Consider the following 115,343-nt stretch of genomic DNA (forward strand, 5'->3'; position numbering starts at 1 on the left):
ATGCAACAGGATCACCGCGAAGACGGTCAGGTAGACCTCTTTCTCCCTCAGCTGACTGCGCTTCCTCTCCGGGATCAGCGCGAGACGATGGAGCGGCCCTTTTTCTCGCTGTCCAAGCGCAAGCGGCTCAAGCCGATCGACTATGTAAGCCCCGATCGAAAGATCACGGTCCACGTCTCCGCGAACTCGGAATATGGCCTGGCGACCATCTACGATCTCGATATCCTGATCTACTGCGCGTCGGTTTTGATCGAGCACAAGCGCCGGGGTACCAACGATATCCCTCAGACGCTGCACGTCGTTCCGTACGATATGCTGAAGACGCTCAAGCGCGAGGTCGGCGGACGCGCTTACGATCTCCTGGGAAATGCGCTCGACCGTCTCCAATCGACGACGGTGAAGACGAACATTCGTTCGGGGGATGCTGTCGAGACCACCTTCTCCTGGATCGACAGCTACAGCCAGCTCAAGGATCGTTCGGGCACTGTCCGCGGGATGAGGATCACACTCGCTAAATGGTTCTACGACGGTGTCCTGATGGACGGCGGCGTGCTCGCCATCGACCCCGCCTATTTCTCGATGACTGGCGGCCGCGAACGCTGGCTCTATCGGGTCGCGCGCAAGCATGCCGGTGGGGCCGGTAGGGATGGCTTCGCCATCTCAATGCCCACGCTCTTCGAGAAGTCAGGGGCAGAAGGCGACTATCGGCGCTTCAAGTTCGAAATGACCAAGATCGCCCGGGAAAACGATCTGCCGGGCTATTCGCTGGAGATCGAACAGCGTGACGATGCCGAACCGCTGTTGCGTATGATTCGGCGCGATCGCGAGCTGTCCGAGGAGGGTAAGCCCTCCCCTGCCCTCACCCAGGTTTCGCCTCCGGTCGCCAAGGCTAAAGCACCTGAGGAGGCCTCGATCTCCTTCCCCACGAGCGGCCATATTTCACATTCGGCATTTGGTGCGATCGCCCGCGCCAACCTGCCGAGCCCGCAACGCGACCATGGCCTCGTGGGAGACGACTTCCGGACCTTCTTGCGTCAACGCGAGATCGCGTTTGATGCGAAGAACATCACGCAGATTTTCGCCACCTTTTGCGCGAAGCAGCGCCCTGTAAACTGATCAACGTACACGCCCGCCAGCGTAACGGTCCTTCAGGAACACGCTCGTAAATGCGCGGCACGTCCAGGCCAAACATCCAGCTGGGCGTTCCTGAAGTAACGAGTTGTGGTTCAGATCTCAACGCACATGGTTTTATGGGCAGTCGGTGGAAGACCGTGAGGCAGGCATTGGCGGACTTTTAGCGGCCGCCCTTGCCCGCACAGCATCCGCCTCGGACCTGTTTACCAGCCCTTCAACCCGGCGATGCAGACATGCAGCTCGTCCGCACGGTACTTGAGGAACGGTGCTGTCGGTCGGAATTCCTGATCACATTAGCCTTGCCGGAACGCCGTGTGTCGAATTCGCGATGATCGACGTAGGCGAGGTCGCGTCCACAAGGTGCGTCACACGTCGGCGGAGGACATGCGGTCTTCGTAACAGGCGGTCGTGTTGTCGATCTTGTGTTTCCATTCGGCAGCAAGCTCAAGGTCGAGCAGCGTCCCGCACCATGGCATCCCAGACGCCTTGCCCCGGCCAACGCCAGAACCGCACATTGACCCAGGTCCACTTGCCATAGCGGCCCTGCATGCCGCCCTACGGAAATCCAACCCGCAGGAAATGTCGGTGAGACAGCGTCAATGTCACCGGCACCCACCATATCGACACCGCGCAGCGAAAGCAGCCGCCAAGCTTCCTATTGAGCCGTCGTCGGATCGTCGTGATCCGTACAAGCTCTGAGCAGAGGAATTCGGTGTCAGGATCCGAGCGGTAAGGGGGCTCTTCTTACGAACACGGCGTAGGGGAGGGAAGGATCTGGCCTCGCTGTATTTGGTGCCGTTCCTGAAATACCGTGTCGGCTCCAAATGGGCGGAAGCGGGTCTCGTGCAAAATGCACGCCTCGCGACCATCGCCCCGCCGGGAATGCGTTCCCAATGTACCGTTCAAGAAGTGGCCGCCATCGCCGAAAGCTCAACAATACGAGCCACGGAATGGCGGGGCCGCGACCGTTCGGCTTGAGAATGCGCCGACACTGCCGCCCGACGACGCCGCAGTCCAGCGATCCGTTCCTAAAGGACCGTCGTTGAGTCGTGTGAGGATTCGCCACTTGCTAAGGCAGTCGCCATTGGGCACGTCGAAGCTTGGGAGAGCGCCCCCAATGTCGCCCACTCAACTTTCAGCGCCAGACGATCAAAGTGGCCGGAACCCACGGAAAACAGGCAGATTCGGGCTGAGTAAAACACGTTTTACCGAGTTGGTCAGGCCTGCCTGCTGCAGAGTTCGGCACGGTATTTCAGGAACGGAGCACGGTACATGAGGAACCGAATCACGGTTCATCGGGAACGGCTTGCAGGGTATTTCAGGAACGGTGAAACGGTATAACGGGAACGGACTTATGGTTACGACTCGCACTGACTCGGCGAGTCGCGGAATGTTCATCCACAGCCTAACTTTTTATCCTATTCTCTAAAGAGATTAACGGCGCCTGCGGCGTTTCCTGTCTTTGAAAAACTAAGACGAAAGAAGGGCAGGGATTGACCGCCTCCTCTAACTGCATAACCCCGTCGAGCCGCACCGCCGTCGTCGGCGCCTCGTCGCCGCGCACCTGACCCCGGTCAATCACCACCGACCGCTGCTCGTCCCGTTGGCAACGTTTAGGGACATTTTGATCCGGTTGTCACTGGGAACAACGCAAGGTACTTCCGCCGAAACAGCGCTGAGAGACCAGAACAAAATACGAAATGCCGCAAAAAGCCGCCCAGAGCCCGCTGAGCGCGTTGCCAGCGCCCGACGTCCCTTGGGAAGCAAAGTACCCCAGACCGCGCTGTACGGGCTTCCTGGCAAGGCATCACCAGAGCGCATTCTGCCTGAAACGACACTTATAACCCGTCACAGGCCGGATCTGAGCATGCACGCCAAGTAGCGGGGTCAGCCATCGCGCATAGCAGCAACCACTTCCCACAAATTGGCAGCAGGCATAGTTGGTGCCGGTCTATCATCACAGGCACCTCCACGTCGAATTTCTCGAAGCAGTGGAAAGCCGATGCTGGGAAGGGGAGGGACGCCTGCGCAGTCCGCTGACAGGCTATGCGCAGCCAAGTTTGATGGCGATGCGCAGCAGGTCGGCCGATCGCCAGTCCCGCGCTGACCGAAAGAGAGCCTCGCGCCCTCTGGTCGTCGCAGCGCTTTGCGACTTGCCGTCCCATTTTACAGTCGCATCAACCGAAAGAACGGCAATCTCACGCTAGTCTGAAAGGAGGGATGGTACGTGGGTGAGGTCAAACAGGGATCGAGTCATCGCCGGCGCGCCCGATCGCCGAAGCAACGCCCGCGCCACGTCGAAGAAGCTCGTCGATATTCGCCATCTCCTGATCGAAAGCGTCGAACACGTCCGCCAGCCCCCGGTTTGCGGGAAGGGAAGGGGGTTCATTGCGGGGACGGCCGCGCTTGGGCGCTGCATAGCCAAATTCGACGGCGAGGTCGGTGCTCAGGAACACGCGCCATGTGCGCCTCTGGGTGATTTCGATGAGCAGACCACAGGCAACACCGCGGGTGAGGAGCTTGCTGGCGCCGGCCACGCTCATGCTCAGCAGCTCGGATACCGATCGGGGCGAGAGCAGGGGCCGGTGATGGAGGAGCGCCGCGAGCGCGGGTAGGACTCCCGGTCGATATTCGGCAACGATCGCGCGCTGCGCATCGCGATGGAGCCGCTCGAGATCGTGCAGGCGTTCCAAGTTTGCAGTGACGCTATGCTCGAGGCCGCGTAGCGCGGCGTGCCAGTCTTCGTCGCTGATCGTCCGCTTGAACCGAAACGCTTTCACGCCGCCAGCGAGACAGGGCAGGGGGGTGGCGGCAAGCCCGCGGTCGCGCAGCGCGAAGGGCAGGCCAAGCCAGGGCTTGATGCTGTGGTCGATCCGCGCGAGCTGGCGCACGGTGTCGAGCGCGCGGACAAGGGGCGGATGCTCGGCCGCCGTCGCGGGTTCCCCGATCGCGGTCGGGAGCTGGTCGCGCCAGGCCAGCGTGTCCGGATCGTCGAGCGCCGCGCGCCATTGGTCGAAGCGGTCGAACAGGTCGAGATGGCTGGGAAGGGCAGGGCGTCCGGGCACTTTGAGGCCACAGCCCCACGAAAATACGTCGATTTCCTCGACCTCGGCTGATTGCAGTTGCAGCGCCTTCGCGTAGCCGGTCCACGCGGTGCGTATCGCCCACGGTTTGGCTACAGGACTGACGGTAAACCGGGCGTCGAGCCGCCCGATCGCCGTCGAACACGATGCTATCGCCGCGACCATTTTCGGGGTATAATCAGGTCCGTAGCGGGCGGTGACGGGTCGGCTTTCCATAGCCAATAGTGAACTGAAATCATCTCTCGGTAAAGTATGCCGGGACGCACAGTGTTGATAATGGATCGTTATCAACACCCTATACTTTAGAAAGTGACCGCGCTAATCCTCGTCCCCATGACCACTGACCCGCCCGAACCGCTGGCGCTGCCGTCGCCGGCGGCCGCGCCGCCCGATCCGTCGGTGGCGCAAGTCGTCGAGGACGTGCGCGATCTGGTCGGCGCCGGCATCCGCCTCGATCAAGAACTGGTTGCGGCCGCGGTGCGGGGCTGGTCCAACAATACGCGCCGCGCCTTCTGCTCGGACCTGAAGGTTTGGGGCGACTGGTGCCGCCGTCATGGCATCGCTCCGGTGCGGGCGACGCAGAGTGATGTGGCCGCCTATATTCGCGCGCTGTCGGGCATCGACCCCTCGGCCGAAAAGGTCCGCGCGATGGCGACGATCGAACGCTATGTCTCCTATATCGGGCGGGCCTATCGCATGGCCGGTCTTGCCGATCCTACTGCCGGGGAGTTGGTGACGCTCGAAAAGAAGGCCGCCCGCAAGAAACGGGGCGTGCGCCAGCGCCAGGCCCGCGCAATCCGCTTCAAGGGCGACATTGCCGATTTCGACAGCCCGCCAAGCGGCGTATGCCTCGCACATCTTATCAAGGCGGTCCGGCGCGACGTGATGGGCCTGCGCGACGAGGCGCTGTTGCGCGTCGCCTATGATGTGGGTGCGCGCCGCTCGGAGCTGGTGGCGATCGACGTCGACCATATCCACGGACCGGACGCGGGCGGGGCAGGGGCCTTGTTCGTGCCCACCAGCAAGACCGATCAGGAAGGCGAGGGGGCCTGGGCTTATCTCTCGCCCGCGACCATGAAGGCGATCGCGCGCTGGCGCGAGGCGGCGCATATCGACAAGGGGCCGCTGTTCCGCCGCATCGAAACCCATTTTGACGGCTCGATCGCGGCGATCGGCACCAAGCGGCTGCATCCCAACAGTATCACGCTGCTCTACAAGCGGTTGGTCCAGCGGGCGTTCGACAAGAAGCTGCTTGGCCCTATGAGCGAGGCGGAAGTCGCGCGCTGGGTTGCGGCCGTGTCGAGCCATTCGCTGCGTGTGGGCGTGGCGCAGGACAATTTTGCGGCGAGGGAAAGCCTGCCTGCGATCATGCAAGCTTATCGCTGGCGCGATCCCAAGACGGTGCTGCGCTATGGCGCGCAGCTAGCCGCCAAGAGCGGGGCGAGCGCAAGGATGGCGGTGAGGGTTGGCGAGTAATGCCGCGCCGCTGACAGAACATCGTCGCCGCGCAGGCCAAGGCGCGCGCCATGGCATTGCAGAGACGATTCCCGCAAATCGTCTCTGTTGCAACGCCCCGACGAGAGACGAGAGTGTGCCGTTAGCTGGCTGGCCGGATCACAGCGCAGCCGACGCGCGCACCGGCGCCGCCGATCGGCTGCGTGATATGGTCATCGGGGCTGGCGTGGATCACCAGCGCAGATCCATCGGCGTCGAGCAGGTTCGGCCGGTCGGACCCTGCGCCTAGCGAGACGAGCGCGGAGAAGGCTTCGGCATTGGCGGTGCCGTCTGCCCCCACATAGATGTTCGGAAGCTCCCCGAAATCCGGGCCTTCCGGATTAAGGAGCCCGTGCGGCATCTTGTGGCCGTCATGGTTGATATGGGCGCCTGATTTCTGGAAGCCCTGGTCCGAGCAGTCGCCGGTCGCGTGGAAGTGCATTGCGTGCCAGCCCGGCGTCAATCCGGAGGCTGTCAAGCGGAGGAGCACGCCGGTACGGCCGTTGGTCAAGGTCGCTTCTCCGATCTTGGTCCCGCCCGCCAGCACGATGTCGCTTTTGATGCTCGGCGGTGCGGATGTCTGCGCGATCGCGGCCGTGGCCGCGACCATTCCAACGACTGCCAAAGCAGTTCTCATAGATTTCATCACTCTTTCTCCTTCCACATAATTATCTTGGACCAATGCGATGGACGCAATTGCATCTCGGCCGCCGCGCGGGGATAGCGACCGCTAGTGGTCATTCTCCACCCTGTTGCGCCCTATGAGCGGCAACATGCGATGCAGCACGAGGTCGCGGTCGATGAAATGATGCTTGAGCGCCCCCAGCACATGCAGGGCGAGGACGACATAGATCGCCTTGACCAGGATCTTGTGCCAGTCCCCGAAGGTCTCGGATAGATCCTCGCCTTGCGGCAAAGGCAGATTGGGGGCGGGCACAGCTCCGTACAGCGGGACTTCGGGTGCTCCACCGGCCGACGCCGCGGCCCATCCCAATAGCGGCGCCCCGATCATCAGCACATAGAAGAGAATATGGGTGCCGCGGGCGAGGAGGCGTTCCCACAGTTTCATGCCTTGTGGGAAAGGGGGCCATGGATGCGCGATCCGCCATCCGAGCCGGAACAGGCTCAAAAGCAGGACGGTGATGCCAACGGATTTATGAAGCTGGTAATAGCCGAGCTTCTCCGATGGCTGCGCGTCCTCCATCCAGCCCCCGAAGGTCGCGTTGGCGAATATAAGCACGAAGATCGTCCAATGGAGGATGATCGAGACCGTGGAATAACGGGATCTGGATTCTTGCATCGGAACCTCCCGGTCGAGTGATGGCGAGGCTGGTACGGATCAGAGCCAGTCGGCGGTTTGGACGAGTGGTCACAAATGGCGTTCGTGTCGCGTAAGTCGCCTTCCCTTGTTCTGTTCAAGCCAACGAGAAGCAAGGGATTTCGCAGGCACCAGACTCTATTCGCCCGCGGCACGATTTCCGGACACAACCTGGGATGAGCCAAGCTGGGAACGGGGCGGCAGAAGACGCGCGGAATTGAGGATGAAGGTCAGTTCCGATGCGACATGGATGAAAGCAGCGAGCAGCGGCCCCAAATATCCGAAGGCCGCGAGACCGATACCCAACAGGTCGATGGCGATGGTTCCGCCGAAGTTCTGCCAGATGATGCCGCGCGTCCGCCGCGCCACCTTGAGGGTGTCGACAAAGCGCGCCAGATCGTTTCCGAGTAGCACGATGTCCGCGCTCTCCTGCGCCACGTCCGTGCCCGATCCCATCGCGACCCCGACATTCGCCTCGGCAAGGCCCGGTGCGTCGTTGACCCCATCGCCGACCATCGCGACGCATTTCCCATCCCGGATCAGGCCGCGAATGCGTGCGAGCTTATCTTCGGGCAACAGGCCAGCCTCGATCTGCGAGATGTTGAGTGAACGGCCCACGGCATTGGCAACCGCTGGCGTGTCGCCGGTGAGCAGAATTGTCTTGATGCCCATCAGCCATAGCGCCTGCATTGCGGCGCGGGCTTCGGGCCGGACCGTGTCTGCGATAGCGATTGTCCCGAGATAGCGTCCGTCACGCGCCACGAACACGTCAGAGGCGGCCTCAATGCCCGGCCCCGCGTCATCGGGGACAACCAGGCCGTTGTCGGACATCCAGGCGTCGTTGCCGACAAGAATTTTGCTGCCGGCGACATCGGCGGCAATGCCACGCCCCGGCGTATAGTCGAAGCGGTCGGGCTCGCTGATGGCGAGGCTCCGCGCACGGGCCATCTGGATAATCGCCTTGCCGAGCGGGTGTTCGGAGCGCAGCTCGGCGGCCGCGGCGGCAGTAAGCAGGTCGTCCTCATTCACGCCTTCGGCAGGCGCGAGTCCGTGAATCTCGGGCCGACCAAAGGTCAAGGTGCCCGTCTTGTCGACGACGACCGTATCTACCTTGCCGAGTGTTTCGAGGTGGACGCCGCCCTTGATGATCGCCCCGAGCCGGGCCGAGCGACCGATGCCTCCCAGGATGGCCAGGGGCGTGCCCGCCGCGATGCCGCAGGCGCCCGCGACGATGATGACCGAGATAGTGGAATAGAGATCGCGGGTGATGAGCCAGGTGACGATTGCGGAGCCGATCGCGAAATAGACGAGATAACCCGCCATGCGATCCGCCAGCCTCTGGACGGGCGCGCGCGAGCGGTCGGCGCGCTCTACCGCTTCGATGATCTTGCCGTAGCTCGTATCGCGCCCGATCCGCTCGGCCCGGACTTCGAGCGCGCCCGACTGATTGATCGAGCCGGCGAAGATGGATGTTCCCTCGATTTTCTCAACGGGCATCGATTCGCCCGTGATCCGCGATTCATCGACGAACGAGTGGCCGCTGAGCACGATGCCGTCCACCGGGATGCGGCCGCCGGGAGCAATGAGAATGGCGTCGCCCACGCTCAGCTCGTTGGCGGAGATGGTCTTCACCGCGCCGGTGCGGCGCACCGATACTTCGCGTGGCAGAAATTCAAGGAGGTCGCGGATCGCCTTGCGGCCCCGTCCGACCGTCATGCCTTCGAGAACTTCGGCCACCAGCACGAACAGGGTGATGACGAGCGCCGTAAAGAACTCGCCGATGGCCGCCGCCGCGACGATGGCGATCGACATCGAAAGCTCCATGGTCATTCGACGCTGAAGGACGTTCTCGAAGGCTTCCTTGAAGATCGGCCATCCGCCGATGGCGAGGCCGACGACGCCGATCACGCTGACGCGCGGAAACGGCTCCCACAGACCGAACCAGACAGCGGCGGCAGCAAGCGCAACCAGCACGATCCGCACGGCCTCCGGCCATTCAAAAGGATGATCGTGATCGTGATGGTCGTCATGATGATCGTGATCATGACGGTCGCGGTCGAGGCTTGCCACATCGCTACCGGCCGCTGGCGCTATGGTACGGGCATCGGCTGCGTCCGCAAGGGTTCGTCTGGAGATGTCAGCAGCCAATTTCGATTCCAGTCCTATTTGAAGTAGGTTCGCACCACGTCGATAAGTTCTCCGGCACCGTCCTCGCGCTCTTGGGGCGTAAGTGCCGGGTCCGCGACGTGCATCTCGATGTGATCCTCGACCACCTCGGCAATGAGACCGTTCAATGCGCCGCGCGCGCCGGCGATGAGGTGCAGCACGGTGGCGCAGCCCTTCTCACCTTCGAGTGCGCGTTCCACCGCTTCGATCTGACCGCGAATCCGCCTGACGCGGTTCAGCAGCTTGGTCTTCTCGCGAATCGTGTGTGCCATGCGCACCTCCTACCAGCCAAAGGGATAGCCCACTACCCTATTTTGATCTGTGTCTACAGGCGCGGAAATGCGTCGGATCGAAGTCACGCGCGCCTGGATTTCTGCATGATACTTGCCTTCTTTCGCTGGCGGCTTATGCTCGGCGGTCGTGATTGGGGTTTTTCGCCTTCGACTTTTTGGGCTTTGCTCGACGCTTTGTGTCGCGTTGGCGTTTGCCTTTGCGAGCGCCAGCACGGCGAGCGTAGTCGATCGGATTCAGCACCAATCCGGTGCAGCGAGCAGCCACGACCATCTGCCATTCAGCCGAATCGTCTTCGAGACCAGCGACCATAAGCATGGGCCTGATGCTACCGAGTCGGATGGCAGTCGTGATGCTCCCGACCACCAACCTGGAACGGGGCATCACCACCATGGCGGCGATAGCGGCTCCGGGTTGCTTGCCCCTGCATCGCGGGGATCGGGATGGGTTTTCTCGCGATTTTTGCCTTGGCAGTCGCCCGCCGATAGCGGACTGCCCGATTTTCTGACACACGGTCCCGAACGACCTCCAAAGGCCAGCGCGATCCGCACCTGAGCCGCCGCGTCACTTGAGGCGCGGCCTATGCCACGCCTGCTCGTGAGGCCGTTTTGTCATGTTTTCCAATATCGTTGCGCGCGCCCCGGCGCGTTTGCGGCGCGCGCTTGCGATAGGCGCAGCGCTGGCCGTCCTGTCCGTGCCTTCGATCGGCGCGGCGCAGACCCTCAGCCTGTCGGATGCGTTGTCGCGCGTCGCGGCCGGCGATCCTTCCGTTGCGGCCAATGCCGCCCGGCTCCGGGCGGCCGATGCCGCCATCCTTCAGGCCGATGTGCGCCCGCGCGATGTCGTCGGCGTCGATGCCGAGGACTTCGTGGGCACCGGCCCCTATTCGCCGGTCGGACGGTCGCAGACGACCGCCTGGTATGAGCGGACGTTGGAACGCGGAGGCAAGCGCGAAGCCCGCGTCGGCGCGGCGCGCTCGGAAGTCGGCGTTACCGTCGAGCGTAACCGCCTGCGGATGCTCGACCTGCTGGCGCAGGTGCAGGCCGCCTGGGTCGACGCGCTGGCGGCCGAGGCCACAATCCCGATCGCGGAACAGCGCCTCGCCGCCGCGCAGCTCGTTGAGACCGAGACCGGCCGCCGGGTCGGCCGCGCGCTCGATCCGCTGTTCGCGGGCGAACGAGCAAGAACCGCCGTAGCACAGGCCCGCATCGCGCTCGACCAGGCGCGAGAGAATGCGCGGATCGCGCGCGCCAGCCTTGCCGCTTTCTGGGGTGGAACGGCCGACTACAGCCTTGACCCGTCGTCGTTCGGATTTGCGGAGGCCGGCGCGGGTGCGCCCGAAAGCAGCCCCGATCTCGCACTGCTCACTGCCGAGCGCGACGCGGCCGGCGCGCGGGTGCGGCTCGCCGAGACCGGCAATTTCAGCGATCCGACCGGGCGCGTTGGCGTGCGCCACTTTGGGCAAGGCAATGACATGGCGATCATGGTCGGCGCGTCGATCCCGCTCGGCAGCCGGACCGCTAATCGTGGCAATGTCGCGCGGGCCAATGCCGAAGCGCAGGCGGCTGAAGCCGAGATCGCGGTTACGCGCGTGCAGGTCCGGCGCGAGATCGACCGGCTCATCGCCGAACGGGCAACACTCGCCACCGAGATCGTGCGGATCGAGCGCGAGGTTCTGCCGAGCGCCGAGCGCGCGGTGGTGCTGGTGGGCGATGGTTTTGCCCGTGGCGGCACCGCCTTCACTTTCCTCGAAGCCAACCAGGCCCAACAAGCGGTGGTCGATGCCCGGTCCCGACGGGTTGAGCTGCTGCGCCGCTTCCACCTCAACGGCGCCCGGCTCGACCGGCTGACCGGCCGCCACGCTTCCCTTCTCGCCAGCGCGGAGAACCGCTGATGAAACGATCCCTTCTTGTCGCGGGCTCATTGCTCGCTCTTTCCCTGCTCACCGGATGCGGAGAGTCCTCGTCCACTAACGAAACCGCCGAGCCTAAGGCTGCCGCTGCCGAGGATTATGAGCGCGGACCGCATCGCGGGCGCATGCTGCGCGACGGCGATTTCGCAGTCGAGATCACGATCTTCGAGGAGGGAGTCGATCCCGAGTTCCGCGTCTATGCCTACCGGAAGGACAAGCCGGTGTCGCCAGGCGAAGTGCGGCTCGCCATGGAGTTGACGCGCCTTGGCGGAAAGGTCGATCGCTTCGCATTTACCCCTCAGGGGGATTATCTGCGCGGTGGCGGCGTGGTGATCGAGCCACATTCGTTCGACGTGAAGGTGCGGGCCGTCGAGGGCAGACGCACCCACGACTGGACCTATGCCTCCTATGAGGGCCGAACGACCATATCCGCGCAGGCAGCGCAGGCTGGCGGCGTGCGATCCGAACGTGCGGGGCCTGGGGCCGTTGCCGAGTTGATCGACATGAGCGGCCGGATCGAGATCACGCCTGAAGGCAAGGCCGACGTGCGCGCCCGCCTGCCAGGGCAAATCGTGTGGATGACCGGAAATCTGGGCGATCGGGTCAGCCGGGGGCAGACGCTGCTGCGTGTCGAGTCCAGCCATTCGCTCCAAACCTATGCGGTGACGGCGCCGATCAGCGGTGTCATCGTCGAGAAGAATGCCAATGTCGGCGACACGACGGGCGACCGTGCCCTGTTCGTGATCGCTGATCCGACCCAGCTCCATGCCGAGTTCTTCGTCTATCCGCGTGATGCCGAGCGCGTGCGGGTGGGTCAGCGGGTCAACCTCCGCAGCCTCTCCGGCGAAGCGCGAATCGAAGCGCCTGTCGAGGCGATCTTGCCGACCGCGGACGTCGCCAGCCAGACCATGATGGCGCATGTCCATCTGCCGCCGGGCGCATCGCGCGATTTCCGGCCCGGTATGGGCGTCGAGGGATCATTTGCGGTCGCCGAGGCGCAAGTACCGCTCGCGGTGAGAACCAAGGCCATCCAGCGCTTTCGCGATTTCGAGGTGGTCTATGCCAGGGTCGGCAACACATACGAAGTGCGGATGTTGGAGATCGGCCGACGCACGCCCGAATGGACCGAGGTGCTCGGCGGCCTCGAACCCGGCACCGAATATGTGACCGACGGCGCTTTCCTGATCCGCGCCGACATCGACAAGGCGGGGGCCAGCCATGACCACTGAGAACGAAACGCCCGTGCGTTCCGCATTGCTCGAACGCCTCATCTCCAACGCGATCCGCTTTCGCTGGGCCGTTTTGACCATCGTTGCGTTGCTTTGCGGAATCGGCGTCTGGGCCTTCCAGCGCCTGCCGATCGATGCGACGCCGGACATCACCAACGTCCAGGTCCAGATCAACAGCGAGGCGGCGGGCTTCTCGCCGCTCGAAGCCGAACAGCGCGTCACCTTCCCGGTCGAGACCGCGATCGCGGGCATTCCGGGTCTGCAATATACCCGCTCGATCTCGCGCTACGGCCTCTCCCAGGTGACGGCGGTGTTCGAGGATGGGACGAGCGTCTATTTCGCGCGCCAGCTCATCAACGAAAGGCTCCAGACCGCGCGCGATCAGCTCCCCGAAGGCGTGGCGCCCGAGATGGGGCCAATCGCCACCGGGCTTGGCGAAATCCTGATGTATACGGTGGAGGCCGAGCCCAATGCGCGCAAGCCCGACGGCAACCGCTACACGCCCGAAGATCTGCGCACGCTTCAGGACTGGGTGATCCGGCCACAGCTCAGGAACACACCGGGCGTCACCGAAGTCAACAGCATCGGCGGCTATGAGCGGCAATATCATGTGACGCCGCTGCCCGACCGGCTCTCGGCCTACAATCTCAGCCTCAACGAGGTCGTGGCCGCGCTGGAGCGCAATAACGCCAATGTCGGCGCTGGCTATGTCGAGCGTTACGGCGAGCAATATCTGGTCCGCGTGCCGGGTCAGGCGTCGGGTATCGACGATCTGCGCTCGATCATCGTCACCAATCGCGGCGGCGTGCCGATCCGCGTCGCCGATGTCGCCGATGTCGTCATGGGCGAGGAGCTGCGCACCGGCGCGGCGACCGAGGACGGCGAGGAAGTGGTCCTGAGCACGGTGATGATGCTCGCGGGCGAGAACAGCCGAATCGTCGCCCGCGCCGCCGCCGAGCGATTGGAGGAAGCGGCAAAGGCGCTTCCGGCGGGCGTGAAGGCGGTCCCGATCTATGATCGCACCGGGCTCGTCGAACGGGCGATCTGGACGGTCGAAAAGAACCTGCTCGAAGGCGCGCTGCTGGTCATCGTCGTGCTGTTCCTGCTCTTGGGCAATATCCGTGCGGCGCTCATCACGGCGGCGGTCATCCCGATCACCATGCTGATGACCATCACCGGCATGGTGCGGGCGGGCGTCTCGGGCAACCTCATGAGTCTCGGTGCGCTCGACTTCGGGCTGATCGTTGATGGCGCGGTCATCATCGTCGAGAACTGTCTGCGCCGGTTCGGCGAAGCGCAGCACCGATTGGGACGGCTGCTCGACCGCGAGGAGCGCTTTGCGCTCGCCGCATCGGCGACGTCGGAGGTCATCCGGCCATCGTTGTTCGGGATGCTCATCATCGCGCTGGTCTATGTGCCGATCTTCGCGCTCTCGGGCGTCGAAGGAAAGATGTTCCACCCGATGGCGATCACCGTCGTCATGGCGCTGACCTTCGCGCTCATTCTGTCGCTCTCCTTCGTGCCCGCGGCGGTGGCCCTATTCGTCACCGGCAAGGTCGAGGAGAAGGAAAGCCGGCTGATGGGATGGGCGCGCAAACTCTATGCGCCGGCGCTCGACGCGGCGCTGCGGCTGCGGATCGCGTTTGTTGCGGGCGCGGTGGCGCTGGTCGCCATCGCGGGTTTTGCGGCCACGCGCATGGGCTCGGAGTTCGTCCCCAATCTCGACGAGGGCGACATCGCGCTTCATGCGCTGCGCGTCCCCGGAACGAGCCTGAGCCAGGCGATCCAGATGCAAACCTCGCTCGAAGCACGGCTCAGACAGTTTCCCGAGGTCGAGCGGATCGTCGCCAAGATTGGTACCGCCGAAGTGGCGACCGATCCGATGCCTCCTTCGGTCGCCGACACTTATATCATGCTCAAGGACCGCCGCGAATGGCCGGACCCGCGAAAACCCAAGACCGAGCTGGTTCGCGAGATGCAGGCGGCGGCCGAGACCATCCCCGGTAACAATTACGAGTTCACCCAGCCGATCCAGATGCGGTTTAACGAGCTATTGTCCGGTGTCCGGGCCGATGTCGCGATCAAGGTGTTCGGCGACGATCTCGACCGGCTTCTTGAGGTCGGCCAGTCGATCGAAAGCGTGGTGAGCGGCATCGAGGGTGCGCAGGATGTGGCCGTCGAGCAGGTGACGGGCCTGCCCGTCCTTCAGATCACGCCCGATCGGGCGGCGATCGCGCGGTTCGGGCTCAATGTCGGCGACATCCAGGATGCGGTGGCGGTCTCGATCGGCGGCCGCGAAGCTGGCCAGATCTTCGAGGGCGACCGGCGCTTCCCGGTGATCGTGCGGCTTCCAGAGGACATCAGGAGCAAGGCCGACGAAATCGGGCGGCTGCGCATTCCGCTGGCGGGCAATAGCACGGACCCGCGCGGTTTCGTGCCGCTCGCCGAAGTGGCGAAGGTCGAGGTCGTGATTGGCCCGAACCAGATCAGTCGTGAAAATGGCAAGCGGCGCGTCGTCGTGACCGCCAATGTCCGAGGCCGCGATCTCGGTTCATTCATCGAAGAGCTTCAACAGAAGGTGGATGCACAGGTCGAAATCCCGCCTGGCTATTGGGTGAGCTACGGCGGCACGTTCGAGCAACTGATCTCGGCGGCCGAGCGGCTGCGCCTCGTCGTGCCCGCCGCCCTGTTGCTGATCTTCGGGCTGCTTTACGGTCTTTTCCGGTCCGCCAGGGATTCGGCGATCGTCTTCTCGGGCGTGCCGCTGGCGCTCACCGGGGGCGTGGCTGCACTGCTGATCCGGGGCATGCCGCTCTCCATCTCGGCAGGCGTGGGCTTCATTGCGCTCTCGGGCGTCGCGGTGCTGAACGGCGTGGTGATGCTGAGCTTTATCCGTCAGCTCCGGGAGACGAGCCAGAGCCTTGACGAGGCGATCCGCGAAGGCGCGCTCACGCGGCTCCGGCCGGTGCTGATGACCGCGTTGGTGGCGAGTCTCGGCTTCGTGCCGATGGCGTTCAACGTCGGCGCGGGGGCGGAAGTCCAAAGGCCGCTGGCGACGGTGGTGATCGGCGGCATCATCTCTTCGACGCTGCTGACGCTGCTGGTGCTGCCCGCGCTCTATCGCCTCGTCCACGGTCGCGAAGCGCGACCGGAAGACGAACACCCATCCCCCGACACGGCCCCGGCGCAAGCCTGAGCCACGGCCACTCCCACGCGCCGGCCCCCGGCGCGTGGGAGACCGGAAAGGATTTTTTCATGAGCTACTACGCAACCATTTTCGAGAACGCCTTGCGAAACAGACTGACGTTCGCGCTCGGCATTCTCGCGCTGACGTTCTGCTTCGGTTTCGACGCCTTTGCGCATGGCGTCGCAGAAGGCGACCAAGGCTATATTCAGGAAAGCAGCGGCGTTCTGTTCTGGCCCTTCGTATATCTCGGCGCCAAGCATATGGTCACGGGCTACGACCATTTGCTGTTCCTGTTCGGCGTGATCTTCTTCCTCTACCGGATGAAGGACATCGGCCTGTATGTGACGCTGTTCGCGATCGGCCATTCGACGACGATGCTGTTCGGCGTCCTCACCGGGATCAGCGCCAACGCTTATGTCATCGACGCGATCATCGGCCTGTCGGTGGTTTACAAGGCGCTCGACAACCTCGGCGCATTCCAGCGCTGGTTCGGCTTCCAGCCCAACACGAAATGGGCGACGCTCATCTTCGGTTTCTTTCACGGCTTCGGCCTGGCGACCAAGATCCTTGAGTTCGAGATTTCGCCGGACGGCTTGCTGCCGAACCTGATCGCATTCAACATCGGCGTTGAAATCGGCCAACTCCTTGCCCTTGGCGCGATCCTGATCCTGATGGGCTTCTGGCGCCGGACGAGCAGTTTCCACCGCCACGCCTTCGCCGCCAACGTCGCCCTCATGACCGCTGGCTTCATCCTCGTCGGCTACCAGCTCACCGGCCTCGCGGTCGCGTAACAAGGAGTAATGACAATGTTCAATTCCCAGATGCCCCGCCTCGAAGATTTGCCGACCTCGAAGCAACTCATCCGCTCGACGATCATCGCCGCCGCGACTGCGGGAGCGATCCTCGTCGCCGTAATCCTGCCTTCCGAATACGGTGTTGATCCAACGGGTGCTGGCAAGCTTCTCGGTCTGACCGAGATGGGCGAGATCAAGATGCAGTTGGCCGAAGAAGCCGCTGCCGATGCGGCCGCCGATGCCGCCGCATCGCAGGAGGCGGCTGCATTGGCCGTGGCTCAGGCAGCAGCGGGAGGCGCTCAACAGGCTGCCCCGGCGCAGCCGGGGGTTGCAGGCCGCAACGACACGACCCGCGTGACGCTGGCGCCGAACGAGGGCGCGGAGGTCAAGCTGACAGCAGCAAAGGGTGCGCGCATCGCATTCGACTGGTCGGTCGAAGGCGGACATGTCAACTTTGACACGCACGCAGACGGACAGGGCATCTCCTATCATGGCTACGGAAAGGGCCGGGAATCGATTGGCGAGCAAGGCGAACTGGTCGCCGCGTTCGATGGCAAGCATGGTTGGTTCTGGCGCAACCGCTCCGGTGCCCCGGTCACGATCACGCTCCGCACGCGGGGCGAATATAGCGAGGTCAAGCGGGTCGTCTGACTTGCCCACCTTTCCCCGAGGGGATTCCTGGAGAGACGGATATGCTTTCGGTTCTAGCCAATCGAACCTATCGCCAACTGTTCCTTGCGCAGGTCATCGCGCTGGTCGGCACTGGCCTCGCCACGGTCGCGCTCGGTCTGCTTGCTTATGACATTGCAGGGGCTGACGCCGGCGCGGTGCTGGGCACGGCAATGGCGATCAAGATGATTGCCTATATCGGCGTCGCTCCGATTGTCGGGGCCTACGCCAATCGCTTGCCGCGCCGTGCCTTTCTGATCGCAATGGATGTGATCCGCTGCTTGGTGGCGCTCGCGCTGCCGTTCGTGGATCAGGTCTGGCAAATCTATATTCTGATCTTCGTGCTGCAATCGGCATCGGCCGGGTTCACGCCGACGTTTCAGGCCACGATCCCCGACGTGTTGCCTGAGGAGAAAGACTATACGCGGGCGCTGTCGCTCTCGCGCCTTGCCTACGACATGGAGAGCCTGACCAGCCCGATGCTCGCCGCCGCGCTGCTGACGGTGATGAACTTCCACTGGCTGTTCTCGGGCACGGCGATCGGGTTCGCCTGCTCGGCGCTGCTGGTGCTGACGACGACCTTGCCGCGTTCCAGCGCGCACAATTCCGGTGGCGGCATCTACGACAATACGACACGCGGCGCGCGGCTTTATCTGAAAACGCCTCGGCTGCGCGGGCTGCTCGCGGTGACGCTTGCCGCCGCCGCCGCCAGCGCGATGGTGATCGTCAATACGCCGGTGCTGGTGCAGGCGGCGCTTGGGCTTGGCCAAAGAGAGGTGGCGATCACGCTTGCCGCGTTCGGCGGCGGCTCAATGCTGGCCGCGCTGCTGCTGCCCCGTCTGCTTGAACGGCTGTCCGATCGAAAGGTCATGCTTTCGGCCGCCTCGGTGATGACCGTTGCGCTCGCCGTGCTTGCCCTGACTTGGCGCGGCCACGCTTCACCCGGCTATTGGGGCGTGATCCTCGCGGGCTGGCTGGTGCTGGGCATCGCCTATTCGGCCAGCATAACACCGGGAGGCCGCTTGCTGCGACGATCATCGGCGGAGGAAGATCGACCCGCCTTGTTCGCTGCTCAATTCGCGCTCAGCCATGTTTGCTGGCTCATCGCCTATCCGCTCGCCGGGCAGGTCGGCGCGCTCGAAGGTATGGGAATCGCCTTCGGAGCCACCGCCGCCCTGGCGCTGATCGGCACGGTGATCGCGTTCGGAATCTGGCCCAAAGAGGATGTCGAGGTGGTAGCGCACAGGCATGACGATCTGCCACTCGATCATCCCCATCTTCTCGAAGGGCATCCGGGCGGGCGGGCAGGTCACGCTTTCGTGATCGACGAGCTGCATCCACGCTGGCCGATTCGGTAGCGGCGGCGAGCCTAAAAGCGAAAGTCGCGCGCTGGATCGTGGACGTGTGCCCCCCTCAATCCGGTTGAGCGCGGCGCAGCACAATTTTTTGCGGCCGAAGCGATCCAACGCCCGCATGGCGATGTGTGTTCAAGAGAATTGCTTATTCTGCTCGACGTGATCGGCAAAATTGGCCCATTTCAACGCTTGCAATATACTTGAGGATGCAATGGGAGAAATTATGGCGCGCGCGTCGACGTCGATCAATCTTATAGTTATGCAACGCCGGACCGCGATGTCGAGCGCCGTCTGAAAATTGCGCCGGGGCTGGCCGTTCAATTAGGCGGTTCGCTCACCGCTGTATGTTCGGCATGGCCAGATAGCATATCCGTAGCAGACGCGATTGCACATAGCCCCTTCAACTCGCTCGCCAAGGAACACGAGCTGCGTGACGAAACCGTGCGCGTTTCGTCTGCCTTCGATCGCCTCGCGCGAGGGAATGCCATTGATACCCAATGGTGCGACGGCATCTCGCATCCGAGCGCCGCAATTCTGGACCATGCGTTGCTTGCGGATCTCGTGATCATGAGCGTGCCGCCCGCATCGAGCTTCGCGCATGCCGATCCTCTGGAGATCGCGGCCCGGTCGGGTGCGCCGGTTCTAAGGCTCGGATCGAATTTCGAGACAACCTCATTTCAAAAGATTCTGATCGGATGGATGGACAGCCGCGAAGCACGTTGCGCCCTTCGCGCGGCTCTTCCTTTCCTTCAACGCGCCGGAGAAGTTGTTCTGGCGGGGGTCGGGGAAGGTGTCTCCTCCGCGCGCCTTGCCGAAGCTGGGGAGTATCTATCGATCCGTGAGGTGGGCGCTCAAATCTTGCACATAGAGAGCAGCGAGACGGCTGCGAGAACGGTATTGGCAGACCTTGCCCGTCGTGAAAATTTCCATCTGGTTGTTGCAGGCGCTCGATTCCATGGTCTCTGGAGAGAGAGATTATTTGGTGGAGTGACCCGAGACTTTATCGCAGTTCCGAACATAAACTGGCTTCTAGCCACGTAGGATTACATCTTGGGCGAGCGGATCGAGCCGCTATCAGGCAACCTATGACGCAATCATATCTGGACAGGCGCGCCGTTCTGCGCGGCGCGACCCTGATGGGCTCCGGCGTCGCCCTGGCAGGCTGGTTGCCGGCATGGGCGCAGCCGGTCTCAGCCGGCATCGCACCTGACATGCCCGTGCTGAGCGGCGAGGAGATCGCCATCCGCATCGCGCATCAGCCTGTCACGATCGATGGACGCACCAGCCATGGAATCGCCATGAACGGGACAATCCCGGCGCCGTTGATCCGCCTGCGTGAAGGCCAGAATGTGCGCATCGCCGTCACTAACGCGCTCGACGAGGACAGCTCCGTTCACTGGCACGGCCTCATCCTCCCCGCGGAGATGGACGGCGTGCCGGGGATCAGCTTTCCCGGTATTCGGCCCAATGAAACCTTCGTTTACGAGTTCCCGATCGTTCAGTCGGGCACCTATTGGTATCACAGCCATTCAGGGTTGCAGGAACAGCTTGGCCATTATGGGCCAATCATTATCGACCCGGCAGGCGAAGATCCGGTGCGTTCCGATCGTGAGCATGTGATCGTGCTCTCGGACTATAGCGCGACGCATCCGCATGTGATCTTCCGCAAGCTCAAGCAGCAGGGAGGTTATTTCAACCGCCGCCGACAGACGCTTGCGGGCCTGCTCGCCGGTCGCGATCAGACGCTTCGCGAGCGCCTGCGATGGGGTGCGATGCGGATGGACCCGACCGACGTCGCCGATGTCACCGGCGCGGCCTACACTTATCTCGTCAACGGCCACGGCCCTGCCGACAACTGGACGGGTCTCTTTCGCCCCGGAGAGCGGGTGCGCCTGCGCGTAATCAACGCGGCGGCGATGACGATCTTCAATTTCCGCATCCCCGGTCTCAAGCTCACCATCGTCCAGGCCGACGGGCAGAATGTGCGGCCGGTGGCGGCGAACGAATTGCAGATCACGGTGGCCGAGACTTACGACGTGATCGTCGAGCCGGTGGAGGATCGCCCCTATACGATCGTCGCCGAGGCAAGCGACCGCTCGGGCATGGGCTGCGCCACGCTGGCACCGCGCGCGGGCATGAGCGCGCAGATTCCGCTCCCGCGCGAGCGCCCGATCCTCACCATGACCGACATGGGCATGAGCGCTATGGATCATGGCGCGCTGAACGACGATTCGCGCGCCGGGGATGGCGGCCATGCAGGTCACGGCGCGGCGGTCTCAGCCACCGCCACGCCGCAAGGCTCACATGCGATGCGCGATTTCTCGAACGTGCCCAATGTTGCGCGCACGCCGGCAGTGCAGTCGATCGCGCCGATGCCAATCGACCGCACCGGCGAACCGGGGATCGGGCTTGATGATGTCGGCCATGACGTGCTGACCTATCGTCACCTGATGGCGCTCGACCGCAATCCTGACGTCAGGGCACCGAGCCGCAGTCTCCAGATCCATCTTACCGGCAACATGGAACGCTATATGTGGGCGTTCGACGGGGTGACTTTTAACGCGCTCACCGCGCCGATCCCGTTTCGTCAGGATGAGCGTGTGCGTATCACGCTGATCAATGACACGATGATGGCGCATCCGATCCACCTGCACGGCCATTTCTTCGAACTGGTGACGGGACACGGTTCGTATGCTCCGCGCAAGCACACGGTCAACGTCTTGCCGGGTGGATCGGTGACGCTCGATGTCACGACCGACGCGCTTGGTGATTGGGCGTTCCATTGCCATCTGCTCTATCACATGCACGCAGGGATGATGCACGTCGTCGCAGTGCGTGCGAAAGGGACTGGTTGATGTGCGCGCGGATCGTTGCGTTGACCGCGATGGGCCTAGCAGTCTCCATACCGGCGGCGGCACAGACCCACGCAGGTCATGGCGCCACTCAAACTCGCCCATCGGCTGAAACGTCCAATCCGGTGGCGTCCCCGGATGAAGGGCATGCAAGTCATGAAGCAAGCGATCCGTCCGCCGGCGGCGATCCGCAGGGTGGCCATGGCGACCCCCAAGAGGCTCCTGCACGGGCAGACTCCCACGCTGGTCATGGCACGCAGACGGCGGCCCCGCGTGCGGGAAGCCGTGTCATGCAGGAAGACCATAGCGCACATGGCGTCCCGCCAGCGGATCGAAGCGATCCACATGCAGACGGCACGGCGCTACCGGCGGGCAACGCAGCGCCGCCGCCTATTCCGGGAGACTGGCATGCCGACCGGAGTTTCGATCCGGCTGACATGGCGCAGGTTCGCGCGACGCAGCGGCGGGCGCATGGTGGTGGCACCTATAGCCAGGTCATCGTCGACATCGCCGAATATCGTGCGATCGGAGACGATGGCGGCTATGCGTGGAAAGCTGAAGCCTGGTATGGTGGTGACATAAACCGGGCGGTGCTGAAGACGGAAGGCGATGGCCGCTTTCGCGGCGATCTCAATGGTGCGGAGGTCGAAGCGCTCTATAGCCGCGCCATTGATCCCTACTGGAATCTGCAAGCCGGGCTACGCTATGATTTCGAACCATCGCGCGCCTATGCGGCGATCGGCGTCGAAGGTCTCGCGCCTTACTGGTTTGAGCTGGAAAGCGCGGTTTTCCTCTCCGATCGGGGTCACATATTTGTGCGCGCAGGCGGCTACCACGATATGCGCGTTACGCAGCGGCTGATTATTCAGCCGCGCGCCGAGATCAATCTGTCCGCACAGGACATCCCAAGCGATCGCATTGGTGCGGGCCTGTCCAGCGTCGAGCTTGGCGTCCGGTTGCGCTATGAGTTCACGCGCGAGTTCGCACCCTATGTCGGGGTCCATTGGGAGCGCAGCTTTGCCAACACCGCTGATTTTGCGCGCGCCGACGGACGCGACGTCAGCAACGCAAGCTTCGTCGCGGGCGTGCGCTTCTGGTTCTGATCCGCTCGATGCCTGGAGAGAGATCTGATCGTTGAAGGTCTCCGTCCGAGCGCGATGGCACCTGAGGTTTCGAGATGAAGCGGCCAACAAGGCCGCCACGCGCTCGTAATAGGCTGCTTCCGTGGTGAGGCTCAGCGATGGGGTCGATCGCAGGTGCAATCTCATGCCGAGCCGGTGGTCCAGCCACCCGAGGCTCTTGGAGACGGCAGAGGGCGTGGCACCGATCAGCCGACCGGCCTGGGCAAAGGATCCGGCCTGTACCGTATGCACGAACGCCACCAGGCGAGCGGGTCTTCTTAAGGATGATGATCGCGCTCGCCTTTTACGAAATGACGGAAAGATCAGAATCCGGGACTGACTGATGAAACGGTGCCAAAATTGGATCAGTAGACCAGCGTTCAGGCGCTTTCGGGGCCATTACTTGTCTGCCATTGACACCGGACAGCACGGTCCATAGCCAGCGCGCGTCCGCTGCTGCGCGATGCATTGCTGGGCAGAGGCGGTTAGCGTCTTGGCAGGCAGCCGAAATGGTGTCGGAACTGGATCCCCATTCATCCAACAGGGCGTTGGCGTGCTCGATCGGCGAGGGAAGAGGCCGGCATGTCACCGTGCCCAGCGTATCCCACCAGTAACTGTCTATCGTGCTGTCGGCAAAGACTCGTCTGCTGCCGATCGCTTTGTGGAGCTCTGCTAGGACCGCGTCGGGCGGATGCCCCTCGGCATTCAATTGAGCGCGCGATATTCCATGGAGAGCGAAGGCTTCATCGGTCCAATCCCAATCCCGCCATCGTGCATCTGGTTTGATTAGCCAGGACCGCACGCCGTTGGCGCTCGCGATGCCGACTTCGATCGGAAAGGATCGACCATGACGGGGGAGGCAGCTTGCTTCGAAATCGATAGCGACAAGATCCATGAGCGTCATCTCCTGCCGCGCGTCGCGGCCATGCAATGACCACCTTCGATGAGGTTGGCCGACGCCCCCTTGCTTGTCCTCGAAACGCCCTGCTTCGCGTTTGGGCAAATAGCCCGCGCCATGTTTCGAACCCATCGCCGAAAACGTGCGCAACAAGCGCTGCTTTGCGTAGGCTTCATGACCTTAGCTGGCTAACCCCGCCACGCATAGATGTTCTTCACGTCTTGAGTGACAGAGTGCCAGGGCCCTGGGACAGAGCAGGGGTCGCAGGTGTAAGCGCACCCTTTGGTCCGAGGATTTGCAGGTGGGTTGTTGGTTGCCGACAGACTTCAGTTTCGAAATCAATTTGCGGACCTGTGAAAGCGTTTTGAGCACCTGCCGCCTTCCGCGAGGATAGCCGGTGAAGGCAGCGCGAGGCCGGTCGTTGTTTCCCTCGCGAAAAACATCCATTCCTGAGATGCCTTGGGCCTGGCACCCGATATAGAGGTACGGATCATTAATCTGGTCGGAGCAGCGCCCTTGCAACAAGATGATAGCTCGAAGGGTGGATCTGATCGCGCGTTGGAAAGCGCAGTAAGTCGAGTGTTTCATCGTTGTAGGTCGCGGCGACCGAACTGACGATGGAGGCGCGTTGTCGATTATAGGGCAGTAGCCAAATCACACGGCGCGCGATGATTCGTGCACGGATGTTTCGCAGTTTTTTCGTGAGGTCTGGCGAAGCGGCATCGTTCGAGCCGATTGCGAATACGGATGCACCATAGCGCTTGGGCGGGATTTGCCAGCGCAAAATCTGATCTGCGTTCGCTCTTTCGGCTGCGCGGACGTCACACCGGGCGGCATAAAGGGCGTTTACTGCGCGGGCAGTTCCCAGCCCGATACTATCTCCTAGGATGAGGCACTCGAACACAATATCTAGTCCTCGCATGCTGAACACCGGTTATCTCAAGCGGAAGATTTCGGTCCTGAGATGTTCTTGTTCGCCCTCGTCGATCTCCCGGCTTACCTGTGACAAGTCGGCTCTGGCGATCAGGTAGATACCTTTGCCTTTGAAGAAGGCGGTGATCCGCGTCGTCTCGTCCTCTGGTGGAATCTGTGAACCGAAGCGATGAGACCACCGGCTGTCCACGAAGCGGATGAGCCTTTTCCAAGCATCGATCTCGCTCCGGTGAACCTCGAGTGTCTCGTGATCCTCGAGGAGTATGACAAGAATCGAGGCATGCATGATGCTGTCCATCAAGAAGGATCAGGGCCATCGGGGCGGGGAGGGCTGACTAGCTTCGATTTTCTGCTTCCTCTCAATAAGTATTTTTCCGAATCTTGATTTATTCGTTTCGGCTCACATGAGGGATTTGGAAGCCATCCTCGATTACATCCAAAATGGAGATAAATTTGAGCGATTAGGCGTATAGCTATTCCCACGATCAGCGGGTCGTAGAGATTATCAGACCGCTTCTCTCTATCGCTCAAAAGTTCGCGCGGTATTTTCTCCCTAAGGGGATTGCGATCTAGCAACATGGTTAACTCACGCTTTCCCGTGCACTCCCGCTGCGGTTCGGTCGACACAGGACGGCGCGGTTGCTGCGTTTTCCCTGGTGCACTGCAGCGAAGCTGAATGGTTTCGTGGCTAGAGAGTAGTGGCGGCGATCTGAGGCACCAGGATGCTCGACCCTTAAAGCGACTGGGCTTTCTTGGTGCGTTTCGGGTATACAATTTTCGGAATGCAACAACTGACCGCGATCGAACTGGCAAACTGGATGGCGCTCTACCTCGCGGCAAGCATCTGCTGCGTCATCGCCTTGGTGTTATCCTGCGCCACGGTGGTGGTCGAATTGTACCGAGAGCGGTGCTGGGCAACTGTAACCTCCGTGCGAGCGGCAGTTCTGTTCGTGCCGCGGACATGGTGGCGATGGCAGAAGCACTATCTGATGTCGATGCCGGTGACACTGGGCGTCGTCATCCTTTTTGCCGGGTCGATGAACTGGAGTTAGGCAGAAGCTCGGCTGGCTTGGGGACGCGATTCGGATAGCACCGCTGTCTGAGCGTTCAGCGTTGCCATTGGATATTCTTCCCAGGCCACGTCCTCATCATGGCGGATGTATCAGGGACTGGATGTCGGGGTTGTGCGTCAATCACGCAAATACCCTGGGTGGGTGTTGCGCCCGTTCAATTGAGCGACTGCAGCAGGATAGGAGCGTCGCGCCGAGTGCATTGATCGCGAGGCCGCGCACGAGGAACAGCGAGAAGCTGGTCAGGGCCGCCGACATCGACGGCCCGGGATCTCCAGATAATAAAGTTCTATCGCTGCGCGTCAGTTGGATCGCGCAGCGTGCGTTTCTGTTTTTTCCTCGTGCGCTGTTGGCAACGCGTCCGGTTCGCGCCTTGGCCGTAGCCATAGGCTGGCCACGAACCAAGCAAGCGCGAGCGCGCCGATCGAGAAAACGACGTCCCCTGGAACACGCATCCAGACGAGGAGGTCGACCAGCGGTTGCTGCATGAACTCTGCGGAGCGCGCATACCAATACCCCTTGTCGATCGCAGCGATAAGCTGGATGGTCCCGAGTGGCAGGAGAGTCAGTAGGGCCATTAGGGCCAAGCCGATGTTGAAGCACCAAAAGCTGATTCTCAGCGCCCGCTCGTCCCAGACCAGATTGGGCAACATTCCCCGCAGACAGAACAGAACCAGTCCGACACCGAGCATGCCGTAAACGCCGAACAGGGCGGTGTGGCCGTGCAGCGGGGTCAGGTTGAGCCCTTGCATGTAGTACAGGGAGAGCGGAGGATTGATGAGGAAACCGAACAGGCCGGCACCCACCAGGTTCCAGAAGGACACGGCAAGGAAGAACCTGACTGGCCATTTGTAGCGCTGCATCCAGGGCGTGGCGCTGCTCAGCTTCCAGTGCGCATAGCCCTCATAGCCGATATAGGCCAGCGGTACGACTTCCAGCGCCGAGAAGCTGGCGCCGAGCGCAAGCACCGAGATCGAGGTGCCGACAAAATAGAGGTGATGGAGGGTGCCGAGAACGCCGCCAGCCATGAAGATGATCGTGGCGAACAGCACCGCGACCGTCGCTGTCGGGATCGGTATCAGACCGAGGCGGGTGAAAAGGAAGGCGATCACTGCGGTCGCAAAGACCTCGAAGAAGCCCTCGACCCACAGATGAACCACCCACCAGCGCCAATATTCGATCATAGAAAGTGCGCTGTGCTCGTTCCACAGGAGGGCTGCGCCATAGAACAGGCCGATGGCGACGGTGGACAGGAAGAAGAGCATGGTGATGTGCTTGGATTCGGAGTTCGTCCGAAGCGCCGGCCAGAGTGCGCGACCCACCAGCACGAGCCAGATCATCAGGCCAATGAATAGGAACCATTGCCAGAACCGGCCCATGTCGACATATTCAAAGCCCTGGTGCCCGAACCAGAAGTTCCGCTCCAGGCCCAATTTCTGCATTACTGCCAGCCATTGCCCGGCGAAGGAACCGATGACAATGATAAGGAGGCAGGCCCAGAGGATGTTGACGCCAAACGCCTGGAATCGGGGTTCGTAGCCGGAAATGGCGGGGGCCATATAGAGGCCCGTACCCAGCCAGGCGGTCGCGATCCACAGCACAGCGAGCTGGGTATGCCAGGTCCGGGTGATCGAATAGGGCAGGATCTCTGCCGCCTCATAACCGTAAACAAGTTGGCCCTCGACCTGATAGTGCGCCGTCATTGCGCCCAGGAAGATTTGCACCAGGAACAGCGCGAGTACGACCCAGAAATATTTGGCGGTCGCGCGCATCGATGGCGTTACCACGACGTCGCGCAGCGGATCACTCGCGGGTAAGTCATGCGGGGTTTCCCGGCGGCCATGCGTCATTGCATGATGCCAGCCCAGCAGCGCGATGCCGGCGAGCAGGAAAGTGACGCTAAACGCAGACCAGATGAAAGTTGTAGAAGGTGGCCGGTTGCCGACCAAGGGTTCGCTTGGCCAATTGTTGGTGTAGGTTGTCTCGCGCTCAGGCCGTTCAGTGGTTGCGGCCCAAGCGGTCCACCAGAAGAAGCGGGTCATCGCGGTGCGGTAGGCTTCGTCCGGAACCGTGTTGTTCTTCATCGCATAGTTTTCGCGCAACTCTGCGGTTGCCGGGTCATTGCCGAAAAGGCTGACATAATGACCAGCGACGGTATTGATCGCTGCCGCGCGGTCATCGCTGACCGTGATCGCTTCCGTCTGCGGGTCGTAACTGTTGGTGCGCATCTCGGTCTGCAGGCGCCGCTGGAGGCCCGCCTGTTGCTCCGGACCAAGGTTGTCATAGCCCTGTCCGAAATCGCGCCGCGCCCACAGGTCGAGAAGCGCGATCGACTCGCGATGCAGCCAATCGGCCGACCAGTCCGGAGCAACATAACCCCCATGCCCCCATATCGAGCCGAGCTGCATGCCGCCCATCGATTGCCAGACCTGCCGGCCGAGCTGCATGTCGGCGCGTGTAAACAAGGTCTGGCCGCTTTGCGTGACTACGCGTTCGGGCAATGGGGGTGCCTGAATGCTGATATCGCGCCCCACCAGCAGCAGAACGGCGAACGATGTCGCAAGCAATGCGAAGAGCCAAATCCAGAGTTTGCGCGTATTGCTCATGGAATTCCCCCTTGTCGGCTATCCCGTTCGAAGCGATACAATCTTGGGCTGGGACCTGTCCTTCAACCTGTTGGCGACGGAACGGCGCACTGCTTGCGCGCCCAGGTGCCGAAGTATATCAAGTGTGTGTTGCGGGAAGAAGAACCGCAGGAAGACGCTATCCGCGCGCTAATCCTGACTGATCGACGCACCTGCCGGCTCACCAATACTCACATCGGCAGGCGGAAAAAGGATTGTCAACAGCAGCACGGAATCGTCGAGACCCTTTATCGAATGGGGTGCACCGCCTTCGAGATAGACCCACTGATGCGCCGCCAACTGGGTCACTGTTTCGCCGAGCCCCAATTGCACGCATCCTTCAAGGCAGTGTAGGGTTATGCTGCCGGGAACCTGATGCCGCGGCATGTCTGTCCCACGCGGGATCAAGAGGCGAATGGCTTCGAACTGGGCGGTTTTGACGATCGCCGTCGAGTGTTCGGTTTCGGCTGAAAGCGGCATCAATGAAAGGTCAACGACCTCGCCGGCTGCCGCGTGATGCAGAGCCATTATTCGGATTTCTCCCTTACGATGCGATGATGGCAATGTTCGCGTGGAACGATGCGGCCGACGATCCGGCGGAACTGCGCCGCGATCCCCGCGAACAGGCCTATTGACTGGCGACGAGGGTCGAACGGCGAAGGATCGACCGGCTGGCCGCATTCAGGGCAGACCATGCCTCAGGCCTCCTTTTCCAATGCCAGTTGCCGACTGCGCTTTCGGACAGGGGGCCCCTGAAGAGCGCCGACCTCCTGGCGATCGAAGATCGCTGCGATATCTCCTCGTTTGGCAAGCAGGTCGGCGAGCGTATAGCGGTCAAGCACCGCCATGAACGCACCGAGTGCTTCCCTTAACACGCCCGTAAGGCCGCAGGCCGGAGCGACAACGCAGCTTCCGCAATCGACAAGATCGAAGCCATCTTCTGTGCGACGAACGACCGCGCCGATATTGATCTGCTCTGGTGGCATACCCAGGCGAATGCCCCCGGACCGTCCACGCACACTCTCGACATGACCGCTTCGCACCAGTTCAACGACCACTTTCATCAGGTGGTTCTGTGAGATCCGGTAGGCCTGCGCCACCTCACCGATCGAACAGAGCCGTTCAGGCCGGGCGCCTAGATAGAGCAGTGTGCGCATGGCATAATCTGTGAAGAGGGTAAGTTTCACGGCCTTTTCCCCGCATTTGGTCGGCTCGCGCTAAAAACATGCATATGCGTTACATCTTTTTTGCCCCATGTCCAGATGTTTGCTTATCGCTGATCTTCGGTATGATACTTCACCCACATCGAGCGCGGGGGACCGTGAGAGATGGCACCGCTCTTGCGCGCGCCTGACTGCGCGCGCTATGTCCAGTATCTGTTGAAAGCAGCGCACGCCGATTTGCGGCGATGGATAACAAAGGCGCGGCCATCCTCGTCTGCGGCAGTTTGAATGGCATGGTGCAAGCTGTCCATGTCTCACTCTCGGCGATCTTGGGCGATGAATAGCTCGACATGATGGCGGAGACCGGAATTTGTAAGCGCGACGTTTAGCAACAGGATGGGCGTCAGCTCAGGCCCCGTAAACGCCTATTGAGGTGTCTTGACATGGATCGCGCAGTGTTTCGCAGTTTCGCGGCAAGGCTACACCGTCTAGCCATCGTTGACGGCGTGGGCGTTCACAACCATTATCGAGCAGTCGGGCCAGTCCTGACGATTAATCGAGCGGGCGCTCACCTCGACCTAACGCTGCGCCTGTTCCAGTCTGCAGAGACCGACCGGTGAGGACGGATTTGCAATAGCGGTGACTGCCTGATCCAGACAGCAAGCGCTGGTATGTAACGCTCGCCCGGCGAAGTACGCTCAAAGGATGACATGGGCACCTGCTCCCGCTAGTGACGGCTGCATGATCGGGCAGGCAGGGAAAACATCGAACAAGCATGGCCTCGTGGCCGTAATGTTTGTGCTGGCTCTGCTTACCCGTGCATTAGTTCCCACGGGCTATATGCCCGCTCAGACAGCATGGGACTGACCGTCATCCTGTGCACGGGCGAGGGAGCAAGAGAGGCCGTCATCGATATCCCGATGTCGGATAGCCAGGGGGAGCATGGAGGCGATCGGAGTCTTCAGTCTGTAACCTGCCCTTTCTTCGGTTTATCGACGCCAGCGCTGGCCGCTGATGTGCCTCGAGAGTTGCTCCCAGGTCCCGGCCTGTTTCACGAGATCGCCCAGCCACCGCCCTTGCAGGTCGAGGTTGCCGCCAGACCTTTTGCCCTTCCACCGCTTCGCGGTCCTCCTTTGGCATCTTGAACATCGGAGCCGTTGGGTTTCTGCCTGTTCGATTATAAGCGGGCAGGCTTCCCCGCGCCGCCGTTCGAGGGGCCGAAAATCTGACAGCTGAAGGGCTGCCGCTTTCGGTCTGACGCAAGCAAAAGCCTGGTCGCAGGCTACACCGGAATCGATCCGACCATGGTCTGGATAAGGCAAGCGCAAAGGATGCGGGGGACGTTCGTCCTCTTGATTCTTTGCGTCTTCGCCACTCGCATGCTCGTTCCGCCGGGCTTCATGCCGACACAGGGCGTATCCGGGTTTGTCGTGACGCTCTGCACCGGTTTCGGACCGGTCCGGACAACCATGCTTCTTCCTATGGAAAAGCAGGAAGCCGGTCATGAGGATCATAAGCCTGCATCTCACGAGACGCCTTGCGCTTATGCAACCAATGGCACCCCTTTCGACCAATCCGTCGGGTTCGCGCTGGCGAAGGCGCCGCTGCGGTACGCGCTGAGCCTCGGATCGCCGTTCATTTCCATCGGTGCACCAGGGCGCGGCATGGCCGCGCCGCCGCCACCCTCCCAGGCACCTCCTTCCGCAATGAACTGACGGAACGTCGCGCGAACACATGTCGCGCCCCTTTTGTCGACCGGCACCCGATTGGGTGCCGGCCCTGGCCTCACGGCCCGTGTAATTGCGAGATCATGTATGTCCAAATCTACCATTCACAGATATTTCGGCAGCGGCCGGCGGTTCTGCCTTTTGTCGGGAGCCGCCTTGCTAGGCGCTTCAGGTCAGGCATTTGCCCAGGAAGCAACGGCGCTTCCCGACATCGACATCGATTCCGAAGTCGTTCAGGGCGAGACGGCAGCGGGAGCCCAACGCATCGACCGTTCGGATCTGCGAGCGCGCCAGAGCAGTTCGAGCGATACCGCAAAGCTCCTGCAATCGGTTCCCGGCGTCAGCGGCTTCTCGGCGGGGGGCTTTTCGACGCTGCCGGTCATCAGGGGGCTCGAATCACAGCGCCTCGGTGTCACGGTCGATGGCGTCACCATCATGTCCGCATGCCCCAACGACATGAATCCGCCGCTCTCGTACACCGACCCACAGACCGTGCAGTCGATCGGCGTCATCACCGGCGTCTCGCCTGTCAGTTCTGGCGGCGACAGCATCGGCGGGATCATCGCGGTCGAAACCGCGCCGCCGCAGTTCGCGCGCTCGGGAGAAACGCTCCTCACCGGAGAAGCCTCCGCCTTTTACCGGAGCAACGGCGATGGCTTTGGTGGCGCCATGTCGCTCACCATGGCTAATGATGTGCTCAGCCTCACCTATAACGGCTCCTATACCCAAGCCGATAATTTTGAAGGGGGCGGCTCACACGGCACGGTGCGTTCGTCCGAGTTCGCCAAGACCGACCATAGCCTCAACCTCGCCGCGCAGACGGATATCGGATTGTTCGAGCTCAAGGGCGGCTATCATTTCTCGCCCTATGAGGGCTTTCCCAACCAGTATATGGACATGACCTCCAACAAGAGCTGGTTCCTCAACGGGCATTATGCCGGGGCCTTCGATTGGGGCGACCTCGATGTGCGAGCTCATTATCGTAACACCGATCATGAAATGAATTTCCTGGCCGACAAGGGCGGGACCGCGAACGGCGGCATGCCCATGAACACCGAAACCCGCTCGGCCGGCTATAATGTGAAGGTGGATATTCTGCTCGGCAATGCCGGCACGCTGCGGGTCGGCAACGAATTCCAGCACCAGTGGCTAAACGATTACTGGCCTGCGGTCGCGGGCAGCATGATGATGGGGCCTGACCCCTATATCAACGTCAACGGTGCGAAGCGCGACCGGCTTGGGACCTATGTGGAGTGGGAAAAGAACTGGTCCAGCGTGACGGCAATTGCGGGGATCCGCAACGATCAGCTATGGATGAACGCTGGCGAGGTCCAGCCTTATGGCACGGGCATGATGCAGATGGCCGACGTCATGGCCGCCACTGCCTTCAACGCGGCCAGCCGCCGCCGGCACGACAGCAACTGGAGCGCCTCGGCGCTGCTGCGCTACGACTTGTCGAAGATCGCCAGCCTTGAGCTTGGCTATGCCCGCAAGGCGCGCTCGCCGAACATCTACGAGCGCTACACCTGGGGCCGGGGCAGCATGTCGAGCAGCATGATCGGCTGGTTCGGCGACGGCAACGGTTATGTCGGCAATCTCGATCTCAAACCGGAAAAGGCCGATACGCTGAGCGCGACCCTTACCTTCAAGGGGGGCGGCGAGACGGGTTGGTCGGTAAGAATCTCGCCCTATTACACCCATGTGACGGACTATATCGACGTCGTGAAGCTGAAGGATTTCACCGACATGATGGGCATGCCAACGGGCTTCGCGCAGTTGCAATTCGCCAATCAGGACGCGGAAATCTATGGAATCGACGTGTCCGGCGCGGTGCCGCTCTGGTCGAGCGAGCGCTTCGGCAAGACCAGGCTGAACGCCAAGGCGAGTTGGCTGCGTGGCCGGAATATTAGTGATGGTGCGTCGCTCTATCACCAGATGCCCTTCAAGGCGTCACCTCAAGGTTTGTTCGCCAGACAACGATTTCTCGGACATAAGCGGAACATGGGCTACGCTACACGCTTCAACCGCGCCATTGGCTCGTTGAGTGGGTGGAATTCACCTGCTGGAAGTCGCCTGGCCTGCTCCCAGAGGTAATCGCCGGTCAGACTGATGTGCGCCCAGCCCATCGGAGAAAGGTGCGCAAGCAGTGCCGCATCGAACGTCGTGCCGACAGCGTTGAGGTGCTGGGCGGCCCGGTCGAGATAGACCGTGTTCCAGTAGGAAATCGCCGCAATCAGCAGGTTCAGCCCAGATGCGCGAAATTCCTGATTTTCCAGCGAGCGATCGGTGAACCGACCCTGCCGGTTGGTATAGATGGCGGCGGCAAGCGTGTGCCTCGCCTCGCCTTTGTTGAGACCGGCCTGACAGGCACGTCGCAGTTCCGGTTGTTCAAGCCAATCGAGCGTGAACAAAGTGCGCTCGATACGGCCCAGTTCAGCCAATGCAAAATCCAGCCTGTTCTGGCGTTTGTAGGCGGCAAGTTTTCGCAAGATTACTGACGGCGCCACCGTGCCATCCTTGATTGAGGCGACAATCCTGACGATGTCATCCCAATCGGCCTCGATCGCTGCCGTTTTGATGGTGCGGCCCATCAGATTTTCGATGCCCTTGTATGTCGATGGCGCAGCGATCGAACCCAGCTTGCGGTCGCCAATATCGCGCAGCCGGGGCGCGAAGCGGAACCCGAGTAGGTGGCAGAGTGCGAAAACATGATCGGTGGCGCCGCCGGTATCGGTATAGTGCTCATGCAACGGAAGGTTGCCGGCGCCCAGGACAAGCCCGTCGAGCACGTAAGGCGCTTCACCTGCCGTCGCGGACATGATCCGTGATCCGAATGATGCGAAGTGATCGGAAAGGTGAGAATAGATTTTCACGCCAGGTTCGGCGCCATATTTGGCATTGACGTCCGCCGCCCCTGAACGGCTCCGCCCCGACCGGAAGAACTGGCCATCGGACGACGAACTGGTGCCAGCGCCCCAATGCCGCGCGAAGGGTAATTCGTGATGGGCTGAGATGATCATGGCCAGCGCGGCCTGATAGTTCTCGGGTGAAAGATACCAGTTGTGGGTCCATGCGAGTTGGGCATAGCTGACGCCTTCGCTGGCATTGGCCATCCGCTCCAGCCCGAGGTTGGTGCCATCAGCCAGAATTGCGGCGAGTACCGTGCTGGGGTTGTCGTGCTCCTTGCCTGAGCGCAGGTCACGGAATGCGTTCAAAAAACCAGTGCGTTCGGCGACTTCAAGCAGCAGCTCGGTGATGCGCACGCGGGGAAGCAGGGTATCGAGCTTGCGATCGAGGGCTTCAGCTTCCGGTGGGGTGACAGGCGGCATTTGCTGAAGCTTGAGCCGGTCTCGTTCGAGCGACACTCCCTCAAGCTTGTTTGTTTTCAACTGCTTGGCAAATCGGCGCAGCCGCCAGTCAAGATTTCGTGCCCGGTCAGCGAGGTAGGATGCAGCATTTGAATCGAACGGAAGCACATCCGCCACTTTGGCGGCGTCGCGCCGACCCAGCAAATAGGCATCGAAGCGCTGATAGTTGCGGGTTCCCTCGATCCATACATCACCGGCGCGCAAACGATCACGCAAGGTTGCCATGATCGCAATTTCATAACGTCGGCGGTCGATACGGCCGCTTTCGGTGATGAGACGCTTCCACTGCCGATTGGGGAATGGCAGTGGAACGCCATCGGGAAGGTCGCGCGACTTTCGTGTGTTCGCATCGCGAATGACATCGATGGCTTTGATCAGTGCCGTCCCTGTTCCAGACGCCTTGAAGGTGAAGGCGTCCAGAAATGCCGGGCTGAAACGCCGTAGCGTGGCGTAACGCTCGGTTGCCGTTACCAGTGCGTCCTCGCCGGCAAGATCAGCAAGGGCATCTACTTGGGCCTTTGCCGCAACAAGCCGGTGCCAGCCCACCGCTTCGTCAATCAATTCGAGCGGATCGCCGCCATTCTGGACAGCCTCATCAAGTGCTGTAATCGTGGCGCCAAACAGCCGCATGAGTTGCCCCACCGACTGAATACTATCTTGGTAGCGACGCTCGCGCCCACGCCGCGCGCGCGTGAACATGCCGCCGATAAGTCGGTCAAACATTTGGATCGCGGCATCGGCAAGTCTGGCCTCAAGGTCGATCACTGCGGCCGTCAACGTCGCCCGCCTGCGATTGACGCTGTAATCCGAAAGCAGGAATGCCGGTGCCACGCCGCCCTCGCGGACAAATTGGGCAAAGCGGAATTCCGGAATGGCGCCCCCAACTACCGGGTGGATACCTATGCCGCGAACATAGCGCAGGCGCTCAAGCAAGCCATTGATATTGGCCGCAGTCGGGGCTTCTTCGAAATTACGCAACCACGCCAGCGGTGTCATGCCGAAATCCGGGTTGTTGATTACGAGTTCGTCTAGCCGTGTCAGTTCAGCAGAGCTGAGGCCTTCGACGATTGCGGCTGCGGCAGCTTTGCGTGCGCGTGCCCGGCCAGCAAGACCGGCGCGTTCCAGTGTGTCGCCTGACGGAAGAATGAACCGCTCACCCTTCAGGCCAACCATGAGGGCGCGAACAATCGGTTCACCTCTGTCTGTATACTCGGCGGCTTGCGCGGCAAGATTCAGGGCAAGTGCCAGGTCGCCGCGTCGAAACGGGCGTATGCCAAGATAACGCGCCACGAGATCGGCATGATCGGTACGGGTTTGCGCGCGCTGACCATATGCAGAGAAGGAGGAAGGATCGACGAATAACTGTGCCGCGAGGTACTGAAGAATGACGTCGGGAAGCCCGATCTCGGGTTGCAGACCAAAGCCGGGATGTCGCATCAAAGCGATTTGTGCAGCCAGACCGAGGCGATTTGCTGGACCATAGCGGCGCCCAACCAATTCAACATCTTCCGCAGAAAGGGTATAATGCCCAATGATCGCGGTTTCTTGGACAGGAGGATCGAACAGGCGCCGGCGCTCGTCTCCGGTCAGAAGTCGGCGTCGTGCCATTTTGCTCTCCCGCTGAGGCGAATAACAAAATTGACACCAAAGCGGCTTGCACTGGAGGGAGGCCATTCGTTGCCGGTTGATCCCCGAGCAATCACCCGGCGCAGCAAGACAGTTTGGCGACATCCTTATCAAACGTTTGGGCCGCCAGTTTGAGGCCTTCCACAGTGGTCAGGTAAGGAAATATCGTTGCACCCAATTCCAGGGTGGTCATGCCGTGTTTGATCGCCAGCACCAGTGTCTGGATCGAATCCGCGCCTTCGGGTGCCATGATCTGGCCGCCCAGCAAACGGTCGTTCGCCTTGTCGGCAATCAGTTTGATGAGACCCCGCGTATCGCGTGCTGCCAGTGCCCTTGGCACAGCATCGAGCGGGAGCAGCGAAACCTTGATGTCCAGGCCTTGCGCCCGTGCTGTCGTTTCAGTGAGGCCGGCGCTGGCGACTTGCGGGTCGGTGAAGACGACGGATGGCATGGAGGAATTGTCGTAGCGGTATTGGTTGCCCGTCACCGCGTTGCGCGCGGCCAGTTTTGCGCCATAGGCGGCCATGTAGACGAACTGGTCCCGTCCCGTTACATCGCCCGCCGCGTAAATGCCTGGAACCGACGTTTCGAGGTGGTCATCGACGACGATTCCACCATTACGGGCAAGCACTATGCCGCGCTCCTCCAGCCCAAGCCCGTCGCTATTGGGTCGGCGTCCGGTGGCGATGAGCACCTGTTCCGCCGCGACGGTGTCACAATGCCCCTCGCAGGTCAATTCGACCCCGCTCTGTGTTTGGGCGATACGCTGATAGCCGACACCTGCGCAAACCCGCACGCCCTCGGCTTCCAAATAGTTTTTCAGCGCGGCACTCACTTCCGGGTCCATTTCGGGGAGCAGGCGGCTTCGGCAGCAGATGGTGACATCAACGCCCAGACGCGAAAACATCTGTCCCAGTTCTACCCCGATCACCCCGCCACCGATCACCAGCAGCGATTTGGGCAAGCGATCCAGCGCCAGCGCCGATGTGCTGGTTAGGTAGGGCACGCTGTCCATCCCCGGAATCGGCGGCACGGCGGCGTGCGCACCCATCGCCAATATGACCTTGCCGACTTTTATCGGCACATCGTCAACGATCAGCGCACCGTCTGCGAAGCGTGCCTTGCCCTCGATATAGCTTACCCCGGAATAGGCGGGCAGAAGATCGACATATTTTTTCTGGCGCAGCGTGCTGACCAATTCATCCTTTGATGCCGCGAGCTGCGCCCAATCGCCTAGTTGAATGTTACCGCCAAGGCCGGGAAAGCGCGTGGCGGCTCGCCCACCGTGCACCGCCTCGGCGGCACGGATCAGCGTCTTGGACGGAACGCAGCCGACATTGACGCAGGTGCCGCCAATCGTGCCATGGCCGATCAGCGCGACTTTCGCCCCGAGTTCGGCGGCGGTGATCGCGGCGGAAAAACCCGCCGAGCCCGCACCGACGACGGCCACGTCATATCCATCCCGCCCAGGGCGGTTGCAACAATCGTTCATTGGATACAGCTTTCTTCAGGCGCGACGGGCGCCGTCATTCAGTTTTGAATAGCGCGCGCCGTATAACCCGCATTGGTCGACGCAGCGGCAATCGCAGCAGCATTCGCGCGGCGAGGATCATATGTTACGCGCGCGGTCTTGGCGGCGAAATCAACCGTCACCGCGCTGACACCTGCCACGCCTTCCATCGCCTTCTTCACGGTGATCGGGCAGGTGGCGCAGGTCATGTTTTCGATGGCAAAGGTGGCTTGCCTCTGAGCGGTTGCGGTGGCCGCAGGGCGATCCTGTGCTGAATTGTCAAGTGCTAGGGCGACCCCGCCACCGGCGGTTGCCAGCACGGCCAGCCCAATGAGTATAGTCTTCTTCATGGGTGTACCCTTTCAATAAAACCAAGGTGCCCACCAGTCGATGGTGAGCGCGAGGATGACGATGGCGAGACCCAGCCACAGCACCGCTTTGGTAGTGCGGGCCGATTGCGGACGAGCGCAATATGAGCCGTCCTCACAGGGTGGGTTCGGCTTGAAATAGACATGCCAGAAGCCGTAGCCGAGCAGAGCCAGCGTCACCGCCGCGACATAAGGCTTGTAAGGTTCGAGCGCGGTCAGGTTGGCGATCCACGCGCCGGATATGCCAAGCGTAACGAACAGGAGCGGCACGACGCAGCAGGCGGAGGCCAGCCCCGCGCCGATCAGCGCGCCCGTGGCGACCCAGTTCGCCCGCTTCGGCTCGTCGTTTTCAGTGAGGGCTGACTGTCCTGATTCAGGCGCTGAGGCCATGCCGCAAATCCTTTCTTCCGCCTTCGTGATTCGCAGTGTAGCCTCTGTAGTAGGTACAGACTCAAGAGGTTTTTCATGCAGCCACAATCTGGCATTTTACGCGCTCAGCTTGCCCGGAGGACCGGCTGCAATCTCGAAACCGTCCGCTATTACGAGAAGGTCGGATTGCTGCCAGCACCGGCGCGCAACGCCAATGGCTACCGGGTCTATTCGCCGGAACTGGTGCAAAGGTTGCAGTTCATCCTGCGCGCCCGCGATCTGAGCTTTGCGATGGATGAGATTCGGTCTTTGTTGTCGCTGACCGACGTTGGAGCGCAAACGTGCGCAGAGGTGATGGGGAGAACCCAAGCACACCTTGACGATGTCCGTCGCCGTATTGCCGATTTGCAGAAGATAGAGGCGGCGCTGGCGACAACATTAGACAAATGCACCGGCGACGACGTTGCCGAATGTCCTATTTTGGACGCACTTCAGTTTTCGTCCGTATAGGACAAGTGAGGCCGCTATTTTTGCGGGATTTGATCTTCTGTCGTCAATCTGGAGTATAGCCTAACCGGACGTCAGGGCGCTACCGCGGTTTCTGTCAGATTAGGGTACTAAACGGAATTTGTTGACGAATGTCGTTGCGTATCATAGATTTCAACCTGACATTTTGATGGAGAGAGTGCGCAGTGAAGGGGCAACGGATCGGCTATGTCCGGGTCAGCACGTTCGATCAGAATGTGGATCGCCAATTGGAAGGTCAGTCGCTCGATCGGACCTTCACCGACAAGGCATCGGGCAAGGACGTCAACCGCCCCCAGCTTGAGGCTCTGCTCACTTTCGCCCGCGAAGGCGATACCGTCGTCGTCCACAGCATGGATCGGTTGGCCCGCAATCTGGATGACCTGCGCAAGCTGGTCCAGGGCCTCACCAAGCGAGGTATCCGGATCGAGTTTGAGAAGGAAAGCCTGTCCTTCTCGGGGGAGGACTCCCCGATGGCCAATCTGATGCTCTCGGTCATGGGTGCGTTTGCTGAGTTCGAGCGCGCCCTGATCCGCGAACGGCAACGCGAAGGCATTGCGATCGCTCGGCAGCGCGGCGCCTATCGGGGGCGGAAACGGTCGCTCTCGGATGAGATGATTGCCGATCTGCACCGCCGCGTTGCCGCCGGTGAACGCAAGGCGACCATCGCGCGCGACATGGGCATCAGCCGCGAAACCCTCTACCAGTACCTTCGCGCCGCTGCCTGACACCAATGTTCACATTATGTCCGGAAAATCGTTGTTCAGCGTACAAAGCTTGAGGTGACGCCTTCAACGGGTCAGTGAGCCTTGAACACAGCCTTGGCGGCCTTGAGACGCAGGTGCAGCTCAGCTGGGCAGCCGACAAGGACCGGGTCGATCCGACCCGCAACGAGCCGCGGACCCAAGGCTATGCGCTGGTGGATGCTCAGATTGCCTATAGCTGGAAGACCTACCGCGTCACGCTGGCGGCTGAAAATCTGCTCGATAAGGCGTATTTTGCGCCGCTCGGCGGCATATCGCTCGGTGATTACGGTGCAACAGGCATGCTGCGTCCCGTGCCGGGGCGCGGCCGTTCGATCAATGTCGGCTTTGGCGTGAAGTTCTAGCCTTGCTCACTGCGAGGAAGCCATATCAAGACAAGTCGGGGGATGGAACATCTCCCGGCTTCCTTTCGGCTTCGCCTCGAGCAAGGTTTGTCGGGGCGCTGCTCTCTCTTCTGGTCACCTGTGGGTGGCTTTGTGGCCTGGCAGTAGGCCTCGCGGGTGTGCTCTCTCCTGAAGTACAACGGTCGGACAGACGATCTGTCAGCCTGTTCACGCTACCAACCGAACCCCAATTAGATGCGCAACCGGAACTGGCTTCCGAGCGTCCTAAACGATCCGTGGCCAGACAGCAGCAGGTCGCTATGGCTGCGGCCGATGCACGCTCTGCGAAACCGGCGGCCCAGCCTGCAGCAGCAGAAATGCGAGCGACATCTCCTTTACACCCACAACCTCCCGTTCTTGCTCCATCACCCGCACTGACCCTCCCTTCCGCGTCTGTCTCTCCTCGCGACAGGGCGGAGGCTGACAGCATCTGGACTGCCTACCAGGCCCAGGTCTGGCGGCATATTCAGGTGAGCAAACCACGCGGCATTCGTCTGTCGGGCGAAGTCGGATTGCGCATCGCGCTCGATCCTCGGGGCGAGTTGATCGACGCGCGGATCGAATCATCTAGCGGCAACAGGATGCTCGATCGTTTGGCGCTCAGAAGCGTACACGCCGCCAGTCCTCTGCCACCGCCACCTGTCGAAATACAGGACTACGATCTTGTCTTTTCAGTGAAGTTTAGCTTTAGAGTCCTCTGATAGGGAGGAACCCCTCCGACTTCAGTCGGATACTGGCTTCAGCCTCAGACTCGGGTGGTAGCCTGTAACCTCGGAAAAAACGGAAGCCGCCGAAGGCGTGACGCTTCCGTTTTTTCCGAGGTTACAGGCTATGGCGTATCGCAGCGGCTGTCACACGACATTCCATCATCGCTACCATCTCGTCTGGGCACCGAAGTACCGGTACAAGGTGCTGATCGGCGATGTCCGGCTCAGGGTCCGCGAGATCATTCGGCAGGTCTGCGACGAAATGGGAGTGACCATCGTCAACGGCGCTCTGTCGCGCGATCATGTCCACATGTTCGTCGAAATCCCGCCGCATGTCGCGGTCAGCGATTTCGTGCGCCGAGCCAAGGGCCGCTCGTCGCGCAAGATCCAACAGGAGTTCGAGCACATCCGCAAACGCTACTGGGGACAACGCTTCTGGCAACGCGGCTACTTCTCGACCACATCCGGCAACATCACCGATGATATCATCATGCGCTACCTGGACCGCCATACCCACAAGGACGGCTTCAGCCCCTCCGCGTGATCCTACCGGCGTCAGCCGGTCAGTCATTCAGATAAAGATCAGTTCGCGCGAGGAGAGCGGATAGAGGTATATGTTAAATAAGATCGCTGCCTGCAATATTAAATTTATGATATACCATACCATAACTGCCCGTGTATGGGATATTGGGGGTAATTCCGATAAAAACGTGCGTCTCTGGATTAGAGAGACGTGAGCATCTAGCGAGTGTATGTCAGATTTCTGCTTTAGGGCACGATTTTCCGATGACAGTATGAGAGGATTGGGTTAGGGGGCCGTTATGGTTCGGCAAGGGTTTCTGATTCTCTGGATGCTGGCGATGTCACTCGTGACATCGACCGTCGTGCATGCCCAGGAGCTTTCGACCCCGATTGCCCAAGCGTGTACTGCGGAGATGCGCGAGGAGCAGAATGAAAAGCCGGCTCCCGGCGATGCTGATCCAGCGGTCCCGCATCAGCACGGATGCCATCACGCATCCTCGTTCGTGATTGGTGTGGGGCAGGGCGAGCAGATGCTCGACCGTGCTGCGGCCTTATACGGTCCTGCATCTGCAGATGTTTTTGTGTTCCGAAATTTGGGGCCGGATTTGCGACCTCCTATCGCTTGATCGAGTCGTAACGATCTTGCAGCGCTGATGCTTGTCGGCGGTGCTGTCATACGTCTTTGATCAGGATTATTTACCATGCATCGACTGATCGCGGCCGCGCTGGCCGCGGCGTCCTGCGCGACTATCGCGCAGGCGCAGACTGCGCCGTCTGCCGAGACGAGCGCAACATTCAAGCTTGACCACGCATTGGCACTGGCCGGTGCAACATCTCCGTCACTTGATGCGGCCGAGGCCAATGTCCGGGCCGCCGAGGCCGCGAGGACCGTGGCTGGCTTGCGGCCAAACCCGCAAATTTCCGTCCAAGCGGAAAACTTGGTCGGCAGTGGACCCTATCGGAGGGCCGATCGCCTGGAGACCACCACCTCCTTTGCACTGCCGATCGAACTGGGAGGAAAGCGATCAGCCAGGATCGGCGTTGCCGATGCTCGTTCGCAGCGTGTCGCGCTTCAGGCCGCAATCACTCAGGCCGATCTCCGGCTAACGGTCATACAAGCGTATGCGCAGGCGGCGGCGGCCCAGCAGAGACTGACAACAGCGCGGGACCAGGCGCGAATTGCGGGAGAGGGGTTTCGGGCGGCTGAAGTGCGGGTCCAGGCCGGTCGGGCATCGCCCATAGAAGTCCAGCGCGCGGATGTAACCCGCATCAACGCGGATGCCGAGGTTCAGCGGGCCGAGCGATTGGTAGAAGTAGCCCGGTTTTCATTGTCAAAGCTGGTTGGCCAGCCGGTGTCCGGCGAACTTGATACATTCTGGTTTGCCGATGTGCGCAGCGGCTATGGGCCGATGCAGGAGATCGAAAGCGCAGGCACGCTGGCCATGGCGGCCGCTGAGGCTGATCTGGCGATCGCTGACGCGGGTGTACGGTTGGCGCGTTCGCAGCGGGTTCCCGATCTCACCGTGAGTGCAGGCGCGCGCCAGTTCCGCGAGACCGGCGATACGGCCGCTATGTTTAGTCTGACAATTCCGATTCCGGTGTTCAACAACGGCAAAGCTGCGTTGGCACAGGCGACATCTGAACGTCAATTTGCTGAAGCACAGCGGCGAGTTACGGCCCTCGAGGTCGATCAGGCGATCGCGCGCGCTCAGGCGGATGCGGCGAATGCGGCGACCACTGCCGTAACAGCCAAGGGGCCAGCCCTGCGGGCTGCCGAAGAGGCAGCCCGTATCGCTCGAATAGGCTACCGCGAAGGCAAATTCGGTCAGCTCGAACTGCTCGATGCAGAACGCACATTAGCTGAAACGCGCCTCGCAGCGATTGACGCCCTTCTCAACTATCACAACGCCCAGGCGCAGCTCGAGCGGCTGACTGCTCCCGCGAACGACCTCCAGGGGAACTGATCATGAAATATTATGTGAAAGCGGCCTTGCCGCTTACTCTCGCCGCAATGCTGATGGGGGGGTGCTCCGGGGGCGATCCTGCACCTGAGAAGGCTGAAAATGCTGAAAATGCAGCGGGCGCCGGGGAAAAAGGAGAACATGCCGAGAAGGAAGGCGAGATCGACCTTAACCCCGACCAGATAAAGGCTGCAGGCATCGAACTGGTTCGTGCGGTACGCAGTGGTGGAGGTGCGTTGACTTTGCCGGCGACGATTGAAGGTGATCCGCAAGGTATGCAGGTCGTTTCCGCAGCAATCGGTGGTCGTGTGGTTTCGCTTACACGCAATCTCGGTCAATCGGTTGGTCGGGGGCAGACACTGGCGATCATCGAAAGCCGCGAGGCCGCATCGCTCAATGCAGAAATCGAAGCTTCGCGCGCGCGGTTGTCGCTTGCCGAATCCAATCTGCGGCGCGAGCAGAGACTTTTCGATCAGAAGGTTTCTCCTGAACAGGATCTGATCGCGGCGCGGACCGCGGCGACAGAAGCCCGGATTTCGCTGCGTCTCGCACAGCAGCAGGTGTCGGCGGCGGGCGGTGGCGGCGGTGCGCTTAATCGCATTGCCATCACCGCCCCGCTTGCCGGTCAGGTGGTCTCGCGCAGCGTAACGCTGGGTCAGACAGTAGCAGCCGATGCGGAATTGTTCCGGGTTGCAAATCTCGGACGGGTCGCGGTCACACTTTCACTGGCACCCGCTGACGCAGGCAAGGTGCGGCCCGGGTCTGAAATCGAGATCGTATCCGGTGCCCGCAAATCCGTCGCGAGGGTCGACTTTGTTTCGCCAATCCTTGACGAAGCGACTCGTCTCGCGAGCGTCATCGCGGTCATCGATAATCGCTCAGGACAATGGCGGGTGGGAGAACCGGTCACTGCCTCGATCCGCTTGGCGGGTGGAACTGGAGCGGCATCGGTACTGGTGCCACAAAGTGCGGTACAAACCGTCGAAGGGCGGCCCACGGTGTTCGTGCGCACAGATCATGGTTTTCAGGCGACACCCGTTACGCTCGGCAGCCCGAGCGGGGACAACGTAGTCGTAACCTCGGGGCTTAGGGGCGACGAGCAGCTCGCTGGTCCTAACAGCTTCACCCTCAAGGCTGAGCTCAGCAAGGGCGAAGCGGAGCATGGCGGACATTAATCATGATTGATCGTATCGTCACATTTTCCGTCGAGCGGCGCTGGTTTGTGCTGCTCATGACGCTTATCGCCATGGTCATCGGAGGCTGGGCAATCGCTCGACTGCCGATCGATGCCGTTCCCGACATCACCAACAACCAGGTGCAGGTGAATATCACCGCGCCCGCTCTCTCGCCCGAGTTGGTCGAGAAGCAGATCGCCTTTCCGATTGAAACGGCGCTCGCAGGTGTGCCTGGCCTTGAATATACCCGCTCGCTCAGCCGCAACGGATTTGCTCAAGTCACGGCTGTCTTCAGCGAATCGACCGACATCTATTTCGCACGTCAACAGGTCGCTGAACGGCTCAGGGTGGCCGAGGAAAACCTGCCCGACGGTGCCGTCCCGACTATGGGACCGATCGCGACGGGTCTCGGCGAAGTTTATATGTGGACCGTCCACTTCGAGCACCGCAAGGAGGACAAACATAAGCCGGGCGAACCCGGCATGCAGCCCGATGGCAGCTACATAACGCCAGAGGGCGATCGGTTGGTAAGCGAGGCCGATCAGGCGACCTATCTGCGGACGGCGCAGGATTGGATCGTTGCTCCATTGCTGAAGAACACGCCTGGCCTTGCGGGCGTCGATTCCATTGGCGGATATGTGAAGCAGTTCCAGGTCATTCCTGATGTGCAGCGGCTTGCCGCCCTGGGGCTGAATCTGACTGATCTCGCCCAGGCTCTTGAAGAGAATAATGTCGGCGTGGGTGCCGGCGTGGTCAATCGTGGCGGTGAGGGTCTCGCTGTCCGCTCCGATGCGCGTATCCGCAATATCGGCGAATTGGCCGGTACGGTCATTGCAACCCGCGAAGGCACGCCGATCCGGCTCGACCAGGTGGCACAGGTGCGTCTCGGCCAGGCTATTCGGTACGGCTCGGCCTCCGAGAACGGCAAGGAGGTCGTGGTCGGCACCGCCATCATGCGGATTGGCGAGAACAGCCGCACCGTGGCCTCGGCGGTCTCTGAACGCCTTGAGGGGATTAATGCCTCGTTGCCGACTGATGTTGTGATCCAGCCGGTGCTCGACCGAACAGCGTTGGTCAATTCAACGATCAAGACGGTTGCGAAAAACCTCACCGAAGGCGCACTGCTGGTCATCGTCGTGCTCTTCCTGCTGCTCGGCAACTTCCGGGCGGCACTGATTGCGGCATTGGTCATTCCAATTACGATGTTGATGACCAGTTTCGGCATGCTGCAAGGAGGCGTGTCGGCTAACCTGATGAGTCTGGGGGCGCTCGACTTTGGTCTGATCGTCGATGGCGCGGTTATCATTGTTGAGAACGCACTCAGGCGTATTGCGGAACGTCAGCATCATCTTGGACGAAACCTGTCGCTCGGCGAGCGGCTTGAGTCCGTTGTCCGCGCTGCGCGCGAAATGATCCGTCCGACCGTGTTCGGTCAGGCGATCATCATCCTCGTCTATGCGCCGATGCTCACGCTTACAGGCGTGGAGGGCAAGACCTTCTCGCCAATGGCGCTCACTGTCATCATGGCGCTGGTCGGTGCCTTCGTCCTTTCGCTCACCTTCGTGCCAGCGATGCTCGCCATCTGGCTGTCGAAGCCGGTTGAGGAGAAGGAAGGCCGGATCATGTCCTGGCTCAAGCGCAAATATGAGCCGGGGCTGGATAAGGCGATGAAGCGGCCTACGCTCACCGTAGGCGTGGGTGTCGGCGGCTTCCTTGCAGCGATCTTGGCTTTCTCCTTCCTCGGACAGGAATTCCTGCCGCAGCTTGATGAGGGCGATCTTACCGCTCAGGTCTTGCGTGTGCCAGGAACGTCGGTCGACCAGAGTCAGGCGATGCAGTCCCGGATTGAAAGTGCGATCGGGAAGCTGCCTGAGGTAAAATTCGTGTTCTCGAAAACCGGTACGGCGGAACTGGCGTCCGATCCGATGCCACCCAACATCTCCGATACGTTCATCATCATGAAGCCGAAGGATCAATGGCCTGATAGCGGCCTTTCAAAAGCGGCGTTGATCGCAAAGGTCGAGAAGGTACTGGAAGGCTTGCCGGGCGGTGCTTTCGAGATCAGCCAGCCCATCCAGATGCGATTCAATGAGCTGATTGCGGGCGTCCGCGGGGATGTCGCTGTCAAGGTATTTGGTGACGACTTCGATGCGATGAATGCGACGGCGAACCAGATCGCAGCGATCCTCCGCAAGACCGAGGGGGCAGCGGACGTTCGAGTGGAACAGACCCAAGGCTTGCCGATGCTCGACGTCCGTCCAAATCGCGACGTCATGTCACGGCTGGGTATCTCAGCAAAGACTGTCCAGGATACCGTGTCCGCCGCTATTGGTGGCCGGAATGCCGGGATGATCTTTGAAGGAGACCGGCGCTTCTTCGTCACTATCCGTCTGGAGGATGCGGCGCGAGCCGATCTTCAAACGCTGGCCCAGGTGCCTGTCCCGCTTCCGAGCGGTGGCTTCGTTCCGTTGCAAAGCGTGGCGGAGATCGGCGTTACCGATGGTCCCAATCAGATCAGCCGCGAGAATGGCAAGCGGCGGGTCGTGGTGCAGGCGAATGTGCGTGGCCGCGACGTCGCCGGCGTCGTCGACGACGCGCAAGCGATGATCGACAGCGAAGTGCGCCTTCCTCCCGGTCAGTATCTCGATTGGGGCGGGCAGTTCGAGAATCTCCGTTCGGCGAGCCAGCGGCTGATGCTGGTGGTGCCAGCGTGCTTCGCGCTCATCATGCTGCTGCTCTACGGAGCTTTGGGAAGCGTTCGCGATGCGTTGATCGTGTTCACCGGTGTACCCCTCGCGCTGGTCGGCGGCGTTGCCGCCCTTGCTCTTCGTGGCATGCCCTTCTCCATCTCGGCAGCGGTCGGCTTCATCGCCTTGTCCGGTATCGCGGTGCTGAACGGCCTCGTCATGGTGACTTCGATCCAGGAACTCATGGCGAATGGGATGGATCGGGCGAAGGCGGCCTATGAAGGCGCGATGATGCGTTTGCGTCCTGTGGTCATGACCGCGTTGGTCGCAAGTCTCGGCTTCGTGCCGATGGCAATCGCCACCGGATCGGGCGCGGAAGTTCAGAAGCCGCTTGCAACGGTGGTGATCGGCGGGTTGATTACAGCTACTTTGCTGACGCTGTTCGTGCTTCCGACCCTTTACGCCCGCTATGGGCGTAAAGAGATGGACGTTCCGAAAGACCGGACAGCGGATCAATCCGAAGGCGATGACAGCGGTCTGGTGGAAGCGCACCCATGACCTGGGCAGGTGAGCGCGCGGTTCGTAAGGTTGCGCTTCTCACTAGGCGGCGAGCGGCTTTGCTGCTCGCCGCCGCCACGGGACTAGCGCTCGCCGGATGCACGACCGGGCCTCCCCTCGCAAAAGGAGTCCACGCTTTTCCGAGCGAGCAGGTCGAGATATTCTGGGTGCGGGCTTACCCTCGGGCGGGTGGCGTTCTCGTTACGGGTAATGTGCGACGAGCGAGCATGGCCCGGACAGTGCATTGGGGACATCTTCACGTCTCCGTCGATGTCTCCGGGGCTCACGGTCGGGTGAGCAGGGACACCCGCTGGACTGGTTCGCTTGCTACGCGTGTTCGACGTTCGGCGCGCTTTAGCGTGCTGATCCCCGGCGTGTCGATCGAAACGGTTGAGTCGATCAATGTAGAATATCGCGGCGAGCGCGATCCTCCAACACCACCCGAGCCATCAGACGGGGCGGCGACAATCTCGATGCATGACGGCAAGCGAGAGCGGATGTGAGTAGTCACGTATACGCTCGCGCCGGCGTGAAAGGTCACATTGGCGATGGAAGAAGAAACCAGTTTCACGATCAATATGTCCCCGATCAGAGTCTGGTCTCATCTGACCGATTTCAAGTCGTTTACTCTGTGGCACCCAATTTATTGTTTCGAAGAGGTAGAGGCCGAGCCCGACAAGCCTATGCCGCTGCGTTACGCGCTGTTTCGGGGCCAATATCGCATAAAAGCGGAAGCGACGCTCATTTTGGCCGAGAAACCGGATCGGATCTGCTGGACGATCGGGATCAGCGGCATGGTTATCTATGATGAAACTTATACGTTTAAAAGTGTCGGTTCGGGTTGTGAAGTTCGACATGCAGTGAATTATCGGGGCCTATTTGGCCGCATCATGAGCATGTTCTCCAAGCGGGGGCTGCGTGCGACGCTGCGCGCCGAAGACGGCGCATTTGTCCGATTCTTGAAGAAGGAGATGCGCAGCGCTGGGTCCGTGCCGAACCGGCAGCGGCGGCGTGCCCAGGCTGCGCGACATGCCCGGAAGGCGGCCAACGATGGATGAAGCGCGTTCCAAGCGGCGAACTTTGTGGATCGTCCTCATTCTTAATGCTGGAATTTCCGCAGCATTCTTCGTCGTCGGTTTGACGGGGGACTCAAGCGCGCTGATCGCCAATGGTGTCGACAATCTTTCCGACGCTCTTGTCTATCTGCTGAGCCTGATCGCGCTAAGTCGGGGCGCCCTTTGGAAAACGCGTGTTGCGAGCGTTTCAGGCGTGATGCTTCTCCTGTTTTCGCTCGGTATCCTACTCGATGTGGGGCGGCGCTATGCGTATGGCAGCGAGCCCATAGGATCGGCGATGATGGCGATGTCTGCGGGCGCAGCGATCGTCAATTACATCTGCCTTCGGCTTCTCCAGAAGCTTGAGCAACCCGATGTGGCGTTGCGAGCTGCAACGACTTTCAGCCTCAACGACTTCATCTCCAACGGCGGTATTCTCATTGCGGGCGGTCTTGTGCTTTGGTTTGAGACCAACTGGCCCGATCTGATCGTCGGTTTTCTCACTGCGCTGATTGCCATGAAAGGCGGCGTAGAGATCCTTGCCGATGCTCGTGCAGAATCCCGGCGGAAGGGGCACCAGAAATCATGAGACGGCGCGCAGACATATGCGAAAGCAGAACGATCGCCGAAGCTCGCAGCGGGTTCCTTCGGGGACGCTCCCCCACCATCGTCTCCCCCGGGCGGTGGTGTGAGAAGGAGCCGCGCCGTGGATGCCTTGCCCCAGGTGTCCACGGCGAAGGATTTGGCGAAGGTTGGATGTAGCTATGCTGGCTCGACTTCGTTCACACCGCAGTCTTTACCTCCGGCCCTTGGCGCTACTGGGTATGGGAGCGCTGCTTCTGGGCAATGCCGGTTGTTCTTCGCCGACTGATGACTCCACCGATGGAAATCAGGCTCGGACCTCGGTAGCGGGAATGATCGGTCAGCATCTTTACATCTGCGAAGATGGAACGAAAGTCGATGTCGATTTTCTGGGTGATGGCCTGACACTTGATCTCACGATTCTGCCCGATGGCGAGACCAGAAGGCTGATTTCACCGGGAACTGGTGTGCCCTTTTTCGGTGACGGTATTAATCTACAAATTGTCAGTGGAAAGATACTGATCCTTCGCCCCGACATTCCGGCAAAAGCGTGCCGCCGAGTGAAGACTGACGCTTCCCAGGATAAGCTGCATCCTAATTAGACGCAGCGTCGTTACACGATATGCCGTAGCGCCGCCAGACAGGACAAGGTGATGACAGAAAAACTGCAACTCGAAATTCCCCTCATTCTTCCTGAAATCCCGGATTCGAGCGATGGTTGCGTCGATCGGTTGACTAAAAACCTGATTGCGCGACCGGGCATCGATCAGGCGCATATCCTTGCTCCTGAAGGGGATAAGCCGGCGCTGCTGTGCATCCATTACGATCCGGAAGCGGTTTCCTTGTCGCGCATTCGCGATATTGCACGTGCCGCGGGCGCAGCGATCGCCGAGCGCTACGGTCACGTCCTCTGGTCGGTCAAAGGCATCGGACATCAGCGCAAGGCCCGCGCGGTCGGCGAGCAATTGCGAGCCCTGCCGGGAGTTCTGGAAGCCGACGCGAATGCCGCAGGCATGGTCCGTATCGAGTTCGATGTCGAACGGATTTCCGAGCGGAAACTTCAGGATGCTCTCGCAGCAATGAGCGTCCGCCAAACAAGGCGTTCTCTGGTCTTGCCGACAAGCGATGCCCATGCCGGTCATGACCATGGGCCAGGGGAGCATGATCCCCACAAGGCTGCCGGAAAGGATGCCGGTCACGATCATGATCATGGCAATTTTCTGGGGCCGAACACCGAGTTGATCTTTGCGCTCGCTTGCGGCGCGCTGCTCGGCGTTGGCTTCGCCATCGAGAAGCTGGTTGCGGGCGCGCCGGGTTGGTTGCCGACCGCGCTCTATATTGCGGCCTATGTCTTCGGCGGCTTCTTTACGCTTCGCGAGGCAATCGACAATCTCAAGCGCCGCAAGTTCGAGATTGATACACTGATGCTGGTTGCGGCGGCCGGTGCTGCCGCGCTTGGCGCTTTCGCGGAAGGTGCCCTGCTGCTCTTTCTGTTCAGCCTCGGCCACGCTCTGGAACATTATGCTATGGGCCGTGCGAAGCGGGCTATCGAGGCGCTGGCGGAACTGGCGCCTCAAACAGCACTGCTTCGCTTGCAAGAGGGTGGTACCAAGGAAGTAGCCGTCGAGGAGCTGGTGCTGGGCGATATTATCGTCGTCAAGCCCGACGCGCGTGTGCCAGCTGATGGTTTTATCACCAAGGGAGCGACCAGCATCAACCAGGCGCCCGTGACCGGCGAGAGTATGCCTGTCGATAAGCATGCCGTTCCAGATGAAAAAGCAGCCAGGGCCAACCCGGACCGAGTCGACGCGGCGAGCCGAACATTTGCGGGAACGATCAACGGTAGCGGCTTGATCGAGATCGAGGTCACGCGTCTCTCAAGCGAAAGCACGCTTGCGAAGGTCGTCAAGATGGTCAGCGAAGCGGAGACGCAGAAGTCGCCGACACAGCGATTCACCGATCGCTTTGAACGGATCTTCGTTCCGCTAGTTCTTCTGCTGGCTTTCGCATTGCTGTTCGCTTGGGTCGTTGTAGATGAACCTTTCCGAGACAGCTTCTATCGTGCCATGGCGGTGCTGGTGGCCGCGAGCCCGTGCGCACTTGCGATCGCCACGCCGAGTGCGGTCCTTTCCGGTGTCGCGCGAGCCGCGCGTGGCGGCGTGCTGGTCAAAGGCGGTGCCCCCCTCGAATTGCTGGGATCATTGAAGGCCATTGCGTTCGACAAGACCGGTACGCTGACGCGCGGCGAGCCGCATATTCAACGCATCGTGCCGGCAGCGGGCGTTACGCAGGAAGAATTAATGGCCATCGCGGTCGCGGTGGAGAGCCTTTCGGATCATCCGCTGGCGCAAGCGATAGCACGTGACGGACGCGACTATATCGGCGACCGCATGATACCCGAGGCGAGCAGTCTCAAGAGCATGACGGGCAAGGGCGTGTCGGCGATTGTGGGCGAGGATGAAATCCTGATTGGCAAGCCCGAGATGTTCGGGGCTGATGGTCTTCCGGCGCTTTCGGATGAGATGAAGACGACAATCGAACTGCTGCGGGAAGGCGGCCAGACGACCATGATTGTGCGGCGCAACAATCGCGACCTGGGCGCGATCGGACTCATGGACACGCCGCGAGACACCGCACGAGAAGCCCTTGAGCGGCTGCGTGCCATCGGTATCGAGCGGATGATCATGATTTCGGGGGATAACCAGCGGGCGGCCGAAGGCATCGCCGCGCAGGTTGGACTGGACGAGGCATGGGGCGATCTCATGCCAGAAGACAAGGTCGAAGCGATCAAGAAGCTGCGCGGCGAGGCAAAGGTCGCGATGGTAGGCGATGGTGTTAACGACGCTCCCGCCATGGCGAGCGCGACGGTAGGCATCGCCATGGGGGCCGCAGGATCAGACGTCGCGCTCGAGACGGCGGATGTCGCCCTGATGGCCGATGACCTGTCGCATCTGCCGTTCGCGGTTGGCCTCAGTCGCACCACGCGGTCAGTAATCCGCCAGAATGTCTTCGTCAGCCTCGGCGTAGTCGCATTTCTGGTGCCGGCGACCATTCTCGGTCTCGGTATTGGTCCAGCGGTTGCGGTGCATGAGGGATCCACACTTTTGGTAGTGTTCAATGCGTTGCGGCTGCTTGCTTATCGCGACAGCAACGCTGCCTGACATCCAAATCCTTTTGATGAGAGGAGACAGAGAATGAATGAAGCTTCTTCCAAGCAAAGTATGCTTTGTCCGGTCTGTCGGGTTCAACTGACTCTTTCCGAGCGGCAGAGTGTGGAGATTGATTATTGTCCGCAATGTCGGGGTGTCTGGCTCGATCGGGGTGAACTCGACAAAATCATCGAGCGCTCAGAACGTGTCGAAGAGCCTCGTGGTCGGCTTTCACCCAACTTTGACCGACAGCACAGTGACGATCGCAGGGGGCACGGGTACTCAGGTCATCATGGTGGTAAGCGGCGGCGCGGGTTTCTTTCCGAACTGTTCGACTGAGAGCATGATCTTGCCACTGTCGGGTATCTTCTACTCGTTTTGCGGTGTTGCAGGGGATGGTCAATCTTTCGAAGATTTCAGGCACAAGAGGAGCCGGAGGTTCTCCGCCTGACTGCGTGTTGCCCGGCGGCGAGATACTTGCTGGAGGATATGTTTGATTGCCTAAGGTCCTGAGCAACGCTCTCCAGCAACGACTAAGTCGGGTTGGCGTTCATCATCGACGTCATCCTGTGAGCACGATCTGGACCTTGCGGCGATGGGCACTACTCGTGGTCGCGCTTTTAGCCGCAATTTATGCTGTTGATGTAGCGCAACCTTGGAATCCGGCGGTCACTGAGTGCTTCAAGCTCGGATCGAGCTACTTCGAATCACATCAATCACCGGTTTCAGAGGGGAAGGCGGGTGATCACCACCATGCCGGATGTGAGGGACCCGGCTTGATTGGGGTGTCAAGCGATGCCGCAGCAGAGTTCTCTTACTATCCAAGGAACCCAGCAGGATTGTCAGATTCAGTCGCGGCTGCAAGCTGGTCAGCCGGACCTAGGCTCAGGCCTCCCATAGATTCCCGATCCTCTCGCGTCATGTCCTGACGCCGCTTTGATAAATTACATTATTGCGCATCGGATATTTTCAGCAGTTGGGTTCGGGCTCTTTCGGGTCAGGAAGGTGCGTTGATGAACGCACGAGGCGGACGAAAAGCTTGGTGACCAATTCTGGTATCAGATGGGTGCAGCCATTGCTGACAGGATTAATTATGCAAATTACTAACGATAAGTCCCCCGACGGGCGGGCGTTTGACTTGGGTTGGCATTCTGATCGACCGTTAAGTGTTTTCTTGGAGACTGCTCTTGTCGCGCCGCGACGAGGCGCAGTTCGTAAACTTTTGCGTCGTGCTCGCATGTCTCAGGCGCAGCGAACCGCCGACATTGCTTCTGCCCCCGATCGACTTGTCATGAGGGAGCACATTTTTCCGGAGGTCGCGCGTCGGGCTGGAAATATCCTATTCGTTGGTGTTCGTGCATATACGTGTGAATATCCGGCTCAATTTGAGGAACACGGCGGTGTTTGCTGGACGCTGGACAAGGATCCTCACGCATCCGTGTATGGCGTCGAGGGGCGACACGAGACAGGTTGCGTGACAAAGATTGGCGAACTGTTCCCTGATACCGTGTTCAGGACGATCGTTCTGACTGGAGTGCTTGGTTTCGGGGTAAACCGCTTTTCGGACCAGTTGCGCTCCTTGGCGGCTTGTGCTGGCGCATTGGAGCTCGATGGAACTCTGATTCTGGGCTGGAATGACCGGCGCGTTCATTCTTCCTTGCTGGAGGAGGCCGCGTGCAGATGGTTTGATTTTCGAAACTTCGCACATCTTCCGCCCCGAATTTGGGTGACAGGGTATGACCACAACTTTGCCTTCTTGCGGCGGCGAGGCAGCGGAATGTGAACTGAGCCGCGAATAGATTGCGCACCGACGAGGAGCATTGCTTCGAAGCGTCACCCTTCGTTCGATCCGTCAGGGAGGAGTTTTCCGTCTTGGTCACTACTTGGTGTCGCTCGACGGATGGGAGTCGGAATTCATTCGGTTTCGGCGCTCTGCCACCCGGGCGGGGAGAAGTTCGGTCGGCTCGGATAGGGCTGGGAAAACAGCGCTATAGATGATCGAGCGTTCTTCCCGGGGGCTTCCGACGAGGCCGGATTGCTCGCGCAGACTGAGATGGAATGAGATGCGCGATGCAGGCGCGCCGCCCAAGGCTCGGGCGATAGCACCGGCGCATCGACCGTCGGTGCCGGCAACGACCAAAAGTCGCACGCTCCGAAGGCGGGTCTGGTTCGAAATGGCAGTGAAAGCAGTGAGCGCTTGATCTTCGTCCATAGGCCATTCAATGGTTCAGTATTACTTGAAATGAAGCCGTCTGGACGAGCGGCGGGAACAGAGCGATCGGATGAGCAATAACCGCATCGCCGCGCGCGAACCCGCGATCGGCGCCGCTTCGTGGCGAAACAGGGAGCAGTCCTTTCTAGGTCTGCTAATGCGCTGCAGTCGCGACGCAATGCGACAAATCTTTTTGCTGTTTACGTTCCTGATGGTGGCATTTCCTTGCCTCAGTGCTCCGGCGTCGGCGCAGACGGCGCCCGCGCAAACCATCTGGCGGTTGCTTGACTATATCGCGGTCGATTATCCTGAAGCCGTCGAGAACGGAAAGGTGGTCAACCAAGCAGAGTTCGACGAGATGGTCGAGTTTTCGTCCACCGCGAGCAAGCTGATCGGCGAACTGCCCGCGTCATCCGCGAAGGCCGAACTTTCCCGACAGGCGGCCCGCCTCGAACGGATCGTCGCGTTTAAGTTGCCCGCACCGGCCATCGCTATGGCGGCGCGTGGCCTCGCCGCCGATCTCATCAAATCCTATCCGGTGCCCCTCGCCCCGACGCTTGCGCCGGACTTGGCGCGCGGCAAGGCGCTCTTTGCCGAACAATGCGCGAGTTGCCACGGCACCATCGGCAAGGGCGATGGTCCCCAGGCCGCGGGCCTCGATCCGCCCGCGATCGCCTTCACCGACGAAGTGCGCGCGCGCGAACGCAGCATCTTCGCGCTCTATCAGGTGATCGAGCAGGGCCTGGACGGTACCGGCATGGCAAGCTTCGCGAACCTGCCGCCGCAGGATCGCTGGGCGCTCGCTTTTTATGCCGGGTCGCTCGCCTATCCAGAAGAGCTGGTGGCAAGCGGTAAGGCGCTGTGGAATAGCGATGCCGATCTGCGCACACGTCTCGAGCTCGAGAAGCTGGTCGGCACGACGCCGGCCGCGCTGGCTGCAGAAATCGGCGAGGACAAAGCCCAAGCGCTGATGTCCTATTTGCGGCGCCATCCCGAAGCGGTCGCTGCAGCGCAGGCGACTGGCACGCTGACGTTGGCGCGTGCGAAGCTGGATGAAGCGCTTGCAGCTTACGGACGCGGTGAGCGCAAGGCCGCGACCGATCTGGCGCTGTCGGCTTATCTCGATGGGTTCGAGCCGGTCGAGGCGGTGCTTTCTGCGCGTGACAATGCGCTGATGATCCGCATCGAGGGCGCGATGGCGGACCTACGCGCTGCGATCGCGCGCGGTGAGCCGGTCGATACGGTCAGGGGGCATGCCGCAACGCTCGACGATCTGTTCGAAGACGCGGAAGGCGCCTTGGCACCAGGCGAAGCCTCTGCAACGTCGAGTTTCGTGGCCGCCTTCACCATCCTCGTCCGCGAGGGGCTGGAAGCGATCCTGATCGTCATCGCCATGATAACGTTCCTCGCCAAGGCTGATCGGCGCGACGTGCTTCCCTATGTCCATGGCGGGTGGATCGCTGCGCTCTTCGCCGGGGCCGGCACCTGGGCAGCCGCAACCTGGCTCATTACCATCAGTGGGGCGAGCCGCGAACTGACTGAAGGCTTTGGTGGCGTCTTCGCGGCGTTGGTGCTGCTGTGGGTCGGCATCTGGATGCATGGCAAGAGCAACGCTGATGCCTGGCAACGCTATATCCGCGACAAGCTCGGCCGAGCCCTCAACCGGCGCTCGGCCTGGTTCCTGTTCGCCCTGGCTTTCATTGTCGTGTATCGCGAGGTGTTTGAGACGATCCTGTTCTACGCGGCAATTTGGAGCCAGGGGAATGGCGGCGCGGTCGTCGCCGGTGCGTTCGCCGCGATCGCGGTGCTGGCGGTCATCGCCTTCGTCATGCTGCGCCACAGCCGCACGCTGCCGATTGGCAAGTTCTTCGCCTATAGCTCGGCGCTGATCGCGGTGTTGGCGGTGGTGCTGATCGGCAAGGGTATGTCAGTGGGCGTGTAATTCTCCGCGAAAGTGGGCTTTGAAAATTCCCTGATTGTTGGACGTGGTTGCCCAATGCGCCGGGGTTAACCCCGGCGCATTGGGCAACGCCAAAATGGGCGCGATGACCTCCTGTGGGAGGCAGCGCCGATGATCCGACTTGGAGAAGCCATGATGATACTGGAGTTGCACCGGCAGGGGCTGTCGGTGACGGCGATTGCGCGCCGAACGGGGCGCGATCCCAAGACCGTGCGCAAATACATCGAGCGCGGCGTGGAGGTGCCGGCGTACGGCCCGCGCAAATTGGGTCGGCCTTGCAAGATCGCGCCCTACATGGATTTCCTGCGCGAACGGGTGACGGCGTTCCCCGATCTGACGGCCTCGCGACTGACCCGCGAGATCAGGGAGATGGGCTATTCCGGCGCCTATACGGCGGTGAAGCGCTATCTGGCGGCGATCCGCCCCGAGCACGATCCCAAGCCCTACGAGGTTCGCTTCGAGACCAGGGCCGGCGTTCAGGGCCAGGTCGACTTCGCCCGCTTCGTCGTCGAGTTTACCGACGAACCGGGGGTGGTACGCATCGTCTGGCTGTTCAGCCTGGTGCTCGGCTACTCGCGCTTCCTGTTCGCCCGCTATGTCCTGCACCAGGACCTGCAGACGCTGCTGCGCTGTCACATGCAGGCCTTCGAGGCGCTGGGCGGCGTGCCGATCGAGATCCTCTACGACCGCATGAAGACGGCGGTGACCGGGGAGGACGACCAGGGGCACATCATCTACAATCGTTCGCTGCTGGGGCTGGCAAGGCACTACCGCTTCCAGCCCAGAGCCTGCCGTCCCTACCGCGCCAAGACGAAGGGCAAGGTCGAACGGCCCTTCCGCTATATCCGGGAGGACTTCTTCCTCGGGCGATCCTTCCGCAACATGGAGGATCTCAACGCCCAGCTCATCGACTGGCTCGACACCGTTGCCAATGCGCGGGTGCACGGCACGACCCAGCGCGTGGTGACCGAGGCCTTCGCCGAAGAACAGGAAGAGCTGCAGCGCCTGCCCGAGCACCGCTTCAATGCGGTCCTGAAGCTCGAGCGGCGGGTCAGCCACGACGGGCTCGTGGCCGTCGGCGGCAATTATTACAGCGTTCCCGACCGAACGCGCCGGGTCGTCGAGATCGAGCAGCTGCCGGATCTGGTCCGCATCATCGACCGCGGCATCGTCGTTGCCGAACATCCCGTGCTCGAAGGGCGCCGACAATATCGCATCGACCGGCACCATCGCATGGGACGACCCACGTCGCGACCACAGGATCGGCCCATGACGGTGGTAGGACGGATCGGCGACCATGTGCCGCTGCGCTCGCTGGCGGTCTACGAGGCCATCGGCGCGAGCCTCGCCATGGAGGGCCGGCCATGAACGGCATGGCACCATCGGCGCGCGTCGACTCCATCCGCCGGAGCCTGGTCAACCTCAAGATGCCTCGCGCGCTCGAGATCCTCGACGCGACCCTGCGGCGTATCGAGCAGGGACAGATCGACGGAATCGAGGCGCTCGACGAGCTGCTGGGCGAAGAGCTGTCGCTGCGCGAGAACCGGCGGATCAAGGCGGCCCTGCGCATGGCCCGGCTGCCGGTCGTCAAAACCCTGGCCGGCTACGACTTCTCGTTCCAGCCATCGCTCGACCGTAACCGCATCCTGGCTCTCGCCGGCCTCGACTTCATCGAACGCGCCGAGGTCGTCCATCTGCTGGGCCCGCCCGGCACCGGGAAAAGCCACATTGCCACGGCACTCGCGGTCGAGGCGGTGCGCGCCGGCAAAGCGGTCTACTTCATCCCGCTCGCCGATCTGATCGCTCAACTCACCAAGGCCGAGCGTGAAGGCACGCTCAGGGAGAAGATCCGCTTCCTCGCCCGGGCATCGCTGCTCGTCGTCGACGAGATCGGATACCTGCCGGTCACGCCCGGCGGCGCCAACCTGTTCTTCCAGCTCGTCAACGCCCGCTACGAAAAGGGCGCCATGATCCTCACCTCCAACCGCGGCTTCGCCGAATGGGGCGACGTCTTCGGCGATCCCGTCGTTGCCACCGCACTGCTCGACAGGCTGCTACACCACGCCGTCGTGGTCCAGATCGAGGGCTCCAGCTACCGCATGCGCGAGCACGCCGCGCTCGTTCCCGAAAACGTGCGCAACGGCGCCGCGTTCAATCCGCCGCCAAAACGCCGCGGACGACCACCGACGAAAGGAAAATCCGATCACGAATACGGCTGATCACCGCAACACACCCAAACCACCAACATAGGGAATTTTAAGTGCCCACATCTGCGGAAACTTCGGTGCCCATTGACAAGGGTACTGGCGCGCTGCAGGAAGCGGGCTATCTGCCGATCACGCCTTGGCCCGGTTTCCCACGCAGCGACCTGCTCGGGATTTATTCGACGCGTGAAACGATCCTCGCGCAATTCGCTATGCTGGTGCTGCTCGCGCTCGGTTTCCTTTGGAACCGGCGTGCAGCGCAGGCGAGCGCCGCATGAGGCGAGAGGAACTGCGGGACCTGTTGGAGACGCGGCAGGTCGCGATGTATTTTGTGGCGGTCTGTCTCGCTGCAGTCGTCGCCGCGGTACTCAGCGGCACTGAGAGTCTGGAGCCAGCAATCAGTCCGGCGTTGGCACTCATGCTCTTCGTGACCTTCTTGCAGGTGCCGCTCGCCTCGTTGCGTGAGGCGTTCCGCAATGGCCGGTTCTTCGGGGCACTGCTTGCTGTCAATTTCGCGGCCATGCCCATCCTGGTGATGATCCTCGTTCAGTTTGCGCCGCCCGAGCCGCTTGTCCGGCTCGGGATCCTCATTGTGCTGCTCTGCCCGTGCATCGACTATGTCGTCACCTTCTCCCATCTCGGCCGCGCCGACGCCCGGCTGCTGTTAGCAGCGACGCCGGTACTCCTCGTCGTGCAGATGCTCTTGCTGCCGCTATGGCTCACCCTGTTCCTCGGGTCGCAGGCCGCAGACCTGATGCAGATGAGGCCGTTCGTTCACGCCTTCCTGTGGCTGATTGCCATACCGCTGGCCTTCGCCGTGCTCTGTCAGATGTGGGCGGCTCGCAGCGCAGCGGGCACCCGCGTTGCTGAAACGCTCGGGCTGCTCCCGGTGCCCGCGACGGCGCTCGTCCTGTTCATCGTCATCGCCGCCGTCGTTCCGCAACTCGGTCCGGCTGTGGCAACCGTGTTAGCGGTCGCGCCGCTTTACATCGCCTTTGCAGCGATGGCACCGCTGGTTGGCTGGGGCGTCGCGCGTCTCGTCAGGCTGGACGCGCCAGCGAGCCGCGCGGTCGCTTTCAGCGCAGCTACGCGCAATTCGCTTGTGGTATTACCGCTCGCGCTAGCTGTGCCCGGCGCGATACCGCTGCTGCCCGCCGTCATTGTCACTCAGACGCTTGTCGAGCTTGTTGCTTCGCTCATTTACATCAGGCTGATGCCGCTTCTGGGTAATAAATAGGATTCAATTGGAAATTGTCGTTCGTTTTCTCCACTTACTGGTTGATCTGCGCCGGAAGATATCAAGCTGAGCGCGGGTTGATTATGATCATATTATCCTACCTTCTAAATTTCACTCAAGTTGCGGGCCGGAAAGTTGCTGATTTTCTGGGTCGCCGCTTTTGCGGCGCGTAAACGCGTTATTCTCTCCATCCATTGGTCGCGCCGAACACGGCGTGGCTAAGGCGCACCTCGCCGAATTCGTTAAAAATCCGCCATGCGGTCGATCGGCGGACCGCACGCGTCCCGTGCTGGGTATGCTGGCGCTTACCGGATAACGGCACACGCAACGCGTGCGCCCGCCCCGCCGATCGGTTGCGTGACATGGTCATCGGGGCTGGCGTGAATAACCAGGGCGGACCCATCGGCATCGAGAAGGTTCGGCCGGGATGACGCTGCGTCCAGCGAGACAAGTGCCGAGAAGGCTTCGGCATTGACGGTGCCGTCCGCCGCCACATGAATATTCGGCAATTCCCCAAAGTCCGGCCCTTCCGGATTGAGAAGCCCGTGAGGTGTCTTGTGATCCTCGTGGTTGATATGCGCGCCCGATTTCTGGAAGCCTTGGTCGGAGCAATCGCCAGTCGCATGGAAATGCATGGCGTGCCAGCCAGGCGTCAGCCCGGACGCCGTCAGACGCAGAAGCACGCCACTGCGACCGTTGGTCAAGGTCACCTCTCCGATCTTGCCGCCGCCGGCCTGAACGATGTCGCTCTTGACGGCTTTCGGCGCGGAAGTTTGCGCAATCGCCGCGGTTGCCGTTGCGAGTCCCAGGATCGTCAAAGCCGCTATCCCATATTTCATCGCTCTATCTCCTTCCGCGTGAATTATTTACCCTCGTCCAATGGACTGCGGAGGGTCGCCGGTCAGTGCCCTTTCCGGACCCGGCCCAGACCGCTTGTCGCCGGAGGGATGGCTATGGGATATTCCTCGCCTTTTTGCGACCGACAAGAGGCAACATGCGATGCAGCACGAGGTCGCGATCTATGAAATGGTGTTTTAGAGCGCCCAACACATGTAAGGCGAGGACGACGTAGATCGCTTTAACCATGATCTTGTGCGAATCACCGAGCGCTCCTGCAACATCCTCGTCCTGCGGTAGTGGCAGGTTAGGGGCTGGCAGCACTCCATAGAGCGGGACTTCGGGCGTAGCGCCTGCTGACGCCGCGGCCCATCCCAGCAACGGGACACCGATCATCAGTACGTAGAAGACAATATGGGTGCCGCGCGCCAGCGCCCGTTCCCAAAACCACATATCTTGGGGGAAGGGCGGCCAGGGATGTGAGATCCGCCAACCCAGCCTGAACAGGCTCAACAGCAGCACCGTGATGCCGACAGACTTGTGGAGTTGGTAATAGCCGAGCTTTTGTGAAGGCGCCGCATCTTCCATCCAACCCCCGAACGTCGCATTGGCGAAGATGAGGATGAAGATCGTCCAATGGAGGATGATCGAAACAATGGAATAGCGAGATTTGGCTTCTTGCATCGATATGTCCCCGGCAGCCTCTGGCGAGGGTAGCATGAGTCCAAGCCCGTTGCTTGCAGCGCATGCTGACCGGTTACGCAGAAGCACTGTGAGCGCTTGTGCGGGCCGCAAGCCCAACGTGCTTCCGGCGCGCGCCGTGAGGTTAGCTTGGATCCCCAGACAATCACATCGCTGCTCTCGCCGGCAAACAGCAAACCAGATCATCCGGGCTAGACACGTGCGACCCAATGCTCGGCCATCACTCAATGATCTTTGCAAAGGCATCTTCTTTGGAAGGGACTTTTACATCAACTCATCGATCAGCAGCAAGCCAAGGAAGCCGACAAAGAACATCGCGCTAATGAGTGGACTGTCGGGTCGCTCGTGTGCTTCGACAAGCAACTCTTCGGTGACGAGGTAGAGCAGTGCCATCAGACCGAAACTCAGGAGGCCCACGATTACCGGCGTCGGTAACATGGCGACGGGCATGGCGACTGTGGTGCCTAGTGGCAAGAGCAGGCTGAGCCCGAATACGGTTGCGATCACGCGCAGTTTTGACGCGAGCGTCTCACTGAGTTCGGCCGTGACGGTGACACCGAGGAACAACACCTCCAGCGTCAGAGCAACGGTCAGAAGCACGCCAGCCTTCTGCCCAGCGATGAATGCCAGCCCGAGGACCAGGCCATCGACAAGAATGTCAATGCCGACAGCGCTGAGCATCGCCACCGGGCCTTTCGCGCGTCCTTCGAGCTCCTTTAGAAGCAACATAACGCCGACGCCGATCATGCCGCCGACGAGCGTGGCAAAGGGCGAGGCATCGTGTTTGATCTGCGGCAGGATTTCAGTCGCGGCCGCCGCGAACACCACGCCTGCGGCAAGATGCTGCATGGCGCTGACAAAGCTCGCGCTGGGCCTTCGCAACAGCGACAGGAGCGCCCCGGCCATAACGGCCGCGACCGGGATAATCGTATAGGCGATCGCTGGCATCAACACCCCCTCAGGCGCGAGCGCATTTGCGCGAGGGCTTACCCGGCTCGCGAACATCGATGTCCTTACCGGACACGGTAAGGGTCATGCCATTTCCGGCATAGGTGCTGTCGGGGGCGGGCGCTGTCAGCCGCGCTGACGGACCGGAAGACCCCTGCCTTACATTGATCGACAATTCGTCCTTGAGAAAATCCACATAAATGACGTCGCCACCGACGCACCGATAGGTATGGCTCGCAACGATCGGTGGCGGCATCGCGACGGGTGGAGCCTCCGCCTGGTTGTTGCTGGATGTGTCGGCCGTGTCGGTGCCGGAGCACCCGGCAAGCAAAGCGGCGCACGGCAATGCCAGCAGAATAAGGTTTCGCGCCCGCGCAGTCCGGCCCGGGAGGTCAGCTTCCTTGGAGGGGCATGTCATGGCAATCTCCTTTCGATGGTAGGTGCTTACGAGCGTGGGCATACCGATCCGACATGGGCAACAACGCCCGGTGCCGGACCGCGATCATTTGAAGCCCGGTTCGAACAGTGTGCCTCCAAAAAGGTTGAGGTCGCGCGCTTCGGCACGCCCCATCGCGGCCAGCAGTGTGAATCCGGCAACATATGCATCGCGTTCGGCGGTGACGAGCTGGACGCGGCTGTTGAGCAGTTCCTGCTCCGCGTTGAGCACGTCGAGAACATTGCGTGTGCCGACGCTGTTTTCCGCCCGAACCCCCTCCAGGGCGAGCGTGTTGGCCGCAATCGCGGTCTTGGACGACTGGATCACCGTCTGCGCGGCCAGATAGCGCGAATAGGCCGCGCGCGCTTCGGCAACGACGCGCCGTTCGATGAAGATGATTTGCTCGATCGCCTGGCTTTCGAGCGCGGTTGCGCGCCGCACCTGGGCGGCCGGCAGGCCGCCTTGATAGAGCGGGATCGTCGCTGAAAGCCCGATGGTCGCCGTCGTTTGGGCCTGCTGGAACACGCGTCCGGGGATGTTGCTCGCGAGCGTACCGAGATAATTGTTGTAGCCGCTGCTTCCCACAACCGAGAGCGTGGGCAAGCGCGAGGCCGCCGCTACACGGACATCGTAGCGCGCAGCCTTGGCATCGGCCTTCGCCGCGACAAGCTGCGGATTGTTTTCGACGGCAATGGCGACGGCATCGGCGGACGATCGTGGTAGACCCGGCAGCGCCGGCGGTGATTCCAGATCGCGTGCGGGCAGGCCGACGAAACGGAGATAATTTTCCAGGCTGGTATCGAGTTGCGCGAGCGCCGTTTCGAGCTGGCCTTGGGCCACGGCAAGACGTGCCTCCGATTGCGCGACATCGGTACGGGTCAGATCCCCGACCTCGAAGCGATCGTGCGTAGCCCGAAGGTTGGTTTCGAGGACAGCGACATTGCGACGGTTGAATCCTACGATCGCGTCATCGCGCATAACGTCCATGTAGACAGAGACGATTGCCGTGAAGAGATCGGCTTCGGTGAAGCGCAGGTTCGCACGGCCCGATTCCACGCGCGCATCGGCTGCACGGATCCCGTTCTTGACGCGGCCGCCCTGATAGAGCGGAAACGATACGTTGGCATTTGCGCTCGTGGCCCGCAAGGGCGCGGAGAAGCTATTGGCAGAACGCACGACAAATTCCTGATAGTCGGCGGTCGCGCTCAATGCCGGGCGCGCCGCCGCCTTCGCGATCGGCACACCTTCATCCGTGGCGCGCAAACCAGCCCGCGCCCCGGTCAGGCTGGGATTGGTGCGATAGGCATGGATCAACGCCTCGCGCAGGGTTTCGCCATGCGCGGGGCTCGCCGCGATAAGTGGTAGGGCAATCCAGGCGAATCTTGGGAATGAGTTCATAGCGTATCTCCATTTTTCTGAAAAGTAAGCAATCGCGCCGTCCTCGGCGCGGCGAGCGGCGGCAGCGAGGCTCAGCGCTTCAGACACGCGATGATCGCTGACATGACGGCCGCGGTCTCATCGACATCGCGCACTTTCACCACGTCCACGCCGGTCTGCGCGGCGGGATAGTCGTTGCCGCCCGGATAGATCGCATCGCCGAGGAACAGCATTCCCGCCAGCGGCACGCCGCTTTCCTCGCTTAGCCGCTTCAGGCCGTAGCCTTTGTCGACACCTTCGCGGGTCACATCGATCGACGTCGTGCCGCCAAGATTGACCGACAGGCCCGGCAGCGCCGCGCGCAGCGTCTCTTGAAGGGCGATGCGCTTGGCGCGGTCCGGGTCCCAGCTCTTCTTCGCGAGCAGTGGTGCGTTCTGGCCGAGGCCAGAGAAGGTAATCTGGCTTCCCCGATCTTCGACCCGAGCCCCCCAGGCCCGCTCATCGGCGACTCTCACTATTGACAGCGCGTGGTCAAAGGCAGCGCGGATCTTCGCCTTTTCCGCTTCATCGAACAACTCGGCATAGATTGTGCGCCACTCGCCGTTGATGAAGCGATAGAGCTTGGTGCCCGTGGTGGGCATCAGCCATAATCGATCACGCGCTGAGTCGGCCGGCAATCGCGAAGCGACTTGTCTATAGAATTGCGGCCAATCACCCCCCGAGATCACCGCGACATCCGCCAGCGCGAGCAGGCGGATGAGCAACGCTGCCATCTCGGCAGACAAGGGGCGTTTGCTTTCGGTAAGAGTGCCGTCGAGATCGAAGACGATCAGCCACTTCATGTCGCATCACCTGCTGGAGCGCGATCGGCGAGAAGGGGGTAGTGCATAGCTGACATCAGACTTTCTCTCGGCACAGATCCTTCATCGCAGCCACTGAATGACCGCCACTAAGATCAGGATGATTGCTGTGACGCCCACCACGACCAGCCTCTCCGCCCGCGGATCGCCGACATTCCTTATGCGCGCGGCGACCTGCCAGGCTGGCCGCAGCCGGACGCGCCAAGACCCCGCGACAATCCGGTCCAGTTCGGCGTCCGACAGACCGAAAAATGCTTTCACATCATCGCGCGCACGGCTTTTCAGGCCCATGACGCGCAGGATCGGATCGTCCCATGCGACGTCGATCGCACTCGGGCTGGAGAACAGCGGCCCTCGTTTGTCCTCGCCGGCCCAGGAGGGAGAGAGAAGCCCGATAATCTGGCGGGGATCGCGTTCCAGCAATACCGCCCAGCGGTCGAGCCGCACATGCCTATCCTCCTTGCGAACCTCGGGATCGGCCACACACCGATCGGCCCAAGCCCGATCGACCAGAACCCGCAGGCGCCGTTTCAGGCGGGCATCGGAGGACCAGATGTGCTTCACGGGCTGTCCGATGCGTCGATGTCGTCATGGGTTGCGCGCTTCAGCGGCCGCGAGCCGCGCAACGTCAGGAAGGTTGTCAGGCTAAGCACCAGCGCGATATCGTAAAGGCCGTAGCCCACCGCTGCCCCGAGAGCGCCGGTCGCCCACAGGCTGGCGGCAGTCGCCGTGCCAGACGCTTTCCCTTTATGCTTCAAGATCGCGCCACCACCGATGAAGCCGACGCCGGTAATCAAGCCCTCCAGCAGGCGCGCTTGTGCCGGCGAGGTGCGGCCGAGGATCGCGATCCCGACGAGCACGAAGCCGCAACTGGCGATCGCGACCAGCGGAAAGGTTCGAATGCCGGCGCTGCGTTCGTCCTTCTCGCGATCCCAACCAACGGGCAACGCGAGGGCATAGGCGATCGCCAGGCTGAAGATGTGCGTGAGGGATTCGGACCACGGTGGAAACGTCATTCGGCAGACCCCATCCGGATCGGGAATATGTCACAGGCTGCAGCCATGGATCTGTTCACCGTCGTCCCTCCGCATCGCGATAGGCGAGCAGTCGGAGAGCGTTGAACACCACGAGCAGCGTCGACCCTTCATGCACCGCCACTGCCGGGCCGATACCAAGTCCGAGAATGGTTGCCGGCACCAGGAGGGCGACCACACCCAGGCTGACGAACACATTCTGCAGGATCACCGAACGGGTGGTGCGGCTGAGCCCGACCGCAAAAGGCAAGTGCGACAGATCGTCGGCCATGAGCGCGACATCGGCCGTTTCCAGCGCGACGTCCGAACCCGCCGCGCCCATCGCGATCCCGACCGTCGCGCTCGCCATCGCCGGCGCGTCGTTGACGCCGTCGCCGACCATCGCGACTTTCGCTTCGGCGCGCAGCTTCTTGATCGCCTCCACCTTGTCCTCCGGCATGAGATCGCCCCATGCCTCTTCGATCCCCACTTCACGCGCGATCGCTTTGGCCGCCCGTTGATGGTCGCCGGAGATCATAATCATCCGCTTGATGCCGATTTCGTGCAGCCGCTTGAGCGCGGCCTTGGCCGTTTCGCGCGGCGTGTCGAGCAAGCCGATCGCGCCAAGATCGCGGCCATCGCGCTGCACGACCATGCTGGTCTGTCCACTCTCTCGCAATTGCTCGACGGCCTCCACCATCGCGGGAGACAGTGGCGGGATGCCATCGGCGCCGAACATTCCCGGCTTGCCAATCAGGACCTCATCTTCACCGACAAGGGCCGAGACGCCGCGACCCGTCAGGCTCTTCAGGCTTTCCGCCTGCGGGATGGAACGGTTTCCGACATGATCGCGCCCGTCACGTGCTATTGCTTGCGCCAGTGGATGATCGCTCAAGGATTCGACCGCTACTGCGATCGCCATAAGCTCCTGCTTGTCCACGCCGGTCGCCGGGATGATCTGCTCGATGCGCGGCTCGCCCATGGTGAGCGTGCCGGTCTTGTCGAAGGCGATAGCCTCGAGCGAGCCAAGCAGTTCGAGCGGGGCACCGCCCTTGACGAGAACGCCGCCTCGCGCGGCGCGGGCAACGCCCGACAGGACCGCGCTGGGCGTGGCAATAGCCAGTGCGCAGGGACTAGCTGCCACCAAGACGGCCATGGCGCGATAGAAGCTATCGCGAAACGGCTCATCCACGACTGTCCAGGCGAATAGGAGCAGCACGGCCAAAGCTAGGACCACCGGAACGAACACCCGCTCGAACCGATCTGTGAACCGCTGCGTGGGGGACTTCTGCGTCTCCGCTTCGCTCACCATTTTGACGACCTTCGCGAGCGTGCTTTCGCTAGAAAGACGCGTGACCTCGATATCGATCAGTCCGCTGCCGTTGATGGTCCCGGCGAATACGCGATAGGCTCGATCCAGCTTATCCGGATTGGCGCGTGCTGCATCGTCGTCTGTGACTGGCCGCTTGTCGACGGGCATGCTTTCGCCCGTCACCGGTGCCTGGTTGACCGACGTTGTGCCTTTGACGATGAAGCCGTCGGCGGGAACGCGCGTGTCAGGCCTCACTACGACGATATCGCCCCATACCAATTCCTCGACCGGCAATTCCTCGGTGCTTCCGTCGAGGCGACGAACGATAGCTGTCGGAGGCGTCAGCTCGGCGAGCGCTTCGATCGCCCGTCTTGCGCGACCCATCGCGTAATGTTCCAGAGCGTGTCCAAGGCTGAACAAAAAGAGGAGCAGGGCACCTTCCGCAAATGCACCCAGCGCCGCTGCACCCGCGGCTGCCACAAGCATAAGCGTATCGATCTCGAATTTGCGCAGCTTCAGATTCTCGATCGCCTCGCGCAGCGTGAAAAAGCCACCAAAGACATAGGCCGATACGTAGAGCGCGGTGGGGAGCCACAGCGGCGCGCCGGCAACGAGTTTCTCGATGGCAAAACCGATCGCGAGCAACCCGCCACAGGCAAGTGCGAAAATCAGCTCGGTGTTCGGGCCGAGGAAGGCGCCGTGAGCATGATCATGATCTGCATGATCCCTCCCGGCATGTTTGTGTCCGTCAGCCTCGCCGTGCTCTTCGCTGCCGGCCGGAGTCGGCCGGCTTGCAGTTGGCATGTTGCGCGGCGTTATTCCCAATTCAAGAAGTGCGTCTGAGATCTGTCGCTCGGTTAGTTTTTCCCGGTCGAACTCGACGCGGAGCTGGCCCGATGCGCTCGCGCCCGCTTCTATGATACCCGGAAGCGCCCGCAGCCGGCCGACGACTGTGCGGGCACGCCGCTGGTGGGCGATCCCCTCCACTTCATAGAAAAGATGCCCGAAACGTCCGGTGATCGCCGCACCTGCAGCGTGAGCACTTTCACGTATGCGGGATAAAGAGACGATTTCAGGATCATAGTGAATGCACAGTAGGGCAGGCGTACCATTGTCTGGTACCATGATGTGCGCTTGTTCGACCCCCGGCCGTGCGGCCAGTTCCGAGGTCAGACGCTCGACACACGCGTCGGAAGCGTCAGTGATCTCGGGCAATATGAGGGGAATATCGAGCTGAAGCTTTTGTGTCATGAGTGGTCCTGTCTTGTAGCAGGGCGCTGGCATGGCCCTGCACCCCTGGGATCGATCAGTGGGCTGTCAGGGAGGACGCGCTTGATCCTTGGGCGGGTCGAGCGGGGCTCGGCGGCAAACACGCGTAGGCTTGTCAGGGCGCATTATCGCGATGTCGCTGTTCGAAATTGCTACGTTCGCCTGGTCGCCAACATAGGTTAGGCCCATCGCAGGCGCTGTCAGGCGTTCAGGCTTGCCATCTGGCAGAACCCTGAGGTCGATTGTCAGCCCATCGAGTAGGAAATCTAGATCCACCCTCGAACGATCATCGCAGACATAGCTATGTCTGACGACTTGTCCCGCGATAGCTCTGCGATCATGATCGCTCTTGGCCGCATTGTCGGCGTCTGCTGAGCAACCTGCTGCACCGATGATGGCAATGATCCCGGTGAAGATAGCGATCGACCAACACGGCAGATTCTGCTGCTTCGAATGTTCTAAGAATCTCTTCACGGCCAGCCCCTCAGATGCAATCGCCGTGGGCGCCCAGGGTTGACGCCCACGGCGCGGACCCTTCTCACAAGCGCGCGGGGGGGCGATGGCTTGCGGGGGTCGATTGCCGACATGTCGTTAAAGCTGCTCTGGGAAAGAGTATTTGCGGCGGCGTGGGCGTGCTTTGTGGACCCAAGCATAACCGGGTAGGTAATGCTTGTATGGCGCAGGCTTTTTGCCACCGCTTTGATTTGGATCGCGCTAGTCATTGGCCCTGCCTGGCCGTGGTGGCATCTTGATAGGCCGCTGCCGATGCCGCGCAGATTGAGGCAATCTCGATTGCCTACGAAGAAGCGAGAGAAATGCAGCGTCCTGATGGCGCATTGTTCGCCGAAGTCCTTTTCGCATCAGTCGACCCAGCACCAGGCCAAAAATGCCTCGAACTTCGACGGCATGATGGATGCAAACTCCATTCGCGATCGGATCAATCTCGTAGTATTCGTCGAAGGTAAGGAAGCCGCGAACTCCCATTTCCCATCCTATTGTCCGGGGTTTGATGAGCTTGTTGATGATCATTTGTGTTTTCATCTTTCGATCCCCCCCAAAAAACAGCCACGTGATGTCCAATTCGGCTCCGTGCTCGATTTGGCCAGTGATGCGATAGACTGGATGCCAGCGAGCGAAGCCGTGGAGATCGGCGAGCAACGACCACACCCTGAGGGCGGACATGTTATAGTTGAATGCTGTTTCTTCCTTCATGGCTGTCTGTCCCAACGGTTCGCAGCCTCGCCGAACGGAAGGCCGCGTGAACGCGGCCTTCTTCCTCGCTCAGCATCGGATTCCTGCGATGAAGCAGGGCAGTCGGCATGCACGATCGCGCCGCCGTCCCTTGGAAATGGAACTCAAGGCAGGTCATGCGGCTGACTCTTTGACGGCAAGGTTGGCTTTGCCGCCGACGACCTCGACGGCCTCCAGCGTGATAAGCCCGATGTCTGCCGTCGCCGCGACCGTTGCGGCGAAGGGACGCAATTTGTCCTCGTCGTCAACGATCTCGATGACAACTGCCCGGTCGTTTTCGAAGACGTGGCGCTGATGGAGATGGGCCGAGCGGCCAAAGCCGAGCCGCGCTTCAAGCACGGTTACGCCAGCGAGCTTCCACTCTTGCGCAAGTGAGGCTACATATTCGAAAACCTTGCGGTCGCCAATGTAAGCTACGTCATCAGTATAAAGGCGAAGCAGTTTCATATTTTGATTCATTCTTTCTCTCCTTCACTTGTTATTGCCGAGGCGAGGGGTTCAACCTCTTTGCCTCGGCGTCGCCAGTTGAGTTTTACGCCCAGCACCACCTTGGCGATCGCGGGCAGTACGAGCAGGGTGAGAATGGTCGCCGCGATCAGGCCGCCGATGACCGTGGTTGCGAGGGGCTTTTGCACTTCCGCGCCAGTTCCGCGGGCGAGGGCCATTGGAACGAAGCCGATCGCGGGCACGAACCCAGTCATTACGACGGCCCGCATCTTTTCCGTCATGCCTTCCCGGATCGCTTCCACGAGCGACACGCCCCCGTCGAGGCGCTCGCGGATAGCCGTCATGACCACGAGGCCGTTCAGTACGGCAACGCCCGCTAGACAGATGAATCCCACGGCGGCCGAAACTGAGAAGGCGATCCCGGTCAGGGCCAGTGTGAAGACTCCGCCCGCCAGCCCCAGCGGCACCGCTAGAAACACCGCTGCCGCCCGCCCGAAGCCGCCCAACGCCATGTAGAGCAGCCCGAAGATTGCTGCGAAGCACAGCGGCACGACGATAGACAGGCGTTGTGAAGCCGCTTGCAGGCTTTGGAACTGCCCGCCCCATTCCAGATAGTATCCGGCGGGCAGCTTGACCTGCGCAATCTTTGCCTGCGCCTCGGCTACGAACGAACCTGCATCCCGTCCCTGGAGATTGGCTTGGATGACAACGCGCCGTTTGCCATTCTCACGGCTGATCTGGTTCAAGCCTTCGGTGAAGCGGATTTGCGCGACTTGCGACAATGGCACCGATCGCCTTACCTGCCCCTCTATTTGCGGAAGCAGGACGGGGAGAGCGAGTATCGTATCAAGATCGACGCGTGTCTTCTCAGGCACACGAACAGCAATGTTGAAGCGACGGTCGCCCTCGAACAGCAGGCCAGAGTCGCGCCCACCCATCGCGGCGGCCACGGTGTCCGCGACCTCCTGGACGGTAAGCCCGTAGCGTGCGATGGCGGCACGATCGAACCGAACATCGAGCGTTGGCGCACCGCCGGTTTGATCGGCCTTGACGCTTGCCGCCCCGGGGACCGACTGCAGCACCCGCACAATCTCGTTCGCTGACTGTGCCATCTTGTCAAGGTCGTCGCCGTAGAGCTTGATGGCGACGTCGCCACGCACCCCGGCGATCAACTCGTTGAAACGGAGCTGAATAGGCTGGCTAAGCTCGTAGAGCTGGCCCATCTTCCCGTTGGCCGCCTTCTCGACACGTTCGATTACATCGGCTTTGGACGTCACACCGCTCGGCCATTGATCCTGCGGCTTGAGGATGACGAAGCCGTCGGACACGTTAGGTGGCATGGGATCGGTTGCCACTTCGGCGGTGCCCGTCTTCGAGAACATCAGCTCGACTTCGGGCAATTTTGTCACGGCACGTTCTACGTTGCGCTGCATGGTAAGCGACTGTTCGAGGCTAACGGAAGGAACCCGCGTCGATGCGAGCGCCAGATTCTTTTCGTCGAGCTGGGGGATGAACTCCGAGCCCAACAGGCCGAAGGCCGGGATTGCGGCGACGAAGAAGGCGAAACCGCCGCCAATGAACAGCCACGGCCGCGCGAGTGCTTTGTCGAGAAGTGGCAGATAGCGTTCCTTGGACTTGCGGATCAGCCACACTTCCTTCTCGGCCACCTTGCCTCGGATGAGCAGGGCAACGAGCGCCGGAACGAAGGTGATGGCGAGCACAAAGGCCGCGACCAGCGCCAACATGATGGTGATTGCCATCGGCGAGAAGGTTTTGCCCTCGACACCGGTGAATGTCAGTAGTGGCGCGAAGGCGAGCAGGATGATGGCCTGGCCGAACACCGTCGGCTTGATCATCTCCTGGCTGGCCCGCATTGTTTCTTCGAGCCGTTCGCGCAGGTTCAGCAATCGTCCTTCATGCTCCTGCCGGTGCGCGAGCCGGGCCAGGCAGTTCTCGATGATGATGACGGCGCCGTCGACGATCAGCCCGAAATCGAGCGCGCCAAGGCTCATTAGATTGCCCGGCACGCGAAACGCATTCATGCCCATCGCCATCATCAGGAACGAGAATGGGATGACGAGGACGGCAATGATCGCTGCGCGCCAGTTGCCCAACAGCAGAAACAAAGATGCCGCGACCAGCAAAGCGCCCTCGGTCAAATTGCGCTGGACGGTGGCGACGGTGGCGTTGACGAGCTTGGCCCGATCGAGGACCACCTTGACCTCAACACCGGGCGGCAAGGTCGCTTTGACCTGATCGAGCTTTTCGCCAACCGCGCGGGCCACCACGCGGCTGTTCTCGCCGATCAGCATGAGCGCCGTGCCAACGACCGCTTCCTGGCCGTTCATGCTGGCGGCGCCCGTGCGGAGATCGCCGCCGATCCGCACATCGGCGATTTGTCCGATCGTGATCGGCACACCGCCGCGTGTCGCGGCCACCGCATTGCGGATTTCATCGACCGAGCGGATGCGTGCATCAGCGCGCACCAGATAGGCTTCGCCGCCCCGGTTGAAGAAATTGGCGCCGACCGCGAGGTTCGCCGCTTCGAGTGCCTGGCCAAGTTCGGTGTAGGAAATGCCGTAGCTGGTGAGCTTCACCGGGTCGGGTTCGACGACGAAGGTTTTTGCGTAACCACCGATCGAATCGACGCCCGCGACGCCCGGCACCGTCCGGAGCTGGGGCCGGATGATCCAGTCCTGGATGGTGCGAAGATAGCCAGCCTTTGCAACTTCGTCCGTGAGCCGGCTACCCTCGGGCGTCAGATAACTGCCGTCGGGCTGCCAACCCGGTTGACCTGCGACCTTGCGTGCGCCCCGGCCATCGGGTTTGCCGAAGCCGACCGTATACATGACGACTTCGCCGAGGCCCGTCGTCACCGGGCCGATTTGCGGCTGGACGCCCTCGGGCAGTGTTTCCTGGGCTTGGACAAGGCGTTCGCCGACCTGCTGGCGGGCAAAATAGAGGTCGGTCGAATCGGAGAAGATGGCAGTGACCTGACTGAACCCATTACGCGACAAGGAGCGTGTCGATTCCAGGCCGGGGATGCCGGCAAGCGCCGTTTCGATCGGATAGGTGACGAGCTTTTCCATCTCGACCGGCGAAAGCGCGCGGTCGACGGTGTTTATCTGGACCTGCTTGTTAGTGATGTCGGGAACAGCGTCGATCGGCAGTTTGGCGAGTTGCCACACGCCGATGCCAGCTATAGCGAGAAAGATGAACAGCACCGCCCAGCGCGCGCGGACGGACAGCGCCATGAGACTTGCGATCATGGCCTATTCCTCCTCGCCCGCGCCCTTGCCGAGTTCGGCTTTGAGCAGGAAAGCGTTACGGGTAGCGATGGTCTCGCCGGACTTGAGGCCGGAGACGATCTCGATGCGGCCAGCGCTGCGTTGCCCCAGAGTCACGAAGCGAGCGCGGAACCCTTGGGGGGTCCGGACGAAGACTGCATCGCGACCTTCAAAGCTTTGCACTGCGTCTTCGGACACGACAATGGAATCCGTCGGGGAACCCCGACTCGGCATCAGCCTCACGCGCACACCGAGGCCGGGCTGGAGTATCCCGCCCGGAACATCGAGCACCGCCGTTGCCGATCGGGTTTCGTTGTTGAGCGTGGGCGTGACGGCGCGCACCTTGCCTTCCACCGTGCGGCCATCGGCGAGTTCGACAACGGCGCGGTCGCCAGGAGCAAGGCGCGCAATATCGCCAGGAGTGATCGCAGCCTCGACCTGAATCTGGCTGGGATCGGCGACGCGGAACAGCTCGGCTTCAGGCTGGACAAAGGCACCTAGGCTTACCGATGCCGAGGTGACGCGGCCTGCGATCGGACTGGCGACGATTACGCCCCGACCGTCGCTGGTGACATTTGCGGCGCCGGCCGAGACTTGGGCTCGCCTTGCTTCAGCCGCTGCCGCTGCTGCTTCGGCTTGTGCCCGTTCGAGATCGACGCGCGCTGATACCTTCTGATCGAAAAGGTAGCGCTCGCGCGCGAGTGACTTCTGAGCCAGGTCGGCGCGAGCCGCCGCCGCCGTGCGATCAGCGGCGATCTGAGCCGCGTCTCGGCTCTCGACCACGGCGAGCGCTTCACCCGCTCGAACAGGATCACCGAGCCGTTTGAACACGCGCGTGACAGCGCCGCCAGCGCGGGCCGTTACCAGCGCCTCGCCGGTGGGGGAGGGCGATACGAGCGCCTGCGCAACGATCTCGGAGCCAAGGCCGCCAGCACGCACCGCCTCAACCGCAATTTCGGCTTCGCGAATCGCCTGCGCACTCATTGCAAGGCTGTCTGGTGGCGTTTCGCTCTTTTTCCCGCCGACCTTCTCGGTTGATTGGCTGCTGACCGGATCCGCGGTGCAGCGCGCGACGCTGAAGCCACCGACTGCAGCGAGTAAAACCGCCCCTGCCACGCCCCCAAGGAGGCGCTTGTCTTGTGTTATCATCGAGTTTCTCCGAAATTGGATGAGCAGCGGGCGAGAACTACCTCGCTCGGCACTGCGAATGCAGTGGAGACAATGTTGAGCGTTGTGGTGAAGGCGATCATTGCGGTGTCTCCGCAATAACTGGCGCCGGGACCGTCAGACGTGCGAGCCGCGCTTCCGCGTCATGATAGGCAACGAGCGCATCGACGAACGCACCATTGGTGTCCGCTAGCGTCCGCTCGGCAACGAGCAGGTCGAGTTGGCTGAACCTTCCTTGCGCATAGCCAATCCTCGCGATTCTGGCGGCTTCCGTGGCTGCGGAGAGTGCCGGCCCGCCGGCCGCTCGCGCGCTTGCCGCCGCATTGGCGAGCTCTGCCTGCACGCTGGCGATGGTTTGTTCCGTTTCCAATAGGGTAACGCGCCGTCGCGCATCGACCTGGAGCCGTTCCGACTCGGCCTGGCTCACGGCGGCACGGCCATTATTGAAGAGGGGGAAAGGGATGCTAAGACCGAAAATCGCTGCTGTGTCACCGGAGGCTGAGAGACGGCGCGCACCCGCGTTGAGCGTCACGTCCGGCACGCGCTGCGAGCGGGCAAGCCTGACCAGGGCGTCGGCCGTCGTAACATCTGCCTCGGCCGCCGCGATGATGAGCGTCCCCTGCGCGGAGACGGGGACTGCCGGACCATAGGTTCCGACCCGATCGAACCAGGCAACGTCAAGCTCACCGGCGATTGGTTCGCCGATCAAGCGCGCCAGGTTCTCTTTCGCGACGACGGCCTCCCGAACAGCTCTGTCGAACGCGACATTGGCATTTACCCGCTCGACATCGGCGCGTTGTTGCTCGATCGGCGAAGCCGCCCCCGCCGTTACTCTCGTGCTGGCAGCGCTGAAGCCGCGATTGGCAAACTCCGCCAATTGCCGTGCTACGGCAACGCGGCGTTCTGCAGAAACGGCGGCGACATAGGCCATCGTGACCCGCTCGCGCAGGTCCGCCTCCACAATGGCGGCTTCGATCCGCGCGCGATCGCGACGCGAGTCTGCAACGGCGATGCGGGCCGACCGCTTGCCTCCAAGCTCGATCGGCAGGGCGAGCCCGGTCGTCGTTTCGGCGCTTTGCGTGCCCCGGTAGAGGCCTGATCCACCGACATTTTCAACCTGGACCTGGACCTGTGGGTTAGGCCGCAAGCCGGCCACGGTGCGCGCGGCACCTGCCGCCCGTACGCCCGCATCAGCGACTTCAAGGCTTGGGGACGACGCGCCCGCCGCAATGAGGGCGCGTTCCAACGTGAAGGGAGGTGAGGAACTTGGCGGCGATGGCGACGTCTGCGCGTGCGCGATAGCCGCGCAAGACGCCACGGCCAGCAGGGCCGCAATGACACGATGCATGAATGAGAGCTCCTGATAATTCCGGGAGGCCGCGAACGTTGCGGCGAAGTCGGAATATCAGGCTATTGGAGGTCGCAGCGCGGGGTCAGCTGTAGCGAGCGGGAGGTACTGGAAACCGAAAAGCGATGACGGGTTGTCCATGCCAAAAGCGATTGGCAGCACTTCGCTTTTCACAGCATCGCAAACTTGGTGGCTGTGACAGCCCCCATGGTGATGCGTGAATCCCTTATTTGCATCGGAAGGAACCTGGTCCCCGTCACCGTTGCTGTGTCCCATGCTGGCGGCTGTTGCACTGTCCACGCAGGAAATCGGCTCCATGGCGTGTGCAATCGATCCGCCAGTCAGAGACAGGCTGACATAAAGCGCTGCAAAAATGAGCAGGACACGCCGCATGATAGACGCGGATAGCACGATGAGACCACTTCGGAAAGGAATTCCTTCAGTGTTATGGGGATGGCGTCGCCTGGGGGTAGAAGCAATCCTCTGGGCCGGGCGGCGGCCGGCTATCAAGGTCGATTACGAACGTCTCGCAGCCAATCGAGCCAATTTGCCTGGAGGGTGTTCATCGTCGGTGCGTCTGGATGAGGCGGTGGTTCTCAACCTCACAGAATTATCTGGTGAACTTCGGGACTGGCGTTTCATGTAAGTGTGACGTGCAGGTTTCGACCGAGAAGCCTTCGCAAGCACTGCTCTGGATCGACCCTGACCTCTTGAAGTTCGGAGGCGATACAGGCCAAGGCGACGATCTACCAAAAAACCTGTTCGTGTGACCCGCCAGTCGTTTACTGCGCCGTCGTTACGTCGCCATGGTGTCAATCTGGTGTTGTTCCAATGCAATCTTGAAGGAGGGTCCGTTGCGAATCCAGCTTTCGTCGCTTCTATTTGTCGAAGTGGCGGCCCCATATTGGCTGCCGTTTATTGAAATCCTCGGCTGCGATGCAAGATAGGTTGCCGGCGAGCGCCATGATCGATTCGCAAACCTTCTCCGTCACTTTCCCCTTCGCGGCGGCCATGCCTTCATGGCTGGAGGCGATGCTTGGGGTCGCCCTGCTGTTTGCGGTTGCGGTCTTCGTCAACTGGATCGTCAAGCAGGTGATCCTTAAGTTCGCCTTGCAGCTGTTGCCCAAGGACGGTCCGACTCCCGCACCTATCGTCGCGCGGCTCGCCAATATCGTGCCTGCGCTCATCCTCGCCCGCGGCGTCGGACTGGTCGTGCATCTGCCAGCTGGTTTGGCGACGGCGATCCATAATGTGGCGAATGCCTTCATCATCCTGACGATCATCCTGGCGATGAACGCCGCGCTCAATCTTGCAAACCGGCTCTATCAGCGCCGGCCCGATGCCGACCACCGTCCCATCAAGGGATATATCCAGGTCCTCAAAATCCTGCTGTTTCTTGCCGGCACGGTGCTGGTGATTGCGGTGGTAATGGAACAGTCGCCGTTGCTACTGCTCTCGGGACTGGGCGCGCTGGCGGCAGTGCTCATGCTGGTGTTCAAGGATACAATCCTGTCGCTGGTCGCATCGGTGCAGCTCACCTCCAACGACATGCTCCGGGTCGGGGACTGGATCGAGATGCCAGCGCTCAATGCTGATGGAGACGTGATCGATATTGCCTTGCACACGATCAAAGTGCAGAACTTCGACAAGACGATCACGAGCATACCCACCTATCGGCTCATCTCCGACAGTTTCAAGAACTGGCGCGGCATGCAAGACGTCGGTGTGCGACGGATCAAGCGATCTCTCTTCATCGACCAGAGCAGTATCCGCTTTCTGGGCGAAGAGGACGAACTGAGCCTGCGCCGTTTCGCGCTGATCGACGATTATCTAATCCGCAAACAGGGCGAACTGGCGCAATCGAACGATCAGCTCGTCGAGCATGGCGGGGATGTCGTGAATGGACGGCGTCTAACTAACATCGGCACGTTTCGCGCCTACGTTATCGCGTATCTTCGCGCACAAACGCGTGTGTCGGGCGATATGGCCCTGCTTGTGCGTCAGCTCCAACCTACCGCGCAGGGATTGCCGCTGGAGATCTACTGCTTCACCGCGACGACGATCTGGTCGGAATATGAAACCATCCAGGCCGATATTTTCGATCACTTGCTCGCGATCCTGCCTGAATTCGGCCTGCGCCTCTATCAGGCACCGAGCGGCCATGACGTTCAACGGATGTCATTGGGCGAGAATGCGAAGAAATCGATCGGGGTGGGAGATGGCTGAGCGTTCTCAAGCCGTCCAGGCGCTCGAGTTCCGTTGCGTCGCCATACTTCAATGGCGCCCCCGGACATAGAAACGGCCAATCAGGGACAAGCCGATAGGCAAAATGGCTAATGCGGCCATGCCGATTACCCAGATGACCACGACGGCACCCTTGCCGGTGCTCTTTAGCATCCCCAGCAATTGTCCGGGCAGGCTGCTGGTATCGAGCGCGGCCAGTATGTCGCCGGCAGATTTGTTGCCCAGGGTTTTCGCGGTATCCTGTCCGCGATCCACGACGAGATCGAGCGAGGTGGCGAGCCAGGCGAGCACGGGGTCGGTGAAGCTGTAGAGAAGCCAGGAGAGCAGCGACCAGATTAGCATCGCGAGGCCGATCAGAATCCAGGCGAAAGGCCGCAATTTCCCGCTTCGGATCCGCGTGGCTCCCTCCTGCGGAAAGCCTTCGATCGATTGGTTTTTCCAGCGTCGCGAGCCATGTGACAAAGCGAATTCCCTTCATATTAGCCAGATGCGGGGTCTGGCCAAACGACCCAGCGGCCATCTTCACCCGTACGCAACAAAGACACCATAGGGAATGTCCCTATAGCGCGTCTGTTACCGAACATAGGAAAGGCGTGCCTCGATTGTGCTGCTCCGCTCCCGAGTCTCGGGGTCATGTGCGGAAGGCTTAGGAATTCGCCCGTTGATGAAAGGTTTGAAGATCATGGTCGAAGCCCAGATCCCCGGCGTGGGTGATCCGCTCGATGGCCTGGCGGAGACCATGGACCGCGCCGCGGGTGCCATGATTGCTCAGGCAACCTTCGGCTTGTCGCCAGCCACGCTGGCCCAGGCCGTCTCCGACTGGATGCTGCACCTTGCAGCCTCGCCGGGCAAGCAGACGCAGCTCGCTGCCAAGGCGCTGCGCAAAATGACGCGACTGGGAGACTATGCCATGCGTAGCGCGACGGACGCGCAGGCGGCGCGCGCGATCGAGCCGCTGCCGCAGGATCGGCGCTTTGCCGACCCAGCTTGGGCGTCGGCGCCGTTCAACCTCGTCTCGCAGGCCTTTCTGCTCAACCAGCAATGGTGGCACGCGGCAACGACCGGGATCACGGGCGTTACCGCGCATCATGAGGAGATGGTGGCCTTCGCTGTCCGCCAGTGGCTCGATACGGTGGCGCCCACCAATTTCCTCGCCACGAACCCCGTCCTGCAGCAGCGTATCCTGGAGACCGGCGGACAGTGCCTGGCCGATGGCCTGCGAAATTGGATGACCGACGTCGAGGCGCTGATGCGCGGCCTGCCGCCGGCCGGTACGGAAGCGTTCCAAGTCGGCGAAACCCTCGCGACCGCCGAAGGCAAAGTCGTGTACCGGAACCGGCTAATGGAACTGATCCAATATGCGCCGACGACGGAGCAGGCCCGGCCCGAGCCGATCCTGATCGTGCCCGCCTGGATCATGAAATATTACATCCTCGACCTTTCGCCGGAGAACTCGCTGGTCCAGTGGCTCACCGCGCAGGGCTTCACCGTGTTCATGATCTCCTGGCATAATCCCGGCAGCACCGATCGCGACCTCGAGATGGCCGATTATCTGCAGCTTGGACCGATGGCCGCACTCGACGCCGTCGCCGCGATCACCGGCGGCGCTTCGGTCCATGCGGCGGGTTATTGCCTCGGCGGGACGCTGCTCGCGATCGCGGCGGCGGCCATGGCGCGCGATGGCGACGACCGGCTGGCCAGCCTCACGCTGCTCGCGGCCCAGACCGAGTTCTGCGAGCCTGGCGAATTGGGCCTGTTCATCGACGAAGGGCAGCTTAGCCTGCTCGAGAACATGATGTGGGGTCGAGGCTATCTCGACAGCGCCCAGATGGGCGGCGCGTTTCAGATGCTGCGCTCGAACGATCTGGTCTGGTCGCGCGTGCTCACCACTTATCTCATGGGCGAGCGCGAGCCGATGAACGACCTCATGGCCTGGAACGCGGACGGCACGCGGATGCCCTATGCCATGCACAGCCAGTATCTGCGCCGGCTGTTCCTCGAGGACGATCTCGCTGAAGGACGCTTCCAGGTCAATGGACGCCCGATCGCCCTGTCGGTGTTGCGCTGGCCGATGTTCGTGGTCGGCACGGAGCGCGATCATGTCGCGCCTTGGCGTTCGGTCTTCAAGATCCACCGGCTGACCGGGGCGCCGATCGACTTCGTGCTGACCAGCGGCGGCCATAATGCCGGGATCGTCTCGGAGCCGGGGCATCCAGGCCGGTCCTATCGTCTGCTTACTCGCGAGGCGGATGGGGCCGCGCTCGACCCCGACGCATGGCTGGATGCCGCGCCGCGTCACGAAGGCAGCTGGTGGACCGCCTGGGGCGATTGGCTCGCGAAATTGTCGGGCAACGCGGGCACCCCGCCGCCGATGGGCGCAACGGACAAGGGCTATGCGCCGCTCGCTGACGCACCCGGCCATTTTGTGCTGGAGCGCTGAGCGATGAATGACGAACCAATGATCGAGAACCGCACCTTCGACGAGATCGCGGTGGGTGATACGGCGAGCCTGGCGCGAACACTGCGCGAGGAGGACATCCAGCTCTTCGCGCTGGTCTCGGGCGACGTCAATCCGGCGCACGTCGATCCCGACTATGCCGCGACTGACCTGTTCCGCCGCGTGATTGCGCATGGCATGTGGGGTGGCGGGCTGATATCGGCGGTGCTCGGCACCGAACTTCCGGGTCCCGGCGCCATCTATCTCAGTCAGTCGCTCCGCTTCTCGCGTCCGGTCGGCCTTGGCGATACGATCACCGCCAGCGTCACGGTGGCCGAGAAGCAGACGGAACACAGCATCGTGATATTCGACTGCCGCTGCGTCAACCAGGACGGCGAGGAGGTGATCTCAGGCCGCGCGGAGGTCAAGGCGCCGAACGAGAAAGTGCGCCGCCCGCGCATTGCCCTGCCGGACGTCCATCTTGCCGAACGTCATGGTTATCGTCGATTGATGGAAAAAGTGGCCGGGCTCGCGCCGGTGCCGACCGCGGTCGCCCATCCGTGCAGCGCGGCGGCGATCGTGGCGGTCGCGGAGGCAGCCGAGCAGGGCCTGATCGCCCCCATCCTGGTCGGCCCGGTGGCGAAAATACGCATCGCGGCCGAGGAAGCCGGCAAGGACATCACGGCCTTTCCGATCGAGCCTGCTGGCCATAGCCATGACGCGGCAGCCCGAGCGGTCGCACTCGTACATGAGGGCAAGGCCAGACTGCTGATGAAGGGTTCGCTCCACACCGACGAACTGATGGGCGCTGTCGTCACGTCGGGCACGGGCCTGCGGACGGAGCGGCGGATCAGCCATGCCTATGTGATGGATGTGGCGGACCACCCGGGACCTCTCATCATCACCGATGCGGCGATCAACATCGCCCCGAGCTTGGAGGAGAAGGCGGATATCGTTCGCAACGCCATCGATCTCGCGCATGTGATCGGAATCGAGGAGCCGAAGGTCGCGATCCTCTCCGCGGTCGAGACGGTAAATCCGGCAATGGTCTCCACGCTCGACGCGGCGGCGCTCTGCAAGATGGCGGATCGCGGGCAGATCACCGGCGGACTGCTCGACGGGCCGCTCGCGTTCGACAATGCGATCAGCCCTGATGCGGCGCACGAGAAAGGCATCGTCTCGCCGGTCGCGGGACGGGCGGACATCCTCGTCGTACCCGATATCGAATCCGGCAACATGCTGGCCAAACAATTGACCTTTCTGGGTGATGCGGATGCCGCCGGTGTCGTTCTCGGCGCGCGCGTGCCGATCATCCTGACCAGCCGTGCCGACAGCCTGCGGACCCGGCTGGCTTCGTGCGCGGTCGCTGTGCTTATGGCCCATGCGGCGACAAAGGCCGCGCCGGGGATGGCGACGCGCGCATGAAGGCCGTCGTCAGTCTCAATTCCGGATCATCGAGCATCAAGTTCGCGCTCTATACGCTCGGCAATCCTGACAGCCTCACCTTGTCGGCGAGCGGCAAGATCGAAAAGATCGGTATTGCACCCGCTCTCCGCATCCGCTCCGCCGAGGGTGAAGTCCTGATAGACCGCGACTGGCCGGATGGGGCGTCGCTGACCCATGCCGATCTGCTCGAAGATCTGTTTGCATGGGCCACGGACCATCTTGGTGACCGGCAGGTCGTCGCGCTCGGCCACCGGGTCGTTCATGGCGGCACCCGCTTTGCCGCGCCGCAACGGGTCGACGCGGTCCTGCTCGACGCCCTGGAGGCGCTTTGCCCTCTCGCGCCGCTCCACCAGCCCCACAATCTCACCGCTATCCGCGCCATTGCCCGGATCAACCCCGATCTTCCCCAGGTCGCCTGCTTCGACACGGCCTTCCACCATGACAAGCCGATGGTCGCCTCCCGGCTCGCCATCCCCCGCTTCCTCCACGATCAGGGTATCCGCCGCTACGGCTTTCACGGTCTTTCTTATGAATATATCGCACGGCGTCTGGGCAAGATCGATCCGGCGCTCGCGCGCGGGCGTGTGATTGCCGCGCACCTCGGCAACGGCGCCAGCCTGTGCGCAATGCAGAGCGGGCGCAGCATCGACACGACGATGGGTTTCACCGCGCTCGACGGGCTCGTCATGGGTACGCGCTGCGGCAGCATCGATCCCGGCGTCGTGCTGCATCTCCAGTCACAGCTAAGCATGCCGGTGGCCGAGGTCGAGGACCTGCTTTACCGCAAATCCGGTCTTCTTGGCGTATCGAACATCTCGAGCGACATGCGCGCGCTGTCGGAGGATGGGAGCGTCGAGGCGGAGGAGGCGATCGATCTCTTCTGCTGGCGGGTGGCGCGCGAGGCCGGCGGGCTTATCTCATCACTCGGCGGACTGGATGCGTTCGTGTTCACCGCCGGCATCGGTGAAAATCACGCTGATGTGCGGCGGCGCATCTGTACCCGGTTGGCTTGGGCGGGTCTCGAGATCGACGACGACGCCAATGCGGACAACGCGCTTCGCATTTCGCGGGCCGGCGAAAGCCGCATCGACGTTCTCGTCATTCCGACCGACGAGGAGCGGATGATCGCGCTTCACACCCTGGCCCTTTTGGTAGCATTGCAATCATGACGTCACTTGTCGATCTTGACGGCAAACGCGGCCTGATTGTAGGCATCGCCAACGAGCACAGCATCGCGGCGGGTTGCGCAGAGGCGTTCACGCGGTCGCGCAGCGCCAATTTTCATCGTGATCAGGCACGATCTGCCAAGCGTCGCAGTTTGTGACCGTTTTCAACGTGCTGGCCGCACTATTATGCCGGGGGACGGGCGGTATCGCCGTTGCGAACTGCTCTGGGGTTGCGGCGCCTTATCCTCGCAAATTGCTGGTGCGATCATCGCTGCTAATATATTGTCGCCTGTGGGCGAAGGAGAAGTGATGAAGCCGACGATCATTGGATCCAACCCGGGCAGGAACTCCGTCGAACTTCAGCAGTCGGCGGCTTCTCCCATACCGCTTGAAACCGGCGCCATCATCCTTCGTCCCGAGCAGCTGCCCGAGGCGGAGAAGCAGCTCGCGCAGCTTGACTTCGCCACCATGCGTTCCGGCGATGTGATCCGTATCGGCCTCGAAGCCGAACAAGCGCTGCAAAGCACGCTCGACGGCTTTCTTCAGCGGCTCGACAAGAACAGTGCTGCGGCGGTGTTCGCGCTGTTCGGGCGGCTGGAGAAAGGGGTCGAGGACGCTGACCTGCCTGCCATCCTTGATAAAATGCAGAACGGCGAGAAGCCGGGCTTCCTCGGCCGCCTGCTCGGGCGGTTGCGCGGTAAGCGGCCAGACCAGCTGATCGACGAGATGTTGACCGCGATCGGCGACCTGATCGCGGGGCGGACCAAGACGCTTGCCGACGAGATGGCCCGACTGGAGGGTGAGCTCAGCAAGGAGATGCAGAAGCTGTTCGCCGAGCTCCAGAACCTCGACCAGCTGAAGAAAAGCTACGGCAACCACTTCGGCGAGTTCGCCGTCGCCGCCGGGGTGGCGCGCGCATTGCTCAACAAGGCGCAGGCCTATGTCGCAAATGAGGAGGCGGCGCTCGACCCGGCCGACCCTGTGGCACAGGCTCGGCTGACGGAGCTGAAGGACAAATTGCGCTTGCTCGAAAGCCGCGCGCTGGCGCTGGAGGGGAGCTACACCCGTCTTCCAGCCGACCAGCTGGTAATCCAGCAGATCGAGCAGGCCGGGGTCGCCACCCTGCAGGAAACTGCGACCACCGTCGCGTCGCGTTTCGCCTCCATCAAGATGACGCTGCTGTCGATCCACGGCGCGTTTGCGGTAAGAAGCGTGCAGCAAATCGCCGGCCGCCAAGCCAAGCTCGACCGCCAGTTGACCGAGCTGCGCGGCCGCGCGCTGAAGGACGTGGCGGTGACCGCGGCGATCGCACCCGGCGATAACCGGGTCGCGCAGGCCCAGCAGATCGAGACGATCATTGCTACCACCAAGGAAATTCACGGACTGGTCGAAGTTGCGCGCAAGACCACCGACGAGAAGTTCGAGATAGCCCGCCGCAAGTTCGCGGACGCGCGGCGGGAACTCGCCACGCTTGCTCCCAATTGAAACGAAGGACCTGATCAACAATGCTCACCCTGTCGCTCGAGAAGCCCGGCGTCGCGGTGCCTAAGCTGCAACTTTCGCTGAATAAGGGCGCGCGCTTTACCGCCAAGGTGGAATGGCGCTGCGACGCCGACCATGCGGACGACGTCGATGTCCACGCGCTGGAGGCGCGCAACGACGGCAATGGCGCCAAGGTGACCGAGCTGGTGAGTGTGCTCTCGACCTACAACACCACGCGAATGAACCCACAGGGTGGCGCGCTGGCGTCTAACACGGACGGCTCCTTCGCCACCCCGAGCGGTGGCTTGTCGCACAGCGGCGACCTTCGCGTGCAGAACAGCAGCGAATCAATCGTCATCGACGGATCGAAGTTGCCTGCGGGGGTCAATGAGATCCCTATTTTGGTAACGGTCCACGAGGCGGATCATGGCGGAGGGCATGAAGAGGGCGATGCCGATGAGGACGAGCCGGCGTTCGGCGACATCGACCTGTGCACGATCACGCTGACCGATGGCAGCGGACGCGAGCTCGGCGCGTACCAGCTGTCGTCCGAGTTCAAGGAGTTCAACGTGGTCCAGCTCGGCAGCCTCCTGCTTGGCCCTGAAGGCTGGGAATATGCCGCGGTGGGACGTGGCTTCAACGGGACATTTAACGACGTGCTCGCTCATTTCTCCTGAGCTGGTGACCGACGACTCGCCTTCCAACCGCGGGCCGGCCCGGCTGCGCCCGACGGTCATCGGCCCGATCGCGCCGGCCCAAAAGACTTTGCGCCGCTCCGCCGACCGCGCGCCGCCGTCCGTGTCCGAGCATGCGACCCGCCCCGTCGTAGCTCCCACCGCTATTCCCGGCGTCGAACGCAGGCGGATCGCCGTCACCGTCGCCGATATCGCCCGGCTGTCGCCCGGCGTCGCCCCCGCCGTCGCCGCCACCGCGGTGCGGCTCGTCGAGGGCTTCGTGGTCGAGGGTGCGCGCGACCGCACCATCACCTTGTGGGGCCACGGCGCGCAACAGGAGTACGCCGATCTTGTCGCACGGACGCTTGACCTGGCGCGGGCTGACGAACTGGGCCGGGTTCGGGCGTATGTGACGCGGATGATCGACTTGCTCGGTGCGATTGATCTGCCGGTGATCTGCGGCATCGGCCGGCCGGCCGGGGTGTTCGACCGGCTGTTTGGCGGAACGGGCCGGATCGATACACTCTGTGCGCTGGAAGACGCACGGGCCGAACTCGACCAGCTGGTGCGGCTGACGGCCGCCGCACTCGATCCCCTTCTGCGGCTGCGCGACCGGCTGAGCGAACAGGCGCGCCGGATTGAGGCCACCGGCGGCGACATCGAGGCGGCGGCGCTGGCGGCGGGGTTCCTGGCTGACCATCTCTCGATCACGCAGCCAGCGCTGTCGCAGCGGTTCCTGGAGCGCGCGATGAGCCTGACCCGCTCAGTCGTACAGCTTCGAGGCGACGATCCGCTCCGCGCCGCGCAGGCCGAGCAGCCGCTGCACCTGATCGCCGCGATCCAAGAAGCGGTGCTGGTGGCAATGCCCGCCTGGCTCTCCACCATAGCTGCATTGACCGCCACTGCGAGTGGGGCGCGCTCGCCCAACCCGACCGAGGCCGGCGAACTCCAACACCGCCTCCAAACTATTCTGCAGCAGCTCAAGACATGAAGGGCCCAAGACCATGACGCTCCAGCTCGACCTCCAGAAATCCGCCCGTACCCTGCGCGTGTCCCTCGAGAAGGCCGGTGTTGCCGCCGACGTCAAGGCCGAGCTGATCTTCGACATGGACGTATCGGGCTCGTTCGAGCACGAGCATGAGGAGGGCACCACCAGCCGGCTTATCGAGCGGCTGGTGCCCTTCGGCATGGAGCTTGATCCAGACGGGCGGATGGACGTCTTCACCTTCAGCGACGGGAAGCGTAGCGTGCAACACGTTGGTACAGTCGCGCCTGACGATTGCCGAGGGTATATTGTCCGCAACGTAGTAAAGCGCGTGCCTGGCTGGAACGGCGGCACAACTTACAGCTACGTGCTCGAACGGAATCTCCAGCACTTTGGTTGGCTGCCAGCTGAGGCGGGGGGTGGGTTCCTTAGTCGCTTCTTCGGGGTCGGCCAGGAGCCAGAATTTCGTACGAAGAAGCGTTCGATCGTCATCTTCGTAACCGATGGCGAGAACGACCCATCCGACCATGGCCGCACGATTCAAATCCTGGAGGAATCTGAACGGCGGGGCGATCAGGTTTATTTCCTGTTCGTCGGCGCATGCGAGCACGACGTCGATTTCGGCTTCCTGCGCCACATCGCCGCCCGCTTCCGTAACACGGGCGTTGTCATCATCCGCGATCTCGACGCCTTCGTCGAATTGTCCGACGAACAGCTCAACACTCAGCTGCTCGGCTCAGAACTGCTCGACTGGCTTAAATCCTAGGCGGTCATTTTACAATCAAATCACTTGGCAATTGATCGTAGCGTTATGACGTAGGATATTGCTGAGCCTCATCGGTCACGGCACGCTATTCTCCCGGGCGCGCGAAGATCGAACGGCCTACCGCATCACGCTGAGCAGATCATCGACGCTCGCCACCGCGAACGCGGAATATTCGTCGGCGACGGCGTAGGGCAGCAGCACACGCCGCCGGTGGAGCAGCGCGCCGCAGCTGTAGGTGACGTTCGGCACGTAGCCGCCATGCTCCTCGCCGCTCGGGAACAAAAGCGGAGAGGGTGTCCGCGCAAGCACCTTCGTAGGATCGTCCCGGTCGAGCAGGCAGGCGCCGATGCAGTAACCGCGGACCAGTCCCACGCCGTGGGTGAACACCAGCCACCCTTCGTCGATCTCGATCGGCGAGCCGCAATTGCCGATCTGGACGAACTCCCACGGGTAACGAGGCGCCATGATGGGCACGCCTTCTTCCCATCGCTCAAGCGTGTCAGATTGTAGAAGCCACAAGCTCTCACTATCCTGCCGTCCGAGCATTGTGTATCGCCCGTCGATGCGCCGCGGGAACAGCGCCATGCCTTTGTATCCCGCCATGGCGCCGACGAGTGGACGCATTTCATACGTGCGCACATCGATACCGCGCAAGAGCTCGGCGCGCGCCGTGCTGCCGTCGAAAGCTGTGTAGGTGCCGATTACGCTTTGCGCACCATCATGATCTGTAAAGCGGACCAATCGCAAATCTTCCACGCCCTGCCGCTGGCTGGGCAGGATGGGAAAGATGACCGTTTCCGAAATATCCTCGCTGTCATCGGACCGCAGTCGGACCCATCCCTGCTCCTGGCGCTCTATTCGGGGTGGCACGCCTTGGCCGCTCGCCGTATCGATGACGAGGCCGTCGCCACCGTCCCAGCTTCCGGAGCGGAAGGTGACCGACGAGACGTGACCCTCGCCAACCCCGCGCAACGAAAGAAGGAAGCGTATGCTGCCGTCGCCTGGGTCGCGATGGGGAATCTCGACGATGCTGGGGTTGAACAGCGCCGCGCTTTCGAAGGCGTATTCTTGGCTGAAATAGGCACCGACGAGCAGCCGATCGTCTTGGTCGACCACGTTGATCCCAAGCCCGCCTTTGACTTCCTCGAAGCGGTGCAGGAACACATTGTCGACGCGTCGATGACGCCTTTGCATCGCGCGGCGCAGCAACGCCAGCATCCGCCGCCGATAGGTAGGATCGAGCGCCATCAGCCGGGCCGCAACAGCTTGGCTCCTCGGCGGCCGGCCCGCTGCAAACGCCGCAGGATAGTCGAAACCGAAAGGGCGGATGACCGTCCGGGAGGGATCGGGCATCAGCTTAATGTCGAGCTTGGTAAAGACATCGGCTGCCTTGAGGGTGTCGGTCACTGCGTCATCCCGCGAGCTTTAGACGCAGCCGGACACGAGCGTACATCATGTCGGCTTCGCCTAGATAGGGCACTGTGATGCGAAGAGAAGTCAGCGCCATTTTCCCCGGTTGTAACTCCAGGCCGCAAAGCCCGCGCGATAGAGCGCGGCTGCTCGGAAGCTGAGGTAAAGCGCGAGACGGGGGTGGATCAAACCAAATCGCCGCGTCCGGCTTGAGGTAGCCATCATGGCCCGTGCGGCAAGCAGCCAAACGCCAGCCGGCAACAGCGCAACAACAACCGATGGTCGCTTTCTCATTCGAGTGCATCTTCCGAGTTCGTCATCTCGCTTGGCCGTCGACGTGCCGCCCGCTACTGCCGCGTGAAGTGACATTGATATCGAAATCAGCGGGAGAACCCCATGCGCGTTGTGGCCGCGCGAGTATATTGGGATGGCGTAGTCGCCCGGAAGCTCGCACCGGGCGCACTGGGTACCGGCGACCGAAATCGAACGGACGGTGCGTACATTGTCCGCATGGTCTGTCATGCTCGCGCTTCTGACATCGGCTACAGCGCTTTCCAGTGTGAATTTTCCCGGCATTGTAGGTGTGACGGCCAGGTTCGGCTAAGGCATTTTTCTTCTCGCCATGGGCAGCCTCTGCGCGGCGATCTGTCTGCGTCTGCGCCGACAACGCTGGGTGTAGCGTTTGAGAGAGCGGTCGGCGATCACACCTCTTCATTGTCCCCGCCACCGGCACCTTTAGGCCGCGCCGGCCGGACCGGTGGTGGCAGGTTGGCCGACAGGCGTAGCTTTGCGATCGTGATTTCCCTTTGGAGCCGGGCGTTGTCTGCCCGGATCGAACGGAAGGTGAAATGGCATAGAAAAGGGTGAACAGCGACAGTAGCGAACTCGCGATCAAACAGGCGCGCGGATACAGGCCCAGAGAACCCAGGACCATGATCGTGCCAGCGGCTGCCAGTCCCAACACCGTGACGATGATCGAGCGGCGTCGGAATGCGGCGCGGCGGGCCTGCGATCTCCTCTTTTCCTTCATGAGGCTTGATCCTCAATCTTCAAGTTATAACACGGCAGGTGTTTGCGGGCGCTACGGCAGGAGCACGGACGCGAGCGCCGCGCCGGCCATGACAATCGTTGCGAGGCAGCCAAGCACCAGAAGTGGACGCGAGGCTGTGAAATTGCCAAGCACCGATCGGCGATGGGCGATGGTCATCATCGTCGCCATGATCGGGACGGCGACAAAGCCGTTGATGACCGCGCTGTAGATAAGCGCATGCATCGGATCGATCGGTGACCAGCTGATCGCGAGCCCTACCAGTGTCGCAAGGCCGATGATGGTGTAGAAGCCCACCGCATGCCAGGGCTTTTCTTCGAGGCCGCATTTCCAGCCGCGGCTCTCACCTACGGCATAGGCGGCCGATCCCGCCAACACCGGAACCGCCAGCATGCCGGTGCCGATGATGCCGAGGGCGAAGAGCGCCAGGGCGAACTTGCCCGCGACCGGCTCGAGTGCCTTTGCGGCATCGGTCGCGGTCTGGATCGATGTCTGACCGGCGGCATTCAAGGTCGCCGCCGTGCCGATCATGATCGCGAGGGCCACCACAACCGAAATCGCCATGCCGGCGAAGGTGTCGATGCGGATGCGCTGAAACTCGCGCCGCGCCTGGCCGGGCGCCTCTTTCAAAGGTTTTGCATCAGGGTCCTGGGAGACTTGCTCGACCTCTTGCGCGGACTGCCAGAAGAACAGATAGGGACTGATCGTGGTCCCGAGGACGGCGACGATCATCGTCCAGGCACCGACGCCGGCCACCTTGGGCCAGACGAGGCCTACCAACACGGCGGACCAATCGATCTTTACCAGGAAGAGGACGGCAACATAGGCAAGCAGGCTCAGGGTCACCCATTTTAGCAAGGCAGCATAGCGCTTGTAAGGGACGAACAGCTGCAAGGTCAGTGAAACCAGTGCCAGGCCAACGGTCAGAATTTTGCCATCGAAGCCGACGATGAGCCCCGCCGCCTGACCCATAGCGGCGAGGTCGGCGCCGATATTGATCGTGTTGGCGATTAACAGCAGTGCCACGAGGCCCGCGACAAGCCATTTGGGCAAGGCGTTGCTCATATTCTTGGCAAGACCGCAACCGGTGACACGACCGATATGGGCGCTGATGAGCTGGATCGCGGTCATCAGCGGATAGACGAGCACCATGACCCAGAGGAGCTGGAAGCCGAAGCGAGCGCCGACCTGCGAGTAGGTGGCGATCCCGCTCGGGTCGTCGTCGGCCGCTCCGGTGACGAGCCCGGGGCCGAGCTGTTCAAACAGCGCTACCGATCGCAAGCGGCGATGGAACTTCTGCAGGGGTTTTGGGCGTGACCGCTGGAGGGCGTGCATCTGGACCGACTCAATCTTTCCGAGCTAGGTCGAAAATCGCCACCGTCGTGCTCGATCAAGCCAGTGGAAACTCAAGGAATCACTAAAACTACTGCGTGGGTTGCTTCATTTCGCCCATTGCGTCCACGGCATTCTTCCCGCCGTGCGCGACCGCATTGGTGTTGCAGTGCTGCATAGGATCAGCGCCCGCTGCGCCATGTACGGCTTTGTCGATATGTCGAATGGAATTGCATACGTCGAATAACTGCTAACTGAGCGCAGAGAGCCCCGAATAAACCGCGAACGGGCCGCCGCAATGGTGGCACCTTGGACGGTCTGGTGCATTCCACCAACTTTGGGCGCGCGCGAAGCGGCTAACCAACCCGGTCGACGGGAGATGAGCGCGCGGCTAGACAGAGGAAGGATGTGGCATGAAGCGACTGATTGCGTTCGATCTGGACGGCACGCTGGCGGAAAGCAAACAGCCTTTGTCCCAAGAGATGGGCGCCGCGCTATCGAGCCTTCTGGAGGTTGCGGATGTGGCGGTGATCTCGGGCGGTGACTGGCCGCAGTTCGACAAGCAAGTCGCATTGCGCCTGCCGGCCGACGCTAAGCGAGAGCGGCTCTGGCTGATGCCGACCACCGGCACCAAACTCTATCGGTTCGACGGGAGCGCGTGGCAAACGGTCTATGCGGACCTGTTCGAAAAGGAGGAGAAGGCAAAGATCCGCGCAGCTTTCGACCGGGCGCTGGCGGAGGCGGATCTGACCGATGAACGCATCTGGGGAGACCGGCTCGAAGACCGCGGCAGCCAGTTCACCTTTTCGGGGCTCGGGCAGCAAGCGCCGCTCGAAGCCAAGGAGGCATGGGATCCGGATCGCACCAAGCGGACGGCGCTTCAGGCCGTTCTCCGCGAAGCACTACCCGGTCTTTCGATCAACCTCGGCGGCACCACGTCGATCGACGTCACGCGCGCAGGCGTAGACAAGGGCTACGGTCTCAAGCGGTTGAGCGCGGAAAGCGGCGTCGGGCTGGATGAAATGCTGTTTCTGGGCGATGCGATCTATCCGGGCGGCAACGACTATCCGGCGGCCGAGATTGGTCTCGACACCGTAAGGGTTCGTGACGTCGCGGAGACGGTTTCGGTGATCACCGCGATCGTCGCTTGCCTGAAACGATGATCGCGCGGAGGGATTGTTGATGAAAGTAACCGTCACGGCAACGCTCGCTTGGAGAAAGCAGAATGTATGACGCGATCGTCGCGCTGATCTCCAACCTGGGCGGCCTTGGCGTATTTCTGCTCATGTTTGGGGAGAATCTTTTCCCGCCTGTCCCGTCCGAGGTCATCCTGCCGCTGGCCGGCTATACGGCAGCGCAGGGGCGCGGCTCGCTGCCGGTCGTGATCATGGCCGGCACGCTGGGGTCGGTCGCTGGTGCCACCCTCTGGTATTATGTGGGGCGCTGGATCGGGATCGAGCGGCTCAAGCGGTTTGCCGCGGATCATGGCCGCTGGCTGACGTTGACACCCGAAGAAATCGATCGGGTGGACAAATGGTTCGATCGCTATGGTCGCTGGGCGGTGCTGTTCGGCAGGCTGTTGCCGGGCATCCGCACGCTGATTTCGGTGCCGGCTGGTGTCACCGGCATGGCGCTGGGGCCATTTTTGGCCTGGACCACCATCGGATCGGCGGCGTGGACTGCCATGCTGGCCATCGCAGGCTATGAGTTGGGCGAGCGCTACGGCCAGATCGCCACGATTGTCGAGCCGGTCAGCAATGCCGTGCTGGCGTTGGCAGGAATCTGGTATCTTTGGCGCGTTGCGACCTTCGGTCGGAAGCATCGCTAAGTCGGACCGGCGTAATCAGGCATTGGGTGTGAGCAGGCCGGTGTCTCACCGGTGAGCGCTAAGCAGTGAAGCCATAGCGCCTCAAATCGACATGTTCATTATGTCCTTATAGGCTGTGAGCAGTTTGTTGCGTACCTGCAGAGTCGCTTCGAACTGAATGGACGCCTGCTGCTGAGTGAGCATGACGCTTGCGATGTCGGTTGTTTCTCCGCGCTCATAGGCTTCCGCCGCGGTGTCCTCGGCGTCCAGTCCGGTATTGACCCGGGCCAGCAGGCTTGAAAGCGTCGAGGCGAAACCGGGCACGGGACCCGCGGTTTCGGGGGGAGGAGTCCCGCCTGTGCTCGTTGCACGAAGGGTAGAAGGAGCGTTTTGGGCATTCACCAATGCCGTAGCGAATTGTGCGCCTCGTTGGGCATCGACCGGTGAACGCTGCACCGCGGCACGCAGGGCGGCATTGCCCTGGATGATCGCGTTGCGCGCGGCCATGATGCTGCCGATGTCGCTCATTCGTCCTGCTCCTTGAGGCGAGAAAATTGTCCTTCATTAAGGTTAACAAGCAGTGAAGGACTGCCCATTGCCTATCTCGGAACGGGCTTTCAAAGGAGCGATAGTCGGCGAAAGTCTACCGAGTACCGTATGGTGAGCCTGAACGTTTTTTAGAGCCGTTGCGGGCCTCTCGGTCGGTAGGTGTGGGCTTTGCCGGATCAGCACGGGGGGTGAGATAGGGCGCCCGACGCGGGTAGCGTTCGGTCGTAGTGGGGGTGGAATTGCCCTTGTAGTCGACGCCCGAGTAGGGGTGGCCTCCGTCCCAGTTGACGCCGCCATGTGACCCGGTCCAATTCACGCCGCCGCCATGCTGTCCGGCAAGTGCCGGCGCGGCCAGAAAGAGAGCCGCTGCCGATCCGGCCAAAAGCGACAAAGCACGCCTGTTCACGACAACCTCCTGACTTTAGTCAACCGTGGGCGAGCAGCGTGGCATCCTTTGGTTGAATTGGCGGTGAATGACGCTGACGCCCCGTAAAGCCAGCACGCTGCGCAGTTTGCTATGCGAAGGAGGCTCTGTGGTGTATCGTGAACATGCGGCCTTCGGGGAGGCACGCCAGAAGGAAGAACAATGTTGTTCACGAGATCGAGGCTTGCGGGAGTTGGTTTGCTGGCCGTACTTGCTTTGAGCGGATGCGCCACCACGCCGCGCGGACCAGGGTACGTCTATTACCGCGTGCCCTGCACGACCCCGGGTTCGATAGCCGCGGAGCCGATTGCGCCCGTTACCAGATCGCCGTCGCCTCCCGCGACCCCGACTGAAGGAGGTGTGACGGCGGCGCCGACCTGCCTGCTTGTCCTCTCTCCGGCGGTAGCCTCGCGCGGCTATTACCCTGCCGGTTATTACGGCCAACCCTATTTTGGCACCTTCGGCTACGGATCGGCGTTCGTTGGCTTGGGGCACCGTTCGATCGGCCATGGATCACGCGGCCATCACCGCATGAGCGGTGGCCATCATAATTCCGGACACGGCTCAGGCCACCACTGACAAGGACCCGGAGCTTAGCTGCGGTGCAATGATCGTAAAGCACTACTCTTCCGGCAGGTCTTCGACGCTTTCCCGGCCATCGTCATCCGGCTGCGGAAGCTGTTCCGGGGTCTGGTCGGGGCCGCGGGGTGGAGAGTCGGGATGCGGATCGGGTGGGGTGCTGGCCATGGCTATCTCCTTGCATCCCCAGAACCGGCGAGAGCGCCTGACAGTTCCAGATACCTCATTGGGCTAATGTGTGTCGAAGGCTACCAGCTTTTCAGAGCACGCAGTTGCGGTGTCTTCTTGTGCTGGTGCTCGCCCATGCGGCCGAGCAGGGTGTCGAGAACCTCGATCGCCTCGAGGATATGTGGGCCCTTGTTCAGCATCACGCATTCGGCGCGCGCGGCCATCGCCGCGTCGGTCATTTCGCCACGAGAAGGCCGGCCCTTCTTGACCAGGTTCTCCAGGACCTGCGTCGCCCAGATCACCGGCACGTGAGCAGCCTCGGCCAGCCAAAGGATCTCCTCCTGCATTTCGGCCATGCGGGCAAAGCCGATCTCAACGGCAAGGTCGCCCCGCGCGATCATCACGGCGGTAGGCTGCCGGCTGGCGGCGTGAACCATGATCTCCGGCAGATTGTCGATCGCCCGGATGGTCTCCACTTTGAGCACAATCGCGAGTTCCTGCCAGTCGTCGCGCAGTTCCGCCAACGCCTCCTGCAGCTGCATCACGTCGGCGGCGGACTGGACGAACGAGTATTGGACGCCGTCGGCATGGGCGGCAATGAACTTCAGGTCGCGGCGGTCCTTTTTCGTGAGCGCGGCGATGCCGAGATCGGCGTCGGGGAAGTTGAGGCCCTTTTCGGGTTTTAGCCTGACGCCCTTCTCCGGAGCCTGTTGGATAAGCACCAGCAGTCCGTCGTCGCCCGCTTCCTCGATCACGCCGCCGAGCTTGCCGTCGTTATAGAAAACATGGTCGCCGGTCCGGCTACTGCGCACCGCTTCGCCGAGCGTGCATTCGACTGCCGTAACCGCCTCATCCGTGTTGTGGGCACCCAGCGTACCGGGTTCGACGATCCTCAGGCGGTCGCCCACGTGCAGACGCCTCCTGCCGCCTTCCATGTCGCCGGTGCGGATCTTCGGACCGGCGAGATCCATGAAGATGCGCATCCTGTGGCCGGTCTCTTGCTCGGCTGAACGGGCGTGTTCGATCATCCGCAACCATCTGCGCGGACCGTCATGCGCGCAGTTGATGCGCAGTGCTTCGATCCTGCGGTCGGCGAGGTCTCGCATGAACGCAGGGTCTTCCGCGGCTTCGCTTGGACAGGTCACCATGATTGCGGTCGCGCGCAGATCGCCGGTCGCACCGAACAGGGCCTGCCGCCGCTCGGTCAGGCAGCGCTCGCCGGCGAAGAATGCTTCCGATGGCGGCCGCTCGTCCGGTTGCCTGCCGACAATCGCCGCAAGCGCCGCGCGGGTCGCCTGAAGCGCGGGGAGGACGTGCCCCTCCGATCGCCCCAACGAGGACAGGCCGAGCATCGTCAGCCCGCGCTGGAGCGGCCGCAGATCGTGTCCGCGTAGGGCGAGATAGTCCGCCAGGTTGGCGGCGCAGGAGGCAAACCCATGGGCTTCGCCAATATCCCATTGCCCCAACTTCGCGGCGCCTTCCCGCCGTACCTCGGTGGTCAGCGCATCGAGGCTGTCGAGCAGCGCGGCCGGTTCGGTGATCGCCTTGTCCGGCTGCGGGGACTGACGCACTTTCGGTCCCAGATGCCGATGGCGGCGCGGATCGCCCACCGAGGCATGCCTGGCGTTTTTCATGCGCTGGCCCTTTTTGCTTCGCGGGCTTCGCACCGCGCATCGCGCAAAATCTCGATGCCGCCCTTGATCGCGATCACCGCGGTGAGAAAACCGACCAGGAGGTCGGGCCAGTTGGATCCCAGCCACCAGACCAGAGCACCGGCGACAAGGATCCCGCCGTTCGAGATGAAGTCGTTGAAGCTGAAAGTGGTCGCCGCGCGCAGGTTGACGTCTGGTTCTCGCAGCCGTTGCAGCAGTTTGAGGCAGACGAAGTTGACCACCGCCGCAATCGCCGACATGGTCATCATCGTGACGCCGATTGGCTCGCTGCCCTGTAGATAGCGGCGACCGACGTCGAGCAGGATACCGCCGGCGAAGATCAGGAGCATGAAGCCCGAAACGGCCGCCGCCCGCGTCTTCCACTTCGCCCCCCGGCTGAGAGCGATCAGGCTCAAGGCATAGACCGCCGCGTCCGACAGGTTGTCGAGCCCGTTGGCGAGAAGCGCGCTGGAATCTCCGCTAATGCCCGCGATCAGGAACGCGATCGCGATCGCGAGGTTGAGCACCAGGACGATCCACAGCGTCCGTCTCTCGTCTGGCCCTTCCGGCGCTCTGTCGTTCATGCGGCGCCTTTCGGATCGCTTGTCGGTCATGCGCGAGACGTCACGCCCTGGGTGATACGGCCGGCACGCCCTGCGGTTCCTCCGTGCCACGTTCCAGCAAGCTTGACCACAGCCACTCGTGACGGGAACCTCCGAAGGCGCCTATGGTTGCAGCGTCATGCGGCTTCCACCGATTCCCTATTGCGGCTCCGCGCCCCTTCCCGTCGAGATCTGGACGCGCTGGAATCCGGATCCGCTGGCGATAGGGCTGGTGATCGGTCTCTTCTTGATCGGCCGCGCAGTCCGAGCGCGGCCTCTTCCGCTCGCCGCAGGCTGTGCCATTCTCCTTCTGCTGTTCGTATCGCCGTTCTGTGCGTTGAGTTCGGCGCTGTTCTCGGCACGCGCGGCGCATCATATCCTGCTGACGGCCGTCGCGGCGCCTCTGCTGGCGATCGCATGGCCAGCCGTTCGGGGCAGGCCGGCGGCATGGGCCTGTGCCCATGCCCTGATCTTCTGGGCGTGGCACGCGCCGGCGGCCTATGCCTTCGCGCTTGCCAGCGACGGCGCCTACTGGCTTATGGAACTGACCCTGCTCGTCTCGGCGATCGGGCTCTGGCGCAGCGTGCTGGCCGCAACCGCCCCCACCGGCGTCGCGGTCCTGCTGGCGACGATGGTTCAGATGGGCTTACTCGGCGCTCTGCTCACCTTCGCGTCCACGCCGCTGTACGCCTGGCACTGGATCACGACGCAGCCCTGGGGCCTCAGCCCGGTGGAGGACCAGCAGCTTGCCGGCCTGCTGATGTGGATCGTGGGTGGAGCGATTTATCTCGTCGCCGCGCTCAGGCTGGCAGGCAATTGGCTCGCCGAGCGGCAGCGGATAGCGATCGCATGATCGAAGCGATCCGCGAATGGGCGGCGCGGCATACCGCCGATCGGCGCTACTCCCCGGTCGGCGTCGCCTTCCACTGGATCATGGCGGCCCTCATCTCCTTTCAGCTCTACTGGGGCTGGTATATGAGCCGCATGCCGGTGGGCGGCGACAAGCTGGACGCCTACAAGCTGCATTCCGAACTGGGCCTGGGCATGCTGGTGCTGGCGACGCTGCGCTTCGTGTGGCGCACGATCGTGCCGGGACCAATCAACGACGCGGATGGACTGGGTTGGCAAACCAAGCTCGCCTACGTCACCCATGCGCTCTTTTACATCTGCTTCTTCGGCCTGCCGCTGTCTGGCTGGGCGATGTGGTCGGCGCTGGGCGACGGGCCGAAGCTCGACCTGCTCGGCGCCGCGTGGCCGCAATTGCCGTTCCACGATATTCCGGTGGCGGCGCAATGGACCATCCTGGGTTGGGCAGACGGCATCCACACTCTGCTAATCCTGCTTCTGCTCGCGCTGATCCCCATGCATGTCGGGGCGGCGCTCAAGCATCATTTCTGGAACCGGCATGATGTGCTCATCGGGATGCTGCCGGAGTTGAAGGAGGACGAGCCGGCAGAAGCGGAGCCGCGCCATGGCCTGCCAGGATCGCAAGCTCGTCCGGCGCCAGTGCGCGGCTGATGGCCAGCATCGTGCCCGTGGGATCCCGCCGCTGACCCGATCGCCATGCCTCGATCTGCGCCGCGACGTAGGCCGGCGATTGCCCGGCAAGCGGCGGGTTGCCGGGGCCAACGCCTTCACCGTTCGGACCATGACAACTGGCGCATTTGCTGGCGTAAACCGGCGTCGATCGCCACGCGGATGCCGGGGGCGGCAGCGCGGCATAATAGGCCGAGACCTTGACCCGGTCCTCGCTGTCCAGTCGCCGGGCGATCGCACGCATCGCCACGTGCTTGCGCCGACCAGTGGCATAATCGTCCAGCTGGCGGACGAGATAACCGGCGTCGAGGCGGGCAAGACGCGGGGTCAGGCGTCCGTCCCCTTCGCCTTTCAAGCCGTGGCAGGTCGCGCAGGCGCTCGTAGGGCCACCGTTGCCGCCGCTGAACGCGATCACTTCGCCGGTCGCACGAAACGCCGGGTTGCCGCCCATCTCGTTGCATGCCGTCAGAAGCAGCGGAGCCAGCAGGCCGAGGCACAGAAAATATCGCGTCATCGCACGGGGAACCGAGTGGATGGCGGTCGGTTCCCCATCGGGGAAGGAAGATCTCTTTTGGGGGCACGCATTCTCTTGACCGCAGTCCTGCTGCTCGCCGCTTGCGACAAGCCCGAGATCGCGCCCAATGCCACGGGCGGCGAAGCAGCCGCGCGCGGCAAGACGGCGGCGGAACGCCTCGGCTGCGGGGCATGTCACGCCATGTCGGGCATCTGGCCGCAGGGAACGACCGGTCCTTCGCTCGAAAGGTTCGCACAGCGCGGCATGATCGCGGGCCGCTACCCCAACCGCCCTGATAATTTGGCTGCTTTCCTGCGCAATTCTTCCGGCACTGCCATGCCGACGGTCACCATGACCGCAGCGCAGGCCGACGACATCGCGGCGTTCCTGCATGAGCAATAGCGCCACCTTGAAGGCGGCGCTCGGCGGCTGGCCGCCAGCGGTGCTCGATCCGGCCGGCCCATACGCCGAGCCCATCACGCGGCTGGCCTGGGCGCTGCTGCTCGGCGGCACGGCCGTACTGCTGATCGTCCTCGCCGCACTCGCGGTGGCGCTCTGGGGCAAGCCGGCGTTGAGAAAGCGGCTGGGCGGCGACCGGACGATCTGGATCGGCGGCGTGGTCTTTCCCGGCGTCGTGCTGACGGCCCTGCTGGTCTGGGGCCTGTGGCTGACCGGCAGCCTGCAGGCGACGGCAGCACGAGCGGGCGAGATGCGCGTCAGGGTTACGGGCGAAATGTGGTGGTGGCGCGTGACCTACCTCGGCGAACGCGGCGAGACCGTGATCCGCGATGCCAACGAACTGCATGTGCCCGTCGGGCAACCGGTCCTGCTGGAACTGGAATCGGCGGACGTCCTTCACAGCTTCTGGGTGCCGAGGCTTGCCGGCAAGATGGACATGATCCCCGGCCGCCGCAACCTGCTGCGCATCCGCGCCGAGCAGCCGGGCACCTATGGCGGGCAATGCGCAGAATATTGCGGCGGCGCCCATGCGCTGATGGGCTTCGTCGTCGTCGCGCATACGCCGGAAAGCTTCGCCCGCTGGCGCGCCGAACGTCTGGCGCCTCCGCCGCCGGTCTCAGGGCGCGGGCCCGAACTGTTCCTCGCCAGCGGCTGTGCTGGCTGCCACGCCATTCGCGGCACGCCCGCCAACGGCACGGCCGGTCCCGACCTGACCCATGTCGGCGCACGGCGATCGCTGGGCGCGGGCATCCTGCCCAATAATCGCGGCACGCTGGCCGGTTGGATCGCCGACAGCCAGACGATCAAGCCGGGCAACCGCATGCCCAACTACAAGCAGTTCAGCCCCGACGATCTCAACGCGCTGGCCGCATATATGGAAAGCCTCAAATGAGGTCGGAGACCGGGTTCGATCCCGATCTCTACCAGCGGTTCCCGACGCAGGAGGAACGCCCGGCCGAGGAAGAGGAGGAACTGCGCCGTATTTGGTGCGCGCCGCACGGCTGGGAATATCTGACCGTCGTCAACAACAATTATGTCGGCATCTTCTATCTCGGCACCGCCTTCCTGTTCTTCCTGCTGGCGGGCGTGCTGGCGCTGCTGATGCGGGTCCAGCTCGCCGCGCCGCTGATGGAGGTGCTGCCACAGGCGACCTACAATCAGGTCTTCACCATGCACGGCACGGTGATGATGTTTCTCTTCGCCGTGCCGATGGTCGAGGCGGCGGGCGTGCTGCTGCTGCCGCAGATGCTGGCCGCGCGCGACCTGCCGTTCCCGCGCCTCTCGGCCTATGCCTTCTGGGCCTATGCGGTGGGCGGGCTCGCCTTCTTCGCCTCGCTGTTCGTCGGCCTTGCCCCCGACGGCGGCTGGTTCATGTACCCGCCCTATACGTCCAAGGCCTATTCGCCCGGCATCAACGCCGACTTCTGGCTGCTCGGCATCGGTTTCATCGAGATCAGCGCAATCGCCGGCGCGATCGAGATCATCGTCGGCGTCCTGCGCACCCGCGCGCCGGGCATGAGCCTCGACAAGATGCCGATCTTCGCCTGGGCCATGCTGGTCTTCGCGGTGATGATCATCATCGCCTTTCCCAGCGTAATCCTGGCGACGCTGCTGCTGGAGATCGAGCGTGCCTTCAACTGGCCCTTCTTCGACGCGGCGCGCGGCGGCGATCCGGTGCTATGGCAGCATCTGTTCTGGTTCTTCGGCCATCCCGAGGTCTACATCATCTTCCTGCCCGCCGCCGGCATGATGAGCATGATCGTGCCCACCGTCGCGAAGGCGGAACTGGTCGGCTACCGCCTGATCGTGCTGGCCATGATCGCCACCGGCTTCATCAGCTTCGGCGTCTGGGCGCATCACATGTTCACCGTCGGCCTGCCGCCGATGACGACGGGCTTCTTCTCCGCCGCCTCGATGGCGGTCAGCCTGCCCGCCGGCATCCAGGTCTTCTCGTGGATCGCGACGCTGGCGATCGGCAGGCCGCGCTTCAACGCGCCGGGGCTGTTCGTGCTCGGCAGCATCGTCATCTTCGTGACCGGCGGGCTGACCGGCGTGATGGTCGCGCTGGTGCCGTTCGACTGGCAGGCGCACGACACCTATTTCATCGTCGCGCACCTCCACTATGTGCTGATCGGCGGCATGGTGTTCCCGCTGTTCGCCGCGATGTATTACTGGATCCCGATGGTCAGTAGCCGCGCGATGAGCGAGCGGCTGGCGAAATGGGTGTTCGGCCTGATGTTCACCGGCATGAACGTCGCCTTCATGCCGATGCACCTCGCCGGCCTGATGGGCATGCCGCGCCGCGTCTACACCTATCTGCCGGGCAGCGGCTGGGACATGCTGAACCTCATCTCGACGGTCGGGGCGTTCCTGTTCGCCTTCGGCGTCCTGCTGTTCCTGATCGATCTCGCGCGCAATTTCCGCATGGCGCCGGGCGGCGGCAATGCCGGCAATGTCTATGGCGCGGGCTCGCTCGAATGGCTGCCGACCGAACTCTATTCGACGCGCTCGATCCCGGTGGTGAAGAGCCGCGAGCCCCTGTGGGACGACCCCAAGATTTCCGACAATGTCGAGCAGGGCCGCTATTTCCTGCCGCGCTCGGCCACCGGTCTGCGCGAAACGATCGTCACCAGCCCGCTGCTGGCCGAACCGCAATATGTCCAGATCATGCCCGGCCCATCGGTCTGGCCGCTCGTCGCGGCGATTTTCACCGCCTTCTTCTTCCTCGCGTTGACGGTGCAGGCCTATATGTTCGGCCTCGCCAGCGGCGTCATCACCGTCATGGCCATGCTGCGCTGGCTGTCGGAGACCGACCGGCCGATCGCGCAGGACGAGGTCGACATCGGCGCCGGCATCATGGTGCCGACCTACATGACCGGCCCGCGCAGCCATGGCTGGTGGGCGATGGTCATCCTGATGATCGTCATGGCCATGATCTCGGCCATGGCGATGTTCGGGCTTGCCTTCCTGTGGAGCAACCAACCCACCTTCTGGACGCCGCCGGCATTGCTTGGCGAAGGTGCGCCCATAGCGCTGGGCTACGGACTCGTCGTGGCCGCCGCCGTGTCGTCTCGGTGGCTGCACCGCATAGGCAATAATTGGGCGGTCGCCCCCGTGCTGCTCGCGGGTTTGGCGGCGCCGCTGCTCACCTGGCTCGATATCCGCATGTGGAGCGCCGTGCTGGCCCCCGACGCCAGCGGCCAGGGGGCGGCGGTGTTCGCCATCCTATCACTGCAGGGCACCGTGGCCGCGATCGGCATCCTGTTCGCCGCCTATCTCGGCTGGCGAGCGCTGCGCGGGCTCATCACGCCGACGCGCAACAGCACGCTCGACCTCGCCTGCCTGTTCATCGGCTATTGCGGCGCGCAGGGGCTGGTGGGTACGATTTTCACCCGCGCGGTCGGCGCGTGAAAAGCTGGCTGATTCTACTCGGCGGCTTCATCGTCTGGACCGTCCATTTCTTCGGCCTCTATCTGATCGCGGAGTTCGCGCCGTCGGCAACGCTCGTTATCGCGCTGACAATTCTCTGCATCATCGCCGATCTATGGCTGCTGCGCTGGCTTCGCGCGATGGCATGCTCGGAAGCATTCGCGCAGTGGCGGCGGTCGGTTGGCATGGCGGGCGCTGTCTTGAGCCTCCTCGCCGTGCTTTGGCAGGGCTTGCCCGTCATGCTGGCCTGACGCTCGCGGACGAGAAAACCCGTCAAACGCCGATGCGTTCTGCCCCCTCGCATTTTATCCCGCGATATCTGCGAGAACCGCCGCAAGCGAGATTAGCGTATAGAGTATCGCCGCCATCGACCGGCCCTTGACCCCGTCACTATCCAAGCCATTGCACGGTGCCGATGACCATGGCGATGATGGCCAGGATGCCGATCAGGAGCAGCCTTTCCAGGCGCGGGTCGGCGACATTCCGGATTCGCGCCGCCATCTGCCACGCCGGGCGAAGCGGAACGCGCCCCGAGCCCGAGGCGATCCGGTCGAACTGCGCGTCCGAAAGGCCGAAGAAGGCTGTCATCGCGCCGCGGGATCGGTCCCTCAGACCGGTGACCCGAAACACGGGATCTGCCCACGCGATATCGATCGCGCTCGGGCTCGATACCATCGGGATGACTTCACGACCTGACGCCCATGAAGGCCGCACGAGCCCGACAAGCTGATAAGGGTTGCGGTCGAATAACGAGGCCCAGCGTTCCAGGCGAGCGCGCCGACCATAAGGTTCGAACGCGGGATCAGAGGCGGTGCGGCCGGCGCGCGCAGGAAAGTGGCGCTTCAGTCGTCCCCTCGACGACGCATCGTCCCTCACGGGGGCGTGGCTTCGCGGGAATGATCGCACCGACCCACGGGACTTTCAGTCGAACAATTCGCTCAGGAAGCTCTTGCGGCGACCACGATGGCCACGCTCGTAGCCGTGCTTGCCTCCGTGATCGCTGTGGCCGCGACGGTCGTCGAACGCCCCCGCGCGCCCTCCGCCGGACCACGCGTCGCCAGTCGGGCGGGCTGCTGCATCGCTTATATTGCGCTCGATGATCTTGTCGAGTTCGCCCCGGTCGAGCCAGACCCCGCGACATTGCGGGCAATAGTCGATCTCGATGCCCTGACGCTCGCTCATGACCAGATCAACCCGGCAGGTAGGGCAAAGGAGACCTGGCGCTGCACGGTTTTCCATTGTGACAAATCCTTCTTTCCTGACGGGATCGAGCACGATTTCGCGCATCCTCATATAGCCTAGATAGCAGGCTTCCTCTCGAACGAATCGCAGATTCGGGCAGAGCCTTCTGCGCCAGCATGAAAGAGCGTCGGAGGGATCGCTGCGTGCGGCCCGCACGACCCCATCTGCGCTTCTCTCCACCTGCGATCCGCATGCATTTCAATGATCGCCTTTCTCTGCGGGGGTCTGTCCGTCCCTGTTCCGCAAGTCATTGTGCATGGCCGTGGCCGCGACTGCTGCATGGCCCATGGCCACGCTGATCTGATCGAGCGCCATCACGATATCGCCAGCCGCATACACACCTTCCATGGATGCGCGCTGCTTGGTATCGACGACGATGCAGCGATCGTCGCTCAGTTCGACATCAAGTTGCCTGGCGAGCGCATTGTTGGTGTCGGAGCCGAGCGCGGGATAGATCGTGTCGAACCGCAATTCGGTGTCATCGATCAGATGCACCACCACCTGATCGCCGGAGAAATCCAGCCGGTCGAGCGTGCTCGACGCGACCACGATCCCCGCATGGCTCAGACTTTCCCGGTCGCTGTCGTCGAGCTCGGTGGATTGATGCGCGAGCAGCGTGATCCGATCCGAAAAGGTTCGCAGGAACAAGGCTTCCGCCACACCATGGGTATCAGCGCCAATGACCCCGATCGACTGGTGGCTTGCCTCGAAGCCGTCGCAGACAGGACAATAGCGCAGAAGCCCCCGATCGAGGGCGTCCCGATGGGTGTCCTCGTTCATTTCCGGACGCCGGTTCTCCACGCCCGTCGCGATCAGGATCTGGCGCGCGGAAATGCTCAGCCCCTCACCGCGAGCGGCGAACGCATCCGCGGACCCTTCGATCACGTCTACGCGGCCGGCCCTGATCGTCGCGCCATAGCGCTCGGCCTGGGCGCGCATGCGAAGGAGAAGATCCTCGCCGCCAATGCCGTCCGGGAAACCGGCATGATTGTGCGAAAGCGGGATCCACTTCGCGCGGCTATGGCCTTCATCCACCACGACGACCCGGCGGCGATAGCGTGCGAGATAGATGGCGGCGGTCAGCCCCGCCGGACCGCCTCCGATAATCAGAGCGTCGCAGCAATCTTGCGTCATATTGTCCGCGGCTTCCTTCTCGAGCGGCCCGGGCGTTTGGTTTCCGAGCCCACCGGATCAACCCTGTAGTGCACGGCAAGATGGATCACGGGCGGCGGTGTCCTCATCCCGGCAGTCGCCGCACAGGCGGTTGGCCGGAACGGCGACATCGATCTGCTTGGGGTAAGGCAGGTCGAGGTTCGCCATGATCTCGATAAACTGTTCAAGTGTCTTGCCGCCGCCTACTCGCGGGTTTCGCTCGCGCTCCTGGGCCACGGTCGTGACGTGGCGATGCTTGTAATCATGCGCGGGGTATACGAGCGTGTCGTCGGGAAGAGTGAACAGCTTCTCGTGGATCGACCGATACAATGTGCCCGCATCGCCGTTCTGAAAGTCGGTGCGCCCGCACCCGTCGATCAGGAGAGCATCGCCAGTGAACACCCTGCTCGCATCGGGCCGGTCGATCAGGTAGCTGTGATGCGCGTCGGTGTGACCCGGCGTGAACAGGGGTCGCAAGATCAGGCTGCCCACGCTGAGCGGGTTCATTTCATTCACGGCGATGTCGGCGCAGGCGAGGCCGTCCATCTCCGGATAGGCGATCTTGCATCCTGTCAGGCTCCGAAGCCGACAGGCTGAGGTGACATGATCCGCGTGAATATGCGTTTCGAGCGTATATGTCAGGGTCAAACCCAGCTGCTGAAGGACGGACAGATCGCGATCGACCATCTCGCATACCGGGTCGATCAGCACGGCCAGTCCGCTATCCCGACAGCCAATCAGATAGGTGTACGTGCCCGACTCCGGCTCGAAGAGCTGTCGAAAAATCATGACGCTGGGCAAACGCCAGACACTGGTACGCCTCGCTCAGTCAAGCGGCGAGGCCGCCACGGTTGCATCGGCATAGAATGCGATACGGGCTGACAAATTGTCGGGGTGTCCCGGCATCCCGCATTGGGCTTCGGAGCAGCGCTTGAAATAGACGATGTCATCTCCAACCATCTCCCATTTCCGAAGAGTGTCACCGCATTCACGCTCCGTTACTCGACCGCATAGACTTTGGTGCCGGCAGGTCCGAAGCTCAGCACCTTGAAAGGCGCGGTCTTCGGCCCCGCCATACCGGGAGAGCCGGACGGCATTCCGGGCAGCGCGATCCCGCGAATGGCCGGCTTCTCGCGCAGCATGCGCTGCACCACATTGACCGGCACATGTCCTTCGACGGCATAGCCGCCGACTATCGTAGTGTGGCAGCCCCGAAGCGCTTCGGGCACGGCCCTGCGCGCCTGGACCGAAACATCATTGCCGGTCGGGACCACCGCGATGTCCATTCCTGCCCGTCGCAGCGCGGCGGCGTGACCGTCGCAGCACCCGCAGCCGGGATCCTTGTACATCACACCGCCGATGGTCCCAGCCTCGGCAGGCGCGGTCACAATTGCCCCGAGGAGAGCCAGCATCGCGACTTTTCTCAGCATAAGTAGTTCCTTCCTCTGCACCGTCCGCTCAATCCAGCGGCACCGCAACGGCCGGCCGCGCCGCCCTGAATTGTGGCCAGGCCTGGCGCAGCACGCGTATCGCAGAGCGGAAGAACAGGATCGCGATGATCACGCCCACAAGAATATCGGGCCAGGCGGCATCTGTCGCATAGACGCCCGCTGCCGCGATGAGCACGCCCGTATTGGCTATGACGTCGTTGCGCGAGCATTCGAACGTGCTCGACAGGTTCACGTCGCGGTCACGGAACCGGTAAAGGAGCGCGAGGCAGGTGAGATTCGCGGCAAGCGCAATCAGGCCGAAAAGAACCATTGTCCCGGCCACCGGAGTCACACCGTTCACCAGCTTCGATGCAGCCTCGAACATCACCCAAATGCCGAACGCAGCGATGATCCCGCCCTTCGCGAGGGCCGCTCCGGCCCGCCACCGCAAGCTGCGCTGAAGAGCATAGAGGCTCAGGATATACACCAGCGCATCGCCGAGCATGTCGACGGAGTCCGCCATCAACGCGGTGGAGTTGGCCAGAAGGCCCGCCGTGAACTCGGCGACGAACATGGCGAGGTTGATGGCGAGTACGATCTGCAGCACGCGCTTGACGTCCGAATGAGTCCCCAGCGCGGCGATCTCCTGCTCCTTCGCGGAACAGCAGTCGTCACCGCTGAAATGCCCGCCTGCTTCATCAGGCGCGCGCGGCGCCTCGCAGGCAGACGCCGCTTTGTCCTCTTCAGCCGGTTCCGGGCAGCAAGGACTGGATGCTTTCGTCAATGCTGCGCCTGACGACGAGCACGCCGGCAAGGCGATTCCATCCGTTGTCTCTGGCTTGTCGCAGGTCGACGCCTTCGGCTGCTTGTCAGCCCCTTCGCAGCACTCTTTCATGACACGCTCGTCGCCTACCAATGAGATCCAGATTGCTACGTAAGCCCTATAGCTGCTATAGGTTCAAGGGGATGCGACAAAACTTTTCAATTGGAGCCTTGGCGACCGTCACCGGATGCAAGGTCGTCACGATCCGCTACTACGAGAAAATCGGGCTGCTCGCCGAACCCGGCCGAAACCGGGGCGGGCATCGGATCTATGATCGCCGGCATCTCGAACGGCTCGTTTTCATCCGGAAAGCTCGAGAACTCGGCTTCCCGCTTGGCACCGTGCGCGAACTTCTGTCCCTGTCGGCACGACCGGTGGAAGCTCCGTGCGCCGAGGTGGATTCGATAGCAATCGCGCGTCTTGCCGAAGTCAGGGGGAAGATCGCCGATCTCAAGGCGCTTGAAGCCACGCTCTCGCGCCTCTTGACGCAGTGCGGTCACACTACGCTCGACGACTGCCGTATTCTGGACGCCTTTCGCGCCGATCCGGATATGACAGTGTCGGGATGAGGCGATCGCCCATCGCGCCGCTCTTGCGGGCCCGAGCCTAATCCTGCGGTTGCGGCGTGATTCTCAGATAGGGCTTGAGTGTCCGCCATCCCTTGGGAAACTTGCCTCGAGCCTCATCGTCGCTGAGCGATGGCACGATGATGACGTCTTCGCCCTGACGCCAGTTCACGGGCGTCGCCACGCTATGCCTGGCGATCAGTTGCAGGGAATCGATCACCCGGAGGATTTCCTCGAAATTAAATTGCGCCCGGTGCTCGCCGGATAGGTGATGGTCAGCTTGAGCTTCTTGTCCGGCCCGATAACGAGTACCGATCTGACGGTGAGCGTGTCGTCCGCCAGCGGGTGGACCATGCCATATAGATCAGCGCACTGGTCGCCCCAATTCCACCATCGGTGATTGGCGCGCAGAGCCTGAGAACCGTGAATCTACAGTCTAATGAGACACGAAATTTTCTCGCGTCATTAGATGAACAGACGTTCGGTGATGCGTTCCGGCTAGGTTCAGCCGGATCACTCCATCACATGACGCATGGCGTGAAGCCAACGTTCGTTTGAGGAGATGATCGATGAAACGCGTTATTCTGGCAGCCGCTGCGGCGATGTTGTCACTGCTTGCTGCGCCGGTCGCGATGGCGCAAGGACACGGCGGCAATCGCGGCGGGCATGACGTACCTCGTCAAGGTTCGGGCCATGGTTCGTACGGCGGCTACGGCAGCTACGGCTCCTATGGATACGGGAACTACGATCGCCACCAGCAAAGTTGGAACGACCCGCGTTACGATCGCCATGCCTATCGCGACAATTACCGCCAAGACCGGCACGAGCGACGCAGGCACGATCGCCCTCGCCGTCATCATCGATAGTCAGGAATGACCCTGCGATCCGCCTCATTGGCTGACTAAATATGCGCTACTGCCGATGTCGATGGGCGGATGGAGGGGAGCATCAGCGATCGTTAGAAGATTGTCGGGTGCTCTGGCCGAATTGGCTGTTTGTCAAACTGCGCGGCGAGAGAAACTGGCGGCATCAGCCAGCTTCCACCATTTCGCGAGACGCTCGTCGCGTGCGCCGTCAATCAACTCGCCGGCTGCGACGAAATGATAGACTTCATCCATCGTGCGCATCTCTATCGCGCTGATCTGCTGCCCGAAATTGTCCGGACTGAACTCGTCAGGTGATTCGAGGCCGCAGGCCACGACGATGTCGTGCAGGGCGTCGAGCGTTGCCTTATGAAACCGTGCAACGCGCGCCGCCTTTTCTTCGACGACCAAGCCGCGCTGGCGGGCGGGTGACTGCGTCGCCACGCCATGTCTGGCGGCCAGTTGCAGGGAATCGATCACTCGGAGGATTTCTTTGAAATTGCGCACGGTGCTTGCTGGATAGGTGATGGTGAGCTTGAGCTTTTTGTCCGGCCCGATGAGGACGGTGAGCGCGTTATCCGCTGCAGCGCGCATAGGGACACGGGCAGGTCTGAGCCGCATGTTGGTGCTCGAGTTGCTATAGGTTTAACCCGTCGACCGTCGAGATGGCCAAACAGTGCGACAAACGGCTAGCTTTTGCTTCGGTTGCGATGTCCACCGACGGGCTTGAACCAGGGCTGGCCGGCCAAGTTTCAATTTCGTCAGATCGGTCCCCCGCTTGCAGCTTCGCGCTGGGAACCCTACCAAAGGGCAAAGGAGTGCTGAGATGATGAAGGCCCCTTCGGGTCCCGGAAGTGTATGGACCCTGCTATTTTCCGCTTGGCTCGTGGCGCTTCTGTCCACTCTTGGCGCTCTTTATATCGGCGAGATCATGGGGCAATCGCCCTGCGTCCTGTGCTGGTTCCAGCGCGCGTTCATGTTCCCGCTTGCCATAATCCTCGCCGTGGCAAGTTATACGTCAGATGCGGGCGCGTGGCGCTATGCCTTGCCGGTCGCCGGGGTTGGTTGGCTGATCGCCTTCTATCATGCTCTGCTTTATTTCGGTGTCATCGCGCAGAATATCACGCCGTGTGGGATCGGTCCGTCCTGTTCGAGTTCCAACATGCTTATCTTCGACGGTATCCCTATTCCCTTTCTCTCGCTGCTTTCCTTTACAGCGATCATCGCACTGCTTATCCCCATAAGCTGGAGGTCTCACGAATGAGCAAGCGCTTCGCTGTCGTTGCCGTGGCAATTCTCGCTATAGTCGGATTCGGCGTATCGGCGTTTTATTACAATAGATCAGCCGAAGTCCGGGAAGCTCAGGTGCCGGCCCCGGCATCGGTATCGGACATCCTGATACGCGCCCATGCGCCGGTGCTGGGCGCCGAAAACGGGCGAGTCACGATAGTCGAGTTTTTCGACCCGTCCTGTGAGGCCTGCCGGGCCATGTATCCTGTCGTGAAGCAGATCATGGCTGAGCATCCGAATGACGTGCGCCTGGTTCTTCGCTACGCCCCGTTGCACCAGGGTTCGGAGGAAGCCATCAAGATCCTGGAGGGGGCGCGGGAACAGGGCATTTTCGTTCCCGTGCTCGAGGCGGTCCTGGCCTCCCAGCCCGAATGGCACGACGATGCTCGCGCGGAGAGGGCCTGGGCCGCAGCAAGTTCGGTCGGCCTGAACGTGGAACGGGCGCGCCAGACAACGGCATCGCCCGAATTCACGAAGAACCTGAACCAGGATGTCGCCGACCTCAGCGCGATCGGCGTCAAGGGGACTCCCACTTTCTACGTGAACGGTAAGGTCTTGAGCAACATTGGAGCCGAGCAGCTCTCCGCGCTTGTGAAGTCCGAGGTTGCTGCGACGCGATGACAGTTCCAGCAGTCCCTGGGCCAAACTGCGCATAGCAATTATAGCCTCGCGTGCACAACTCAGCGATGCACAGTCATTTCAGACTCGACGCAGGGGCAACTGCCGGTGCCATCCTAAAACTGATCGCCGAAATCCGCGCGCTCTGACCCCTAATGCAACAGGGTGGCCTCTCACGCTGGAAGGGAACCTGATCCCAAAAGGCACACAGTTCCGCAATGCCGAACATCATGGCGGCCCAGGATCCACAAGGGTTGCGCAAGTTTGGTATAGAACAAACTTGCGCGCGTGCTGTTCGCATAGCATGACGCCGCGTCATGACCGATCAAATTCGCACGATAGCTATTCCGCTTCTCGCCTTGGCGCTTGCAGCATGTGATAGCGCGCCGAACGCCCCCCTTGAGTCCCCCCCTCTTGCAGGGGCGGCGATTGGTGGTCCATTCACCTTGGTGGACAAAACCAACCGAGAAGTGCGTTGGACTGATTTCGACGGGAAGTACCGTATAGTCTACTTTGGTTATACATATTGCCCAGACGTGTGTCCCATGGACGTTCAGATTCTCATGAAAGGCTTCGGCGAATTTGAGAAAGTCAATCCCGAACTCGCGAAGCAGGTCCAGCCGATCTTCATAACTATTGATCCGGAACGTGACACTCCTGAGGTTGTCGGCGAATTCGCAGCCGCATTCTCGCCGCGGCTTCTTGGTCTCTCAGGCAGTCCAGAAGCCATCGCAGCAGCCAGCAAGGCGTTTGCTGCTTATTCTGCGAAGGGAACCGAAGGCGCTGGGGGCTATCTGATGGATCATAGCCGCATCGCATACCTTATGGACAGACGAGGCAAACCCGTTGTGATGCTGCCGATCGACAAGGACTATAAAGCGGTTGCGGCTGAACTCGTGAAGTGGGTGCGTTGATCCGATATGAAGTAGGTCGGGTCCGCATATTTCGAAAAAGCCATTATATTAAAAGTATCACTTCCGCGTTAGCAATATATCGGTCATGGCTTTAGGCGGGCTTACAGTAAGGCTCCTGAATAGGCTTCTTCTCCTTGTGAGCGGGCCAGTGGACCTGACCTCTTTTCAGGTATCGGCTCGAGCGCAAGACCGTGCCGCGTTTTGCGACAGACAAACGGATCAGAGATGTGAATGAAGCACGCAAGTAATGCACTATACTAACGAGAATGGCATTGTTCGGCAGCAACCGTTAAAGCGTGGCATGTCACGCCTTAAGAGAGTAGGTGCCGGATCAACCCGAATACATCGCGTCCGCGCCCGCCGAGCAACGCCTTGGCCGAATAGAGCGCCATGCCCGCGACCTGGCCCGCCTCGACTTTGGGCGGCATGACCAGTTCAAACCGGTCGGTGACCACGTCGAGCAGAGCCGGGCCGGGCTCGTTAAGCCAGGCAATTACCGCGTCCTCCACTGCATCGGCGGTCTCGACCCGGCGACCCCAGAAGCCGATCGCCTCGGCCACGCGGGAAAAGTCGGGATTGACCAGATTGGTATAGGCGTCGAGTAGCCCCTCGACCTTTTGTTCGATCTCGACGAAGTTGAGCGAGCTGTTGTTGAACACCGCTATCTTGATCGGCAGCTTTTCCTGCACGGCTGTCAGGAGATCGCCGAGCATCATTGACAGGCCGCCATCCCCCGACAGCGAAATGACCTGACGGTCGGGATAGGCGGCCTTGGCACCCAGCGCCTGCGGCATGGCGTTCGCCATAGTCCCGTGACTGAGGCTGATCACCGTGCGATTGCTACCGGTCGAGCGGACGTGCCGCAGGCACCAGACCATCGGCGAGCCGGCATCAGCTGTGAACACCGCGTCGGAGGCGGCGAGACGGGAGATCGTCTCCGCTAGATATTGGGGATGGATGCCGCCGCCTTTGCCGGGAGTCGTCCGCTCTTCCTGCGCGTGGTCATCGCCATCCTTCTTTCCGAGACATTCGCGAAGGAAGCTGTCGTCATCGCGCAACGCTACGCGCGCGAGCAAGGCCTCGACAGTCGCCGCGACATCCCCGACCACGCCGATATCGACCGGATGGCGGCGGCCCAGATGCGTACCGTCGAGATCGACCTGCAGGATCGTCGCCTTTTCCGGATAGAACTGCCGCCAGGCAAAGTCGCAACCGAGCAGCAGGAGGGTGTCGCAGGACTTGAGCGCGTGGAAGCCGGCCTCGCAGCCGAAGATGCCGGTCATCCCCACATCGTAGGGATTGTCGTGGGCAAGAAAGTCCTTGGCGCGCGACGTATGGGCGATCGGCGCCTTGAGCTTGGTTGCCAGCGCGACGATCCCATCATGCGCCGCTTCGCAGCCCGAACCGCCGTAGATCGCCAAGCGCTTGCCAGCAGCCAATGCCGCGGCGAGTTGGTCGAGTTCCGCGTCTGATGGCCGAACGAGCGGACGAGCGCGATGGACGGCGAAGTCCGGCTCTTCGACGGCCTTGGCGCTGGCGACGTCGGAAGGAACTACGAGGACGGCGACACCCCGCCTCGCGAGGGCGGCTTGGGCCGCCATCGCCGTCATCCGCCGTGCCTGCGCCGGCGTTCTGATCTCTTCACAAAACACGCTGCACGTCGCATAGATCGCCTTGAAATCGACCTCCTGCGGAAATTCGAAACCCAGTTCGGCCTGCGCGAGCTGGCTGGCGATTAAGACGACGGGCGCGCGGTTACGGTGTGACTCGTACAGGCCGTTGATGAAATGCAAGCTTCCCGGACCGCACGAGCCTGCGCAGAGCGCCAGTTCCCCCGTCAGCATCGCGTCCGCGCCGGCCGCAAATCCCGCGGCTTCCTCGTGCCGGACATGCAACCAGCGGATGTCGCTCTGGCGGATAGCGTCGGTAACGTAATTGAGCGAGTCACCGGCGATACCGTAGCAACGCCGTGCCCCCGCCGCCGCGAGCGTCTTGATGATCACTTCGGCTACGGTTGTCATTGTCGCTCCTTTGGCCAGGCACATGAAAGGAAACGACACTGCGCGGGGAGCGTTCCGTGGCGGGGCGACATGAATGCTGTCGATGAGTGGCAGCCGATGCACAGTTGCAGCGTAGTATCCATCGCGCTTACGACAAGCTGTCGCCGCTCGCCGGGCCGAAATCGGCATGTGGGCATTGATCGATGATGTGTAATCCTAGCAGCACATGGTGCTGCACAGTCAGCGTTGGCGATCGCGACTTGCGCGCTCGGTGTGTCGGTCGCTTATATCCGGCTGCGCTCCGCGATCGTCCTGCCGGATGCCTTTTAACGAGCGTTTTCCCTTCGCGCCGGACCGACTTTTTCGTCGTTATCTGTGTCGTCATCGCTACCGCATAGCCGCCAACAATCGGGGTTCTTCCTACGCCGCGCCGAGCCGGAGATCGCGGTTAAGCGCGCGCTTCTTCAGAACATGCTCGATCAGGCGATCCGGCATGGGGCGTCACGCGCTCATCTCTTCAACCTAGAATGGGGGACGCGAACAGATTATATGAATCCTCGACTTACTTTAGGGGTAAGGAGAAAACGGAATGCGGATCGGCGAGGTGTCGAAAGCCACCGGTCTCAAGATCGAAACGATCCGGTTCTACGAAACTGAAGGGCTGACCACCTGCGATCGGCGGTCGGACAGCAATTATCGGCTTTACGGGCAGGCACAGGTCGATCGCTTGTCATTCATCAAGCGAGCGCGCGATCTCGGCTTCACGCTTGAACAGGTTCGCGGGCTTCTGGAACTGACCGACGATCCGCGTGGTTCATGCGTCGAAATCGATACGATCGTCGTCGCGCACCTGGCCGAGGTCGATCGCAAACTGGCTGCTTTGCAGACGCTGCGAAAAGAACTTGTTGAGCGCCTGGAATGCTGTGTCGGCCTTTCGACGGGCAAATCGCGGTAATCGGCGAACTGATGGCCCGGCAGGCAGTCGGCGGCGGAGAGAGGGCATCGCGCGTCGCAACGGGCGGACATTTTGGTGTATTGGGCGATTATGGGGTTTCAATCGTCATGGATCGTTCCATGTCTCTGACTATGAGCCGATGCTATTCCTTGATGCGCGCGATCCTTTCGTTGATGCTGGGCGTTGCATTGGCCCTGCAGGCGGGGGCGCTTTGTTCAGCCGCACAGGCGTCCGGGTCCGGTCCCGCCGTGCTCTTTGCGTCTCTGCCGGACCGGCACGCACAGGGGATCAATCCAGAACGCCTGTCTGCAGCGTTTCATGCATGATATTGCCGGATTTCGTGACGCTCGAGGCGGCTCGGCGTTCCGCGGCGGTGGCCGCCTATCCATGGGCGCCGACCCGCGATTCGCAGCGCTTGGTTCGCGGACCCGAACCGCCGCCCCCGCGGTTGTAGGCAATCAGCGAATCCACCTGTTTTTCCGGCGCCGGGCCAACGCCCGAAGCGCCGCCTGCCATTTACGAGAGGCTATTATGACCATCCAACTCGGCGATACCGTGCCCGATTTCACCGCGGCCACCACCGAA

The 115,343-nt window shown here is 61.9% G+C and carries 105 protein-coding genes and 4 pseudogenes (1 of these 109 running past the window's edge); 60 read left to right on the forward strand and 49 right to left on the reverse strand.

The genetic code is table 11. The features are described from left to right. A complete protein-coding gene (locus JI59_RS21980) occupies positions 1-1,116 on the forward strand; it encodes a replication initiator protein A (RefSeq protein WP_007015473.1) in 1,116 nt (371 codons plus the stop codon). Between the two features lie 2,255 nt (positions 1,117-3,371). Here the strand turns inward: JI59_RS21980 and JI59_RS21985 are convergent. Beyond that, the gene (locus JI59_RS21985) at positions 3,372-4,382 is read right to left on the reverse strand and encodes a hypothetical protein (protein ID WP_046195537.1); all 1,011 of its coding nucleotides are present in this window, start codon (positions 4,380-4,382) and stop codon (positions 3,372-3,374) included. Positions 4,383-4,550: 168 nt separating this feature from the next. On the opposite strand from JI59_RS21985, the gene JI59_RS21990 reads away from it, so the two are divergent. Beyond that, entirely contained in the window at positions 4,551-5,693 is a 1,143-nt protein-coding gene (locus JI59_RS21990) for a site-specific integrase (protein WP_039858563.1), read from the forward strand. A gap of 121 nt (positions 5,694-5,814) precedes the next feature. Here the strand turns inward: JI59_RS21990 and JI59_RS21995 are convergent, their stop codons facing one another. From JI59_RS21995 to JI59_RS22010, 4 genes are all read right to left on the reverse strand, one after another. Next, positions 5,815-6,357 (reverse strand): superoxide dismutase family protein, encoded by a 543-nt coding sequence (locus JI59_RS21995; protein ID WP_039858561.1) that lies wholly within the window; start codon positions 6,355-6,357, stop codon positions 5,815-5,817. A gap of 84 nt (positions 6,358-6,441) precedes the next feature. After that, the gene (locus JI59_RS22000; RefSeq protein WP_007015468.1) at positions 6,442-7,011 is read right to left on the reverse strand and encodes a cytochrome b; all 570 of its coding nucleotides are present in this window, start codon (positions 7,009-7,011) and stop codon (positions 6,442-6,444) included. Between the two features lie 156 nt (positions 7,012-7,167). Beyond that, a complete protein-coding gene (locus JI59_RS22005) occupies positions 7,168-9,099 on the reverse strand; it encodes a heavy metal translocating P-type ATPase (RefSeq protein ID WP_007015467.1) in 1,932 nt (643 codons plus the stop codon). A gap of 92 nt (positions 9,100-9,191) precedes the next feature. Continuing rightward, positions 9,192-9,467, reverse strand: a complete 276-nt coding sequence (locus JI59_RS22010) for a metal/formaldehyde-sensitive transcriptional repressor (protein ID WP_039858559.1) — start codon at positions 9,465-9,467, stop codon at positions 9,192-9,194. Positions 9,468-10,099: 632 nt separating this feature from the next. Here JI59_RS22010 and JI59_RS22020 point away from each other — a divergent pair. The 9 genes from JI59_RS22020 to JI59_RS27805 all read left to right on the forward strand — a co-directional run bounded on the left by JI59_RS22020 (position 10,100) and on the right by JI59_RS27805 (position 22,587). Continuing rightward, positions 10,100-11,380, forward strand: coding sequence for a TolC family protein (locus JI59_RS22020; protein ID WP_041565045.1), 1,281 nt, complete (start codon positions 10,100-10,102; stop codon positions 11,378-11,380). Further along, a complete protein-coding gene (locus JI59_RS22025; protein ID WP_041565046.1) occupies positions 11,380-12,627 on the forward strand; it encodes an efflux RND transporter periplasmic adaptor subunit in 1,248 nt (415 codons plus the stop codon). The genes JI59_RS22020 and JI59_RS22025 overlap by 1 nt, the downstream gene beginning before the upstream one ends. After that, positions 12,617-15,823, forward strand: a complete 3,207-nt coding sequence (locus tag JI59_RS22030) for an efflux RND transporter permease subunit (RefSeq protein ID WP_039858545.1) — start codon at positions 12,617-12,619, stop codon at positions 15,821-15,823. The genes JI59_RS22025 and JI59_RS22030 overlap by 11 nt, the downstream gene beginning before the upstream one ends. A gap of 59 nt (positions 15,824-15,882) precedes the next feature. Continuing rightward, the gene (locus JI59_RS22035) at positions 15,883-16,605 is read left to right on the forward strand and encodes a HupE/UreJ family protein (protein ID WP_007015461.1); all 723 of its coding nucleotides are present in this window, start codon (positions 15,883-15,885) and stop codon (positions 16,603-16,605) included. A 15-nt stretch (positions 16,606-16,620) separates the two neighbouring features. Continuing rightward, entirely contained in the window at positions 16,621-17,259 is a 639-nt protein-coding gene (locus JI59_RS22040) for a hypothetical protein (RefSeq protein ID WP_007015460.1), read from the forward strand. A 41-nt stretch (positions 17,260-17,300) separates the two neighbouring features. Next, complete coding sequence (locus tag JI59_RS22045; RefSeq protein ID WP_007015459.1) at positions 17,301-18,635, forward strand: MFS transporter; 1,335 nt, start codon at positions 17,301-17,303, stop codon at positions 18,633-18,635. Between the two features lie 438 nt (positions 18,636-19,073). Further along, complete coding sequence (locus JI59_RS22050; RefSeq protein WP_007015457.1) at positions 19,074-19,673, forward strand: universal stress protein; 600 nt, start codon at positions 19,074-19,076, stop codon at positions 19,671-19,673. 44 nt (positions 19,674-19,717) lie between these two features. Next, complete coding sequence (locus JI59_RS22055; protein WP_007015456.1) at positions 19,718-21,487, forward strand: copper resistance system multicopper oxidase; 1,770 nt, start codon at positions 19,718-19,720, stop codon at positions 21,485-21,487. Between the two features lie 434 nt (positions 21,488-21,921). After that, a complete protein-coding gene (locus JI59_RS27805) occupies positions 21,922-22,587 on the forward strand; it encodes a copper resistance protein B (RefSeq protein WP_239000641.1) in 666 nt (221 codons plus the stop codon). 126 nt (positions 22,588-22,713) lie between these two features. Here the strand turns inward: JI59_RS27805 and JI59_RS28050 are convergent. The 4 genes and pseudogenes from JI59_RS28050 to JI59_RS22075 form a co-directional block, all read right to left on the reverse strand. Continuing rightward, a pseudogene (locus JI59_RS28050) lies at positions 22,714-22,866 on the reverse strand (helix-turn-helix domain-containing protein); the annotation flags it as partial. A 43-nt stretch (positions 22,867-22,909) separates the two neighbouring features. Next, positions 22,910-23,500, reverse strand: a complete 591-nt coding sequence (locus tag JI59_RS22065; RefSeq protein ID WP_174888149.1) for a 3'-5' exonuclease — start codon at positions 23,498-23,500, stop codon at positions 22,910-22,912. 496 nt (positions 23,501-23,996) lie between these two features. Continuing rightward, complete coding sequence (locus JI59_RS22070; RefSeq protein ID WP_081474085.1) at positions 23,997-24,425, reverse strand: hypothetical protein; 429 nt, start codon at positions 24,423-24,425, stop codon at positions 23,997-23,999. Between the two features lie 12 nt (positions 24,426-24,437). Continuing rightward, positions 24,438-24,734 (reverse strand): hypothetical protein, encoded by a 297-nt coding sequence (locus tag JI59_RS22075; RefSeq protein ID WP_007015452.1) that lies wholly within the window; start codon positions 24,732-24,734, stop codon positions 24,438-24,440. 484 nt (positions 24,735-25,218) lie between these two features. Here JI59_RS22075 and JI59_RS22080 point away from each other — a divergent pair, with 484 nt between their 5' ends. Then, the gene (locus JI59_RS22080) at positions 25,219-25,488 is read left to right on the forward strand and encodes a hypothetical protein (protein WP_007015451.1); all 270 of its coding nucleotides are present in this window, start codon (positions 25,219-25,221) and stop codon (positions 25,486-25,488) included. A 320-nt stretch (positions 25,489-25,808) separates the two neighbouring features. Here the strand turns inward: JI59_RS22080 and JI59_RS22085 are convergent, their stop codons facing one another. From JI59_RS22085 to JI59_RS22095, 4 genes are all read right to left on the reverse strand, one after another. After that, positions 25,809-28,112, reverse strand: coding sequence for a nitric-oxide reductase large subunit (locus JI59_RS22085; RefSeq protein WP_007015449.1), 2,304 nt, complete (start codon positions 28,110-28,112; stop codon positions 25,809-25,811). A gap of 168 nt (positions 28,113-28,280) precedes the next feature. Continuing rightward, complete coding sequence (locus JI59_RS22090; protein ID WP_007015448.1) at positions 28,281-28,658, reverse strand: cupin domain-containing protein; 378 nt, start codon at positions 28,656-28,658, stop codon at positions 28,281-28,283. Beyond that, positions 28,658-28,825 (reverse strand): hypothetical protein, encoded by a 168-nt coding sequence (locus JI59_RS27180; protein ID WP_153811644.1) that lies wholly within the window; start codon positions 28,823-28,825, stop codon positions 28,658-28,660. Before JI59_RS27180 ends, JI59_RS22090 begins: the two co-directional genes overlap by 1 nt. 3 nt (positions 28,826-28,828) lie before the next feature. Continuing rightward, positions 28,829-29,317: an Rrf2 family transcriptional regulator gene (locus JI59_RS22095; RefSeq protein WP_007015446.1), complete on the reverse strand. Its 489-nt coding sequence runs from the start codon at positions 29,315-29,317 to the stop codon at positions 28,829-28,831. A 1,859-nt stretch (positions 29,318-31,176) separates the two neighbouring features. Between JI59_RS22095 and JI59_RS22105 the strand changes: the two genes are divergently transcribed. Next, on the forward strand, positions 31,177-33,114 hold the full coding sequence (locus JI59_RS22105) for a TonB-dependent receptor plug domain-containing protein (protein WP_420845490.1): 1,938 nt from the start codon (positions 31,177-31,179) through the stop codon (positions 33,112-33,114). Here the strand turns inward: JI59_RS22105 and JI59_RS22110 are convergent. The 4 genes from JI59_RS22110 to JI59_RS22125 all read right to left on the reverse strand — a co-directional run bounded on the left by JI59_RS22110 (position 33,027) and on the right by JI59_RS22125 (position 38,282). Continuing rightward, entirely contained in the window at positions 33,027-35,996 is a 2,970-nt protein-coding gene (locus JI59_RS22110) for a Tn3 family transposase (protein ID WP_014072601.1), read from the reverse strand. The genes JI59_RS22105 and JI59_RS22110 overlap by 88 nt on opposite strands. 91 nt (positions 35,997-36,087) lie before the next feature. Continuing rightward, entirely contained in the window at positions 36,088-37,506 is a 1,419-nt protein-coding gene (gene merA, locus JI59_RS22115; RefSeq protein WP_052118039.1) for a mercury(II) reductase, read from the reverse strand. 38 nt (positions 37,507-37,544) lie between these two features. Continuing rightward, positions 37,545-37,874, reverse strand: coding sequence for a heavy-metal-associated domain-containing protein (locus JI59_RS26400; RefSeq protein WP_081096816.1), 330 nt, complete (start codon positions 37,872-37,874; stop codon positions 37,545-37,547). Positions 37,875-37,886: 12 nt separating this feature from the next. Next, a complete protein-coding gene (locus JI59_RS22125) occupies positions 37,887-38,282 on the reverse strand; it encodes a mercuric transporter MerT family protein (protein WP_007015440.1) in 396 nt (131 codons plus the stop codon). A gap of 75 nt (positions 38,283-38,357) precedes the next feature. Here JI59_RS22125 and JI59_RS22130 point away from each other — a divergent pair, with 75 nt between their 5' ends. The 21 genes from JI59_RS22130 to JI59_RS22220 all read left to right on the forward strand — a co-directional run bounded on the left by JI59_RS22130 (position 38,358) and on the right by JI59_RS22220 (position 59,942). Then, entirely contained in the window at positions 38,358-38,771 is a 414-nt protein-coding gene (locus JI59_RS22130; RefSeq protein ID WP_007015439.1) for a MerR family transcriptional regulator, read from the forward strand. 182 nt (positions 38,772-38,953) lie between these two features. After that, a complete protein-coding gene (locus JI59_RS22135) occupies positions 38,954-39,514 on the forward strand; it encodes a recombinase family protein (RefSeq protein ID WP_004213255.1) in 561 nt (186 codons plus the stop codon). Positions 39,515-39,588: 74 nt separating this feature from the next. Beyond that, positions 39,589-39,894 (forward strand): TonB-dependent receptor, encoded by a 306-nt coding sequence (locus JI59_RS22140; protein WP_007015438.1) that lies wholly within the window; start codon positions 39,589-39,591, stop codon positions 39,892-39,894. Positions 39,895-40,361: 467 nt separating this feature from the next. Continuing rightward, positions 40,362-40,634: an energy transducer TonB gene (locus JI59_RS28055; RefSeq protein ID WP_420798905.1), complete on the forward strand. Its 273-nt coding sequence runs from the start codon at positions 40,362-40,364 to the stop codon at positions 40,632-40,634. A 130-nt stretch (positions 40,635-40,764) separates the two neighbouring features. After that, positions 40,765-41,184, forward strand: a complete 420-nt coding sequence (gene tnpA, locus JI59_RS22145) for an IS200/IS605 family transposase (protein WP_007015436.1) — start codon at positions 40,765-40,767, stop codon at positions 41,182-41,184. Between the two features lie 277 nt (positions 41,185-41,461). Continuing rightward, on the forward strand, positions 41,462-41,788 hold the full coding sequence (locus JI59_RS22150) for a hypothetical protein (protein WP_007015435.1): 327 nt from the start codon (positions 41,462-41,464) through the stop codon (positions 41,786-41,788). Between the two features lie 75 nt (positions 41,789-41,863). After that, the gene (locus JI59_RS22155) at positions 41,864-43,126 is read left to right on the forward strand and encodes a TolC family protein (RefSeq protein WP_007015434.1); all 1,263 of its coding nucleotides are present in this window, start codon (positions 41,864-41,866) and stop codon (positions 43,124-43,126) included. Positions 43,127-43,128: 2 nt separating this feature from the next. Continuing rightward, on the forward strand, positions 43,129-44,298 hold the full coding sequence (locus JI59_RS22160; protein ID WP_007015433.1) for an efflux RND transporter periplasmic adaptor subunit: 1,170 nt from the start codon (positions 43,129-43,131) through the stop codon (positions 44,296-44,298). Positions 44,299-44,300: 2 nt separating this feature from the next. After that, positions 44,301-47,543, forward strand: a complete 3,243-nt coding sequence (locus tag JI59_RS22165) for an efflux RND transporter permease subunit (protein WP_007015432.1) — start codon at positions 44,301-44,303, stop codon at positions 47,541-47,543. 359 nt (positions 47,544-47,902) lie between these two features. Beyond that, on the forward strand, positions 47,903-48,046 hold the full coding sequence (locus JI59_RS27465) for a hypothetical protein (protein WP_007015431.1): 144 nt from the start codon (positions 47,903-47,905) through the stop codon (positions 48,044-48,046). 45 nt (positions 48,047-48,091) lie between these two features. Next, positions 48,092-48,601, forward strand: a complete 510-nt coding sequence (locus tag JI59_RS22170) for an SRPBCC family protein (protein ID WP_039858511.1) — start codon at positions 48,092-48,094, stop codon at positions 48,599-48,601. Next, positions 48,594-49,187: a cation efflux transmembrane domain-containing protein gene (locus tag JI59_RS22175; RefSeq protein WP_007015429.1), complete on the forward strand. Its 594-nt coding sequence runs from the start codon at positions 48,594-48,596 to the stop codon at positions 49,185-49,187. The genes JI59_RS22170 and JI59_RS22175 overlap by 8 nt, the downstream gene beginning before the upstream one ends. A 220-nt stretch (positions 49,188-49,407) precedes the next feature. After that, on the forward strand, positions 49,408-49,782 hold the full coding sequence (locus JI59_RS26920) for a hypothetical protein (protein ID WP_203226104.1): 375 nt from the start codon (positions 49,408-49,410) through the stop codon (positions 49,780-49,782). A gap of 51 nt (positions 49,783-49,833) precedes the next feature. After that, positions 49,834-52,341, forward strand: coding sequence for a heavy metal translocating P-type ATPase (locus JI59_RS22180; protein WP_039858509.1), 2,508 nt, complete (start codon positions 49,834-49,836; stop codon positions 52,339-52,341). 33 nt (positions 52,342-52,374) lie between these two features. Continuing rightward, a complete protein-coding gene (locus JI59_RS26410) occupies positions 52,375-52,668 on the forward strand; it encodes a TFIIB-type zinc ribbon-containing protein (RefSeq protein ID WP_081474083.1) in 294 nt (97 codons plus the stop codon). An 898-nt stretch (positions 52,669-53,566) separates the two neighbouring features. After that, positions 53,567-54,112 (forward strand): hypothetical protein, encoded by a 546-nt coding sequence (locus tag JI59_RS22190; protein WP_143146822.1) that lies wholly within the window; start codon positions 53,567-53,569, stop codon positions 54,110-54,112. Positions 54,113-54,752: 640 nt separating this feature from the next. Continuing rightward, entirely contained in the window at positions 54,753-56,483 is a 1,731-nt protein-coding gene (locus tag JI59_RS22200) for an FTR1 family protein (protein ID WP_239000642.1), read from the forward strand. Positions 56,484-56,612: 129 nt separating this feature from the next. After that, positions 56,613-57,869 carry an IS21 family transposase gene (istA, locus tag JI59_RS22205; protein ID WP_039858506.1) on the forward strand — a complete coding sequence of 419 codons (1,257 nt, stop codon included), beginning with the start codon at positions 56,613-56,615 and terminating at the stop codon, positions 57,867-57,869. Next, positions 57,866-58,720, forward strand: a complete 855-nt coding sequence (gene istB, locus JI59_RS22210) for an IS21-like element helper ATPase IstB (RefSeq protein ID WP_007015420.1) — start codon at positions 57,866-57,868, stop codon at positions 58,718-58,720. The genes istA and istB overlap by 4 nt, the downstream gene beginning before the upstream one ends. A 65-nt stretch (positions 58,721-58,785) precedes the next feature. After that, the gene (locus JI59_RS22215) at positions 58,786-58,983 is read left to right on the forward strand and encodes a hypothetical protein (protein ID WP_007015419.1); all 198 of its coding nucleotides are present in this window, start codon (positions 58,786-58,788) and stop codon (positions 58,981-58,983) included. After that, positions 58,980-59,942, forward strand: coding sequence for an arsenic resistance protein (locus tag JI59_RS22220; RefSeq protein WP_007015418.1), 963 nt, complete (start codon positions 58,980-58,982; stop codon positions 59,940-59,942). The genes JI59_RS22215 and JI59_RS22220 overlap by 4 nt, the downstream gene beginning before the upstream one ends. A 305-nt stretch (positions 59,943-60,247) precedes the next feature. Here the strand turns inward: JI59_RS22220 and JI59_RS22225 are convergent, their stop codons facing one another. From JI59_RS22225 to JI59_RS22295, 14 genes are all read right to left on the reverse strand, one after another. Further along, positions 60,248-60,781: a superoxide dismutase family protein gene (locus JI59_RS22225; RefSeq protein WP_007015417.1), complete on the reverse strand. Its 534-nt coding sequence runs from the start codon at positions 60,779-60,781 to the stop codon at positions 60,248-60,250. A gap of 112 nt (positions 60,782-60,893) precedes the next feature. Continuing rightward, positions 60,894-61,463 (reverse strand): cytochrome b, encoded by a 570-nt coding sequence (locus tag JI59_RS22230; RefSeq protein ID WP_007015416.1) that lies wholly within the window; start codon positions 61,461-61,463, stop codon positions 60,894-60,896. A gap of 282 nt (positions 61,464-61,745) precedes the next feature. Further along, positions 61,746-62,429 carry a ZIP family metal transporter gene (locus JI59_RS22235; RefSeq protein ID WP_039858502.1) on the reverse strand — a complete coding sequence of 228 codons (684 nt, stop codon included), beginning with the start codon at positions 62,427-62,429 and terminating at the stop codon, positions 61,746-61,748. 10 nt (positions 62,430-62,439) lie between these two features. Next, a complete protein-coding gene (locus tag JI59_RS22240; RefSeq protein WP_235399129.1) occupies positions 62,440-62,847 on the reverse strand; it encodes a hypothetical protein in 408 nt (135 codons plus the stop codon). 84 nt (positions 62,848-62,931) lie between these two features. Next, positions 62,932-64,263, reverse strand: a complete 1,332-nt coding sequence (locus JI59_RS22245; protein WP_039858499.1) for a TolC family outer membrane protein — start codon at positions 64,261-64,263, stop codon at positions 62,932-62,934. A 71-nt stretch (positions 64,264-64,334) separates the two neighbouring features. After that, complete coding sequence (locus tag JI59_RS22250; protein ID WP_007015412.1) at positions 64,335-65,084, reverse strand: HAD-IIB family hydrolase; 750 nt, start codon at positions 65,082-65,084, stop codon at positions 64,335-64,337. 81 nt (positions 65,085-65,165) lie between these two features. After that, entirely contained in the window at positions 65,166-65,549 is a 384-nt protein-coding gene (locus JI59_RS22255; protein WP_238532641.1) for a hypothetical protein, read from the reverse strand. 113 nt (positions 65,550-65,662) lie between these two features. Further along, positions 65,663-66,118, reverse strand: a complete 456-nt coding sequence (locus JI59_RS22260) for an MgtC/SapB family protein (RefSeq protein ID WP_007015410.1) — start codon at positions 66,116-66,118, stop codon at positions 65,663-65,665. A gap of 55 nt (positions 66,119-66,173) precedes the next feature. Then, on the reverse strand, positions 66,174-68,678 hold the full coding sequence (locus JI59_RS22265) for a heavy metal translocating P-type ATPase (RefSeq protein WP_007015409.1): 2,505 nt from the start codon (positions 68,676-68,678) through the stop codon (positions 66,174-66,176). Positions 68,679-69,410: 732 nt separating this feature from the next. Beyond that, entirely contained in the window at positions 69,411-69,908 is a 498-nt protein-coding gene (locus tag JI59_RS22275; protein WP_039858486.1) for an SRPBCC family protein, read from the reverse strand. A 153-nt stretch (positions 69,909-70,061) separates the two neighbouring features. After that, entirely contained in the window at positions 70,062-70,406 is a 345-nt protein-coding gene (locus tag JI59_RS22280; protein WP_039858483.1) for a DUF190 domain-containing protein, read from the reverse strand. Next, on the reverse strand, positions 70,403-73,663 hold the full coding sequence (locus tag JI59_RS22285) for an efflux RND transporter permease subunit (protein WP_007015405.1): 3,261 nt from the start codon (positions 73,661-73,663) through the stop codon (positions 70,403-70,405). Before JI59_RS22285 ends, JI59_RS22280 begins: the two co-directional genes overlap by 4 nt. Before the next feature lie 3 nt (positions 73,664-73,666). After that, positions 73,667-74,830: an efflux RND transporter periplasmic adaptor subunit gene (locus tag JI59_RS22290; protein ID WP_039858481.1), complete on the reverse strand. Its 1,164-nt coding sequence runs from the start codon at positions 74,828-74,830 to the stop codon at positions 73,667-73,669. Between the two features lie 97 nt (positions 74,831-74,927). Continuing rightward, positions 74,928-76,196, reverse strand: a complete 1,269-nt coding sequence (locus JI59_RS22295) for a TolC family protein (protein WP_007015403.1) — start codon at positions 76,194-76,196, stop codon at positions 74,928-74,930. A gap of 963 nt (positions 76,197-77,159) precedes the next feature. Here JI59_RS22295 and JI59_RS22300 point away from each other — a divergent pair. Then, positions 77,160-78,422: a mechanosensitive ion channel family protein gene (locus tag JI59_RS22300; RefSeq protein WP_007015400.1), complete on the forward strand. Its 1,263-nt coding sequence runs from the start codon at positions 77,160-77,162 to the stop codon at positions 78,420-78,422. Between the two features lie 48 nt (positions 78,423-78,470). Here the strand turns inward: JI59_RS22300 and JI59_RS22305 are convergent, their stop codons facing one another. Next, entirely contained in the window at positions 78,471-78,782 is a 312-nt protein-coding gene (locus JI59_RS22305; protein WP_039858493.1) for a hypothetical protein, read from the reverse strand. Between the two features lie 322 nt (positions 78,783-79,104). Here JI59_RS22305 and JI59_RS22310 point away from each other — a divergent pair, with 322 nt between their 5' ends. The 8 genes and pseudogenes from JI59_RS22310 to JI59_RS22340 all read left to right on the forward strand — a co-directional run bounded on the left by JI59_RS22310 (position 79,105) and on the right by JI59_RS22340 (position 87,396). After that, positions 79,105-80,880 (forward strand): PHA/PHB synthase family protein, encoded by a 1,776-nt coding sequence (locus JI59_RS22310; RefSeq protein ID WP_007015398.1) that lies wholly within the window; start codon positions 79,105-79,107, stop codon positions 80,878-80,880. 3 nt (positions 80,881-80,883) lie between these two features. After that, positions 80,884-82,302 carry a bifunctional enoyl-CoA hydratase/phosphate acetyltransferase gene (locus JI59_RS22315; RefSeq protein ID WP_007015397.1) on the forward strand — a complete coding sequence of 473 codons (1,419 nt, stop codon included), beginning with the start codon at positions 80,884-80,886 and terminating at the stop codon, positions 82,300-82,302. Continuing rightward, a complete protein-coding gene (locus JI59_RS22320) occupies positions 82,299-83,492 on the forward strand; it encodes an acetate/propionate family kinase (RefSeq protein ID WP_007015396.1) in 1,194 nt (397 codons plus the stop codon). The genes JI59_RS22315 and JI59_RS22320 overlap by 4 nt, the downstream gene beginning before the upstream one ends. After that, a pseudogene (locus tag JI59_RS27820) lies at positions 83,489-83,587 on the forward strand (enoyl-ACP reductase FabI); the annotation flags it as partial. The gene JI59_RS22320 and the pseudogene JI59_RS27820, both read left to right, overlap by 4 nt. A gap of 211 nt (positions 83,588-83,798) precedes the next feature. After that, positions 83,799-84,974 (forward strand): hypothetical protein, encoded by a 1,176-nt coding sequence (locus JI59_RS22325; RefSeq protein ID WP_039858488.1) that lies wholly within the window; start codon positions 83,799-83,801, stop codon positions 84,972-84,974. A gap of 20 nt (positions 84,975-84,994) precedes the next feature. Continuing rightward, positions 84,995-85,648: a TerD family protein gene (locus JI59_RS22330; protein ID WP_007015393.1), complete on the forward strand. Its 654-nt coding sequence runs from the start codon at positions 84,995-84,997 to the stop codon at positions 85,646-85,648. 4 nt (positions 85,649-85,652) lie between these two features. Beyond that, positions 85,653-86,636 carry a hypothetical protein gene (locus tag JI59_RS22335; protein ID WP_052118041.1) on the forward strand — a complete coding sequence of 328 codons (984 nt, stop codon included), beginning with the start codon at positions 85,653-85,655 and terminating at the stop codon, positions 86,634-86,636. A 13-nt stretch (positions 86,637-86,649) separates the two neighbouring features. Beyond that, a complete protein-coding gene (locus JI59_RS22340) occupies positions 86,650-87,396 on the forward strand; it encodes a VWA domain-containing protein (protein ID WP_041565047.1) in 747 nt (248 codons plus the stop codon). 117 nt (positions 87,397-87,513) lie between these two features. Here the strand turns inward: JI59_RS22340 and JI59_RS22345 are convergent, their stop codons facing one another. Further along, on the reverse strand, positions 87,514-88,749 hold the full coding sequence (locus tag JI59_RS22345) for a glycoside hydrolase family 130 protein (RefSeq protein WP_046194156.1): 1,236 nt from the start codon (positions 88,747-88,749) through the stop codon (positions 87,514-87,516). 1,138 nt (positions 88,750-89,887) lie between these two features. Then, on the reverse strand, positions 89,888-91,189 hold the full coding sequence (locus JI59_RS22350) for an NRAMP family divalent metal transporter (RefSeq protein ID WP_039858469.1): 1,302 nt from the start codon (positions 91,187-91,189) through the stop codon (positions 89,888-89,890). A 410-nt stretch (positions 91,190-91,599) separates the two neighbouring features. On the opposite strand from JI59_RS22350, the gene JI59_RS22355 reads away from it, so the two are divergent. Together JI59_RS22355 and JI59_RS22360 are read left to right on the forward strand one after the other, a co-directional pair. Next, the gene (locus JI59_RS22355; RefSeq protein WP_007015386.1) at positions 91,600-92,349 is read left to right on the forward strand and encodes an HAD-IIB family hydrolase; all 750 of its coding nucleotides are present in this window, start codon (positions 91,600-91,602) and stop codon (positions 92,347-92,349) included. A 62-nt stretch (positions 92,350-92,411) separates the two neighbouring features. Then, on the forward strand, positions 92,412-93,014 hold the full coding sequence (locus tag JI59_RS22360; RefSeq protein ID WP_007015385.1) for a DedA family protein: 603 nt from the start codon (positions 92,412-92,414) through the stop codon (positions 93,012-93,014). An 81-nt stretch (positions 93,015-93,095) separates the two neighbouring features. Here the strand turns inward: JI59_RS22360 and fliE are convergent, their stop codons facing one another. Further along, positions 93,096-93,521 carry a flagellar hook-basal body complex protein FliE gene (gene fliE / locus JI59_RS22365; RefSeq protein WP_007015384.1) on the reverse strand — a complete coding sequence of 142 codons (426 nt, stop codon included), beginning with the start codon at positions 93,519-93,521 and terminating at the stop codon, positions 93,096-93,098. An 805-nt stretch (positions 93,522-94,326) separates the two neighbouring features. Between fliE and JI59_RS27470 the strand changes: the two genes are divergently transcribed. Further along, positions 94,327-94,545, forward strand: a complete 219-nt coding sequence (locus JI59_RS27470; RefSeq protein ID WP_007015383.1) for a hypothetical protein — start codon at positions 94,327-94,329, stop codon at positions 94,543-94,545. A gap of 42 nt (positions 94,546-94,587) precedes the next feature. Here JI59_RS27470 and JI59_RS28060 read toward each other — a convergent pair whose 3' ends face one another. The 3 genes from JI59_RS28060 to JI59_RS22375 all read right to left on the reverse strand — a co-directional run bounded on the left by JI59_RS28060 (position 94,588) and on the right by JI59_RS22375 (position 96,949). Further along, positions 94,588-94,713 carry a hypothetical protein gene (locus JI59_RS28060; protein ID WP_007015382.1) on the reverse strand — a complete coding sequence of 42 codons (126 nt, stop codon included), beginning with the start codon at positions 94,711-94,713 and terminating at the stop codon, positions 94,588-94,590. Between the two features lie 80 nt (positions 94,714-94,793). Next, positions 94,794-96,347 carry a pyruvate kinase gene (locus JI59_RS22370; RefSeq protein WP_174888148.1) on the reverse strand — a complete coding sequence of 518 codons (1,554 nt, stop codon included), beginning with the start codon at positions 96,345-96,347 and terminating at the stop codon, positions 94,794-94,796. After that, complete coding sequence (locus JI59_RS22375; protein ID WP_039858464.1) at positions 96,344-96,949, reverse strand: cation efflux transmembrane domain-containing protein; 606 nt, start codon at positions 96,947-96,949, stop codon at positions 96,344-96,346. Before JI59_RS22375 ends, JI59_RS22370 begins: the two co-directional genes overlap by 4 nt. A 157-nt stretch (positions 96,950-97,106) precedes the next feature. Between JI59_RS22375 and JI59_RS22380 the strand changes: the two genes are divergently transcribed. Beyond that, positions 97,107-97,820 carry a cytochrome c oxidase assembly protein gene (locus JI59_RS22380; protein ID WP_007015378.1) on the forward strand — a complete coding sequence of 238 codons (714 nt, stop codon included), beginning with the start codon at positions 97,107-97,109 and terminating at the stop codon, positions 97,818-97,820. Continuing rightward, complete coding sequence (locus tag JI59_RS22385; RefSeq protein ID WP_007015379.1) at positions 97,817-98,485, forward strand: cytochrome b; 669 nt, start codon at positions 97,817-97,819, stop codon at positions 98,483-98,485. Before JI59_RS22380 ends, JI59_RS22385 begins: the two co-directional genes overlap by 4 nt. On the opposite strand, the gene JI59_RS27825 is transcribed toward JI59_RS22385, so the two are convergent. Further along, positions 98,382-99,017 (reverse strand): c-type cytochrome, encoded by a 636-nt coding sequence (locus JI59_RS27825; RefSeq protein WP_081474081.1) that lies wholly within the window; start codon positions 99,015-99,017, stop codon positions 98,382-98,384. The two genes, JI59_RS22385 and JI59_RS27825, sit on opposite strands and share 104 nt — an antisense overlap. A 57-nt stretch (positions 99,018-99,074) precedes the next feature. On the opposite strand from JI59_RS27825, the gene JI59_RS27830 reads away from it, so the two are divergent. From JI59_RS27830 to JI59_RS22405, 4 genes are read left to right on the forward strand one after another with little or no spacing between them, the layout of a single operon-like run. Then, a complete protein-coding gene (locus JI59_RS27830) occupies positions 99,075-99,419 on the forward strand; it encodes a c-type cytochrome (protein ID WP_041565068.1) in 345 nt (114 codons plus the stop codon). Continuing rightward, positions 99,409-100,368 (forward strand): cytochrome c oxidase subunit II, encoded by a 960-nt coding sequence (gene coxB / locus JI59_RS22395; protein ID WP_039858458.1) that lies wholly within the window; start codon positions 99,409-99,411, stop codon positions 100,366-100,368. Before JI59_RS27830 ends, coxB begins: the two co-directional genes overlap by 11 nt. Continuing rightward, positions 100,365-102,887 (forward strand): cbb3-type cytochrome c oxidase subunit I, encoded by a 2,523-nt coding sequence (locus JI59_RS22400; RefSeq protein WP_007015374.1) that lies wholly within the window; start codon positions 100,365-100,367, stop codon positions 102,885-102,887. Before coxB ends, JI59_RS22400 begins: the two co-directional genes overlap by 4 nt. Further along, complete coding sequence (locus JI59_RS22405) at positions 102,884-103,156, forward strand: hypothetical protein (protein WP_041565048.1); 273 nt, start codon at positions 102,884-102,886, stop codon at positions 103,154-103,156. The genes JI59_RS22400 and JI59_RS22405 overlap by 4 nt, the downstream gene beginning before the upstream one ends. A gap of 139 nt (positions 103,157-103,295) precedes the next feature. On the opposite strand, the gene JI59_RS27835 is transcribed toward JI59_RS22405, so the two are convergent. The 7 genes from JI59_RS27835 to JI59_RS22435 all read right to left on the reverse strand — a co-directional run bounded on the left by JI59_RS27835 (position 103,296) and on the right by JI59_RS22435 (position 107,372). Continuing rightward, a complete protein-coding gene (locus JI59_RS27835; RefSeq protein ID WP_007015373.1) occupies positions 103,296-103,493 on the reverse strand; it encodes a hypothetical protein in 198 nt (65 codons plus the stop codon). A gap of 333 nt (positions 103,494-103,826) precedes the next feature. Beyond that, entirely contained in the window at positions 103,827-104,144 is a 318-nt protein-coding gene (locus tag JI59_RS22415; RefSeq protein WP_072384744.1) for a TFIIB-type zinc ribbon-containing protein, read from the reverse strand. Between the two features lie 201 nt (positions 104,145-104,345). Next, the gene (locus JI59_RS22420; RefSeq protein ID WP_007015371.1) at positions 104,346-105,281 is read right to left on the reverse strand and encodes an NAD(P)/FAD-dependent oxidoreductase; all 936 of its coding nucleotides are present in this window, start codon (positions 105,279-105,281) and stop codon (positions 104,346-104,348) included. A 57-nt stretch (positions 105,282-105,338) separates the two neighbouring features. Continuing rightward, complete coding sequence (locus tag JI59_RS22425; RefSeq protein WP_007015370.1) at positions 105,339-106,088, reverse strand: MBL fold metallo-hydrolase; 750 nt, start codon at positions 106,086-106,088, stop codon at positions 105,339-105,341. A gap of 36 nt (positions 106,089-106,124) precedes the next feature. Beyond that, a complete protein-coding gene (locus JI59_RS28065; protein WP_007015369.1) occupies positions 106,125-106,259 on the reverse strand; it encodes a hypothetical protein in 135 nt (44 codons plus the stop codon). Positions 106,260-106,297: 38 nt separating this feature from the next. Beyond that, positions 106,298-106,729, reverse strand: coding sequence for a DUF411 domain-containing protein (locus tag JI59_RS22430; protein ID WP_007015368.1), 432 nt, complete (start codon positions 106,727-106,729; stop codon positions 106,298-106,300). A gap of 28 nt (positions 106,730-106,757) precedes the next feature. Further along, positions 106,758-107,372, reverse strand: a complete 615-nt coding sequence (locus JI59_RS22435; protein WP_039858450.1) for a cation diffusion facilitator family transporter — start codon at positions 107,370-107,372, stop codon at positions 106,758-106,760. A gap of 323 nt (positions 107,373-107,695) precedes the next feature. Between JI59_RS22435 and JI59_RS22440 the strand changes: the two genes are divergently transcribed. Beyond that, entirely contained in the window at positions 107,696-108,121 is a 426-nt protein-coding gene (locus JI59_RS22440; protein ID WP_039858447.1) for a MerR family transcriptional regulator, read from the forward strand. A gap of 37 nt (positions 108,122-108,158) precedes the next feature. Here the strand turns inward: JI59_RS22440 and JI59_RS26425 are convergent. Further along, positions 108,159-108,487, reverse strand: a pseudogene (locus JI59_RS26425) (thioredoxin domain-containing protein); the annotation flags it as partial. A 200-nt stretch (positions 108,488-108,687) separates the two neighbouring features. Here JI59_RS26425 and JI59_RS22450 point away from each other — a divergent pair. Then, entirely contained in the window at positions 108,688-108,984 is a 297-nt protein-coding gene (locus tag JI59_RS22450; protein WP_153811646.1) for a hypothetical protein, read from the forward strand. A 132-nt stretch (positions 108,985-109,116) separates the two neighbouring features. Here the strand turns inward: JI59_RS22450 and JI59_RS22455 are convergent. Further along, a pseudogene (locus JI59_RS22455) lies at positions 109,117-109,428 on the reverse strand (FMN-binding glutamate synthase family protein); the annotation flags it as partial. Positions 109,429-109,810: 382 nt separating this feature from the next. On the opposite strand from JI59_RS22455, the gene JI59_RS22460 reads away from it, so the two are divergent. From JI59_RS22460 to JI59_RS22470, 3 genes are all read left to right on the forward strand, one after another. Beyond that, positions 109,811-110,245, forward strand: coding sequence for a disulfide bond formation protein B (locus JI59_RS22460; RefSeq protein ID WP_420845491.1), 435 nt, complete (start codon positions 109,811-109,813; stop codon positions 110,243-110,245). Beyond that, positions 110,242-110,892: a DsbA family protein gene (locus JI59_RS22465; RefSeq protein ID WP_007015696.1), complete on the forward strand. Its 651-nt coding sequence runs from the start codon at positions 110,242-110,244 to the stop codon at positions 110,890-110,892. Before JI59_RS22460 ends, JI59_RS22465 begins: the two co-directional genes overlap by 4 nt. A 314-nt stretch (positions 110,893-111,206) precedes the next feature. Then, a complete protein-coding gene (locus tag JI59_RS22470) occupies positions 111,207-111,803 on the forward strand; it encodes an SCO family protein (RefSeq protein WP_039858786.1) in 597 nt (198 codons plus the stop codon). 311 nt (positions 111,804-112,114) lie between these two features. On the opposite strand, the gene JI59_RS22475 is transcribed toward JI59_RS22470, so the two are convergent. Further along, entirely contained in the window at positions 112,115-113,824 is a 1,710-nt protein-coding gene (locus JI59_RS22475; protein WP_039858783.1) for a thiamine pyrophosphate-dependent enzyme, read from the reverse strand. Between the two features lie 568 nt (positions 113,825-114,392). On the opposite strand from JI59_RS22475, the gene JI59_RS22480 reads away from it, so the two are divergent. The 3 genes from JI59_RS22480 to JI59_RS22490 all read left to right on the forward strand — a co-directional run. After that, positions 114,393-114,758 (forward strand): MerR family DNA-binding protein, encoded by a 366-nt coding sequence (locus JI59_RS22480; RefSeq protein WP_007015693.1) that lies wholly within the window; start codon positions 114,393-114,395, stop codon positions 114,756-114,758. Between the two features lie 11 nt (positions 114,759-114,769). Then, positions 114,770-115,084 (forward strand): hypothetical protein, encoded by a 315-nt coding sequence (locus JI59_RS27475; protein ID WP_039858780.1) that lies wholly within the window; start codon positions 114,770-114,772, stop codon positions 115,082-115,084. A 205-nt stretch (positions 115,085-115,289) separates the two neighbouring features. Beyond that, a protein-coding gene (locus JI59_RS22490) for a peroxiredoxin (RefSeq protein ID WP_007015691.1) crosses the window boundary here: on the forward strand, positions 115,290-115,343 show its 5' portion. It continues 582 nt past the right edge of the window; only the first 54 of its 636 coding nucleotides appear in the window; its start codon is at positions 115,290-115,292; its stop codon lies off the right edge, out of view.

The organism is Novosphingobium pentaromativorans US6-1 (genome assembly GCF_000767465.1).
Classification (GTDB): domain Bacteria; phylum Pseudomonadota; class Alphaproteobacteria; order Sphingomonadales; family Sphingomonadaceae; genus Novosphingobium; species Novosphingobium pentaromativorans.

What these genes read in the sequence shown, in the direction of transcription:
- JI59_RS22295 (WP_007015403.1), bottom strand. Translation starts at nt 76,196, where the DNA reads ATGCATCGTGTCATTGCGGCCCTGCTGGCCGTGGCGTCTTGCGCGGCT.
- JI59_RS22010 (WP_039858559.1), bottom strand. Translation starts at nt 9,467, where the DNA reads ATGGCACACACGATTCGCGAGAAGACCAAGCTGCTGAACCGCGTCAGG.
- JI59_RS22275 (WP_039858486.1), bottom strand. Translation starts at nt 69,908, where the DNA reads ATGAAGGAAGAAACAGCATTCAACTATAACATGTCCGCCCTCAGGGTG.
- JI59_RS22265 (WP_007015409.1), bottom strand. Translation starts at nt 68,678, where the DNA reads ATGACACAAAAGCTTCAGCTCGATATTCCCCTCATATTGCCCGAGATC.
- JI59_RS28060 (WP_007015382.1), bottom strand. Translation starts at nt 94,713, where the DNA reads ATGGCCAGCACCCCACCCGATCCGCATCCCGACTCTCCACCCCGCGGC.
- JI59_RS22055 (WP_007015456.1), top strand. Translation starts at nt 19,718, where the DNA reads ATGACGCAATCATATCTGGACAGGCGCGCCGTTCTGCGCGGCGCGACC.
- JI59_RS28065 (WP_007015369.1), bottom strand. Translation starts at nt 106,259, where the DNA reads ATGGTTGGAGATGACATCGTCTATTTCAAGCGCTGCTCCGAAGCCCAA.
- JI59_RS22280 (WP_039858483.1), bottom strand. Translation starts at nt 70,406, where the DNA reads ATGAATCAAAATATGAAACTGCTTCGCCTTTATACTGATGACGTAGCT.
- JI59_RS22285 (WP_007015405.1), bottom strand. Translation starts at nt 73,663, where the DNA reads ATGATCGCAAGTCTCATGGCGCTGTCCGTCCGCGCGCGCTGGGCGGTG.
- JI59_RS22080 (WP_007015451.1), top strand. Translation starts at nt 25,219, where the DNA reads ATGCAACAACTGACCGCGATCGAACTGGCAAACTGGATGGCGCTCTAC.
- JI59_RS22220 (WP_007015418.1), top strand. Translation starts at nt 58,980, where the DNA reads ATGAGGCGAGAGGAACTGCGGGACCTGTTGGAGACGCGGCAGGTCGCG.
- JI59_RS22425 (WP_007015370.1), bottom strand. Translation starts at nt 106,088, where the DNA reads ATGATTTTTCGACAGCTCTTCGAGCCGGAGTCGGGCACGTACACCTAT.
- JI59_RS21985 (WP_046195537.1), bottom strand. Translation starts at nt 4,382, where the DNA reads ATGGTCGCGGCGATAGCATCGTGTTCGACGGCGATCGGGCGGCTCGAC.
- JI59_RS22440 (WP_039858447.1), top strand. Translation starts at nt 107,696, where the DNA reads ATGCGACAAAACTTTTCAATTGGAGCCTTGGCGACCGTCACCGGATGC.
- istB (WP_007015420.1), top strand. Translation starts at nt 57,866, where the DNA reads ATGAACGGCATGGCACCATCGGCGCGCGTCGACTCCATCCGCCGGAGC.
- JI59_RS26410 (WP_081474083.1), top strand. Translation starts at nt 52,375, where the DNA reads ATGAATGAAGCTTCTTCCAAGCAAAGTATGCTTTGTCCGGTCTGTCGG.
- JI59_RS27180 (WP_153811644.1), bottom strand. Translation starts at nt 28,825, where the DNA reads ATGGTCTGCCCTGAATGCGGCCAGCCGGTCGATCCTTCGCCGTTCGAC.
- JI59_RS22180 (WP_039858509.1), top strand. Translation starts at nt 49,834, where the DNA reads ATGACAGAAAAACTGCAACTCGAAATTCCCCTCATTCTTCCTGAAATC.
- JI59_RS22245 (WP_039858499.1), bottom strand. Translation starts at nt 64,263, where the DNA reads ATGAACTCATTCCCAAGATTCGCCTGGATTGCCCTACCACTTATCGCG.
- JI59_RS22345 (WP_046194156.1), bottom strand. Translation starts at nt 88,749, where the DNA reads ATGCCCGATCCCTCCCGGACGGTCATCCGCCCTTTCGGTTTCGACTAT.
- JI59_RS22200 (WP_239000642.1), top strand. Translation starts at nt 54,753, where the DNA reads ATGGTGGCATTTCCTTGCCTCAGTGCTCCGGCGTCGGCGCAGACGGCG.
- JI59_RS27805 (WP_239000641.1), top strand. Translation starts at nt 21,922, where the DNA reads ATGGCGCAGGTTCGCGCGACGCAGCGGCGGGCGCATGGTGGTGGCACC.
- fliE (WP_007015384.1), bottom strand. Translation starts at nt 93,521, where the DNA reads ATGAGCGACATCGGCAGCATCATGGCCGCGCGCAACGCGATCATCCAG.
- JI59_RS21995 (WP_039858561.1), bottom strand. Translation starts at nt 6,357, where the DNA reads ATGAAATCTATGAGAACTGCTTTGGCAGTCGTTGGAATGGTCGCGGCC.
- JI59_RS22130 (WP_007015439.1), top strand. Translation starts at nt 38,358, where the DNA reads ATGCAGCCACAATCTGGCATTTTACGCGCTCAGCTTGCCCGGAGGACC.
- JI59_RS22465 (WP_007015696.1), top strand. Translation starts at nt 110,242, where the DNA reads ATGAGCAAGCGCTTCGCTGTCGTTGCCGTGGCAATTCTCGCTATAGTC.
- JI59_RS27835 (WP_007015373.1), bottom strand. Translation starts at nt 103,493, where the DNA reads ATGACAGCCTTCTTCGGCCTTTCGGACGCGCAGTTCGACCGGATCGCC.
- JI59_RS22350 (WP_039858469.1), bottom strand. Translation starts at nt 91,189, where the DNA reads ATGCACGCCCTCCAGCGGTCACGCCCAAAACCCCTGCAGAAGTTCCAT.
- JI59_RS22035 (WP_007015461.1), top strand. Translation starts at nt 15,883, where the DNA reads ATGAGCTACTACGCAACCATTTTCGAGAACGCCTTGCGAAACAGACTG.
- JI59_RS22420 (WP_007015371.1), bottom strand. Translation starts at nt 105,281, where the DNA reads ATGACGCAAGATTGCTGCGACGCTCTGATTATCGGAGGCGGTCCGGCG.
- JI59_RS22250 (WP_007015412.1), bottom strand. Translation starts at nt 65,084, where the DNA reads ATGAAGTGGCTGATCGTCTTCGATCTCGACGGCACTCTTACCGAAAGC.
- JI59_RS22400 (WP_007015374.1), top strand. Translation starts at nt 100,365, where the DNA reads ATGAGGTCGGAGACCGGGTTCGATCCCGATCTCTACCAGCGGTTCCCG.
- JI59_RS22385 (WP_007015379.1), top strand. Translation starts at nt 97,817, where the DNA reads ATGATCGAAGCGATCCGCGAATGGGCGGCGCGGCATACCGCCGATCGG.
- JI59_RS22470 (WP_039858786.1), top strand. Translation starts at nt 111,207, where the DNA reads ATGACCGATCAAATTCGCACGATAGCTATTCCGCTTCTCGCCTTGGCG.
- istA (WP_039858506.1), top strand. Translation starts at nt 56,613, where the DNA reads ATGATCCGACTTGGAGAAGCCATGATGATACTGGAGTTGCACCGGCAG.
- JI59_RS22430 (WP_007015368.1), bottom strand. Translation starts at nt 106,729, where the DNA reads ATGCTGAGAAAAGTCGCGATGCTGGCTCTCCTCGGGGCAATTGTGACC.
- JI59_RS26400 (WP_081096816.1), bottom strand. Translation starts at nt 37,874, where the DNA reads ATGAAGAAGACTATACTCATTGGGCTGGCCGTGCTGGCAACCGCCGGT.
- JI59_RS21990 (WP_039858563.1), top strand. Translation starts at nt 4,551, where the DNA reads ATGACCACTGACCCGCCCGAACCGCTGGCGCTGCCGTCGCCGGCGGCC.
- JI59_RS22175 (WP_007015429.1), top strand. Translation starts at nt 48,594, where the DNA reads ATGGATGAAGCGCGTTCCAAGCGGCGAACTTTGTGGATCGTCCTCATT.
- JI59_RS22415 (WP_072384744.1), bottom strand. Translation starts at nt 104,144, where the DNA reads ATGGAAAACCGTGCAGCGCCAGGTCTCCTTTGCCCTACCTGCCGGGTT.
- JI59_RS22375 (WP_039858464.1), bottom strand. Translation starts at nt 96,949, where the DNA reads ATGAACGACAGAGCGCCGGAAGGGCCAGACGAGAGACGGACGCTGTGG.
- JI59_RS22340 (WP_041565047.1), top strand. Translation starts at nt 86,650, where the DNA reads ATGACGCTCCAGCTCGACCTCCAGAAATCCGCCCGTACCCTGCGCGTG.
- tnpA (WP_007015436.1), top strand. Translation starts at nt 40,765, where the DNA reads ATGGCGTATCGCAGCGGCTGTCACACGACATTCCATCATCGCTACCAT.
- JI59_RS22110 (WP_014072601.1), bottom strand. Translation starts at nt 35,996, where the DNA reads ATGGCACGACGCCGACTTCTGACCGGAGACGAGCGCCGGCGCCTGTTC.
- JI59_RS22030 (WP_039858545.1), top strand. Translation starts at nt 12,617, where the DNA reads ATGACCACTGAGAACGAAACGCCCGTGCGTTCCGCATTGCTCGAACGC.
- JI59_RS22000 (WP_007015468.1), bottom strand. Translation starts at nt 7,011, where the DNA reads ATGCAAGAATCCAGATCCCGTTATTCCACGGTCTCGATCATCCTCCAT.
- JI59_RS22190 (WP_143146822.1), top strand. Translation starts at nt 53,567, where the DNA reads ATGTCTCAGGCGCAGCGAACCGCCGACATTGCTTCTGCCCCCGATCGA.
- JI59_RS22315 (WP_007015397.1), top strand. Translation starts at nt 80,884, where the DNA reads ATGAATGACGAACCAATGATCGAGAACCGCACCTTCGACGAGATCGCG.
- JI59_RS22045 (WP_007015459.1), top strand. Translation starts at nt 17,301, where the DNA reads ATGCTTTCGGTTCTAGCCAATCGAACCTATCGCCAACTGTTCCTTGCG.
- JI59_RS22300 (WP_007015400.1), top strand. Translation starts at nt 77,160, where the DNA reads ATGATCGATTCGCAAACCTTCTCCGTCACTTTCCCCTTCGCGGCGGCC.
- JI59_RS22025 (WP_041565046.1), top strand. Translation starts at nt 11,380, where the DNA reads ATGAAACGATCCCTTCTTGTCGCGGGCTCATTGCTCGCTCTTTCCCTG.
- JI59_RS27825 (WP_081474081.1), bottom strand. Translation starts at nt 99,017, where the DNA reads ATGACGCGATATTTTCTGTGCCTCGGCCTGCTGGCTCCGCTGCTTCTG.
- JI59_RS22310 (WP_007015398.1), top strand. Translation starts at nt 79,105, where the DNA reads ATGAAAGGTTTGAAGATCATGGTCGAAGCCCAGATCCCCGGCGTGGGT.
- JI59_RS22235 (WP_039858502.1), bottom strand. Translation starts at nt 62,429, where the DNA reads ATGCCAGCGATCGCCTATACGATTATCCCGGTCGCGGCCGTTATGGCC.
- JI59_RS22460 (WP_420845491.1), top strand. Translation starts at nt 109,811, where the DNA reads ATGAAGGCCCCTTCGGGTCCCGGAAGTGTATGGACCCTGCTATTTTCC.
- JI59_RS22260 (WP_007015410.1), bottom strand. Translation starts at nt 66,118, where the DNA reads ATGACGTTTCCACCGTGGTCCGAATCCCTCACGCACATCTTCAGCCTG.
- JI59_RS22230 (WP_007015416.1), bottom strand. Translation starts at nt 61,463, where the DNA reads ATGCAAGAAGCCAAATCTCGCTATTCCATTGTTTCGATCATCCTCCAT.
- JI59_RS22380 (WP_007015378.1), top strand. Translation starts at nt 97,107, where the DNA reads ATGCGGCTTCCACCGATTCCCTATTGCGGCTCCGCGCCCCTTCCCGTC.
- JI59_RS22150 (WP_007015435.1), top strand. Translation starts at nt 41,462, where the DNA reads ATGGTTCGGCAAGGGTTTCTGATTCTCTGGATGCTGGCGATGTCACTC.
- JI59_RS22070 (WP_081474085.1), bottom strand. Translation starts at nt 24,425, where the DNA reads ATGCGAGGACTAGATATTGTGTTCGAGTGCCTCATCCTAGGAGATAGT.
- JI59_RS22075 (WP_007015452.1), bottom strand. Translation starts at nt 24,734, where the DNA reads ATGGACAGCATCATGCATGCCTCGATTCTTGTCATACTCCTCGAGGAT.
- JI59_RS27475 (WP_039858780.1), top strand. Translation starts at nt 114,770, where the DNA reads ATGGCCCGGCAGGCAGTCGGCGGCGGAGAGAGGGCATCGCGCGTCGCA.
- JI59_RS22480 (WP_007015693.1), top strand. Translation starts at nt 114,393, where the DNA reads ATGCGGATCGGCGAGGTGTCGAAAGCCACCGGTCTCAAGATCGAAACG.
- merA (WP_052118039.1), bottom strand. Translation starts at nt 37,506, where the DNA reads ATGAACGATTGTTGCAACCGCCCTGGGCGGGATGGATATGACGTGGCC.
- JI59_RS22040 (WP_007015460.1), top strand. Translation starts at nt 16,621, where the DNA reads ATGTTCAATTCCCAGATGCCCCGCCTCGAAGATTTGCCGACCTCGAAG.
- JI59_RS22290 (WP_039858481.1), bottom strand. Translation starts at nt 74,830, where the DNA reads ATGATAACACAAGACAAGCGCCTCCTTGGGGGCGTGGCAGGGGCGGTT.
- JI59_RS22325 (WP_039858488.1), top strand. Translation starts at nt 83,799, where the DNA reads ATGAAGCCGACGATCATTGGATCCAACCCGGGCAGGAACTCCGTCGAA.
- JI59_RS22160 (WP_007015433.1), top strand. Translation starts at nt 43,129, where the DNA reads ATGAAATATTATGTGAAAGCGGCCTTGCCGCTTACTCTCGCCGCAATG.
- JI59_RS22475 (WP_039858783.1), bottom strand. Translation starts at nt 113,824, where the DNA reads ATGACAACCGTAGCCGAAGTGATCATCAAGACGCTCGCGGCGGCGGGG.
- JI59_RS22170 (WP_039858511.1), top strand. Translation starts at nt 48,092, where the DNA reads ATGGAAGAAGAAACCAGTTTCACGATCAATATGTCCCCGATCAGAGTC.
- JI59_RS22085 (WP_007015449.1), bottom strand. Translation starts at nt 28,112, where the DNA reads ATGAGCAATACGCGCAAACTCTGGATTTGGCTCTTCGCATTGCTTGCG.
- JI59_RS21980 (WP_007015473.1), top strand. Translation starts at nt 1, where the DNA reads ATGCAACAGGATCACCGCGAAGACGGTCAGGTAGACCTCTTTCTCCCT.
- JI59_RS22320 (WP_007015396.1), top strand. Translation starts at nt 82,299, where the DNA reads ATGAAGGCCGTCGTCAGTCTCAATTCCGGATCATCGAGCATCAAGTTC.
- JI59_RS22165 (WP_007015432.1), top strand. Translation starts at nt 44,301, where the DNA reads ATGATTGATCGTATCGTCACATTTTCCGTCGAGCGGCGCTGGTTTGTG.
- JI59_RS22065 (WP_174888149.1), bottom strand. Translation starts at nt 23,500, where the DNA reads ATGGATCTTGTCGCTATCGATTTCGAAGCAAGCTGCCTCCCCCGTCAT.
- coxB (WP_039858458.1), top strand. Translation starts at nt 99,409, where the DNA reads ATGAGCAATAGCGCCACCTTGAAGGCGGCGCTCGGCGGCTGGCCGCCA.
- JI59_RS22360 (WP_007015385.1), top strand. Translation starts at nt 92,412, where the DNA reads ATGTATGACGCGATCGTCGCGCTGATCTCCAACCTGGGCGGCCTTGGC.
- JI59_RS22125 (WP_007015440.1), bottom strand. Translation starts at nt 38,282, where the DNA reads ATGGCCTCAGCGCCTGAATCAGGACAGTCAGCCCTCACTGAAAACGAC.
- JI59_RS22450 (WP_153811646.1), top strand. Translation starts at nt 108,688, where the DNA reads ATGAAACGCGTTATTCTGGCAGCCGCTGCGGCGATGTTGTCACTGCTT.
- JI59_RS22305 (WP_039858493.1), bottom strand. Translation starts at nt 78,782, where the DNA reads ATGCTAATCTGGTCGCTGCTCTCCTGGCTTCTCTACAGCTTCACCGAC.
- JI59_RS22355 (WP_007015386.1), top strand. Translation starts at nt 91,600, where the DNA reads ATGAAGCGACTGATTGCGTTCGATCTGGACGGCACGCTGGCGGAAAGC.
- JI59_RS22225 (WP_007015417.1), bottom strand. Translation starts at nt 60,781, where the DNA reads ATGAAATATGGGATAGCGGCTTTGACGATCCTGGGACTCGCAACGGCA.
- JI59_RS22370 (WP_174888148.1), bottom strand. Translation starts at nt 96,347, where the DNA reads ATGAAAAACGCCAGGCATGCCTCGGTGGGCGATCCGCGCCGCCATCGG.
- JI59_RS22330 (WP_007015393.1), top strand. Translation starts at nt 84,995, where the DNA reads ATGCTCACCCTGTCGCTCGAGAAGCCCGGCGTCGCGGTGCCTAAGCTG.
- JI59_RS22020 (WP_041565045.1), top strand. Translation starts at nt 10,100, where the DNA reads ATGTTTTCCAATATCGTTGCGCGCGCCCCGGCGCGTTTGCGGCGCGCG.
- JI59_RS22155 (WP_007015434.1), top strand. Translation starts at nt 41,864, where the DNA reads ATGCATCGACTGATCGCGGCCGCGCTGGCCGCGGCGTCCTGCGCGACT.
- JI59_RS22240 (WP_235399129.1), bottom strand. Translation starts at nt 62,847, where the DNA reads ATGACATGCCCCTCCAAGGAAGCTGACCTCCCGGGCCGGACTGCGCGG.
- JI59_RS22090 (WP_007015448.1), bottom strand. Translation starts at nt 28,658, where the DNA reads ATGGCTCTGCATCACGCGGCAGCCGGCGAGGTCGTTGACCTTTCATTG.